We start from the raw sequence: 112465 nt of genomic DNA, 5'->3' as shown, positions 1-112465 counted from the left end.
GCGTCTCCACGCCGGCGCCGCGCACCGTCTTTACCAGCTTCAGCCCGTCCACGCCGGGCAGCATCCGGTCGACGATTAGAAGGTCGTATCCCTCGCCGGCGGCGAGGAACAAGCCGTCGCGCCCGTTCGCCGCCTTGTCCACGACATGTCCCTGTTCTTTCAGGCCGCGCGCGATGTAGTCGGCCGTCGAGGCGTCGTCTTCCACCACGAGAATCTTCATGAGAGGACCCCGCCACATTGGGAAGAATCAATCTTCGGTCGATCGGGTGACAAGGCTGGACCGTGTTTCATGGCGCCATCAGCCCTCCGGGGCTTTCGGACTGAAAAGCACGAAGGAAGCTAGCCATGCCGAATACGGTTTCCACCCGCCCCGTCAAGGGCCAGACCCCCAAGCTCCTGGTTCGCCTGGCGGCCGCGCTCGCGTTGTCCACCGCGGTGGCCCTGCCGATCGCCGCCCCTGTCCTGATGGCATCCACCCCGGCCACCGCCGGCCTGCCTGGCATGGATTTCTCCGAATTGGCCGCGCGGGTCTCTCCCGCGGTTGTCAATGTCGCCACCACCCAGGCCGTGGAGCAAGCCTCTGCCGACATGCCCGACCTGCCGTCCGGCACCCCCTTCGACGAGTTCTTCAAGGAATTCCGCAATCGCCCGGGCGCTCCGCAAGGCGGCAACCCCAGGAAGGAGAGTGCCCTCGGATCCGGCTTCATTGTCGATCCCTCCGGTGTGATCGTCACCAACAACCACGTCGTGGGCAAGGCGACGGACATCAAGATCACGCTGGCCGACGGCCGCACTCTGCCGGCGACGCTCGTCGGCACGGACGACAAGACCGACCTCGCCGTTCTCAAGGTCGACGCAGGAGGCCCGCTCCCGTTCGTGAACTTCGCCGCGGCCGACGAGATCAAGGTGGGCATGCCAGTGATGGCCGTCGGCAACCCATTCGGCCTTGGAGGTACTGTCACCGCCGGCATCGTCTCTGCACGCGGCCGCGACATCCAGTCGGGTCCGTTTGACGACTACATCCAGACCGACGCCGCCATCAACAAGGGCAATTCGGGCGGCCCGCTCTTCGACATGGCGGGCAACGTCATCGGCGTTAACACTGCGATCTTCTCGCCCAACGGTGGCAGCGTCGGTGTCGGCTTCGCCATTCCGGCGTCGCTGGCCGAACCCATCGTTGCAGCGATCCGCGACCACGGCAGCGTCGAGCGCGGCTTCCTCGGCGTCCAGATCCAGCCGGTGACGCCGGACATTGCCGAAAGCCTCGGCCTCACCGAGCCCTCGGGTGCTCTCGTCGCCGACGTCTCGAACGATACGCCGGCGCAGGCGGCGGGAATCCAGTCCGGCGACGTCGTCGTCAGGCTCGGCGACAAGCCCGTAAAGGACTTCAAGGACCTGACGCGCCTGGTGGCCGGCGTCCGCCCGGGCACCTCGGTCGATCTCAGGGTGATCCGTGACGGGACAGAGCAGACCATCTCGGTGAAGGTCGGAACCGCTCCCGGCCAGGAGCAGGCCGCCGCCGAACCGGACGACCACGAAGCCGCAGGCGGCTTCGGGCTCGCCCTGGGTCCGATCACGCCGGAGGCACGCGCCGGCCTGGAGCTTCCATCCGACCTCTCCGGAGCGCTCGTCATGACTGTGGAGCCGGGCAGCGCCGCTGACGAGAAGGGGCTGAGGGCCGGCGATGTCATCTTGAAGGTGGCCGGAAAGACCGTCGCCACCCCGGCCGACGCCAAGCGGCTGCTGACAGAAGCCAAGCAAGCGGGAAAACCGGTCCTCCTGCAGATCAGCCGCGAAGGCAACGTCCGCTTCGTCGCGGTCGCTCCCAAGCTGGCCTGACCGGGACAGGGCGTCGCTCTCTGATTGGCGCCCCCTTGTCCTGGATCAAGGGCGGATCCGTCTTCTCCCGTCATGACTGGGACGGATCCGCCCGCCCTCCACGCAGGCGGACGACCGGAGGTCCACATGCCTTCCGACCGTCAACAATCGGCAAAGGCCGAGCCCCGCCCTCGCTGCGGCGTGTGCGGATTGCCCTTCGCACCTGCGGGCGTGATCAGTTGCGACCTCATCCGTCCGGAAGTCGCCGCCATCATCGCCGTCGACGAACCGAACTGGACCCGCACGGGGTGGATCTGCCGCAATGATCTGGCCCGCTTTCGCCGCAAGACGGTCGAGGAACTGATCCGCAATGAGCGCGGTGAACTGGGAGCGCTCGAGCAAGCCGTCGTGGAAAGCCTGGCCCGCCACGAGACCCTCTCCAAGAACACCGCCTCGTCCTACCACGAGACCCGCAGCTTCGGGGACAGGCTGGCCGACCGCCTCGCGACCTTCGCCGGATCCTGGTTCTTCCTGACGATCTTCGGCCTGCTCCTGGCCAGCTGGGTTCTGGTCAACGGATGGCTGATTGCGCGAAACGCCTTCGATCCTTATCCGTTCGTTTTCCTGAACCTGATTCTTTCGCTGATCGCGGCAGTCCAGGCTCCGCTCATCATGATGAGCCAGCGGCGCCAGGAAGATCGGGATCGCCTGAGATCGGAGAACGACTACCGGGTCAACCTGAAGGCGGAACTGGAAATTCGCCACCTTCACGAAAAACTCGATCATTTGCTGATAAAGCAGTGGGAACGGCTCTCGGAGATCCAGGAAGTCCAGGTCGACCTCCTGGAGGAACTGACCCGCGACCGTCGAACGTGACGCCCTTTTAGCGGCCTGGAGCCGTCCGCATGGTCTGGAAGTATGCGCCTGCAGTGATCGGCGTCATCATCGCCGTCGTCGCCGTCTACCTGCTTCATGACGCGGTGGCTGCGATCCACCTGTCCGAGGTCGTCGACGCGCTGGCTGCAACGCCGGTCGAGACGGTCCTCCTGGCCATTCTGGCGACCGGCATCAGCTATGCCGCGTTGGCCTTCTACGACGTCATCGCGGTCTGGGCCGTCGCCCCGGGGAAGGTCTCCTTTCCTGTCGCCGCCGGTGCCGGAGCCGCCGGCTATGCCATCTCCAACGCCCTGGGCTTCCCACTTCTGACCGGAGGAAGCGTCCGCTACCGCATCTACGCCGCCGAGGGGCTGTCCAACGGCGACATCGGGCGCGTCTTCGCAACGTCGTGGATCGCGCTCTGGCTCGGTTTCGCCCTGGTGGTCGCGGTCGCCCTGATTGTGGACCCGCACACGCTGGCCGCGATCTCCGGTATTCCAGCATCGGTGGGTCGGTCGGTCGGCGTTGTCACCTTGCTGGCTTTCGCGGGGATCGTGGTCTGGCTCTCCACCGGCGATCGCATCTTCAATCTCTGGGGCATCACCTCGCCACTGCCGAGCGGCAAGCTCGCCATCTTTCAGGTGATCACCGGCGTGATCGATATCGCCGGCGCCGGCGCCACGCTCTGGATCCTGCTGCCGCCGGATGCCCTGCCGGGCATCGCTCCCTTCGCCATCTTGTTCGTGGCGGCCATCGTCCTCGGCATCGTCGGCCACACGCCCGGGGGCATCGGCGTCTTCGAAGCCACCATCATCACCGGCCTCTACCTCCAGGGTCGGGCGGATGTCGTAGCCTGCCTGCTGGTTTTCCGCGCCGTCTATACGGTGCTTCCCTTCGTGCTGGCGGTCGGCGGATTCGCCCTTTGGGAGATCTGGCGCAAGCGCCACCTCGTTGGTGCGCTCGGCCGTTGGACGCGCCAGCGCAACACCCGTTGAGTCATCCGGGTCGCCGGCATAGCGCCTCAAGCCAAGCCGCTGTCACAGATGTCATGCATTTCGCTCGTTGTATTAGTCCTGCGTTAACGCTGTATCTTGCAGATGGCGCGTATACTCCTAACGAACTCGTTATTATTGGCGACCAACAATGAGGACTATTAGTTAAGGACACAATTTGTTTACGATTTCAGGCCGGAGATGGGGCTGCTATTAGGGAAAGACCATCAATGGCAATGCTCAGTTCCACTTGGAAATGCACGATAGCCGCTGCGCTGTGGCTGTCGGCAATCGCTCCTGGCTCCGCTGAAACGTTGAAGGTCGTCGGTACCGGCGACGGGTTGGACATGCTCAGGGCCCTCGCAGCGCTCTACCGGGCCGAGGAAGGCGGGGACGTGACCTTGCCCGCCAGCATCGGCTCTGGCGGCGGCATAGCGGCTGTTGCGGCGGGAACCGAAAAGCTCGCCCGCGTTGCGCGCGCGTTGAAGGACACCGAACGCGCCGCCGGCCTCGAGGCGACCCCCATTGCGGAGGTCCCGTCTGCCTTCTTTGTCCACGCCGGGGTCGGCATTGATGGCTTGAGCGCCGCGCAGGTGGCGGACATCTTCTCCGGCCGCATCACCAACTGGTCGGAAGTCGGCGGGCCGGACCTGAAGATCAGGGTCGTGCGTCGCGAGGACGCCGACAGCACGCTCCAGGTGCTGCGCTCCAGCATGCCGGGGTGGGACACGCTCGAATTCACCCCGAAATCGAAGACCGCCGTCACCACCCAGGATGCCATCGAAACCGTCCGGACGGTGGAAGGCGCCATCGGCTTCGGGCCGTTTTCCGCCAGCCTCGCCCCCGACACCACCGTCCTGAAGATCGACGGGCGTTTCCCCACCGACCCCGGCTACCCGAGCGCGGTCCGGCTGACCCTCGTCTTCAAGAAGGACGCCGCGACGCCCGACGTCAAGGAGTTCGTCGATTTCGCACGTTCCGACCGTGGGATGCGCCTGATGGCGGCCTATGGCGCGGTCCCTGCGCGGGAGTGAGGCTTTTGGTGCGGCAGCGTTCGCTCTCCACCCGGTTCATCGTCACGGCGGTCCTTGCGGTCGCCGCCAGCTTCATGTTGTTCATCGGGCTGGTCTACACCCAGCACCAGAACAGCCTGAAGTCGCAGACGCAGGCCTTGGAGCGGATCACCGCCGCCGACATCTCGTCGCTGCTGGGCGCCGACCTCGGCCTCGCCGCCGCGCGCCTCCGGTTCCTCTTCTCCGACGTCGCTCGTCGCGTCCAGGCGATCGCCTCGCGCGCCGATACGATCGCGGCCGTGAACTCCCACAACGTCGTGGCCATTGCCGAACTTCTCGGACCGGCCGCACGCAACGCGGAGGTGGACGCCATCATCGTCGTGGACCGCGACCTCAACGTGATCGGCGGCTCGTCTGATTCGCTCGATATCGTGGCGGTCGACCGCGCGATCAAAGCGAGCTCGGAGCGCAGCCGCTTCGCGGACGCCCTGGCGGCCAGCGGTCCGCAGGACGAAGTCCGTGTTGTCGCCCTCGTCTCGGTCGATGAACTCCCGCCCTTCATCTCCGGCATCGCCAACCCGCGGATGCAGCAGATCGTCTTCGAACCTTTGACCGACGATTTCGGCGAGGTGACCGGCGCCTTGATCGCCCAGCGCTGGATCCGCCCGGTCGAGCCGACCCTCCAGGAATTCGCCCGCATCACGGACGTCGGGATCGCCGTCTATGCCAACAAGACCCTGATCTCCCAGGCCGGAACCGGATTTGCGTCGAACATCCAGACCCCGCCAAAGGACTTCCTGAACCCGGACCCGGGTCACCGCTTCGTTGCGCGGTGCGGTCCGACGATGACCCGCCTCGAGATCTGCGCCCTCAAGCCCATCGACGAGCTCTACCGCGCCCAGGACCGGCTGACCGAGATCGGGCAGGCTGAAGGTCTGAAGCTGGTTCGCTGGCTCGGGATCGTCGGCGTCGGCTCGTCGATCCTGCTGATGATCCTTCTGGCCCTCACCGCTCGTCCGATCACCCGGCCGCTGCGCCGCCTCGCCGAGACGGTGGGCCTGATCGCGCGTGGCATCTACGACGTACCCGTTCAAGGCACAGACCGCGAGGACGAGGTCGGCGCCATCGCCAGGGCGGTCGCCATCCTCAACGACAGCGTCCGTGAGCGCGACGAGTTGCGCGCCAACATCCTCGTCCAGAACGCGATCCTGGAGCGTCGCGAGGGCGAACTGCGCACCCAGAACCGCCTGTTCGACGCCGCGCTCAACAACATGTCGCATGGGCTCTGCATGTTCGATCGGGAGCGGCGGCTGATCGTCTCGAACCGCCGCTACGAGGAGATCTTCGGCTTCGAGCACGGCGACGTGCTGCCCGGCACCACGTGGGAAGAGCTCCACGCGCTGGAAAAGGTCGTCGCGGAAACGCCTGATGGCGATGATCACGGCGTGAACGACCCCGGCTTCGACGGCCCTGGCATCGGTCGCACGACCTCCAATGTCCGGCTGCATGACGGGCGAACCATCCTCTCCACCCGCCAGCCTCTGGTCGGCGGTGGCTGGGTGGTGATCTACGAAGACGTCACCGAGCGGCAGAGGGCTCGGGAAAAGCTGGTCCACATGGCTCGCCATGACGTCCTCACCGGCCTGCCGAACCGGATCACCCTGCGCGAGCATCTCAGCCGCCAGCTGGCCCGGCAGCGCCTGGAAGGCGGCACCTTTGCCGTCATCTGCCTCGACCTCGACGAGTTCAAGACCGTTAACGACACCTTCGGACACCCCGCTGGCGACCGGCTCCTCTGCGAGGTCACACGCCGGCTGCTGGCCTGCGTCGATGAGGTGGAGATGGTGGCGCGCCTCGGCGGCGACGAGTTCGCGATCGTGACCCGGCTCGCGCCGACCACCGAGATGATCGCCCTCCGCTGCGAGATGCTGATCAAGGCGATCGGCGAGCCGCACGCCATGGACGACCACGAGGCCGTGGTGGGGGTTTCCATCGGCATCGCCGTGGCCCCGACCGACGGGCGCGACCCCGACACGCTGCTGAAGCAGGCCGACCTGGCCCTCTACCGGGCGAAGTTCGAGGGGCGCAACACCTACCGCTTCTTCGAGACCGGGATGGAGGAGGCGGTCAAGGCCCGTCACGACCTCATCACCGACCTACGCTCGGCGCTGGAGAACGGCGAACTGGAAGCCTACTTCCAGCCGCAGGTGGATCTGGCAACCGGCGTGATCAGCGGCTTCGAGGCACTGATGCGCTGGCACCATCCCCGCCGCGGCATGGTTCCGCCCGTCGAGTTCATCCCGATCGCCGAGGAAACCGGCCTCATTGTTCAGATGGGTGAGTGGATCCTCCGCGAGGCGACCGCGGTCGCCGCCACCTGGCCGTCACCGGTCAAGGTCGCCGTCAACATTTCGGCCCGCCAGCTGCAGCGCCCGGGCTTCGTGATGACGGTGACGAGCGCGCTCGCCGCTAGTGGCCTGCCCGCGCACAGGCTGGAGCTGGAGGTTACCGAAAGCGTGGTGCTCCAGGACGACGACCACACCCGCAACAGCCTGACCAGCCTCAAGGACCTTGGCGTCAAGATCGCCATGGACGACTTCGGCACCGGCTACTCCTCGCTCAGCTGCCTGAGGAGCTTCCCCTTCGACAAGATCAAGATCGACCAGTCCTTCGTCCGGGCGATGCCGACCAGCGAAGAGGCCCGTTCGATCGTCACCGCCATCATCGGTCTGGCGCAGAGCCTGAAAGTCGCCACCACAGCGGAGGGCGTCGAGACAGAGGACCTGTTCGAGTTGCTCCGCGGCAGCGGCTGCACGGAAGGCCAGGGCTACCACATCGGCCGGCCGGAGCCGGCGTCCCACGCTGCCGCCCTGATCGCCCGCTTCTCCGCCCCGCCTCGTCTGCGCGCGCTCAACTGACCCGCGTCTCGCCGGCTTCGGTTGACTGCGGCATGATCCGCCGCAGTGGCTTCATCACCATCTCGGCAAAACTGCGCTTCTCCTCCGCCGCGTAGAACGGGTCTGCGTGGAACAGCGCACCGCGCGAGAGCGCCAGCCGCCGGATCACCTCCACCTGGGAGGGCGCGCCTGCGGCATAGACCACGTCCTGCGGCGAGACGAAGGACAGGAGCTCCGACGGGCGTTCGCGGCGAACGATCCGTCCGTCGCCGTCGCTTGCCGTCATCGCGACGGGAACACCGCGGGCAGTCAGCCAGTCGACGGCTTCCTTCATGTAGAGCTGCGATGCATCGCGCGCCCCGGCGATCACCGACAGGGCCCGCTTCGGCTGGCCGAGGACGGACGCGACCGCCATCGTCCAGATCGGCGCGAAGCCGGTTCCGGTCGAGACGAGCACGAGCCGCTCGCTCTGCCGGCGCAGGAAGGCGTTGCCGAACGGCCCGCGGATCGTCACCTTGTGACCGGGCCGGATACCGGACCCGAGCGCGCCGGAAACCGCTCCTCCCGGATAGCGGCGGACGTGGAAGGTCATCACTCCTTCCTCCCGCTTCAGGTCCATCGGGAAGGTCGGGCTGTAGTCGCGCGGCGGGTAGCCTTTGAAGGTCAGCCGCACATACTGGCCGGGCAGCCAGGTCACCGTCCGGGCGGGGCGAACCTTCATCTCCAAGAGGTCGGGGCCGATCTGCCGGATCGCTTCCAGCACAGCCTGGTTGTTGCGCACCACCGGCACTGGATCGAAGGTGATCTCGGCGTCGCCCTCCACGGTGGCGAGGCAGCCAAGCACCGTGTCCCGCTCGGCGGTGCCCTGGTCGTCCACGGCACCGGACACCAGCCGCACCCGGCAGGTCTCGCACTGGCCGGAGCAGCAATCGTGCGGCAGCACGATCCGCGCCGAGAGAGCCGCGTCGAGGAGGGTGTCCCCGGGGCGGGCCTTCACCTGTCTTCCATTGATGACGAGATTGAAGAACGACTTCGCCATGGCAGATACGCGCCTTTCAACACCTGATCCGGTCTGGATGGCCGGCGTTTATCGAAGCTGGATCTCGACGGGCCGCACATGTCGGGTGTGGCGGGTCTGGTTGTGATCGAAGACGGCGACCCAGAGGTAGATCCCGCTCTCGATCGGCAAGTCTTTCACGTCGTCGCCGGTGACCAGCGGACGCACGGTCTCCAGCGTCCAATAGCCGTCCGACCAGTGCGCGGCACCCTTCACGTCCGCCCGGCTGCCCTCGTAGGTGCCCTGGATCAGGACGCCGGGAATCACGGTCCCGACCGGAATGGCGGCGTCGACGGCAGGGTCGTAGGGGACGCTTTCGTCCTCGAACATCCACCACTGGCCGTTCGGGTCGTCGCTCACCTCCACGGAAAGATCGAGCGCTCCCAGCTTGGCGGTCGTCGCGCGCCAATCCTTCGGCAACCGCTCCACCTTCACCGGGCCGCGGTATCCGCCGGGCGGCTCGTTGCCGTAGTTATAGACGTAGAACTTCTTGCCCGCGTCCCCGTCGTAGCCCGCGCTGTAGCGGGCGGTACCATTCACCTGGGCTTCCTTCGGCTCGAGGGGCGGCCCGAACCACATGTCGTCCAGCATGCCGAGCATACCGCCGCGCGAGGCCTTCCACTGCCACATGTCCATATAGCTGCCGTCAGTCGTATAGTGCAGCCCACGCTTGTTCAGTGCGCCCGGCTTGTCGCCCAGCGGCTTCGGTCCCATGTGGGTCGATCCGCCTGATCCGTAGGTGTTCGACCGCGAGAACGTGACGGCGAACTTGTCCTCGTAATAGGCGGTCTCGTCCGCCGTGTCGGCGGCGTTGTTAAGCAGATGCCACCCGTCCTCGCGCTTGATCAGCGGCAGGCGCTTCAGCGAACGGGTCGGATCGTTCCAGCGGAACGCGAAGTAGACGTTCGCCGCGTCCCGCACGGCTCGGATCTCGACCGTGGATTCGCCGGTGCCGCCCAGATTCGATCCCTGCATGGTGTGCACGGTCGCGACGGACGCTTCGCTCCAGACCCCGTCCGACAGATCGCCGTCGATCTGCGGAGGCGTTGAAGTCGTGCCGATGGTCAGCACCGGATGGGTCAGACTGTCGCCCATGTAGAACCCGGCCATCACCGCGGCGCCGACCGCGGCTGCCGCCGCAAACGGCTTGGCCATCGCCCCGCGTCGGATCCGAAGCGGCTGCGGCCGGACCAGACGCAGCAACTGGCGGATGCCGCCCATCATGGTGTGGCTGAAGATGTGGACGCCGATGTAGCCCAGCACGACCAGCGCGGCCGAGTAGTGCACCGTGACCACGCCCCCGCCCCAGCCGAGGTAGAGCAGGATCCCGGTGACCGTCAGCACCAGGACGGCGGCGAACAATACCCAGTAGAGCAGGACATTGACGGCGCCCCAGCGCAGCTTCGGCGCCGTCGGAAGCGTGAACACCACCGTCTTGCGCAAGGAAACGCGCCGCTGCAGCTGACCGAGCCGCATGTAGACCGTGTAGGCCGCGATACAACCGACCACCAGGAAGGCGGCGATGAAATGCGGCGTCCAGATCTCGCCCTGAGGCAGGATCGGGTCGAGCGCCTTGGCGAACCACGACCCTTCCGCATCCGCGGACAGCCGTAGGCCAGTCGCCAGACTGACCAAAATGGATATCGTCAGCGTCCAGTGCAGCACGATCGTGCCGACGTCGCTGCGAGGCGGCGGACTGCTCGGCGCCACGTCTGGACGCACCTTTTCCGCCGTCTTTTCCCGCTGCCGTGTCAGGCCCCCTGACGCGGTACGCATCACTTCAACCCGTGTCTCAGGCATTACGGACCCTCCGCCGCTTTGGGTCTCTGGTTAATAAAGGGTAAACGAGGGTCGAGGACCAGAGCCAAGACGACATGCAGCCTGCAATCAGCTCACAAAAGTCGATTCATGGTTAACGGCCGCGGGCCCGCTTCAGCATGAAAGCGCGGCGCAATCCGTAATTGCATCACATCAGGCGATTTTTCGGGGAGAACGGGTGCCGGGCGTTGCCGCGCGCGACTAGGCGGGCGTTGCCGCGCGCGCCTAGGATTGGTCGGGAGCCAGCACCTTGAGGGCCGCCGGTCGCTTGGAGATCGCAAGCGGGAACTCCACCCGCACCAGTTCCCCGTCAACGGTCGCCTGGGCGGACGATTGTTGCGAGGGACCCGCGGAGATCGTCACCTGGTGAGCCGTTGTCATTTCCACGTTCGCGTCGCCTTGCCAGGTGCCGAGCACGATTTCGGCCGCCAGTTGCGCCAGATCGCCCCAACGGTCGCTGGTCACGTCATAGACGCCGAGCAGGCCGGTTGCCGGGCGATCCGCGTAGGGCAGGTGACCGCTGCCGTACGGATTGTTGGAGACCACGATCCCCGGCGTTTCCAGCCGACGTTCCTTCCCGTCGGCGACCAGCACAAGGTCCAGCGACGGCGGACGGCGCAGCACCAGGCCGAGCGCCCGTGCCGAAGCCAGGATCTTGCCGCCCTTCGAGGCATAGGCGCCCGCGCGCTCGCGCAGACGGACCATCCTTGGCTGGAGGCCGAGTGAAAGCTGGTGGATGAAGGGGCGGCCGTTCGCCATCGCCAGATCCGCATCCCGCCGCTGCCCGGAGGCGAGGGCGTCGGCGGCGGCATCGAGCTCGAGCGGCAGTCCCAGCGTGCGCGCGAAGAGGTTCATGGTACCGAGCGGCACGATCCCGAGTGCAATGCCCGTGTCCGCCAGGAGGGCGGCGGATGAACTGACGGTTCCGTCGCCGCCGCCGACGATGATCGCGTCAGGCTTCTCGGATACCGCGGCCCGGATAGCGTCTTCGAGGTCCGGGCCGGCGACAAAGGACACGGTGATCGCGTGCCCCTTGCTCTGGAACGCGCGAACGAGTGCGCGCTCAACGTCCTTTTCGCCGAGCGTGCGCATGGTGCCGCTGTCGCGATTGAAAAAGGCTCTGGCCAGCATGGGACGTTCCTCCGTCGGATGCGGGCCGCGCCCGATCATCCCTCAACCTGCGGGAGGCTGAAACGTTGCACGCTGGCAAGGGGGCGGCGCGCACGCCGCCCCCCCCCGAAAGGTCCGCCTCAGGCGGCGGCGGCGGAGGCCGCTTGTCGGCTGACGACATCCTCGGCAAGTCGGCCGGAGAGCTCCTGCAGATGGTCGAAGCGTCGGCGGAAGCTGGCCACGCCCTGCGAGGCTGACCGGAGCTCAACGATGAGGTCGCCGATCTCCGACGCCGGGATCAGCGTCTCCACGACGTCCCAGCCGGTCCAGCCGGGGCGAGCATCGAACCCGAGCAGTTGCCCCCGACGGCCCGAGACGATGGCGTTGACCCGGGCTGTCACGTCCGACGGGCAGGTGATCTCCACCCGCTCGATCGGCTCCAGCAGCACTGGTGTGCACGCGGCGAGTCCTTCGCGCATCGCCAGCCTTGCGGCCATCTGGAACGCCTGATCCGAGCTGTCGACCGAGTGGTACGATCCGTCCGTCAGCGTCACGGCCACGTCCACCACGGGGAAGCCCAAGGGACCGCGCTTCAGGCTGTCCCGCACCCCGGTCTCCACGCCGGGGATGTACTGACGCGGCACCACACCGCCGGTGATCTTCTCCGTGAAGGTGATCCCGCCCCCGCGCGGCTGGGCGCGGATCTCAAGGACGACATCGCCGAACTGGCCGTGGCCGCCCGACTGTTTCTTGTGCCGCCCCCGCTGCACGGTCGACCCCTTGATCGTCTCCCTGTAGGCGACGCTCGGCTTGGCGGTGGTGACCGAAACCCCGTACTTGCTGGTCAGCCGTTCCACCGTGACACGCAGGTGCATTTCCCCCTGACCGATCAGCAGGGTCTCGCTCGTTTCCGCCGTGACGACGACCCGCAGCGAAGGATCCTCCTCGCAGGCCTTGGCGAGGGCGGCGGAAAGCTTGACCTCGTCCTTGCGGTCGCGCGCATGGACCTGCAGTGTCATCACCGGATCCGGAGCGGCCATCTCCGCCAGTTGCCGGGCGGGCGTCCGGTTGCTGGTGAGGGTATCGCCGGTCCGCGCGCCATCCAGCTTCCCCAGTGCGACGGTGTCGCCCGGATGGGCCGTCTCGCGTTTGCCGGTCTGCGTGCCCAGCATGCGGTAGAGGCCGGAAACCCGCTCCTGCCGGCCGTCCGGCAGCGTCACCATCATGCCGTCTGCAACGTCTCCGGCCAGCACCCGCGCCACGGAAAGCTTGCCGCCGTGTCCGGCATGGATCGTCTTCATAACCTGGAGGACGCTGTCCGACCCTGGCGTGAAGCCGAGCCTCTTGTGGAGCGCCGACAGCCCGGGCGTTTCGTGGCGCAGCGCCTTGAGCAGCCGCAAAATGCCGTTTCCATGTTCCGCCGAGCCGAAGAACACCGGGCAGATCAGCCCGTCGCGCATCTCGGTCGCCAAGTCGTCGAACACCCGGTCGCGCGGCGGTTCGACCTCCTCCAGCAGTTGCTCCATTAGTTGGTCGTCGTAGTCGGCCAGGCGCTCCAGCATCTCGTAGCGGGCCGACACCTCCGCCGCCCGGACGTCGTCCGGGATCGGGACCATCTCGCTCGCCGCGTGCTCGCGGTAGACGAAGGCGCGCTCCAGGGCGAGATCGATGTAGCCGGTGACGGCCCCGTCCCTGGTCAGCGGAATCTCGCGCAGGACCAGCGGCACGGCGGATGATGGCTGCAACATCGCCAGGGTTTCACGGATCGGAAGATCGGAGCGGTCCACCTTGTTGAGGAACATGATCCGCGGCAGGCCGAGATCGTCCAGGCGCTTCAGGATCAGTTGCAGCGCCGGCACCTTGCGGGCATCGGCCTCGCACACCACCACCGCGCAATCCACCGCAGCCAGGATGCCGTCCGCCTCGCCCAGGAATTCGGTGGAGCCCGGGCATTCGATGAAGGTGTAGTCGTCTCCCATGAAGCGGGTCTGGGCGATCGTCGCCTCCACGCTCATCGCGTGGGCGCGCGCCTCGGGCGAAGCGTCGCCCACCGTGTTCCGGTCGGTGACCGTCCCCTGACGGGGAATGGCGCTTGTTCGCTCCAGGATCGCCTCCAGGAGCGTGGTCTTGCCGCTTGCGAACGGTCCGACCAGCGCGATCGTGCGGGCCCCTCCGCGGGGCCGGGGTTCTCTACCGCCGTCGTCTCCCATGATGTTTTCTCCCGTTCTTGACTTGTTCCAGCCATGTCACGGTGCTTGAAGACGGGTCTGCGTCAGGAGGCAGAAGCGCCCGAGCACCGCCATGGTCTCAGGGGAACGGGGTGGGCGCAAGGAGGCGATCGGCTTAAGCGGATCAACTTATTCTTCGGGCAGGGCGCACCGGGGGATCAGGCAACCGGCGCGGCGCCCTGTTTCATCAGGTCCTCGAAATAGGCGATCGTCCGGGCGAGCCCTTCTTTGAGCGGGGTTCTCGGCGCCCATTTCAGCACGGCGCTCGCTTGACCAATATCGGGCTTGCGCTGGCGCGGGTCGTCCTGCGGCAGTGGCTTGTGCTCGAATTCGGACCGCGACCCGGTGAGATCCTTCACCAGCAGCGCCAACTCCTTCACTGTGAATTCAGAGGGGTTGCCGAGGTTGATCGGGCCGGTCACCTCGTCCGGCGTCGCCATCATCCGGACCATCCCGTCGACCAGATCGTCCACATAGCAGAAGGAGCGGGTCTGCGCGCCGTCGCCGTAGAGGGTGATCGGCTCGTTTTTCAGCGCCTGCATGATGAAATTCGACACAACGCGCCCGTCCGCCGGATGCATCCGCGGCCCGTAGGTGTTGAAGATCCGGATCACCTTGACCTGCACCTTGTGCTGGCGGCGGTAGTCGAAGAACAGCGTCTCGGCGCAGCGCTTCCCCTCGTCGTAGCAGGAGCGCAGGCCGATCGGATTGACATTGCCCCAATAGCTCTCCGGCTGCGGATGAACGGCCGGGTCGCCGTAGACCTCAGACGTCGAGGCCTGCAGCACCGGCACCCGCAGCCGCTTCGCCAGGCCCAGCATGTTGATCGCGCCGATCACGCTGGTCTTCGTCGTCTGCACCGGATCGAACTGGTAGTGCACTGGTGACGCCGGGCAGGCCAGATTGTAGATCCCGTCCGCCTCCACGTAGAGCGGGAACGTCACGTCATGCCGCAGCAGTTCGAACCGCGTGTCCGCTAGGAGATGAGCGATGTTGCTCCGCGTGCCCGTGTAGAAGTTGTCGACGCAGAGCACCTCCTTGCCGTCCGCCAGCAACCGTTCGCAGAGATGCGAGCCGATGAATCCCGCTCCTCCGGTCACGATCATGCGGCCGGGCAGGTAGTCGGTTGTCATGAAGGGCATCTGTCGTCTCCGATCCGGCCGGTATCTTAGCAGGAACTCGTAGCCGAGTCGGAGACTGCGCGGCAACGCCGGGGCGCTGTCACTTGCGGACGATCACCCAGATCGCGTGGATGATCCCGGGGATGTAGCCGAGCAGCGTCAAGAGGATGTTCAGCCAGAAATGCAGGCCGATGCCGACCTGGAGGAAGACGCCGAGCGGGGGAATGAAGATGGCAAGCAGGATCCGAACGATGTCCATGAGGTTTCTCCACAGGAAGTATGCCGGCGGCCGGACCCGAGCGGATTCGACACAAGCCGACGGCTTTTCGGTGGAGACAACGCGCCGGGCGGATCTTCGTTGCAGCGCGAAGCTGCCGCCCGAGCTGGATCGGGACTACTTCGCCACGACCCGCTGGAGCTTGAGGATGCGGACCGACCGCTGGGCCAGCGCCATCGGAATGGCGACGTAGTCGGTCTTGGCCTTGTCCGGCGCCACCTGTTCGAAGCCGAACTTACGGCACCGCGCTTCCACGACGGCCAGATAGGTGGAAGGTTGCACGGAGAGCGACTTGCAGAGGAAACCCAGCGAGGTGGGATCGATCTTGTTGACCGCGGTGGCCCCGATGCTTTCCGGCAGTTGGACGAGTTCGGACAGCAGCCAGCCGAGGTCTTCCAGCCTCTGCTGCTGCGCCAGCATCAGGATCGACTGGTCGACGTTGCGGGTCTGAGCGTTGATCTCCTTCAGGATGACCTTCATCTCCAGGCGCTGACGCATGCGATCCTTGATCGCCTCTTCCGCCTGCAGCGCCGCGATGTCCATCGCGGCCGATAGCCTCTGATCACTGATCGCCGCCAGCGCAGGTCCGAGCTTGGCACGCAGTTCGTCGCCGAGCGCCTGGTGCAGCGAGCCGGCGAACGAAGCGTTGGCCGTGGCGCGACGGGCGAGCTGGCTTTGCACGACGGCATCATCGCCGCCCCGGCTCACCAACTGGCGAAAGCCGACCTCGGAGAAGGAAGCACCATCGTTGGCCGCTACGCGCTGCAGAACGATCTGCTCGCCGATCTCTGTCAGCGCGTCGGTGACCGCCTCGCTGAGGGTCGCACGGTCGGTGATCGCCAGGCGATGTTCCAGCGACTGCCCGCGTGTGACCGCGACGAGATCCTCGTCCGTCAGCATCGGCGAATTGCGCAGCACCGGGGCCGCCACCGCGATATCGCCCTTGGAAAGCTCCACGGCGAGGTCGCGGGTGATGCGGTCCGTGCCCGCCACCCGTTCGGCGATCTCCACCTGGAGCTCGGACGCGAGCTTGCCGATCACCAGCGAGACGATATCGCTGTACCGTGATCTCTCGACGGCGGTTGGCTGGTAGGACTCGTCCAGAAACAGATTCGTCACAGCCAGGATCACCTGGTCGCGCGAAAGTTCGTCGGGCGAACCGATCAGTTTCTGTAGGACGGCCTGGTCGACCATCGGAACCCCCTGAGAACACGGTATTTCTCATTGGACCGTAACAGCCGATCGGAAAAAAAGGCTGAACGCTGCACCAGTCAACGGATAAATTTGAAGAACAGCGGTTCAGGGACCAGCTTTTTACGGCATCCGGGATCCGGTGGCTGGGACCGGCTTTGCCGGATTGGTCTGGTGCGGCTGGAAAAGTTTGCCGCGTTCGGTCCAGGCGACGACCAGCAGAGTCCCGGCGCTGAGAACAAAGTAGGACACGGTGAGAGGGAGCACGGTTCCGTCGAACGCCTGTCCCACCGCAAGGCCGAGAAGCGCACCCATCAAGGTGGTGTAGAAACCGATCACGGAAGAGGCGGTGCCGGCGATGTCGCCCAGTGGCTCCATCGACATTGCATTGAAGTTGGGCAGGGTCATGGAGAACAGGAAGTTGCTGGCGGCCAGAAGCGCCCCGAACAGCCAGAGTGGCGGGTGCCCTTCGTAGGCGAGCGCCGCGAGCGTCTGCAGCAATGCGACGCCGACATAGCCGATCGTCGCGCCATGGGCGAGCTTGCGCATGCCCCAGCTGCCGACCAGCCGCGAGTTGACGAAGGATCCGAGGCCCATCAGGCAGGCGACGAGGCCGAAGGCCAGCGGGAACCACGGCCCGAGCGCATAGACCTCACTGCCGAAGATCTGCTCGGAGGAGCCGATGTAGCCCATCAGGCACCCGGACATCAGGCCCATCGCCGTCGCATAGCCGAAGGCGGTACGCGTCGTCACGCAGCGGGCGGCGGCGATTGCGATCCGACCCGCCGAAAGCGGCATCCGATAGTCCGGATGAAGCGTTTCCGGCATCCGCACGGCGAACCAGATCAGCACGGCCACGCTGGCGAATAGCATCACCAGGAAGATCAGGTGCCAGTTGCCCGCGAGCAGCACAACGCCGCCGACCGCAGGCGCGAACACCGGCACGATGATGAAGACCATCATGACGAAGGACATCACCCGCGCCATGTCGCGTCCGCCGAACCGGTCGCGCACGATCGAAATGGCAAGCACCCGGGATGAGGCCGCACCCATCCCCTGCAGCACCCGCGCGGCGATCAGGGTCTCGAAGCTGGGGGCGAACAGCGACGCAAGGCATCCGATCGCGAACACCACGAGCCCGATGATCACCAGGGGCCGACGTCCTGCCATGTCTGACAGCGGGCCGTAGACCAGCTGCATCAGGGCGAAGCCGATCATGTAGCAGTAGACCAGGAGCTGCAGGTCGTTGCTGTCGGAAACGGAGAATTCCGCGCCGATTGGGGGAAAAGCCGGCAGCAGGAAATCGATGCCGAGTGCGGTCAGCGCCATCAGGCAGGCGATGATCCCGACGAATTCGGCGAAGGCGGGGCCGGCCCGCTGTTCGGAGCGGATCGGGGCGGGGGCGTCCATGGAGAAGAACCTGGAAAGCGGCGTCGGTCTGACGTCTCGAATGGGCTTCTCTTATCGCAGCCTGAACCGGCTGTCGGCCACAAACTGCCCTCGCTCGCCGAAGCGTGATCGCCGATTACGCGGCTTTTTTATCGGTTGGTAGCGAAAACCAGCAGGCAAATGGTCCAAAGCCTGCAGGATGATGCTTCTCCACCCGACCGGCGCGGCACCCGTTCCAAGGAGCCGCGCCGTTGCCCAAGCCACCCTGATCGCACCAGTCAGGCCGTCCGGCAGGTCTTGATGCCGAACGGCACGTAGAGCGGGCACCATCCGATCAGCGCCGTTGCAAGCGGGACGATCCCCACCCAGCCGATCCAGTTGAACGTCGTCGCGGGCACGCCGGTGAAAGCGAACAGCAGCAGGGCGATGCCCAGGATGATCCGAAAGATCCGATCCACACTTCCCATGTTCTTCGTCATCACCGTGTCTCCGTCACAGGCCCGGTGCCACATGGTTCCGGCTGCCATGAGGAGAGACAATCACGGCCCGCTCCAGGCGTCTGTGATCTGGTCACACGTCTGCAAGTTTCTGCAGACCCGAACGGTCGGTAATGGCGATACGACCTCGGGCGAGGCTGACCAGGCCCCGTCGCTCGAAATCCTTGAGCGCGCGGCTGATCACCTCCCGCGCGCTTCCGAGTTCGATGGCGAGTTCCTGGTGGGTCGCGCCGAGCGGCTCGACGCCGCCTCGTTGCAGCAGCAACGCAGCGAGGCGGTTTGCGATGTGGCGAGACATGCTCAGGTCAAGCATCAGGAGAAGGTCGCCGACACGCCGGGCATAGTCGGAGAGCACGATCTCCCTGAAGGCTACCGAGATCCCCAGCAGATCCCGGAACGTCGCCACCGGAATGGCCACCGCCGTCACGTCGGTTTCACAGAGCCCTTCAGCCGCATAGGGCTCGTGACCGAACAGGCAGGATGTGGTCAGAACGCAGCTGTCACCCGGACCGACGCGGTAGAGAACCCGTTCCCGACCCGATTCCGTGACGATCTGGACGCGCACGATGCCGCTGGTGACCCAGAGATAGGCCGAACAGGCGTCGCCGCTCCGGAACGCCCGCTCGCCCGCCGGAAGCCTGACGCTCTGCCCGCGGCCCTGGAGCAGTCGCTCTGCCTCCGGTTCGAGCAGAGCAGGAAACGGAATCGTCGTGGACATGGGAACATGGAAGTCCTGAGGAAGCCGGTCCGGATCATGCGATCACCCGGACCGGCTTGTCCATGCGCCAGGATAAACCGTCAGGCTGCCCGGATCGCGGAGAAGAAGCGTTCCACCTGATCCTTGAGTGCCACCGACTGACGCGCGAGCTCGCCAGCCGAGGAAAGCACCTCGGCCGCTCCGACGCCGGTCTGGGTGGCCCCTTCGGTCACGCCGCCGATGCTCCCGGAGACTTGTTGGGTTCCTTCCGCAGCCTGGACGACATTCCGTGCGATCTCGCGCGTTGCGGCACCCTGTTCTTCGACCGCCGAGGCGATGGCCGTCGAGGTGCTGTCGATCTCGCGGATGGTGGCGCCGATACCCCGGATCGCTTCGGCAGCCTTGCCGGTGACGCCCTGGATCTCCTGCACCTGGCGCGCGATCTCGTCCGTCGCCTTGGAGGTCTGCCCGGCCAGGTTCTTCACTTCGGAGGCGACGACCGCGAAGCCCCGGCCGGCATCTCCCGCTCGCGCTGCCTCGATCGTCGCATTCAGCGCAAGCAGGTTGGTCTGCTCGGCGATCGCGCTGATCAGGCTCACCACGCTCCCGATCCGCTCCGCGGTCGAGACGAGCCCCTGCACCGTCTGGTCGGTGAGTTCGGCCGCTTCGATGGCCCGCTGCGTCACCGACAGTGACGTCTGCACCTGGGTGGAGATCTCGTCGATGGACGTCGCCAATTCCTCAGACGCCGAGGCGACCGTCTGCACGTTCGCGGTCGCCTGCTCGGAGGCAGCCGCCACCGTCGTGGCGTTCAGCGCGCTGCGCTCGGCGACCCCATTGAGATTGGCCGCGGTGCCCTCCAGTTTTGTCGAGGCCTGAGCCACGGTCTTCAGGATGGCCGACACGCCGGCATCGAAGTCGGCGATCAGCTGGTCCACGGCCTTGGCGCGTCGCTCCTTGGCATCCTGCTCCGCCCGCTGTGCGGCTTCCAGCGCGGCCCGCTCGATAGCATTGTCCTTGAACACCTGCACCGCTGCAGCCATGCCACCGATCTCATCGCGACGCTTGAGGTGCGGAACCGTGGTGGAGACATCGCCTTCTGCCAGCGCCCGCATCGCGCCCTGCATCTCCTCGATCGGCCCGACCACACCGCGGACGACCGTCCAGGATGCGAGGGCGACCACGCCCGCGGCGACCACACCGATGACCAGCATGAACATCGTCGAGCGGCTGTTTGTCTGCAGCGCCACGGCATACTCGTCCTGCGCCACACGGGTCTGGAGTTCGATCAGTTCGCCGATAGGCACCCCGATGGGATCGATGGTCGGATAAAGGTCGCGCGCAACGAACTGCTCCAGTTGGGCCTGATCCCTTCCGTTGAGCACGGCAGTCAATTCGGAGACCTTCTGGTTTGCGGCGGACATTGCGGCTTTGACATCGGCCGCCAGGGCCGCCTCCTCTTCCGTCATGGAGGTGGCCGCATAGGCGGTCCAATGCTCGTCCACCGCCTTCAGCGCCGCCGTGACCGATGCCAGCCCGGCATCCCAGCTGGCTGCCCCGCTGCGGACCTTGTGCGCGGTGTCGACGATGTCGACGGCGTAGGCGTTCGCCACGGCCTGCAACTGCTCCAGCGGCATCACCCTGTCTTCAACGATGGTCCGGGTTCGGTCGGAAGAAGCGTTGAGTGCGTAGAGTCCGATCAACCCGGTGGCGAGCAGCGAAGCTGCAAGCAAGCTCAATGACAACAGAAGCCGAAACTTGACGGTCATGGTGTGCCCCCAAAAAACATGCTCAAGTTATGGGCATACACGATTAAGACACTGTGGATTTTCGGGAGCCATTTCGCAATACAAATAGGGGGGTGGATAAGCGCTCCTAATAAGAGGTGAACAGCCCGCGCACCCGGCCGTGCCAACTAGGTCTCGAAGGACCGTACGATGTGCTCAGCGAGCAGATCCGCCGCTTTGGACGGGCGACCGGAAGCGCGGTGCAGCGCGATTTCCGCGTTGGCGAGCGGCGGCAGACCGAATGTGTCGTCGACGACTAGGAAATCGTCGAGCAGCATGTCTTCGGGAAGAATGGTGACTCCCAGCCCGGCCCGGACGGCAGCTTGGATGCCCGAGAGGCTCGGGCTCGTGTACACGATCCTCCAGCGCCGGCCTTGTTCTTCAAGCGCGTCCAAGGCTCTGCGACGGTAAAGGTCCGGGGTCGGCGCCAGCACCAGCGGAACCGTGCTGCCCTCATCGACGACGAGACGCCGGGATGCCACCCACACCAGATGCTCCCGCCAGACCCGCGTGCCGCCATCCGCGCCGCGCGGTTCCCGCTTGGTGAGAACCAGGTCGAACTCGCCCCGGTCGAAACCTCCCAACAGGTTCATGGTGAAGTCGCACCGGACATCCAGGGCGATCTTGGGGTGAGCCTGGGAGAAGCCCCAGAGGACATCCGAAAGGCGCGTGGTGGCGAAGTCCTCCGGTGTTCCCAGCCGGACCGTTCCTTCCACGTCGTGCTCGGTCAGTTGCACCTGCGCTTCGCTCGCCAGCGCCAGCATTCGCCGGGCATAGCTGAGCATCGTCTCGCCTTCCGGCGTCGGGGCGAAACCTCGATCCCGATCGAACAGCGTCCGTCCCAGCCCCGTCTCCAGACGCTTGATCTGCAGGCTGATGGTGGACTGCGTCCGACCCAGCCGTTCTGCCGCGCGCGTGACGCCGCCGCGATCGGCGACGGTGACGAAAGTGCGAAGCAGGTCGAGGTCGAACGGCGGCAGCGGCGGAGGCATGCTCTACCCTGCGACCATTGCCCTGGTCGCCGCAAGATAGAGCGGGATGCCGAACAGGATGTTGAACGGGAAGGTGATCCCGAGCGACAGCGGCAGCGACAATCCCGGGTCGGCATCGGGCAACGAATGCCGCAGCGCCGCAGGCACGGCGATGTAGGACGCACTTGCTGCCAGCGTCACGAGCAGCATGGCGTCGCCAAGCCCAAGGTCGAGAGCGAGGGCGGTGGCAAGGCCGATCACCGCACCCACAAGCGGCATCACGATTCCGAAGGCGATCAGGCGGGGGCTGAGGACCATCGCCTCCCGCAGGCGCGCTGCAGCCACATATCCCATCTCGAGCAGAAACAGGCTGAGGACGCCGTTCCAGGGCGCGACGAACAGACCGGACAGCGGCTTCATGCCCTCCTCACCGATCACCATTCCGACCACCAGCGAGCCCGCGAGAAGAAGGACCGACCCGTTCAGGGACGCCTCGCGAACGGCCTGTCCGATCGGACCGAGTGCCGCGCCGGGAAACGGAAGCGTTCCGGCCCCACCGGCAACCTGGCCGGAGAGCCGGGCAGTCCCGATGCCGGCGAGAACGAGGCCGGATACGATCGCAGGCGCTTCCATGATGGCCAGGGCCGCGACCATGTGGCCGCCGAAGCCGATACCCTCAACCCTGAGAACCTCGACTGCCGTAACGAAGGTGACCAGGCTGACCGATCCATAGTGTGCGGCGATCGCCGCTGCATTGGTTCTGTCGACCCCCACGGCCCGCCGGAGGAGGCCGAAGGCGAGCAGCGGCATTGTCAGGCTGAGCAGGCCTGCCGTCAGGAGAAGCGGGATGATCGGCTGCAGGTCCGTGCCGGACAGGGCCACCCCACCCTTCAGTCCGATCGCAACCAGCAGGTAGGCTGCGACCGCCTTCCCGAATCCATCCGGGATCGGCAGCTTGGCTCCCGCCGCTGCAATGGCCACGCCGACGGCGAAGAAGAGAATGGGGGCTGAAAGCAGAACGTCCATGCGAGGCGGGCTCCGGCGGCAACTTTGTGTGCGCCGCAATATGCCCAAACCCGGCTCATTGGGGAAATTGATAGTTCAAGGCGTTGTCATTGATGAAATCGAATAGGATACGCTGCTCTGAACCGGACATGCTGATGCAGTGGGCCGAACCGGTCCACCACCCTGCATCGGCCCTCAGACGTCGAGATTGGCGACGTTCAGCGCATTGGTCTGGATGAACTCGCGCCGAGGCTCGACCTCGTCGCCCATCAGCCGGTCGAAGATGTCGTCGGCTTCCACCGCTTCGGCGACCTTGACCTGCAGCAGCGAACGGACGTTCGGGTCGAGCGTCGTTTCCCACAGCTGTTCGGCGTTCATCTCGCCGAGACCTTTATAGCGCTGCATGGCGATGCCCTTGCGGCCGACGGCGGTGATGGCGTCGAGCAGGGCGCGCGGACCTCGGACGGCGAACTCTCCATCCTTTCGGCGCAGGAAAGCGGCCTTGCCGTAGACCTCTTTGAGGTGCTGGGAATGCCCATCCAGCTTGCGGGCGTCGGCCGAAGAGAGCAGCGCCGGGTCGATCGTGCTCACCTCCGTCACGCCGCGAACCGTTCTGGTGAACACCAGGGACCCGTCTTCGCGGGCCTCTCCGGTCCAACCCTTCTCGAACTCGTCCGCCAGGATGTCCAGCCGGCGCGCCACGAAGGTCGCCGCTTCCCGCGCCTTGTCCGGATTGGTGAGGATCTCGGCGTTCAGCGCGCCGTCGATCGCCGCCTGCTCCACCACGCTGCGATCGTAGCGGTGATGCAGACCGTCCAGAATGGCGCGCACCTGGCGGGCGCGGTCGATCAGGCCCCGCAGGTCCTGGCCGGCGCGTTCCTCACCGGAAGCGAGCTTCAGCACGGCCTCGTCGAGACCCTGGTCCACCAGGTAGTCCTCGAAGGCGCGCTCGTCCTTAAGGTACTGCTCGGACTTGCCCTTGGTCACTTTGTAGAGCGGCGGCTGGGCGATGTAGATGTGCCCGCGCTCGATCAGTTCCGGCATCTGCCGGAAGAAGAAGGTGAGCAGCAGGGTGCGGATATGGGCGCCGTCCACGTCGGCGTCCGTCATGATGATGATCTTGTGGTAGCGCAGCTTGCCCGCGTCGAACTCGTCGGGGCCGATCCCGGTGCCGAGCGCCGTGATCAGGGTGCCGATTTCCGCCGACGACAGCATCTTGTCGAAACGGGCCCGCTCCACGTTGAGGATCTTGCCGCGGAGCGGCAGCACGGCCTGGAATTCCCTGTTGCGGCCCTGCTTGGCGGAGCCGCCGGCCGAGTCACCCTCGACCAGGAAGAGCTCGGTGTTGGCCGGGTCGCGATCCTGGCACTCGGCGAGCTTGCCCGGCAGTGACGCCATGTCGAGCGCGCCCTTGCGCCGCGTGAGCTCGCGCGCCTTGCGCGCCGCCTCGCGCGCGGCGGCCGCCTCGACCACCTTGCCGACGACGATCTTGGCTTCCTGGGGATGCTCCTCGAACCACGTCGCGAAGGCCTCGTTCAGCGCACCTTCCACCACGGGGCGCACTTCGGAGGAGACCAGCTTGTCCTTGGTCTGTGACGAAAACTTGGGGTCCGGCACCTTGACGGAGAGAACGCAGGTGAGCCCTTCCCGGCAGTCGTCGCCGGTCAGCGTCACCTTCTCGCGTTTGGTGACACCGGAGCTTTCGGCATAGTTCGTCACCTGCCGCGTCAAGGCTCCGCGAAAACCGGCGAGATGGGTGCCGCCGTCCCGTTGCGGGATGTTGTTGGTGAAGCAGAGCACGTTCTCGTGGTAGCTGTCGTTCCACCACAGCGCCACTTCCACCGTGATCCCGTCGCGCTCCGCCATCAGTGTCAGCGGGCGCGAGATCAACGGCTTCTTGGAGCGGTCCAGATACCGCACGAAGGCTTCCAGCCCGCCCTCGTAGTGCAGCTCTTCCGACCGCGGCTCCACGCCGCGATTGTCGGTCAGAATGATGCGGACGCCGGAGTTGAGGAACGCCAGTTCACGCAAGCGCCGCTCCAGCGTCGCATAGTCGAAATCGGTCACGCCCTTGAACGTTTCCGAACTCGGCATGAAGCTGACTTCCGTGCCGGTGCGCGAGCCGGACTCGCCCACCATCGCCAGCGGCGCGTCCGCCACGCCATGCGTGAAGGCCATCTGGTGCTCGTGGCCCGACCGCCAGATCCTGAGCTTCAGCCAGACCGAAAGCGCGTTCACCACCGACACGCCGACGCCGTGCAGGCCGCCCGAAACCTTGTAGGAGTTCTGGTCGAACTTACCGCCGGCATGCAGCTGGGTCATGATGACTTCGGCCGCGGAAACGCCTTCCTCCTTGTGGATGTCGGTCGGAATGCCTCGCCCGTTGTCCGACACAGTGCAGGAGCCGTCCGCGTTCAGCGTCACACGGACTTCGTTCGCCCAGCCGGCCAGCGCCTCGTCGATGGCATTGTCGACCACCTCGTAGACCATGTGGTGCAGGCCGGATCCGTCGTCGGTGTCGCCGATGTACATGCCGGGGCGCTTGCGCACGGCGTCGAGGCCTTTCAGGACCTTGATCGACTCGGCGCCGTACTCTTCGGCGGTAACGCGGGCGGGTTCTGACATTGCGAATCGGTCGCTTTCTGATGAGGCTCGTCCGCGACCGTCTTAACGGCCCGGATCAGCCTGTTCAACATCGCCGGAATTCTAGCAGAATAGCTTGAAAATCCGGCCCTTTCGGGGCACGGCGGCGGCTCTGTCGAAGGTTATCCACCGCCTGTGTCGGCGGGAGTGAAGTCGAGGAAGAAGGCACGGTCCTCCAGGGCTGCGAAGGCGGCTCTGTCGGTACCTGTCATATAGGCCTGGACCCCCATGTTTTGAAGGATGTCGAACAGCGCCGCCCGCCGGCGCGCGTCCAGGTGGGCGGCCACTTCGTCAAGCAGCAGAACGGGCGTCTGCCGTGCAAGTTCTGTGACCAGCCGCGCCTGCGCGAGCACAAGGCCCACCAGCAGTGCCTTCTGCTCTCCGGTCGAGGAGAGCGCCGCCGGCATGTCCTTCGGGCCATGGTGCACAACGAGGTCGCTGCGGTGCGGCCCTGCGAGGGTTCGCCCCGCCGCGCGGTCGCGGGAGCGGCCGGCTGCGAGATCGGTCCGGTACCAGTCCTCCAGTTCCGCGGCGGATGCGCCGGCAAGCGCGTCTTCGAGCTCTCCGGACAGGGCGATCCGCGCGTCCGGGAAGGCGGCCTCCGGGTCGTGCGCATCCCCGATCAGGCGCGTCAGGCAGGCAACCGCCTCTCGCCGTGCTGCGGCCACGGCGACGCCCAGTTCGGCGATCTGCGCCTCGACGGCATCGAGCCAGCCGGGATCCGGCCGGATCTCCTCCAGGATGCGGTTGCGCTGGGTGAGCGCCTGCTCGAACGAAGCCACCCGCCGGCCGTGGACGGGATCGAGGCTGAGGACCATCCGATCGAGGAAACGCCGCCGATCCGAGGCCGGCCCCGTGAACAGCCCGTCCATGGCAGGCGTCAGCCACATCACCCGCAGGTGTTCCGTCAGCACGTCGGCTGACTTCTGGGGCTCGCCGTCGATCCGGACGTTCCGTGCGGCATCGCCCGGCTGCAGTCCAGTCCCGATCCGCACGCAGCCCCAGGGCCCCTCGACAACGCCGCTGACAGCCCAGCCGCCGCCGCCGCCGATCCGCGAAAGCTCCCGGTGCGCGGCGCGCCGGAGCCCGCGGCCGGGCGACATCATCGACACGGCTTCGAGGACGTTGGTCTTGCCCGCCCCGTTCTCCCCGGCGAGCACCACGATGCGCCGATCCGCAGCCACCGTCAGATGCGGGTGGTTGCGGAAGTCGGTCAGCATCAGCTGCGTGACGAAGACGCGGGTGGGTTCCGTCATGGAAATGCCGGCCAGGAGCGCGCGGCGTCCGCTCTCACACGCGCATCGGCATCAGCACGTAGAGCGTTTCGGCGTCGCCTTCGTCCTGGATCAGGGTTGGAGAGCCGGGGTCGGCCAGCCGGAACACAGCGGTTTCGGAGGTCAGCTGTCCAGTGATGTCGAGCAGGTAGCGCGCATTGAAGCCGATCTCCAGCGGATCGTCTTCGTACTCGACCACCAGTTCTTCGGTCGCCGTGCCGCTGTCCGGGTTGACGACGGTCAGCACCATCTTGCCTTCGGTCAGCGCCAGCTTCACCGCCCGTCCGCGTTCCGAGGATATGGTCGACACGCGGTCCACCGCCTCTGCGAATTCCGCCCGATCGACCTTCAGGTCCTTGTCGTTGCCCTGCGGGATCACCCGGCCGTAGTCCGGGAACGTCCCGTCGATCAGCTTGGAGGTCAGCACCACGTCGCCGACGGTGAGGCGGATCTTCGCTTCCGAGAGCTCCACCGTCACGTCGAGGTCGGGATCTTCCAGCAGCCGCTGGATCTCGCCGACCGTCTTGCGCGGCACGATCACGCCCGGCATCCCCTGACTGCCTTCCGGCGCCACCACATCTGCCCGGGCGAGCCGGTGGCCGTCCGTCGCCACGGCGCGGAAGCGCTTGCCGTTCGGCGTGTCCACGGCGTGCAGGAAGATGCCGTTGAGGTAATAGCGGATCTCCTCGTTGGAGATCGCAAACTGGGTCTTGTCGATCAGCGTCTTGAGATCGCGTGCCTTCAGCTCGAACCGGTGGCTGAGTTCCCCGACCGTGATGTCCGGGAAGTCGCTTTCGGGCAGCATCTGCAGCGAGAACTTCGACCGCCCCGACGCGATCGCCAGCGTCGCCCCGTCCGGCGATGTCGTCAGTTCGACCTGCGCACCGTCCGGCAGCTTGCGGACGATGTCGTAGAACATGTGCGCCGGCACGGTCGTCGCCCCCGGACGCTCCACCATTGCCGCGATGTTCTCGATCGCCTCCAGGTCGAGGTCCGTCGCCTTCAGCTGAAGGCCTCCGCCGGATGCCTTGAGAAGCACATTGGAAAGAATGGGGATCGTGTTGCGGCGCTCGACGACCCGGTGCACGTGGGTCAGCGACTTCAGGAGATGCGACCGCTCGAGCGTCACTCGCATGGATGGTCCCGTCTGGCGTGGAAGCACGGCCGTCCGGGGCGAAGGTCATCGACGCGGGGCAGGGGCCGGGCTTCTCTGCGTGAGAATGGAATTCGCCTGTCGAGAAAGGCGGCCGCGGCATCCGGCGAGGGCCACCGCGGTCTCGCACCATGGCCAACACCGGCAAGAAACGCAAGCGCGGAAAGCAGCTTTCCGGAGGTCTGCCCACGACCTTCGAAGCACGCTCCTCCGGGCTTGTGACGATTGATCTCAAGGCAGGCATCGCCTAATCAGGCGGCAGCTTCGAAGGCCCACGGCCATCGCGCCGCCGCCCCCGGCCTTCCCTCCTGCGTTCCCCGCATCCTGCCCATGAACGACGTGTCCCGTGAGCCCACCAAGCCAGTGGCCGATCCATCGGCCAGGTCTCGCGCCGGGCGATTCCTGCTCGGGCTCAGTCTGGTGCTGGTCAGCTTCAATCTGCGCCCGATCTTCTCCAGCCTCTCGGCCGTGTTGCCGGAAGCCGTTGCCGAGACCGGCGCAGGACCGCTCTTTTCCGGCCTTGCCACAACCTTGCCGGTGCTCTGCCTTGGCCTCTTCGCGCCGCTCGCGCCTATCCTCTCGCGCCGCATCGGTCCGGAATGGACGGTGTTCTGGGCGCTCGTCCTGATCGCCGCGGGCACCGGCCTGCGCGGCATACCGTCGGAGGTTGCGGTCCTTGCCGGACAGGTGATCGCCGGAGCCGCCATCGCGGTCGGCAACGTTCTCCTCCCCGGCCTCGTCAAGCGCGACTTCCCCGGCAGCGCCGCGCTCATGACCGGTCTCTACACCATGGCCCTCTGCGGCGGAGCGGCCACCGCGGCCGGCATCACGGTGCCCATCAACGAGGCATTCGGATCGTGGTCCCTTGCGCTTGCCGCCTGGGCGCTTCCGGCCGCCGCCGTCGGCCTGCTGTGGACCGTGCAACTGGCCCATGCGCGCACGGTTCCGGCGGTACGCCGCCCGCCGGTGAGGGGACTCTGGCGCGATCCGCTGGCCTGGCAGGTGACGCTGTTCATGGGCCTACAGTCGTCGCTCGCCTACTGCGTCTTCGGATGGCTTGCGCCGATCCTGCGCGATCGGGGTCTCGATGGCGTGACCGCCGGTTTCATCGTTTCGGTCTCGGTGCTGATCCAGACGGTGTCCTGTCTCGCCGCGCCCAACATCGCGGCCCGGCTGAAGAGCCAGAGTTGGATCAACGTGATCCTGCTGGCCTGTGCCGTCGTCGGCCTGCTCGGCTGCCTGTACGCGCCGCTTTGGTCCATTTGGTTCTGGGCCGTCATCCAGGGCCTCGGGCAAGGCAGCCTGATAGCCGTCGCCATGACCGTGATCGTCCTGCGCTCGCCCGATCCGTGGGTCGCTGCGCAGTTGTCCAGCATGGCCCAGACGGTCGGCTACATTCTCGCCGCCGGCGGCCCGCTGTTGGTCGGCCTGCTGCACGCGTGGTCGGGCGGCTTTGCCGTGACGGGGATCCTCTTCGCCGCGCTCGGCATCGCGGGCGCGATCGCCGGCTTCGGCGCCGGCCGCCCCATCCTCGTCCGTCCCGATCCTACGCCACAGGACAAAGGCTAATCGGCCAGCGCTGCGTCGCTCCTGATCGGTCGATCGCTACGGAGCTTATTCGTCGTCAGCATTATTTCATATTGCAATGTCTGCGCTGGAGGCTACGCTGCGTCCTGCAACACAAGAACTCACCCAACGGCTTGGAGGCGGGCCATGAAGGTGGAAACCATTGTTGCTGCGGGAAGCGTCTGCGCGACGGCCTGCGGAGCGGCCACTTTGTTCTTCACCGGCTTCGGCATGATCGGAGCGACCGCCCTGACCGTCGCTGTCATGGCAGCGACGGCGGTTGTCGTCATGCGGCACGATCCCGACTGAGGAAACCGAGGAAAAGGCCCCGCCGGAGGGTCGGCGGGGCATCAAGTCGGGCCCGCCGGGTGGTCGGCCGACGGACATGCCGTGAGATACGGATCCGGCGCGAAAGCGGTTTCGGGGCGGTCGCTCAGGTGCGACCAAGCTTCTCCCGAAGGGCATCGATGCGCTTGGACGCTTCCGCCTTGTCGAGATCGTCCGCGTAGAGCTCCGGCGCATCCGCCTCCTCCGACAAGGTCTTCAGGTACGATGCCTGCGCGCCTGTCATCGGGTCGTGCCCGGACACCCAGTCTTCGGGATCCTTGCGCTGGTTCGACTGCGGTTCGGCGTCGAGCTTGGGATTGTGATCGCTGTGCTGGTTCGACACGAGGGCGCTCCGTTGTTCATGGCTTGTTCACATGAACACGCGGCACCGCCAGTGGTTCCGCCCTCAGATCCGGACCGGCCCGAGCATCCAGGCTGGATCGAAGTATCGGTCCGCCGGACCGTCATAGGGCAGCCGTGTGACATCCCAGATCCGGATATAGGGAGCATAGGCCGCCCACACCGTCGGTCCGCCGCCCACGAAGATGCGCCGCCCCTCGAACCGGGCGATGACGTCCTCCGGGGCCATGTGCGAGCGGAGTTCGAAAACCTCCAGGTCGCGCTTGGCCCAGTCCGGCACCGAACGGGCGGTGACCGGCCCTGCGATCAACACATGACCGCGGGTCAGTTCGAAGAACCGCTCGACATCCTCCACGAAGGCGGGGTCCGTATTGCCCTCCCACGGCAGGACGCCGTGGTTGCCCAGTTGTCCCTGCATTCCGATCGCCAGCATTGCCCGCACATCCGCCATGTCCCGTATCCTCCTCGTGTGACGTCGAACAGCGGTCGAACCTCGACGGCTCGCCGCTGTTTCACCGCTATGTCCTTTTCGCGCCGCAAACATCCGATAGGCGTGCGCTGAAGTCACGTCGCTCATGGTCGCGCCTTGCTCCGTACCGTTCATCGTGCCGCAAGGCTGATCCTTCTCCTCGTCTCGTTTGCCGGCCTTGTCGCGGCCGGTTATCGCGTGCTGCCGCTTGCGGCCGATGCCTGGAGCTGGATCGAAGTCGCCGATGACCCCCTCGCCCTGGCTCGCAAGCAGCTCGACGTGGAAGCGACGCCCGCGCGGCTGGCCATCGAAATCGACTCGGCGCTCGCGGCCGACGACCCCGACCTCGCCGACAGCCTTGTCGCTTTGGCCGACACCGTGGGCGCTCCGATTTCGGCAAAGCAGCGGGCGGAGGTCGAGGCTGCCGGACAGCCGAACCTGCTTGCCCTGGGCGGTTCCTTCCTGAACGGTGCGGTGTTCGGGGAGACGGCCGATGTCCCGGGGTTGGCCGGCGCGGTCGCCGGGGATCTCGTGGGCATCGGCGACGTCAGGGACTTCTCCCGCGAAAGCTGGCGCTATGCCCGCGGCGAGGATGCCGACGAGATCGTCCTCGCCCTGTCCGCGGCCGGGCTCGCGGTGACGGGCGCGACCTGGGCGAGCCTTGGTTCGGCGGCGCCGGCCCGCGTCGGCCTCACCGCCCTGAAATCGGCCAAGCGTGCCGGCCGCTTGTCTCCCGTCCTCCTTGCCCGCCTGTCGAGGTTGGCGCAGCAGGCCATCGACCACAAGGCGCTCGCCCGGTCGGCCACCGCGATCGGATCCCTCGACCTGGCGGCGGCGCGTGTCGCGGCCCGTACGGCCGTCCGCTGGGATGATCTCGCCCCGTTGGCCGCTGTGGGCCGGAACACGGCACGCATGATGTCCCGGGCCGGCTACCGCGCCGCCGACGACCTCCTGGCGCTCGCCCGATCGCCGGCGGAGATCGCGCGCGGCGCCCGCCTCGCCGATCGCTATGGCGACGCGACCAGGGGCGTGGTCCGCGTTCTCGGACGCGGGGCGATCGTCCTCACCCGGGCGCTGTCCGAACTTGTCGGCTGGGTCATGGCCGCCGCCGGCTGGGGCCTTTCGCTCGCGTGCTGGAGCGCTGCCCTCGGCCGGTCTCTGGCCCGGATCATACCGAAGCGCCGGCCGAAGCGACCGGTGCCCAAGCCGCTCGACACAGCGCCGATGGCATTCTCCCCGCTCCTCCGCTAAGCGTTGATGCACGGGACGCCGAGCGGAGTGGCTGGGGCAGATGCGTGTCGAGATCATCGTCGATCCGGAAGCGACGCGAGAATGGCACCGCGCCTTGTATCTACGCCTGACCGAGCGCCGGAGATTGTCTGTCAGGTTCCGCTTCGAAAGCCGCGGCGGCGCGTCGGTCGGGCCTGCCATGCGCCTCCTGTTCCTGCTGGAGCGGCTGCTCTACCGGATCCCCGCCGGCCATCCGGCCGACCCGGCTGATCTCAGCGCCTATCCCACCGCCGCTCCGGATGACGACGCACCGGACCTGGTGATCGATCTTGTCAGGGCCGGTGGGCCGGAGAATGTACCGCGCCTGACGCTGGCCTGCTGCGGATCCCCGATCGATATCGGTGCGACTGAGGCGGTTCTTGCCCACGATGCGCCCGTCCTTTCGCTCGACCTCCACAAAAACGGCGAGGTCCGCCGGGTCGCGCGCTGGCGGCTGGCCCTGGAGCGATCCGACGTGGCGCTGACCTCCTTGGATGCCATCTTCGGCCGTTCCATCAACGTGATCGACGTCGCCCTGCTCAGGCTCGGCCGCGGCCTTCCCCTTGGCGGCGCGGAGCACCTATCCGGGCGCCGGGTCGGTGATCCGGCGGATGCCGACGGTCCGATACGCTTTCTTGCCGCGGAACTGGCCTTCCATGCGCGCCGATGGATCGATCGCCACCTCCGGCGGGCCACGGGGTGGTCGGTCGGCTGGCGGACCGCGATCGGCGAGAGCACCGACCTGCCGCGGTTCCCCGAGGGTCGCTTCCGCCGCATCCGCACCGACGGCCGCCGCCATCTTGCAACGCCGTTCCTGTGCACCCACGCCGGCCGGACGTTCGCCTTCGTGGAGGAGTTTCCCTTCGCCACCGGACGCGGTCTGATCGCCGCCTGCGAGTTCCGGGACGGTCGGTTTTCGGCGCCCGAGCCCGTCTTGGAAGCGGACTGCCACCTCTCCTATCCCTACGTGTTTGCCCACGCCGGCCACATCTGGATGGTGCCCGACACATCCGCACGGCGGTCCGTGGAGTTCTGGGCGGCGGTCGAGTTCCCTTTCCGCTGGGAACGACGCTATCGCATCCAGAACGTCGATCTCTCGCATGTGACGGTTCTCGAGGATGCCGGCCGGCTCTACCTCATCGGTTCCACGCGCTACGGCGACGGAGCGTCGGATCGCGACGCGATCGCCGTGCTGACGGCCGACCGCCTCGAAGGCCCCTGGCGCCCGGTCGGCGGGCCGGGGCCGGTGCTCGTCGATGCCTCCGCCGCCCGCCCGGCCGGACGGCCTTTCCGCTACTACGATGGTCTCGTCAGACCCGCCGAGGACAACCGCGGCGGACTGGCGGCGGGCCTGTCCTTCGTCGATATCGTAACCCTGTCCCCCGAGCACTACGGCCAGAGGACGATTGGCGCTTTCCGCCCGGCCCAGCCCCACAAGGGGCTGAGCCACTATGAGCGCGACGAGCGGTTCGAACTGGTCTGCGTGAACGCCCCGGTTCAGGGGCGATCGATCCAGCTGCGCCCGGATTTCGCCGATACCTAGTCGGCAACGGCGTCGCCCTGCGCCGGTCACCGGCGGATCAGGCGGCACTCCTCGCTGCGGACGCGAACCACCTTCCGCACGTTGCCCCAGTCGTCGTAGATCCGCTTGGTCCGCCAAACGGGCTCGCAGACCTCGACCACACGGCGCCGGTGCGGGCGATCCCAGCGTTCGCCGTTGTGCTCGCGCCACCAGCGGCGGGCGCGCCAGTCTTCCCGGTCGTTGTGCCGCTCCCAGCGCCGCTCGGGCACGTCGCGGCCGGAATGGGCCGGATCCCAATCGGCAAGCACGGTGCCGTTGCTGACGCCGACGGTCACGCCGCTCTGGCCGCCGCCGAAGCTGAAGCCGAAACTCAACTCGTCGGCCCGCGCGCCCGAGGTGGCGCTGGTGAGCACGGCGGCGGCAAGGCCGAAGCCGGTGATCGCTGAAAGAAGGCTCCTGGTCGCCATGATCGTGTTCCTTTCGGGTGGCGAGCGGTGCGTTCGACCGCTTCCATGGCGCCTGTTCTAACGTCCCTCCGCTGAACCGGATCTGAGACCCCCATTCATGTGTCGTTCAGCATTCCGGGCCAGGCTGGACCGGTCGGTTCTCCCCTGTGAATCCCGGTATCCGATGTCGAAGCCTGAGTTCCTGGTCATCATGGCGCCCGATCTGGCCGACGCTGTCGCCCGCTGGGCCGCGGCGTTGGCCGGCGTCCGGCGCGTGAGTCCGCGAACGGTGGAGGCCTACGGTCGCGACGTCGAGCAGTGGGTCCGTTTCCTCACCGGCCATCTCGGCGGCCCGCCGACTCTCGCCGACATTGGCGGACTGAAGCCGGCCGATTTCCGCGCCTTTCTGGCCGGGCGTCGGCGTGGCGGCGTCGGCACGGCGACTCTCGCCCGCGGCTTGGCGGGCGTCAGAAGCCTCGTTCGCTTCCTGGAGCGCGAGGGCCACGGCTCCAGCGCCGCCGTCTCGGCTGTCAAGACGCCCAAGACCGGCCGTCGCCTGCCCAAGCCGCTTGCCGTCGGCGATGCGCTGCAGGTGACCGACGAACGCCGCCAGCTGGCCGAGGATCCCTGGGTATCGGCCCGGGACGCGGCCGTCTTGGGGCTGCTCTACGGATCCGGATTGCGCATCTCCGAAGCGCTCGCCATCCGCCTGGCGGAAGTTCCGCCTCCGACCGGCGGGTTGCTGCGCGTGCTAGGCAAGGGCGGCAAGATCCGCATGGTTCCCGTGCTGCCGACCGTGGCCGAGGCGATCCACGTCTACCTCGGCCTCTGTCCATACCCCATGTCGGCGGACATGCCCGTCTTCCGCGGCGCGAAGGGCGGTCCGCTCAGTCCGCGGCTGATCCAACTTGCCATGCAGCGCCTGCGGGGCGCGCTGGGCTTGCCCGACACGGCGACCCCCCACGCGCTCCGCCACTCCTTCGCCACCCACCTGCTTGGAGCTGGCGGCGACCTGCGCGCCATCCAGGAATTGCTCGGCCATGCGAGCCTCGGCACCACCCAGATGTACACGGCCGTGGACACGGCCCGTCTGGTCCGCGCCTGGGAGGACGCCCACCCGCGCGCCCGCTGACGATTGCGGCAACTCCGGCGCCGTGCTACCTCGCGCTTCCGCCGCCTTCAGCGCCACGACCGCGGCTCATATCCAGTCCCGCCCTTCGACGTGATCGGTGAGAAGGCCTCCGCCGGAAGGCCTGACGAAGGCTTGAAATGACCGCAGAGACCAACCCGATCGCCGCCGCCAAGCTGCCGCCCGTTCCTTGGACCGGCTACAGCCTGGCCATGGCCGGGGCGGTGCTCTTCGCTTCGAAGGGCATCCTGATCAAGCTCGCCTACGCCGAAAACCTGGACGCCCTCACGCTGCTCGCCTGGCGCATGCTCCTTGCGACGCCGATCTACGTCGCCGTCGGGCTGTGGACGCTCGCGCGTGGAACGGCCGAGAGCCGCGGTGCCATCCGGACCGGCGACATCATCAAGTCCGCGATGGTCGGCGTCCTCGGCTACTGGTTCGCCAGCTACACGGATTTCAAGGGGCTGGAGACCCTGTCGCCCCAATTCGAGCGGCTGATCCTCTTCACCTACCCGTTCTTCGTCGTGCTGTTCGGCGCGCTGTTCTTCCGCCAGAGGGTGAAACCGGCGTCGCTCGGAGCCTTTGCGATCGCCTACCTCGGCCTTGCGGTGGTCTTCCTCGGCGACGTCTCCACCGATGGCGCCGCGGTCGCGGTTGGGGCGGCTTGGGTCTTGTCGTCGGCGATCGCCTTCGCCCTCTATCAGCTCTTCGCCAAGCCGCTGATCGCCCGCCTCGGCGCACCGCTGTTCACGTCGGTGGCGATGACGGCAGCCGGTCTGGGCGTCGTCGGCCAGTATGCCGCCACCCAGCCCCTCTCTGGACTGGCCATCGGCGGGCATGCCCTGTTCCTCGCCGTCTGGCTCGCGATCGGCGCGACGGTTCTGCCCACCTTCCTGATGAACGCGGCGCTCTCGCGCATCTCCGCACAGGCCAATGCCACCATCAGCACCTTGAGCCCCGTCGTCACGCTGATGCTGGCTGTCGTGATCCTCGATGAGGTCGCGACCGGGTCGGACCTCCTGGGCACGGCGCTCGTCATCGGCGGCATCGGCCTCTTCACGCTGATCGACCGCCGGCGATAAAACGACAACGGCCCGGCGTCGCCGCCGGGCCGTTCGGTCATGCCGTCAGGTCGCGTCAGATGTGGATCGGGCGCTTGTCCACCGCCAGCGCCGCTTCCTTCACCGCTTCCGACAGCGTCGGATGGGCATGGCAGGTGCGTGCGAGATCTTCCGACGATCCGCCGAACTCCATCAGCACGGCCACCTCGTGGATCAGGTCGCCGGCTCCCGCTCCCACGATGTGGGCCCCGAGCACCCGATCCGTCTTGGCATCGGCCAGCACCTTCACGAAGCCCTCTGTGGTCAGGTTCGCCTTCGCGCGGCCGTTCGCGGTGAAGGGGAACTTGCCGGCGCGGTACTCGATCCCCGCGGCCTTGAGTTCCTCCTCGGTCTGCCCGATGGCCGCCACTTCGGGCATGGTGTAGACCACGCCCGGGATGATGCCGTAGTTGATGTGCGGCTTCTGTCCGGCGAGGATTTCGGCCAGTGCCACGCCCTCGTCCTCGGCCTTGTGAGCCAGCATCGGCCCGACGATCACGTCGCCGATCGCGTAGATCCCCGGCACGTTCGACTGGTAGTGCGCGTCGACCGCCACACGCCCCTTGGTGTCGCGCTCGACACCCAGCGCCTCGAGACCCAGGCCGTCCGTATAGGGACGACGCCCGACCGCGACCAGCACCACATCGGCCTCCAGCGTCTCGGCTGCGCCCCCCGCTGCGGGTTCGAAGGACACCGCCACCGGACCCGCACCATTCGGCGTCACGCCCGTCACCTTCTGCCCGAGCTTGAAGGCGAAGCCCTGCTTCTCCAGCATGCGCTGGAACTGCTTGGCCACCTCACCGTCCATGCCCGGCAGGATGCGGTCCAGATACTCCACCACCGTGACCTTCGCGCCGAGCCGCGACCAGACGGACCCGAGTTCCAGGCCGATCACGCCCGCGCCGATCACCAGCAGCCGTTCCGGCACCTTGTCGAGGGCGATCGCGCCCGTTGACGACACCACGGTCTTCTCGTCGATCGTGATCCCCGGCAAGTTCGCCACGTCGGATCCGGTGGCGATCACGATCGCCTTGCCTTCCAGCGACTGCGTGCCGGATCCGTCGTTGAGCACCACGTCCACCTTGCCGGGCGCCGTGATCGTCGCCGATCCGAAGAACGGATCGATCTTGTTCTTCTTGAAGAGGAAGTCGATGCCCTGGACGTTCGACTTCACCGTCGCGTCCTTGTGCGCCATCATCGCCGGCAGATCGAGCTTCGGCGTCCCGACGTCGATGCCGAGTTTCTTGAAGCTATGGCCCGCTTCCTCGAACAATTCGGAGGCATGCAGCAGCGCCTTGGAGGGAATGCACCCCACGTTGAGACACGTCCCGCCGTGGGTGCCGCGCTTGTCGATGGCCGCCACCTTCAGGCCGAGCTGTGCGGCGCGGATCGCGCAGACATAGCCGCCCGGCCCGGTTCCGATCACGATCAGATCATAGGACATCGAAGTCTCCAGTCGGCAGCGGGGCCGGTCGGCGCCCGCGCCAAGGTCAGTTCAACGTGTGGGGATTGGCGCAGCCGCACTGGGCTGCGCCGAAACCATCCTCAGAGATCCAGCACGAGGCGCTGGGGATCCTCCAGGCTCTCCTTCACCCGCACCAGGAAGGTCACGGCTTCCTTGCCGTCGACGATGCGGTGGTCGTAAGAGAGCGCCAGGTACATCATCGGCCGGATCTCGATCTTGCCGCCGACCACCATCGGCCGCTCCTGGATCTTGTGCATGCCGAGAATGCCCGACTGCGGCGCGTTCAGGATCGGGGTCGACATCAGCGAGCCGTAGACGCCGCCGTTCGAGATCGTGAAGGTGCCACCCTGCATCTCCTCGATCTTGAGCTGGCCGTCACGGGCGCGCTTGCCGAACTCGCCGATCTTCTTCTCCACACCCGAGATCGAGAGCTGGTCGGCGTCACGCACCACCGGCACCACCAGGCCCTTCTCCGTTCCGACGGCGACGCCCACGTGGTAGTAGTTCTTGTAGATGATGTCGGTACCGTCGATCTCGGCGTTCACCGCCGGGATCTCCTTCAGCCCTTGGATACAGGCTTTCACGAAGAAGCCCATGAAGCCGAGCTTCACGCCGTGCTTCTTCTCGAACAGATCCTTGTAGCTGTTCCGGAGCGCCATCACGTTGGTCATGTCGACCTCGTTGAAGGTCGTCAGCATGGCCGCGGAGTTCTGCGCATCCTTCAGGCGCCGCGCGATCGTCTGGCGCAGCTTGGTCATGCGGACCCGCTCCTCGCGGGACGCATCGTCGGCCGGCGAGGGCGCGCGCGCCGCTACGGGGGCGGGAGCGGCCGCAGGAGCCGGACCGGCGGCGATCGCCTTCAGGACGTCCTCCTTCAGCACCTGGCCGCGCTTGCCCGAGCCGCTGTCGACCGAGATTCCGCTTTCTGCCATCATCTTGGCGGCCGAAGGGGCCGGCGGCATGGACGTCGCAGCCGGGGCGGGAACGGCGGCGGCCGGTGCCGCAACGGGTGCCGGCGCGGGAGCCGCCGCCTTCGGAGCCGGAGCGCTGGCGCCGGCAGCGCCTTCGGTCAGCGAACCGAGCAGGGCGCCGACGCCCACAGTCTCACCGTCGTTCACCAGGATCTCGCCGAGAACGCCGGAGGTCGGAGCCGGAACCTCGATCGTGACCTTGTCGGTCTCGAGCTCCACGACAGGCTCATCCGCCTTCACGGCGTCGCCCACCTTCTTGAACCACCGGCCGATGGTGGCCTCGGTCACGGATTCGCCGAGGGTCGGCACGCGGATTTCCGTCGCCATGGGGTCGCTCGTCTCTTCTGGTCTAAGGATGTGGGGGAAGGACGCCGGCTCGGAGGCCGGCGTCCGGATCGTGTCAGTCGCCGAGGGCTTCTTCCAGGAAGGCGTTGAGCTGCGCGAGGTGCTTCGACATCAGGCCGGTCGCGGTCGCGGCCGACGGTGCGCGCCCGGCGTAGCGCGGACGCGTGACCTTGGCCCCGATCTGCTTCAGCACCCACTCCAGGTAGGGCTCGATAAAGGTCCAGCTGCCCATGTTCTTGGGCTCTTCCTGGCACCACACGATGTCCGCCTGCTTGAAGCGGCCGAGCTCGTTCACCAGCGCCTTCGCCGGGAACGGATAGAGCTGCTCCACGCGCAACAGATAGACGTCGTCGACACCGCGCTTCTCGCGCTCCTCGAACAGGTCGAAGTAGACCTTGCCCGAGCAGAGCACCACCCGGCGGATCTTGTCGTCGGCCACCAGCTTGACCGTCGTCGATCCCGGAGCCGACTGCGCATCGTCCCACAGCAAGCGGTGGAACGAGGTGTCCGCGCCCATCTCGTCGAGCCGCGAGACCGCCCGCTTGTGGCGCAGCAACGACTTCGGCGTCATCAGGATCAGCGGCTTGCGGAAGTCGCGCGTCAGCTGCCGGCGCAGGATGTGGAAGTAGTTCGACGGCGTCGTGCAGTTGGCGACCTGCATGTTGTCCTCGGCGCACATCTGCAGGAAGCGCTCCAGACGCGCAGAGGAGTGCTCCGGCCCCTGGCCCTCGTAGCCGTGCGGCAGCAGGCAGACGAGGCCGGACATGCGCAGCCACTTCCGCTCGCCGGCCGAGACGAACTGGTCGAAGATCACCTGCGCGCCATTGGCGAAGTCGCCGAACTGCGCCTCCCACAGCGTCAGCGCGTTCGGCCGGGCCAGCGAATAGCCGTATTCGAAGCCGAGCACCGCCTCTTCCGAGAGCATCGAGTTGATGACCTCGTAGCGCGCCTGCGTCGGCGAAAGGTTGGCGAGCGGGATGTATCGCTCCTCGGTCTCTTGGTCGTAGAGCACCGAATGCCGCTGGCTGAACGTGCCGCGCTCGCAGTCCTGGCCGCTGAGGCGGATCTTGTGACCGCCCATCACCAGGGAGCCGAAGGCCAGCGACTCCGCGGTCGCCCAGTCGATGCCCTCGCCGGTCTCGATCGCCTTCGCCCGCGCGTCGAGGAAGCGCTGGATGGTCCGGTGGACCTTGAAGCCCTCTGGCACTTGCGTCAGCTTGCGGCCGATCTCGCGCAGCGTGTCGATGTTGACGCCCGAGTTGCCGCGGCGCTGCTCGTCGAAGCTATCGGCGACCTTGAGGCCGGCCCAGACGCCGTCCAGCCAGTCCGCCTTGTTCGGCTTGTAGGACTGGCCGATGTCGAACTCCGCGTCCAGCCTGGCGCGCCATTCGTTCTTCCAGCCCTCGACCTCCTCGGCGGTCATCACGCCTTCGCCGACGAGCTTATCGGCATAGATCTGCAGCGTCGTCGGATGGCTGCGGATTGTCTTGTACATCATCGGCTGGGTGAAGCCGGGCTCGTCGCCTTCGTTGTGGCCGAAGCGGCGGTAGCAGATCATGTCCACGACCACTGGCTTGTGGAACTTCTGCCGGAACTCGATAGCGATCTTCGCGGCGAACACCACGGCCTCCGGATCGTCGCCGTTCACATGGAGGATCGGCGCTTCGATCATCTTGGCGACGTCGGACGGGTAGGGCGACGAGCGCGAGAAGTGCGGGTTGGTGGTGAAACCGATCTGGTTGTTGATGATGAAGTGGATCGAGCCTGCGGTCCGATGGCCGCGCAGGCCGGACAGCCCGAAGCATTCGGCCACCACGCCCTGGCCGGCGAAGGCCGCGTCGCCGTGCAGGAGCAGCGGCAGCACCTTGGTGCGCTCGCGCAGCGGGATGACGTCACCTTCCCAGGTGGTCGCCAGCTGGTCCTGCTTGGCGCGCACCTTGCCGAGCACCACCGGGTTGACGATCTCCAGGTGTGACGGGTTGGGCGTCAGGCTGAGATGCACCTTGTTGCCGTCGAACTCCCGGTCCGACGAGGCGCCGAGGTGGTACTTCACGTCGCCCGAGCCTTCCACGTCGTCCGGGGCGAACGAGCCGCCCTTGAACTCGTGGAACAGCGCCCGGTGAGGCTTGCCCAGCACCTGGGTCAGCACGTTGAGACGGCCGCGGTGGGCCATGCCGACCACGATCTCCCGGACGCCGAGATTGCCGCCGCGCTTGATGATCTGTTCCAGCGCCGGGATCAGCGCCTCGCCGCCGTCAAGCCCGAACCGCTTGGTGCCGGTGAACTTGACGTCCAGGAACTTCTCGAACCCTTCCGCTTCGACCAGCTTGTTGAGGATCGCCCGCTTACCCTCTCGGGTGAAGGTGATCTGCTTGTCCGGCCCCTCGATGCGTTCCTGGATCCAGCCCTTCTCCTCGGCGTTGGAGATGTGCATGAACTCCACGCCGATGGTCGAGCAATAGGTGCGCTGCAGGATCTCCAGGATCTGTCGCGGCGTGGCGAATTCCAGGCCGAGCACGTTGTCGATGAAGATCCGGCGGTCCATGTCGGCTTCGGAAAAACCGAACGACGCCGGCTCCAGTTCGGTCGGATCCACTTTCTTGGCGAGGCCGAGCGGATCGAGGTTGGCGTGCAGGTGGCCGCGCATGCGGTAGGCGCGGATCATCATCAGGGCGCGCGTGGAGTCGCGCGTCGCCTGCTGCAGCTGCGCCTCGGTGATGCCGGTGCCCTTCTCGGCCACCTTGTCCTGGATCTTCTTCTCGACCTTCTTGGCGGTCTCGCCCCAGTTGCCGTCCAGCGCGGCGACCAGTTCGCCATTGGGCACGATCGGCCAGTCCGGCCGCTTCCAGGGCGCGCCCTGCGCGTTCGCGTTCACCGCCTCCTTCGCCTCGCCGAGGCCGGCGAAGAACTCCCGCCATTCCGCATCGACGGAAGCCGGATCCTTCTCGTAGGTGGCGTAGAGGTCTTCGATGTAGGCGGCATTGCCGCCGTAGAGGAACGAGGTCAGCGCGAAGGCGTCGTTCTGGTCTTGCCGTGCCATGACCGATCCGGGGTGGGGGACCCCGTCCTTTTCTGATGGGTGCCGCGGGGGTTCTTGGTGCGTGCGAGCCCGATGTGGGGTTTGGTCGGCGGGAATGGTACCCCACCGACCCTCTCGGAAACGTTGAAGCCGCTCAGCCCTTGAGGACGTCGACCAGCGTGGTGCCGAGGCGCGCCGGTGACGGCGAGACGCGGATGCCGGCAGCTTCCATGGCCGCGATCTTGTCCTCGGCGCCGCCCTTGCCGCCGGAGATGATCGCACCCGCGTGGCCCATGCGGCGGCCCGGAGGCGCCGTACGGCCTGCGATGAAGCCGACCATCGGCTTCTTGCGCCCGCGCTTGGCCTCGTCGGCCAGGAACTGGGCGGCGTCCTCTTCCGCCGAACCGCCGATCTCGCCGATCATGATGATCGAGTGCGTGTCGGGGTCCGCCAGGAACATCTCCAGCACGTCGATGAACTCGGTGCCCTTCACCGGGTCGCCGCCGATGCCGACCGCCGAGGTCTGGCCGAGCCCGACCTGGCTGGTCTGGAACACCGCCTCATAGGTCAGCGTTCCCGACCGCGACACGATCCCGACGTTGCCCTTGCGGAAGATGTTCGCCGGCATGATGCCGATCTTGGACTCGCCCGCCGTCACGATGCCCGGGCAGTTCGGTCCGATCAGCCGGGTCTTGGAGCCGCTGAGCGCGCGCTTCACCCGCACCATGTCGAGCACCGGAATGCCCTCGGTGATGCAGACGACGAGCGGGATCTCCGCCTCGATCGCCTCGCAGATCGAGTCCGCCGCGAACGGCGGCGGCACGTAGACCACCGAGGCATTGGCGCCGGTGGCTTCCTTGGCCTCCAGCACCGTGTCAAACACCGGCAGTTCCTCGCCGGTGGCCGCCGTCCACTTTGAGCCGCCCTTGCCCGGCGTTACGCCGCCGACCATCTTGGTGCCGTAGGCGAGGCCCTGTTCCGTATGGAACGTGCCCGTCTTGCCGGTGATGCCCTGGGTCAGGACCTTGGTGTCTTTGTTGATCAGGACGGACATCAGCGCACTCCCCGCACCGCGTTGACGATCTTCTGCGCTGCGTCGTCGAGATCGTCGGCGGCGAGCACGTTGAGGCCGGATTCGGCGATGATCTGCTTGCCGAGTTCCACGTTGGTGCCTTCCAGGCGCACCACCAGGGGCACCTGCAGGCCGACCGCCTTCACCGCCGCGAGCACGCCGCGCGCAATGACGTCGCACTTCATGATGCCGCCGAAGATGTTGACCAGGATGCCCTTCACCTGCGGATCCGCGGTGATGATCTTGAACGCCGCCGTGACCTTCTCCTCCGAGGCGCCGCCACCGACGTCCAGGAAGTTGGCCGGCTCCTCGCCGTAGAGCTTGATGATGTCGAGCGTTGCCATGGCTAGGCCCGCGCCGTTCACCATGCAGCCGATCGTTCCGTCGAGAGCGATATAGGCGAGGTCGTACTTCGACGCCTCGATCTCCTTCTCGTCCTCTTCGGTGATATCGCGCAGTTCCACGATCTCCGGGTGCCGGTAGAGCGAGTTGCTGTCGAAGCTCACCTTGCCGTCGAGGGCGACGATGTTGCCCTCGGGCGTGACGATCAGCGGGTTGACCTCCAGCATCGCCATGTCGGTGCCGACGAAGGCGTTGTAGAGCTTCTCCGCCACCGGGCCGATCTGCTTGGCGGCGTTGCCGGAAAGCTTCAGCGCCTTGGCGAGCGTGCGGCCGTGGTGCGGCATGAAGCCGGTTGCCGGGTCGATCGAGAAGGTGACGATCTTCTCCGGCGTGTCGTGGGCGACCTGCTCGATGTCCATGCCGCCCTCGGTCGAGGCCACGAAGGCCACGCGCGAGGTGACGCGGTCGACGAGGATGGAGAGGTAGAGCTCCTTCTCGATGTCCGACCCGCTCTCGATGTACATCCGGTTGACCTGCTTGCCCGCGGGCCCGGTCTGGATCGTCACCAGCGTCTTGCCGAACATCTGCCGGACGAAGGCCGCGGCCTCCTCGGCGGACTTGGCGAGGCGAACGCCGCCCTTCTCGCCTGCGTCGGCTTCCTTGAACTTGCCCTTGCCGCGTCCGCCGGCATGGATCTGGCTCTTCACCACCCAGAGCGGGCCGGGCAGCGCCTTGGCCGCGGTCTCCGCCTCGTCGACGGAGAGCACCGGAACGCCCGGATTCACCGGCACGCCATACTGCTTGAAGATGGCTTTCGCCTGATATTCGTGGATGTTCATCCGAACGTCCTCATGAGGGATTGGGGACGGGAGGGGAGGTCCCGTCCGGCCCCCCGGGACCGGTCGGGACGGATGGGGTCACTTGAGTGCCGGAGCGATGCCCTTGCAGGCTTCCACCAGGCCCTTGACGGCGCCGACTGACTTCTCGAACTGCGCCTTCTCGTCGCCCACGAGATCGATCTCGATGATGCGCTCCACGCCGCTCGCGCCGATCACCACCGGCACGCCGACATACATGTCGCTGACGCCGTACTGACCGGAGAGATGGGCGGCTACCGGCAGCACGCGCTTCTTGTCCTTGAGGTAGCTTTCCGCCATCGCGATCGCCGAGGCGGCGGGCGCGTAGAAGGCCGAACCGGTCTTCAGGAGGGCGACGATCTCCGCGCCGCCGTCACGGGTGCGCTGGACGATCTGGTCGAGCTTTTCCTGGCTGGTCCAGCCCATCTTGACGAGGTCCGGCAGCGGGATGCCGGCAACCGTGGAATAGCGGGTCAGCGGCACCATCGTGTCGCCGTGGCCACCGAGCACGAAGGCCGTCACGTCCTCGACGGAGACCTTGAATTCGTCGGCGAGGAAATAGCGAAAGCGCGCCGAATCGAGCACGCCGGCCATGCCGACGACCTTGTTCTTCGGCAGACCCGAAAACTTCTGCAGCGCCCAGACCATCGCGTCGAGCGGATTGGTGATGCAGATGACGAAGGCGTTCGGCGCGTATTTGGCGATGCCTGCGCCCACCTGTTCCATCACGCCGAGGTTGATGCCGAGGAGATCGTCGCGGCTCATGCCCGGCTTGCGCGGCACGCCGGCGGTGACGATGACCACGTCGGCGCCCTCGATGGCGTCGTAGGTCTGGGTCCCCGACAGCCTGGAGTCGAAGCCGTCGACCGGCGAGCTCTCGGCCAGATCCAGGGCCTTGCCCTGGGGTACGCCCTCGGCGATGTCGAAGAGGACCACGTCCCCGAGTTCCTTGAGGCCGACCAGATGGGCCAGCGTGCCCCCGATCTGTCCCGCTCCGACGAGAGCAATCTTGTTCCGCGCCATCGTTCCTGAGCCTTCCGTTTACGTAAGGGTCAACTCGACCTACTTCAGCCAGGAAGGCTGTAACCCGGTTGTTGCTGCGGTGCAAGCACGACGAAAGAAGGCAACACAAGAAAATCGACGCGCTCATCTTCAACTCTTGTCGAGTATCGCGCGCGCCGGTGACGTGTCGGCTCGGCCGCTTCGGTTCCGCTCGGGGAAGCGTCCGTCGGCGGTTGGGAACCCCTTGCGCCGGACCGCGGCGCCGGGGCTTGATGCAGACAAAGAGGAGACCGACCGATGACCGTCGAACACTGGCTCGCATTTACGCTGGCGTCGTCCGTGCTGCTCGCCATTCCCGGGCCGACCATCCTGCTCGTCATCTCCTACGCGCTCGGCCACGGACGGAAATCGGCCTCGGCCACCGTAGCAGGCGTAGCCCTCGGCGACTTCACCGCGATGACGGCCTCGATGCTGGGACTTGGAGCATTGTTGGCCGCGTCGGCGACCCTCTTCACGGTGCTGAAGTGGATCGGCGCGGCCTATCTCGTGTATCTCGGCCTCAAGCTCTGGCGGGCGCCTGTCGGCGACCTCGAAGGAGCAGCGGAAAGGGAGGCGCGGCCGCGCGCGATCTTTCTGCACGCCTATGCGGTCACCGCGCTCAACCCGAAGAGCATCGTCTTCTTCGTGGCGTTCCTGCCCCAGTTCCTTGATACGTCACGTCCGCTCGCACCGCAGATGATGATCTTCGAGGCCACATTCCTGGTGCTCGCGACGATCAACGCGTTTGCCTACGCCATGCTGGCGTCGGCGGCGCGCCGAACCATCCGCCGCCGGTCGGTCCAGCGCGCGGTGAACCGGATTGGCGGGTCGCTGTTGATCGGAGCCGGCGCGTTGACCGCGGCCTGGCGCTCGGCCTGATCAAGGATGGTCGGAGCGCGCCGACCGCCGCGGCTCCGCCAGATACTCCTCCGAGCGCATCTCCGTGAGCCGGGAAACGGTGCGATCGAACTCGAACGCCTCCGCCCCGTGGCTGGCGTGGTAGAGCGCGTCGGGTTCGGCCGCCGCCGAGATCACCAGCTTGATGCCCTCGTCGTAGAAGGTGTCCACCAGCGTGATGAAGCGCTTGGCCTCGTTGCGGCGCTCATGGCTCATCGTCGGAACGTCCTCGATGAACACCGTCGCGAAGGCCGCGGCGATCGCCTGGTAGTCGACAGCCCCGAGCGGCTTGTCGCAGAGGTCGGCAAAGGAGAAACGCGCGGCGCCGTCGAAGGCGAACGGCACCTCCAGCTTGCGGCCCTTCACCGACAAGACGCGCTTCTGGCCGGCATGGCCGCCCGTCACCCGCTCCCAGAGCCGGTCCATCTCGGCTTTCACCGCATCCGGCGCACCGGTGTGGTAGACGTCCGCCCGGTCCAGCTTCTCCATCCGGTAGTCGGTTTCAGCATCCAGCCGGATCACGTCGGTCCGCTGCTTCAGGAGCGTGATGAACGGCAGGAAGTGGCCCCGGTTGATCCCGTCGTAGTAGAGCCGGTCAGGTTCCACGTTCGAGGTCGCGACCAGCACGACGCCCCGCTCGAACAGCTTGGAGAACAGCCGCCCGAGGATCATCGCATCCGCGATGTCCGTCACGGAGAACTCGTCGAAGCAGAGCAGGCGCACTTCACTGGCGAGGCTCTCGGCCACGATCTCCACGGGGTCGCGGTCGGTTCCGCTCGCCAGTTGCTTGCGCGCCGCGAACACCCGCTCGTGCACGTCCGCCATGAACACGTGGAAATGCTGCCGTCGTTTCTTCTCCGCCGGAACCAGAGAGAAGAAGAGGTCCATCAGCATCGTCTTGCCGCGGCCGACGCTGCCCCAGATGTAGAGGCCCTTCGGCCCGTCCGCCGCGGGGGCCTTTTTGCCGAACAGCCAGCCGAGCGCGCTCTTCTTGGAGGCGAGCCGCTCCTCGCCGAGCCGCTGATAGAGGCGGTCGAGCGCCGCAGCGACGCTGCGCTGCGCCGCGTCGGGCGAGATCTCGCCCGACGCGGCCAGCCGATCGTAGGCTGCGACCACGCCTGCCGCCAGGTCGTCCGGGCCGTAGCTGTCGGGTCTGTCGTTGAGGTGGGACGTCAATCCGATCCGCCGTCGGGGAAGGTCGATCCGGGCTTAAGCCTCTTCGCGCTTTGGCGAGAAGGTGCCCGGATCGCCGCTCATCTGCAACCCGGCCGATGGTCGCTGGGCTTCGCGTGGATCAGCGGAAGAACTGCACGCCGCGCTTGCTGACTTCCGTCTGTCCGGAGAACCGGGTGGCCGCCGTTGCCGAAAGCCGGGCGACCGGCGAGCCGGACGCATCCTTCAGCACCACGTCGTTGCCGGCGAGGTCCCAAGCGCCGACCGACTTCAGTTCGTCGGAAGCGCAGCCGCGGGTGTTCGCGCGGAAGCCGCCGGACCACGTCGTCAGGCTCATGAACAGCTGGCAGCTCTCGCCGCTGGAGGCGAGCGTCCAGCCGCCGGAAAGATCGCCCTTGCGCACTTCCTTCGGCGCGGCGGCGACCGGCGCGGCAGCGCCCGGAACCGCCGGCGCGTTCGGGTCGGCGATGGCCACGTCCGTGGGTGCGCCCGGAAGGCTGCCCGGCAGGCCGGGAGGCGGCAAAGTCTGGGAGGCGACCGGAGCGACCGGCTGCGGGGCCAGCGGGGCGGGACCGCGCGGCGCCGGGCTCATGCTGTACCCGCCGCAGCCGGCAAGGGTCAGCGCGAGCGCGAGGCTGAGGATCGGGGTCGGTCGCAGGTGCGAGGTCGGGCGCATGGGGATCCTGGGCTCCTGGTCAGCGGGCGCGTGCAAATCAGTGTCGATCGCGTCCATACGCTTTAGAGATGGCCGAATTCGGGATCCGCAAGATCCTACTGCATCGGCCCGCTCCACCTGTGTCGGATTGCATGGACACCGTTGCTCTGGCGCAATACTTCTGGAAGCTCCAACAGCAGCCGAACTCATGACGGTGGCTTCATGCTGGCATTTCTTCTGCGCTCGCTCGGTCTCTTCGTGTTCGCCGCCGCCTTCGTCGCGCTGATCGCCGACGGTGTCCGGTCGCTGGCCGTTGACGGCGTCGTGGTCACCTCCCTTCAGACCACATGGGCTTTCCTGTCCCCCGCCACCCTGCAGCAGGTCGAGACGGTGGCGAAGGGCAGCCTGCCACCCTACATATGGACCGACATGATCGTGCCGGTGCTGGGCCTTCCCGCCTTCGCCGTCGGCGGCGTCCTCGGCATCGTTCTGCTGCTGCTCGGCCGCCGGCGCCCCCGCCACGCTCTCCTCGCCTGACGCTCTGAAAGGCCGCCATGTATCTGCTCAACATGCTCTCCAAGAAGCTCTCCATTCCGAGCCCCGCCGAGGCGCTCCCTGGGCGGGATTTCGAGCTCGAGACGGCCGATCGACACTTCGTCAACGGCAATCCGCTGAAGGGCCCCTATCCCGACGGCTTCGGGATTGCCTATGTCGGCCTCGGCTGTTTCTGGGGCGCCGAGCGCAAGTTCTGGCAGACGCCCGGCGTCTGGGTGACGGCCGTCGGCTACATGGGCGGCCATACGCCGAACGCCACGTACCAGGAAGTCTGCACCGGCCTCACCGGCCACAACGAGGTCGTCAAGGTGGTTTTCGATCCCTCCGTGATCACCTACGAAGGCATCCTGAAAGTCTTCTTCGAGAACCACGACCCCACCCAGGGCATGCGCCAGGGCAACGACACCGGCACCCAGTACCGCTCCGGCATCTACGTGGTGGATGCAGCCCAGAAGGCTGTGGCCGAGCAGGCGAAGGCCCGTTACGGCGAGGCGCTTGGCAAGGCCGGCTACAAGGCGATCACCACCGAGATCCTCGACGCGCCCCCGTTCTACTACGCCGAGACCTATCATCAGCAGTATCTCGCCAAGAACCCGAACGGCTACTGCGGCATCGGCGGCACCGGCGTGTCGTGCCCGCTCCCGACCGGCGTGACGGTCTGATCGGATGGCGCGTCCCCGGCCCCGCATCCTCGTCTTCGCCGGCTCCACCCGGGCCGGCAGCCTGAATGCCAAGCTTGCCGCCCTTGCGGTCAAGGCGATCGCGGCGCGCGATGCCGAGCCCACATGGATCTCGCTGGCCGACTACGCCATGCCGATCTACGACGGTGACTTTGAGGCGGCTTCCGGCGTCCCGGACGGCGCACGCCGCCTCCGCGACCAGATGATCGCCCACCACGGCATCTTCATCGCAACACCGGAATACAACCAGTCCGTCCCGCCGCTCCTGAAGAACGCGATCGACTGGGTGAGCCGTGTCCGGCCCGAGAACGCGAACGCGCCGTCTCCCTTCAAGGGACGCGTGTTTGCGATCGGCTCCGCCTCGCCGGGTCATTTCGCCGGCGTACGGTCTGCACTCCATCTCCGCCAGATCCTGGAACTGCCCCTCGGCGCGACCGTGATCCCGGACCAGATCTCCATCCCCAGCGCCAGCTCGGCCTTCGCCGGCGACGGTGGCTTTGCCGACGACAAGCAGGCCCGCCGCCTGGACGAAGTCGTCAAACGCTTGGTCGACGAAGCCTCGCGCTACGTGGTCTGACGCCCGACGGTACGAACGGCTTGGCGGGCTGGGGAACTCAGTCCCGCCAGTTCCCCTCCCGCCACATCGCGCCAAGCGCCTCGCGGTAAGTCGGGTAGCGATAGGTCATTCCCAACTCGCGCTTCGACTTGCCGTTCGCCACCCGCTTATTCTCGCCGTAGAAGCTGCGCGCCATCGGCGAAAGCGTCGCGGTGTCGAACGCCTGCTCCGGCGGAGGCTCCACGCCCATCAGATCGGCCGCGAAGCTCACCACGTCCTGCGGCGGGGCCGGCTCGTCGTCGGTGATGTTGAACACCCCGCTCGCCCGCCGCAGCAGCGCCTCTTCGATCGCCGCTGCGATGTCGTCCACATGGATCCGGTTGAACACCTGGCCTGGCTTGATCAGGCGCTTGGCGCTGCCCTCGGCGAGGTTCACGAACGCGTTGCGTCCGGGTCCGTAGATGCCGGATAGCCGCAGGATGCTGGTCGCCACGCCCGTGGTTTCACCATAGGCCGTCCACGCCTTTTCGGCTTCGGCCCGTGCCACCGAGCGGGCGCTGGACGGCTTCAGCCGGGTCCGCTCGTCCACCCACGCGCCGCCGTGGTCCCCGTAGACCCCGACCGTAGAGAGATAGCAGACCGCCATCGGCTTGCGTCCGATGGAAAGATCAGCGCCGTGCCGCCTCAGCACGCGGTCGCCGTCGCCGGCCTCCGACGGCGCGATCGAGACGAGCACATGCGTCGCCTGCCGGACGGCGTCGGCGACCCCTGCACCCGGCGCCGACCCGTCGAACAAGTAGGCCTCGATCCCATCGGCCCGCATCAAGTCGGCCTTCTCCGCGGACCGCGTCGTGCCGCCGATCCACGAGAAGCGCGACCTCAGCCGCCGAACGGCCGCTTCCGCCGAATAGCCGTAACCGAACACGAACAACCGCATATAGCCCTCCAGAGGTCGCCGTTTGCATAGCCGAGCCCGCGGCATACATAAAGGCTCGCAACCGGGCCGCATGAGGTCCGAGGGGCGGACCGGGTGCTTCGGGCCCGGGGCCGTCCGCTCAAGGAGCAACGGATGTCCGAACAGAACGCGATGCCGACCTGGCACGGGACGACGATCGTCACCGTGCGCAAGGGCGGCAAGGTCGTCGTCGCTGGCGACGGCCAGGTGAGCCTCGGGGCCACCGTCATCAAGCACACCGCGCGCAAGGTCCGCACGCTTGGCCGTGGCGACGTCATCGCTGGCTTTGCCGGGGCTACCGCCGACGCCTTCACCCTTTTCGAGCGCCTGGAAGCCAAGCTGGAACAGTACCCCGGCCAACTCACCCGCGCCTGCGTCGAACTCGCCAAGGACTGGCGCACCGACCGGTATCTCCGCCGCCTCGAGGCGATGATGATCGTGGCCGACAAGTCCGTCAGCCTCGTTCTCACCGGCACCGGCGATGTCCTTGAACCGGAGCACGGCGTCGCCGCCATCGGCTCCGGAGGCAACTACGCCCTGGCAGCCGCACGCGCCTTGGTCGACACCGACATGGACGCCGAGGCGATCGCCCGGCGCGCCATGAAGATCGCGGCCGAGATCTGCGTCTACACCAACGAGAGCGTCACGCTGGAAAAGCTTGACGGCGCGAACTGATCACCCGAGGCACTGGACCATGACTGACTTTTCCCCCCGGGAGATCGTCTCCGAGCTCGACCGCTACATCGTCGGCCAGAAGGACGCCAAGCGCGCCGTGGCGATCGCCCTGCGCAACCGCTGGCGCCGCCTGCAACTGGAAGGCCAGCTGCGCGAGGAGGTTCTGCCCAAGAACATCCTGATGATCGGCCCGACCGGCGTCGGCAAGACGGAGATCTCCCGCCGCCTCGCCCGCCTCGCGGGCGCGCCCTTCATCAAGGTGGAGGCCACCAAGTTCACCGAAGTCGGCTACGTCGGCCGCGACGTGGAGCAGATCGTCCGCGACCTCCTCGAGGTCGGCATCGGCCTCGTCAAGGAACGCCGCCGCAAGGACGTGCGGGCCAAAGCGCACCTGCAGGCCGAAGAGCGCGTCCTCGACGCCCTCGTTGGCGCATCCTCCAGCCCGGCCACCCGCGACAGCTTCCGCAAGAAGCTGCGCGACGGCCTCCTCGACGACAAGGAGATCGAGATCCAGGTCACGGCCGGCGGCGCAGCGCCGACTTTCGAGATCCCCGGCATGCCCGGCGGCTCCGTCGGCGTGATGAACCTCTCCGACATGATGTCCAAGATGATGGGCGGTCAGAAGAAGGCCCGCCGCGTTCTCGTCAAGGACAGCTACGAGACCCTGATCCAGGAGGAGAGCGACAAGCTCCTCGACCAGGACCAGATCGTCCAGGAGGCCATAACGGCGGTGGAGAACAACGGCATCGTCTTCCTCGACGAGATCGACAAGATCTGCGCCCGCGACGGCCGGGTCGGTGCCGACGTGTCCCGCGAAGGCGTGCAGCGCGACCTGCTGCCCCTGATCGAGGGCACCACTGTGTCCACCAAATACGGGTCGGTGAAGACGGACCACATTCTCTTCATCGCCTCTGGGGCCTTCCACGTGGCGAAGCCCTCCGATCTTCTGCCGGAATTGCAGGGCCGTCTGCCCATCCGCGTCGAGCTCCGCCCGCTGGAGCGCGACGATTTCCGCCGCATCCTCACCGAGCCGGAGGCGAGCCTCATCAAGCAGTACATCGCCCTGATGGCGACCGAGGGTCTTGCGCTCACCTTCACCGACGACGCCATCGAGGAGATCGCCTCCATCGCCGTCGACGTGAACGCGACGGTGGAGAATATCGGGGCCCGCCGCCTGCAGACCGTAATGGAGCGGATCCTCGACGAGATCTCCTTCGACGCGCCGGACCGGTCCGGCCAGTCGGTCACCATCGACGCCGCCTACGTCCGGCGCACCGTCGGCGACCTCGCCAAGAATGCGGATCTCAGCCGCTTCATCCTCTGAAGCGGCGGGCGGAGCGGGCTTGCCGTCCGCTCCGCCCTCTGCCAACCCTAGGACGCCCGGCCGAAGGCGACGAAACCTTCAGGAGCGCGCCGGGGGCGGAAACAGGAAGCAAGATCCGATGGTCACTCTCTCTCCTCAGGAGATCGAGCGCTACGCCCGGCATATCGTGTTGCGGGAAGTGGGCGGTCCCGGCCAGCAGAAGCTCAAGGCCGCGAGAGTCCTCGTGGTGGGCGCTGGAGGGCTGGGCGCACCGGTGATCCAGTATCTGGCCGCCGTCGGTGTTGGCGTCATCGGCATCGTCGACGACGATACCGTTTCGCTCTCAAACCTGCAGCGCCAGGTTATCCACGACACCTCGGCCGTTGGCCGCCTGAAGGTCGAGAGCGCCGCCGAGGCCGTTGCGGACCTCAATCCCCACGTCCAGGTGGACACCTACCCGGTTCGTCTCGGTCCGGAGAACGCGGCCGGCTTCGTCTCCCGCTACGACATCGTGGTCGACGGCTCCGACAACTTCGCCACGCGCTATCTGCTTGCCGATACCTGCGAGACCGAGCGGCGGCCGCTGGTGTCCGCTGCGATCGGCACCTTCGATGGGTCTTTGACGACCTTGCTCCCCTGTACACCGGGAGCCGACGGCAAGCTCAACCCCGGCTACCGCGACCTCTTCCCCGAGCCTCCGCCGGCCGGCATCGTGCCGACCTGCGCCGAGGCCGGCGTGATCGGCGCTCTCCCGGGGATCCTCGGCAGCCTCCAGGCGATGGAGGTCGTCAAGCTCGTCTGCGGTATCGGCGAACCGCTCGTCGGGCGGCTCCTGCTCGTCGACGCCCTCGCGATGCGCTTCGAGACGGTGAAGTACCGCCGCCGCTGACCTCCGCTACCGCTGCAGCAGCGCAAGCCGCAAGCCGAAGCCGATCAGCAGCGAGCCGAACAGCCAACGCTCCGCCTGCTCCACCAGCTTATGCCCGCTCACGAAAGCGCCGATCCGCGCGCCGGCGATGGCAAACGCCACATCGAACGCGGCGCCGGTAAGAACGACAACGGCCCCGAGCAGCCCGAACTGCAGCCCCATCGATCCCACCGAAGGATCGACGAACTGCGGCAGCAGAACCGAGCAGAACAGAAGTGCTTTCGGGTTGAGCAGATTGGTGAGCAGCCCCTTTCGGAAAGCGGCGAGATCGGATCCCGTGAACGCGGCAGGGTCACCGGTTTCCGGCGCAAGGCTCCTCGCCCGGAAGATCGACAGCCCCAGCCAGACCAGATAGGCCGCGCCGATCCAGCGGACGGCCTCGAAAGCCGCGTCGGAGGTGCTGACCAGCGCGGCCAGTCCCGCTCCCGACAGGACGACGTGAAGGCCTCGAGCGATCGCCAGACCTGCGGCCGCCGAAAGTGCGCTGCGACGCCCCTGCGCCGCGGCGGTCTGCAAGACCAGGATCATGTCCGGCCCGGGCACCAGGTAGGCGACCGCAAGCGCGCTGATGAAGAGAGGAAGGTCGGGCATGAAGCACCTCGGCGATCTGACGACAGGACCCAGTCGTACTGCCTGTCGCCCGGGCATGTCCTTGCGAAGTGGATCGCTCGATGGGAAAGTGGCGCAATAGTCTGCCAGTACAGCCCTATGAATGAGGCGGATCCTGCCAATGACCACTTTCGACGAGATCGACAGGAGGATTCTCCGCGCCCTTCAGGACGACGGGCGTCTCTCCAACGTGGAGCTCGCCGACAAGGTCGGCCTGTCCGCCTCACCCTGTCTGCGCCGCGTCCGTCGCCTGGAGGAGGCCGGGGTGATCACCGGCTACCGCGCTTCGCTGGACCGGGCCGCCCTCGGCCTCGGTCTCACCGTCTTCGTCAACGTCAAGGTCGAGCGGCACGACGAGGAGTATGCGACGGCGTTCCGCAACGCACTGCTGGCCCTGCCGGAAGTCATCTCCGCCCACCTCGTGTCCGGAGAGGCCGATTTCCTTCTCCAGGTCGTGCTGCCGGATCTGGCGGCCTACGAGATGTTCCTCGTCAAGACTTTGCTGCGGCTGCCCGGAGTGAAGGACATCCGCAGCAACTTCGCCATCCAGACGGTGAAGGGGGAGGCACTGCTCCCCCTTCACGCCCTCCGGGTATCCGAGCGGGGATCGTGACGCCGCACGCATCAGCGGCGGCGGCCGAGCAGGTCGACCGGCGTAGACGCTCCGCCGAGGATCGCGATCGTCGCGGCGACGCGGACCGCGTCGAGATCGTCGTGCGCCATCCGGCCATCCGACGGATTGCGGAGGGTCGACGCGCCGTTTGTGGAGCGGCGCATTGCCGAACGAATGAAACCACCGATAAACATCGAAATTCTCCATCGTTGAAACGATTCAAGATGGCTGCCTGCCGATAGCCTATCTCCGGCGCCGCATACCAAACTTGAATCGATTCAAAAATAGGTTCGCCCGGAGCCGTCGTCAAGCTGGTTGAACCGATTCAGCTTAGGATGTACAATTTGACTATGGCAAAAACAGTAAAGCTGGCCGACGTCGCCAAGGCTGCAAAGGTCAGCCAGGGAACGGTATCGAACGTCTTCAACCGCCCTGACATGGTCTCCCCGGAGATGCGCGAGCGAGTCATGGCGGCAGCGGATTCGCTCGGCTACCGTGGCCCGGATCCGCGCGGGCGTCTGCTCCGGGCCGGCCGCGTCAACGCCATCGGGGTCGTGACCTCCGACTACCTCCGGAACTTCTTCGAGAACGGCTACACCCGTCGTTTCCTGGCCGGGATCGCCGAGGAATGCGAACGCCACGGCGCCGGCCTCTCCCTCGTCTCGGCGCAGAACGACGAGATTGCGGACTGGAACATACGGACGGCGGTCGTCGACGGCTTCATCCTCAACTGCGTCGTCGAAGGCAGCCGGCTCGTCGATCTCGCCGCAAGGCGCGGTTTGCCCTTCGTGGCCGTGGAATTCCCGCCGGAAAGCGGTTTCAACGTCGTCGCCGCCGACGACGACCAGGGCGGGCGGCTTGCCGCGTCCCATCTCATCGGTCTGGGTCACCGCAGGATCGGTATCCTGTCGCTGGAATTCGACGACAGCGACAAGACGGGTATTGTCTCCGAGGAGCGGGCCGCACAGGCCCGTTATTCGCCGACCCGAAAGCGTCTGCATGGCTACCGCGAGACGTTCGCGGGGGCAGGCCTCGATCCGCGATCCATCCCCATCTACGAGACCTTCAACGACCGGGAAACCGTTGAGGCCGGTGTCGACGCCGTGCTGGAGGCTGTTCCCGGCCTTACCGCGTTCCTCTGCATGTCGGACGTGATCGCGATCGCGGCGGTTCATCACCTCCAGGCCCGTGGCCTGCGGGTCCCCGAGGATGTCTCCGTGATCGGCTTCGACGACATCGATGACGCAGCTTCGCTCGACCCGCCGTTGACAACCATTCGTCAGGATATCGAGGAGAAGGGCAGGGTGGCTATGCGCAAGATCCTGGGGGCGTCCGAAGGAGAGCCGGTTTCCTCGGTCATCCTCCCGGTCGATCTGGTCGTCCGCCGGTCCACCGGTCCGGCGCGTGAACCCTGAAGCCGTCCGCGACTGCCCGTCAGAGCATGCTCGGCAGAACGCGGTCGGGGGGCCTGTGCCCGTCCATGAAGGTCTTGATGTTGATGATGACTTTCTCGCCCATGTCGACGCGGCCCTCGATCGTCGCCGAGCCCATGTGCGGCAGCAGCAGCACGCGATCGGACTTCACCAGCTTCGGGTTCACCGCCGGCTCGTGCTCGAACACGTCGAGACCGGCGCCGGCCAGTTCGCCCGCTTCCAGCATCCGGGCGAGGGCGTTCTCGTCCACCACCTCGCCGCGCGCGGTGTTGACCAGGTAGGCCTCCTTCTTCATCAGCTTCAGTCGGCGGGCCGACAGCAGATGGTAGGTGCCTGGCGTATGCGGACAGTGGATCGACACCACGTCCATCCGGGCGAGCATCTGGTCCAGGCTCTCCCAGTAGGTCGCCTCCAGCTTGTCCTCGATGGACGAGGCCAGTCGGCGACGGTTGTGGTAGTGGATCGACATGCCGAAGGCGAGCGCCCGCTTGGCGACGGCCTGACCGATCCGGCCCATCCCGATGATGCCGAGGCGCTTGCCCCAGATCCGGTGGCCCAGCATCCAGGTCGGCGACCATCCGTGCCATTCACCCGTTTCGATCACCTTGATGCCCTGCGCCATGCGGCGGGGCACGGCGAGAATCAGGGCCATGGTCATGTCGGCGGTGTCTTCGGTGAGCACGCCCGGCGTGTTCGTCACCGTGATGCCGCGCTGCGTGGCACTTTCCACGTCGATGTTGTCGACGCCGTTGCCGAAGTTGGCGATCAGCTTGAGGTTCGGCCCGGCCTGGCTCAGCACGCCGGCGTCGATCCGGTCGGTCACCGTCGGCACCAGCACGTCGGCGGTCCGAACCGCCTCCACCAGTTCGGCCTGGGTGCAGGGTCGATCCTCATGGTTGAGGCGGGTTTCGAACAGCTCCCGCATGCGCGTCTCGACCACGTCGGGGAGCTTGCGCGTCACCACCACCAAGGGCTTTTTGCGGGCCATCGTCCCAACCACCTCTCGCCACTTATCCACCGCCGGGCCTCGCCATGGCACACAGCGTTGAGAACTCCTTAACCGCGGCTGCGGACAGTGCTATTGACGCCGCCGGCCGTCCGCGAACCCGAGTTTCTTCCTAGCAGATGGCTTGCCGTTTACAAACACGCCAAAAGGGGATGGTCTCCCGGCGGATCGCCGCAACCATGCCGCCGGCCGGTTCCACGCCAACCGTCAAGGGTCGATGAAAACGCCTTCCGCAGTCCTGTCGCGTCGCCTGTCGCTGGCCAGCCTGGGTTTCGCTCTTCTCCTGGCAGCCGTTCTGCTGGCCCTGCCCGTCCACGCCCAGGGCGTGAAGACAGGCCAGTCGGGCCTGCCGGTCCCCCGCTTCGTCAGCCTCAAGTCCGACGCGGTGAACGTCCGCCGTGGGCCGAGCCGCGAGCACGACATCGTCTGGCGCTATGTGCGGGCCGGGCTTCCCGTCGAGGTGACGCAGGAATTCGACAACTGGCGCCGGATCCGCGATTTTGAGGGCGCCGAGGGATGGGTCTTCCACAGCTTGCTGTCGGGCACCCGCACCGCGCTGGTGGCTCCGTGGGACAAGTCGGACGCCCCGATCGCCCTCTACGCCGATGCCGATCGGTCTGCGCGGATCACCGCCAAGGTCGAGCCTGGCGTTCAGGCTGTTGTCGAGGAATGCAACGGCCTGTGGTGCCAGCTGAAGGGTGTCGGTTTTTCCGGATGGATCGAGCAGCCGTCGCTATGGGGCGTCTACCCCGACGAGGTCTTCGACTGAGGGCACTGCTTCGGTATCAGCCCCGGGGACGGACCCGGACAACCACGTCGACCCGCACGATCTCCATGCCTTCGGGCGCATCCGGCAGACTGGCGATCGAGATCCCGCTGCCGGGGATGTCGTAGACGGCGTTCTCGCCCTCCACGAAGAAGTGGTGGTGGTCGTCGACGTTGGTGTCGAAGTAGGTCTTGGTCCCGTCGATCGCCACTTCGCGAAGCAGGCCCGCCTCGGTGAATTGGTGCAGCGTGTTGTAGATCGTGGCGAGCGACACCGGTACGCGTGCCGCCGCCGCCTCCTCGTGCAACTGCTCGGCGCTGACATGCCGGTGCCCGCGTGCGAACAGGATCTCGCCGAGCGCGACGCGCTGGCGGGTGGGGCGCAGCCCGGAATCGCGAAGCATGCCCCGCACGGATCCCCGGATCGGCCCGGCCTCCCGACCACGGTGGGCACGGGCGGCATGGGAGTCCGCCTCCGAAGGGCTGCGGGTGATGGCGACGGAGGTCTGGATCGGCGTCGGCTTCAAGTCGCGGAACCGTTTCTGATGCGGTCGGTTCGGACGCAGCGCGACCAACCGAACAAGACGGGGCGGCCCGTCTCTTGAAAGGCAGGCCGCCAGGGATCTTGGAGATAATAGGGTTCCGGTGCGGCCTAGGCAAGTTCGCCATCCGCAACGGCTGTCGAGAGCCTGCCGAATCCCCCCAAAAGGGGGCTGGAGGCAGGCTTTCGATGCGGGAACGACTGTGTTAGGACTGCACGCAAATTCCGTTGGGGCAGGCGCTGGCCTGTTTCAAACGGCCAAGGAAGAGGATCGCATAAGGGCATGGACGGTCGTCAGACGAGCTTCGAATATGAGGACCTACTCGCCTGTGGTCGGGGCGAGCTGTTCGGTCAGGGCAATGCTCAGCTCCCGCTGCCCCCGATGCTCATGTTCGACCGCATCTCCGAGATCTCGGAGGAAGGTGGCGAGTACGGTAAGGGCCTGATCCGCGCCACGCTCCGGATCAGCCCGGACCTCTGGTTCTTCCCCTGCCACTTCAAGGGCGATCCTGTCATGCCCGGCTGTCTCGGCCTGGACGCGCTGTGGCAGATGCTCGGCTTCTATCTCGGCTGGCTGGGATCGCCCGGCCGCGGTCGGGCGCTCTCTGTGGGCGAGGTGAAGTTCTCCGGCATGGTCACGCCGTCCGTCCGCACGGTCGAGTACGGTGTCGACCTCAAGCGCGTGCTCCGCACCAAGCTCGTCCTCGGCATTGCTGACGGCTGGCTGAAGGCGGATGGAGAGACCATCTACAAGGCAACCGACCTGCGCGTCGGCCTGTTCAAGACCGAGCCGTCGGCCGGCGGCTGACCGCCTCGGCGCTTGGGCATCCGCACCGCTTCCGCGGTAACGTCGAAAAAGAAGCCCGGCGCGGCGCCTTCGCCGGACCGCCGCCTGAGGCTCACCATCGAGGAAAGAGGGTTGTCATGAGACGCGTCGTCGTGACGGGCATGGGCATCGTCTCGTCCATCGGGAACAACACCCAGGAAGTTCTGGCCTCCCTGCGTGAAGCGCGGTCGGGCATCTCCCGCGCCGAACCCTACGCCGAGAAGGGTTTCCGCTGTCAGGTGGAGGGTCGTCCCTCGCTCAACCCCGAGGAGATCGTCGATCGCCGCGCCATGCGCTTCCACGGTGGCGGCACCGCCTGGAACCACGTGGCGATGGATCAGGCGATCCGCGATGCCGGGCTGGAGGAGACCGACATCTCCAACGAGCGCACCGGCATCATCATGGGCTCCGGCGGCCCCTCCACGCGCGTGATCGTGGAATCCGCCGACATCACCCGCGAGAAGGGCCCCAAGCGCGTCGGCCCCTTCGCCGTGCCCAAGGCGATGTCCTCGACCGCGTCCGCCACCCTCGCCACCTGGTTCAAGATCAAGGGCGTCAACTACTCCATCTCGTCCGCCTGCGCGACGTCCAACCATTGCATCGGCAATGCCTACGAGACGATCCAGTGGGGCAAGCAGGATGTCATGTTCGCCGGCGGCTGCGAGGACCTGGACTGGACGCTGTCCGTCCTGTTCGACGCCATGGGCGCCATGTCCTCCAAGTACAACGACCGCCCCGCCACCGCATCGCGCGCCTATGACAAGAACCGCGACGGCTTCGTCATCGCCGGCGGCGCGGGCGTGCTGGTTCTGGAAGAGTTGGAGCACGCCAAGGCGCGCGGCGCCCGCATCTATGGCGAGATCGTCGGCTACGGCGCCACCTCGGACGGCTACGACATGGTCGCCCCCTCCGGCGAAGGCGCGATCCGCTGCATGCGTCAAGCGCTCGCGACCGTTGACGGCAAGATCGACTACATCAACCCGCACGCCACCTCGACGCCCGTCGGCGACGAGAAGGAGATCGAGGCCATCCGCGCGGTGTTCGGCAATGACATCCCGCCGATCTCCGCCACCAAGTCGCTGACCGGCCATTCGCTGGGCGCCACCGGCGTGCAGGAGGCGATCTACTCGCTCCTCATGATGCAGAACGGCTTCATCTGCGAGAGCGCCAACATCGAGGAGATCGACCCGGCCTTCGCCGACATTCCCATCGTGCGCGAGCGGATCGACAACGCCAGGCTGAACACCGTCCTCTCCAACTCCTTCGGCTTCGGCGGAACCAACGCGACGCTGGTCTTCCAGCGCTACGCCGCCTGACGCACGCCACTCCTGTCTAGGGATAAACATTGATGACCGGGCTCCTGGCCGGAAAGCGCGGCCTCATCATGGGCGTCGCCAACGATCACTCCATCGCCTGGGGCATCGCCAAGGCGGCGGCCTCCCATGGTGCCGAACTCGCCTTCACCTACCAGGGAGAGGCTTTCGGCCGGCGCTTGAAGCCGCTCGCCGCCGAGATCGGCGCGACAAAGCTCTATCCCTGCGACGTCGAGGATATCGCGACGGTCGACCAGGTCTTCGACACGCTGAAGGCCGACTGGGGTTCGATCGACTTCCTCGTCCACTCGATCGGCTTTTCCAACAAGGCCGAGCTGAAGGGGCGCTACGCCGACACCACGCGGGAGAACTTCACCCGCACCATGGTGATCTCCTGCTTCTCCTTCACCGAGATCGCCAAGCGTGCGGCAGCCCTGATGCCGCGCGGCGGGTCCATCCTGACGCTCACCTACGGCGGCTCCACCCGCGTCATGCCCAACTACAACGTCATGGGCGTCGCCAAGGCAGCTCTTGAAAGCTCGGTGCGCTATCTCGCCGCCGACTACGGCGAGAGTGGCATTCGGGTCAACGCGATCTCCGCCGGACCGGTCCGCACGCTCGCCGGATCCGGCGTTTCCGATGCCCGCCTGATGTACAACTTCCAGCTCAAGAACGCCCCGCTGAAGCGGTCCGTCACCATCGAGGATGTTGGCGGCGCGGCGCTCTACCTTCTGTCGGACCTCTCCAACGCGGTCACCGGCGAGATCCATTTCGTCGACAGCGGCTACAACATCATGTCGATGCCGCGGATCGAGGAACTGAAGACGCAGGAGCGGCGCGAGGTCGCCGAATCCGGTTCGGGCGAAGACTGAACGCCTCACGGGGGCAGCGGCGTTCCATCCGGCGGCACCCGGCAGCCGCTTGCCGCGGTCGAGACCAGGCTTGCCAGGTCCGGGTCGCCGCCCCGCACCGTCCAGAACGATGTGCCGTCGAGTGACGCCGCAACGCAGCTGCAGAAGCCTTGGCAGGCCTCCGGATTGCCGGATTCGCGGGTACACTCCAGACGGCATGCCCCAACGAACTTTGCGCGCTCCACCTCCGGATCGGCGGGCATCAGCATGGCGAAGCCGGCGGTGATCCCGAACAGCAGAGGCTGGTGGACGAGATAGATCAGCAGGCTCCACCGCCCGAGCCAACGCAGGACCCGCCCCGCCGCCGTCTCCCCGCTCCAGAACGGGAGCGGCAGGCTTCCCCTGGCGATCAGCCGACCGGCAGCGACGCCCGCCAGCACGGCAGCCAGCCATGGAAACACCGGCACGAAGTCGTTGGCCGGCGGAACCGTCGCCTGCAGGCCGGTCCAGACCAGCAGAGGATGGTCGAACGCCTCCGACGTCAGATACCGCGGCGCGAGGAGAACCAGAACCGCGACAGCCAGGGTCGCCGCGGTCGGCAGCCGCGGAAAGGGGAGCGCCAGCACGCTGCCGGCGGCGATCATGTGGAGGATCCCGAAGCGCACCCAGGCGTCCGGGAAAAGGGCGTAGGTGGCAAGGCTCACCAGGACCGCACCGGCGGCGATCCTCGCCAGACGCGCCAGAATGCGCCGCCACGACAGCCCTTCCGCCGCCGCCAGCGACAGGCTCACGCCGACCAGCACCAGGAACGACGCCGCGATGCTCATCGCAAAGCCGCGCCAGACCGGGTCACCGACGACGTCCCAGGTCACGAAATGATGGTAGGAGAGGTCCCAGGAGAAATGATAGACGACCATCGCCACCACGGCGATGCCGCGCAGCGCGTCGATCAGCGGGATCCGCGGCACGCGTCGCGGAAGAGGGCGCGAATCGGACAAGGTCGTTCCTCCTGAACCGAGACGGTGTGCGGGACTTCGGGCGGCGAGGCAACCGCTCGCGCCCCGGCCGGCAGCAAGAGGGGACCATGAAGACTGCCGAACCGTTGTTCGAGTTCGAAACCGGCGGGCTCTCAGCCCGGGCCATACCGGCCCGCGGGTCTAGCGTGCTGGCCGTCGTCTTCTCCCAGGTTCGCGTACCTCGCGGCTCGTTCGGTCTCTCCCGCCTGTTCGCGCGCACGGCCCACGCCTGCCTCTTCCTGAACCAGCCGGACAACGCCTGGTATCGCGGCGCGGAAAAGGCGGTCGACGACGCGATCGCCCGCGCCGCCGACTTGTGCCGGCCGGATCGGATCGTTCTCTACGGCAGTTCGATGGGCGGTTGGGGCGCGCTGTCCGCCGCCGCCCGCCACCCCGGCGCCGACGCCGTCGTCTTCGCCCCGGACTTCCGGATCGGCGAGCCGGGCAGCCGTTCCGCCGAAGCCGGTCTGCGCCCCGAAGCAGCCGACCCGGATCTTGCCGCCCTTCTCGCCGTCCCGCGCACCGGGACGGTGGACATACTAATCGGCCTGTTCGATCCCTACGACGCCGGTGTTGCGGTGCGGGTCGCCGCCCTGCCGCTCCCCCGATCTGTCCGTCTCGTCACCGCTGCCAGCGCCCACGAAATCCACGACCACCTCTATTCCGTGAACGTCGTCCGCCGGATCATCTCCACCTTCACACGCGACCCGGCGGTCGAGGTCGCCGCGCGCGGCCTTGCGCTGCCGCTGGACAACTCGCCCGCCTACGCCGCCTTCGCCCGCCTGGCGGGCGAACTCGCCGCCGGCCGACCGCCCGACCCAGATGCCATCGACGCGCTCGGCCTGTCCGGCAACCCCGGCGTCGCCCTCCTCAAGGCCGAAGCGCTCGCCGCCGGAGGCCATGTTCGGGAAGCACTGGATCTGTTGGCGGCCCTGGATGTCGGCATCGAGGCAAGCACGGTTCTTTCGACCCTCCCGAAACGCTATCGCAAGCAGGTGCCCCGGCGCCGGATCGAATGGCTCGACGGCCTCGGCCGGCATGCCGAGGCGCAGAAGGTGGCCACCACCGCCGGTGCCGTCTTTCCGAACGATCAGGACTTTGCCGCCCGCGCACGGAACTGACTTGCATCGATGGAACGAATGCGGAACAATCCTCGCCCCGAGGAGCCGCATCATGACCGACGCCATCGCCATCGCCGTCCGCACCATCGAGGCCGTCATCGTCGACGGACGGCAGTCGGAGAATGCCCGGATGGTCCAGCGCGGCGTCGGCCGCATGCTCGTCGGCCTCGGTTTCTCCGTTCTCACCGAACTGCCGCTCGCCTCCGGCCGGCGGGCGGATGTGACGGCACTCTCACCAGCCGGCGAGGTGTGGATCGTCGAGATCAAGTCGTCGATCGAGGATTTCCGGGCGGACCGCAAGTGGCCGGACTACCGCCTTCACTGCGACCGGCTTTTCTTCGCCACCCATGCGGACGTGCCGCTGGAGATCTTCCCGGAGGAGGCAGGACTCATCCTCGCCGACGGCTTTGGGGCCGCCATCCTGCGCGACGCCACTGAGCACCGCCTCGCCCCCGCGACCCGCAAGGCGATGACGCTGCGCTTCGCCCACGTCGCCGCTCGGCGCTTCCACCAGCTCCTCGACCCCGGCGTCCAGGAGGTCGGTGGCTTCTAGGCAGCTGTGCAGGACGCAGGCGTCTCTCTGCTACTGCCTACTATTCTTCCTCGCCGAACCGGTTCCCCACCAGCGCCGTGATCGCGTCCATCGCCTCGCTCGCCTGCGGTCCGTCTGCCGTCACGTGGATCGACGACCCGATCCCCGCCGCCAGCATCATGAGGCCCATGATCGACGTGCCGGACACGGTGTGCCCGTCCTTTGTCACCGTCACGTCGGCGTCGAAACCCTCGACGCACTGGACGAACTTCGCGGAGGCCCGCGCGTGGAGCCCCTTCCGGTTGATGATGCTGATGTCCCGGGCCAGGAGGGCGGCGGGCGCTTCGTCGGTGTCGCTCATTGTCCGGACAGCACTTGGCTCGCGACGCTGATGTACTTGCGCCCGGCGTCGCGCGCGTCCGTCACGGCGTCGGTGAGAGGTTTGTCGCCACGCACGCTGGCAAGCTTGATCAGCATGGGAAGGTTCACGCCCGCGATGACCTCCACGTTGCCGTGGTCCATCACCGAGATCGCCAGGTTGGACGGCGTGCCGCCGAACATGTCGGTCAGCAGCACCACGCCTTCGCCGTCCTGGACGCGGTCGACCGCTTCCAGAATGTCGCGGCGGCGCTGCTCCATGTCGTCGTCCGGGCCGATGCAGATGGTCTCGAGCCGCGTCTGGGGGCCGACGACATGCTCGAGCGCGGATCGGAACTCGTCCGCGAGACGCCCGTGGGTCACGAGAACCAAGCCGATCATACGCGCTGCCGTCCCCCAAGCCGTCGGGCGGATGTGAACGAATCCGGGCCCGTCGAGGTCGCCCCGGCCAGGGGGCCGGAACGGGAGCACCATCTTCACCAGACGCGTTCGGAGTTCAAGAGGCAAATGTGCACCGCACTATCGCCATTGATACCGAAAGGCGCAGCCGAGTCGCCCCTCAGTTGCCGCTCAAGCCCGCCAGAGCGCCCAGCACCAACGGCACGGAAAGCTCCAGTTTCTGCCGTGGAACCCTGAGCAGCGGCACGTCGATGCCGTCCAGAACGACGCTCTCGCCCGCCGCCGGCATGCGGGTGAGGGACGCTTCGGTGGAAAGGCTCACCACCAGCCGGATCACGGCGGCCGCTTCGTGCGGCAGCTTGATCACACCCAGTCCCCACCGCTCCGCCAGTCCGGCGATCGAAGCCGGCGCGCGCGCCAGCAGCCGCCCACCTTCCGCGCCGAGAAACACCTGGTCGTCCGCCACCAGCGCCGCAAAGCGGCCGTCCTTCGCTGCCCGGTCCACCAGCGCCAGGGTGAGCAGCGACTTTCCAGACCCGGAGGGCCCGGTGATCAGCACGCCGGCCTCGCCGATCAAAAGGCACGATGCGTGATGGTTGGTCGCGCTCATCAGCCCTCCGCGGGCAGGCGGACCGTGAAGCGCGCGCCGGTGATGCGCTCGGCGTCGTCCGGATCGTCCATCCGGTTCTCCGCGGTGATCGTGCCCCGGTGGGCTTCCACGATCTGCTTGGAGATGGAAAGCCCGAGCCCGGAATTGTTGCCGAACCCTTCTCCCTCCGGCCGGTCCGTGTAGAACCGCTCGAAGATCCGCTCCAGCGCGTCCGGCCGGATGCCCGGTCCGTCGTCGTCCACCGTGATGACGATGGTGTCCTCGTCCCGTTCCGCGGTGACCCTGACCGTGCCGTCCACCGGCGAGAAGGAGCGCGCGTTGTCGATCAGGTTGTTGACCACCTGTCCGATCCGACTCTCGTGGCCGAGGGCGATCAGATGCGGACGCTCCGGATCGGGGATCAAGGTGAACTCCACCTTCACCTGCGTTCGCTTGCCCACCTCCCGGGCGATCGACACCACGCTGGCCAGCAGCTTGCCGACGTCCACCGGCGTCGCGTCCTCGCGCGCCAGTTCCGCGTCCAGCCGGGAGGCGTCCGAGATGTCGGTGATCAGCCGGTCGAGCCGCTTCACGTCGTGCTGGATCACCGCCATCAGCCGCGCCCGGCTCTCGTCGGTCTTGGCCAGCGGCAGCGTCTCCACGGCGCTGCGCAGCGACGTGAGCGGGTTCTTGAGTTCGTGGCTCACGTCCGCAGCGAAGCTCTCGATCGCGTCCATGCGGTTGAACAAAGCGTTGGTCATGTCTCGGAAGGAACGGGCGAGGTGCCCGATCTCATCCTCGCGGCCCGGGAAATCCGGAATGGCCTCCCGGTTCTTCACGCCGCGCCGGACCCGGTCCGCCGCCGCCGAGAGCCGGCGCAGCGGTGCCGCGATCGTCCCTGCGAGCAGGATGGACAGCAGCGCCGTCGTCACCGCCGCCACCAGGAACACGCGCATGATCGCCAGCCGCTCGGCTTCCACGATCGCGTCGATGTCGCCGCCTTGCGTGGAGAGCAGCAGGCTCCCCACCACCGCGCGGAACCGTTGGATCGGCACGGCCACCGAGACGATCATCTCGCCGCGCTCGTTGACGCGAACCACCGTCCCGGGTGATCCGTCGAGCGAAGTGGCGACCTCCGGATAGCCCTTGCCGTTCGAGCCGGCGAGCTCCTCGTAGACCGGCAGGTCCGCCCGCCGGATCAGGAACTTTACCTCGCTCCAGGCGCTCTCGATCCACGACGGCTGCTCCGGCTGCGGCGGCGGCAGGTCGAAGCGCAGCACCTGCCCGCGCGAATAGAGGAACCGGCTGTCCAGGATCAGCCCGCCGTCGCGGTCGTAGATCCGCGCCCGCGTCCGCGTCGGCGAGATCAGGCGTCGGAGGATCGGCGCCACCCGCTCGGGATTGATCGGAAAGTCCAGCCCTTGCGCCTCGTCCATCGGCGAGACGCTCTGTCCGGCCTGCAGCTGGAGCAGCTTCTCCGGGTCGATGGAAATCGCGTTGGTCTCAACGGTGGCCGACGCCGCGATCGCCCCGGCGATGATCTCGCCCTGGGTCAGCAGGCTCTCAACACGGGCATCGATCAGCCCGGCGCGGAACTGGTTCAGGTAGAGGATGCCGCTGACCATCGCGATCAGCGCCGCCAGGTTGAGGATCAGGATGCGGCGCGTCAGCGACGTGAAGATGAACGAGCCGAAGAAGCGCCCGATGCGCCCGAACACCACCCGACGGGTCCGCGCTCGCACGATCGGCCGCTTCCGTTCGCTCACCCGCCGGACGTCCGTTTCCGTTGCCATCGATCAGTGTCCGAGCCTGCGGCAAGCCCGCGGGCTCACATCTCCTTGAAGCGGTAGCCGACGCCGTAAAGGGTCTCGATCATGTCGAAGTCGTCGTCGATCGCCTTGAACTTCTTGCGCAGCCGCTTGATATGGCTGTCGATTGTCCGGTCGTCCACATAGACCTGGTCGTCGTAGGCAGCGTCCATGAGGGCGTTTCGGCTCTTCACCACGCCAGGCCGCTGCGCGAGCGCGAACAGGATCAGGAACTCGGTCACGGTCAGCGTCACGTTCTGGCCGTTCCAGGTGCAGGTGTGCCGCTCCTGGTCCATCATCAGCGGGCCGCGTTCGATCGTCTTGGCCGCGTCCACCACCTTCGGCGCCGAGGCATCGCGTGGCGCGGCGCGTCGCAGCACGGCCTTCACGCGCTCCACCAGCAGACGCTGCGAGAACGGCTTCCGGATGAAGTCGTCGGCGCCCATCTTCAGCCCGAACAGCTCGTCGATCTCGTCGTCCTTCGACGTCAGGAAGATCACCGGCATGTCGCTGCGCTGGCGCAGGCGGCGCAGCAGCTCCATTCCGTCCATCCGGGGCATCTTGATGTCCAGGATCGCAAGGTCGGGCGTCGATTGGGCCAGTCCGTCCAGCGCGGAAGCGCCGTCCGTATAGGTTTCGACGCGATAGCCTTCCGCCTCCAGAGCGATCGATACGGACGTCAGGATGTTCCGGTCGTCGTCGACGAGCGCGATAGTCGGCATGCCGTCTCCTCTTCTTGCCCCGGCTGCGGCCTCGACTGGCGAGCGACGCATCCGAACTTTGAACGATCATACACCGCGTGCGAGCTTTCTGCCGACAATGCGGCGGAAATTATGGCGAAGCGGCGTGACGCGTCATTCTCGCCTCCATCCGTTGGGAAACAACGCGGAAACGCAGCGACAGCAGCGCCAGCGAGGTGAAGATGCCCGCCCCGATCCCGTAGAACAGCCCGGGAGCGCCGAACCCCACCTCGATCGCCAGCACGTAGGCGAGGGGTATTGCGACGAACCAGAACGCCCCGCACTGGAGCCACAGCGACATCCACACGTCGCCCATCCCGCGCAGCGAGCCGAGCGTCACGCCCATCATGGAATCGAAGGCGGTCAGGAAACCGCCGATCCGCAGCGTCTGGGTGGCGACGGCCACCGCCGCCGGTTCGTCCACCACCCACCGCGCGATCACCTCCGGAAACAGCACCAGGAACACGCCGCAGCTGCCCGAAAGCAGGCCCCCCAGGCCGAAGGCGGTCCAGCCGGCCCGTGTCGCGTCGCGCGGCGAGCCGCGGCCGAGCGCGTTCCCGACCCGGATCGATGCCGCGCCGGCAAGTCCCACGGCGTTCATGTAGACCATCGACATTGCGGTCATCGTCGTCTGGTGCGCGGCGAGCGCCGAGGTGCCGATCAGCCCGGCGATGAAGATCAGCGACGAGAAGGCTGCCGCCTCCACGCCCTGCGCCAGCCCCATCGGCAGCCCCATGCGGCGGATCTCCCGCCCTTCCGCGCCGCCGAGCGTCAGCACCGAGCGGATCCAGGTGCTTGGTGTCGCGAGGATCCCGTGCTTGTCGCCGTCCCGCGCCGCAGTGTGGACGATCACCCCGAATGCGGCCGCGAACGTGCACCACCGGACGACCGTCGAGGTCGCCATCACCGTCACCGCGTCTCCATGGGCGTTGAAGCCGCCCCAGCCGAGCACCAGGATGCCGTCGAGTGCCAGGTTGGCGAGATTGGCGCCGAGCATCACCAGGGTCCCGACACGGGCCCGGTCGGTCGCCTCCAGGATCAGGTTGGCGGCGATGAAGAGCAGCAGGCCCGGCAGCCCGAGTGCGAAGACCTGCGCGACCCGCGCCGCCACGGCAGCCACTTCCGGCGATTGTCCCGTCGCAAGGAAGAACGGTCCGGCGCCCCAGGACAGCGGAATGGCCAGCAGTCCGAGCAGCAGCGCATTCGCAAAGCTCGCTCGGAGGATCGCGCCGATCGCTCGCGGCTCGCCACGCCCCATCGCATGCGCGGCGAGCACCACCGTCGCCTGCAGGGCGCCGAGGCTGATCATCATGGCGGTCAGCAGGGGCGCGACGCCGAGGCCGAAGGCGCCCAGGCTGAGTTCGCCGGCCCGCCCCGCCATGATCGTGTCCACCGTGAACATGATCACCAGCCCGGTCCGCGACAGGATGATCGGCGCGGCGAGTTCGATGGTCCGGCGCAGATGCCATCCGAGGGTTCCGGTCGGCTCTTCGCCGGGTCTGGCTGCCTCGGAGGCGGGCAAGTCTGGGGCTCCCTTCGGCCGGATCGGTTGTCAGCGGCCACCGTGACCGCTCAAGATCGCCGCCTTATATGTCACACGGCGGTGCCCGCCAATGCACCGCGCTCCAGAGAAGGAAAGCCGACATGCCCGCCGATGGCGACTTCGACCCGATCCGCGCCGCCGCCGTCACCTTGCGTGCGTCCGCGACGGGCGCTCTGGCGACCTTGGGCTCCGCCGGCACGCCCTTCGCCAGCTTCGTGACGGTGGCGACCGACCACGCCGGCGCTCCGCTTCTCCTGCTGTCCAGGCTGGCGGTGCACACCCGCAATCTCGACCGCGACGGCCGCGCCTCGCTCCTTCTCGTCGCGCCGGGCGGCGAGGGCGGCGATCCGCTCGCCGGCAGTCGCATCACGCTGGAAGGCGCCGCCAGGCGGATCGCTCCCGGCGAGGACCTGGACCGCGCCCGCGCCCGCTTCCTCGCCCGCCACCCGGAAGCGGAAGGCTACGCCGGCTTCACCGACTTCGGCTTCTTCCGGTTTCAGATCGACACCGCACACCTGGTCGCCGGATTCGGCCGCATCCACACCGTTCCGGCGGCCGATATCCTGGTCGAGGCAACGCTCGCGGGCGCCTTTTCCGATGCCGAACATGGCATCCTCGCGCACATGAACCAGGATCACGCGGACGCCGTCCGCCTCTACGCCACGCGCCTTCTCGGCCAGCCCGATGGCGATTGGCATGTCGTCGCCGCCGACGCGGACGGGCTCGATCTGTTCGACGGTCAAACCGTCGCACGCCTGCCCTTCCGTTCACGGCAGGCCAGCGTGCAGGCAGTACGTTTCGAACTGAAGGCCCTCTCGGAACGCGCACGGACCTGAGCACGGCGCCTGTCTGGCGGCGACTGTTCCGGTGACCGGGCCATCCCCCTTGGCGGCTTCAAAGTAAAACGTTTAAGCCGCCAATAGGACTTTGGTCTATTCCAGCGACTTTAAAAATTCGAAAGCCGAAGTAACTGGTTTTCGAAGCTGTTAACGCAGTTTTCGCCTCGATACGACCAAATGCTAATCGGTTTCAAACGATTGAAGCTGGTTCTAAGCGCTTTCAGTCCTTTTGCTCGTCTTGCCGGTTGCGCCTGCATTCCGTACCGTCTGAACGATCTCAGCGCGACAAGCGGACGGCGATCCCCACCAATCCCGTCTTCCGCTAACGTCAATCCGATCGCGCGGACGAGATGCCGGGCCGGACCGCCCATACTGCGGTTCGAAGCTCCGGCCGGCGAGGCGTGGCGTTTGAAATGGCTGACGTGAACGTCAGTCCGGCGCCCTGATGGGATTGTCCGACGTGAAACAGACAGGCATCTGGAATTCCGCCAAGGGAATCGAGACGACGGGTCTCTCCGGACTCGCCGCGGCGCACTGGAACCTGAGCGAGGCCGAACTGGTCGAGCTCGCCGTTCTGCGCGGCGAAGGCCAGATCGCCTCGGGCGGCGCCCTCAGCGTCGAAACCGGCGCTTTCACCGGCCGTTCGCCCCAGGACAAGTTCGTCGTGCGCGACGCAACCACCGACCGCAGCGTCTGGTGGGGCAACAACAAGTCGATGTCGCCCGCCCATTTCGAGACCCTCTACGCCGACTTCATCGAGCATGCCAAGGGCCGCGAACTCTTCATCCAGGATCTCGTCGGAGGCGCCGATGCCGCGCATTCGCTGCCGACCCGCGTCGTCACCGAATACGCCTGGCACTCCCTCTTCATCCGTAACCTGCTGATCCGCCCCCTGCGGGAAGACCTTCCCGACTTCGAGCCCTCGATGACCATCATCGACCTGCCGAGCTTCAAGGCCGATCCGGAACGCCACGGCTGCCGCACCTCCACCGTCGTCGCCTGCGACTTCACCCGCCGCATCGTGCTGATCGGCGGCACCGAGTACGCCGGCGAGATGAAGAAGTCCGTCTTCACGCTCCTCAACTTCCTGCTTCCCGCCGACGGCGTCATGCCGATGCACTGCTCGGCCAACGTCAGCGCCGCAGGCGAAAGCGCTCTGTTCTTCGGCCTTTCCGGCACCGGCAAGACCACGCTCTCCGCCGACCCGAACCGCATCCTGATCGGTGACGACGAGCACGGCTGGGGCCCGGCCGGCATCTTCAACTTCGAGGGCGGCTGCTACGCCAAGACCATCCGTCTCTCGCGCGAGGCCGAGCCCGAGATCTTCGCCACCACCGAGCGCTTCGGCACGGTGCTGGAGAACGTGGTGCTCGATCCGCAGACCCGCGTGCCCGACTTCAACGACGGGTCGAAGACCGAGAACACCCGCTGCGCCTATCCGCTGCACTACATCCCGAACGCCAGCCCGACGGGCCGCGCCGGCCACCCCAAGAACATCGTCATGCTGACTGCCGACGCCTTCGGCGTGATGCCGCCGATCGCCAAGCTGACGCCGGCCCAGGCGATGTACCACTTCCTCTCCGGCTACACCGCCAAGGTCGCCGGCACCGAACGTGGCGTCACCGAGCCGCAGGCGACCTTCTCGACCTGCTTCGGCGCACCCTTCATGCCGCGCCATCCCTCCGAATACGGCGAGCTCCTGAAGCAACTGATCCACGAGCACGACGTCGACTGCTGGCTGGTCAACACCGGCTGGACCGGCGGCGCCTACGGCGAGGGCCGCCGCATGCCGATCAAGGTCACCCGCGCCCTGCTCACCGCGGCGCTGGACGGCTCCTTGAAGAAGGGCAAGTTCTACACCGACCGGTCTTTCGGCTTCGCCGTTCCGACCGATGTCCCGGGTGTGGAGCCGCACATTCTGCATCCCCGCAAAACCTGGCGCGACAAGCTCGCCTACGACGCCCAGGCCTCCAAGCTGGTCGGCATGTTCGTCAAGAACTTCGAGCAGTATGAAGCCTACGTCGACGGCGATGTCCGCTCCGCCGCCCCGGACCTGCGCTCCGCCGCCGAGTGATCGCCAGACGCCTGTCCCGAAACGCACAACGCCCGCCGTCCCCGGCGGGCGTTTTCGTATGATCGTTCGGCTTGTTCGGCAGCCCCGGTCCGCCAAACGGTTCCCTACTGCCTGCTACCTACTTTGCCTCACCGCGGCGCGCGCTTGGCCAGGATCCGCTGCAGCGTGCGCCGGTGCATGTTGAGCCGCCGCGCGGTCTCCGACACGTTCCGCTCGCAGAGTTCGTAGACCCGCTGGATATGCTCCCAGCGCACCCGGTCCGCCGACATCGGGTTCTCCGGCGGCACGGCCCGCGTCTCGGGGTCCCGCGTCAGCGCCGCGTAGACCTCGTCGGCGTCGGCCGGCTTGGCGAGATAGTCCACCGCCCCCATCTTCACCGCTGTCACGGCGGTTGCGATGTTGCCGTAGCCGGTCAGGATGATCGCCCGGGAATCAGGCCGCTCGCGGCGCAGGCTTTCGATCACGTCGAGGCCGTTTCCATCCCCGAGGCGCATGTCGACCACCGCGTAGGAGGGAGCCGTGTCCTGCACCTTGAGCAGGCCTTCGGCAACCGAATCCGCCGTTTCCACGGTGAACCCGCGCGCTTCCATCGCGCGCGCCAGCCTTTGAAGAAACGGCTTGTCGTCGTCGACGATCAGGAGCGTCTTGTCGATATCGGCAGTTGTGATCTGCTGATCCATTTGTTCCGGCCCTTCCGAACCCAGCTCTCCCACGTCACCGTCAGACGAAGTCTCTGGACCGCGTCGTTGCGACGTTTAGTCTTCTTCTCGCAACGGACTTTATATGGCGAAAACCCCTGAGGGCAATCGTCCGTTGGGCTTGATTCGCGGCTTTTGGTTCGGAACTTCTGAAGACGGCTTTCAGCCTGACTCATGGTGGACTTCGTCCATCACCTCCCGCGGCCACCGCACCGTGATCACTGCGCCGGTCTCCGGCACCGCCCGGTTGGTGATCTCGACCCGCGCCCCGGTCCGCTCCAGCAAAGTCTTGGCGATGAAGAAGCCGAGGCCGAGCCCGCCCCCCTCCCGCGCGTCCGCCGGCAGCTTGCCCCGCGTCGTCACGTAGGGCTCGCCCAGCTTGTCGATCACGTCGGGCGCGAAGCCCGGCCCGTCGTCGCGGATCGTCACCACCACCTCGTCGTCCGTCCAGGCCGCGCCGATGTCGACGCGGCTGCGGGCGAAGTCGACCGCGTTCTCCACGATGTTGCCGAGGCCATAGAGGATAGCGGGGTTTCGGGTCCCAACCGGCTCCCGGTCTAGCGCCCCGTCCAGGTGCACGATCAGCGCGATGCCGAACTCGCGGTGCGGCGCGATCACGTCCTCCAGGAGGTGGGTGATCGGCTGCCGCGCGAGATGGTCGCCGAACTCGGTGGAGAGCGACGTCAGCTTCTTCAGGATCTCCCGGCAGCGCTCCGATTGCGACCGGAGCAGCGAGATGTCATCCCGCCAGGCAGCGTCGGGCGGGATCTCCCGCTCCAGTTCCTTGGCGACGAGAGCGATTGTGGCGAGCGGCGTCCCCAGTTCGTGCGCCGCCGCCGCGGCAAGGCCGTCGAGCTGGTGCAGATGCTGCTCGCGCGACAGCACCAGTTCGGTCGCCGTCAGCGCCGCGTGCAGCTGGCGCGCCTCCTCGGCCACCCGGAACGAATAGGCCGCCATGAATCCGAGCGCGCAGACGAGCGCGGTCCAGATCCCCGCGAGATAGGGGCTCGGCAGCCGGAAGTCGCCCTCCTCCGGGCTCCAGGGCAGCGGCTCGAACCAGAAGGCGAGCGCGGAGGCGATCGCAACCACCAGCACCCCGAGCGCAACGGTCCAGCGCACCTTCAGCGCTGTCGCCGACACCATCACCGGCGCGATCAGCAGGATCGCGAACGGGTTGGTGAGCCCGCCGGTCAGGTAGAGCAGGGCGGCGAGCTGCAGGATGTCGTAGGCCAGGAGCGCCGCCGCCGCCCAGTCGGCCAGCCGCTGGGTGGCCGGGTATCGAACCTTGAGGAACAGGTTCAGCCAAGCCGACAGCGCGATCAGCCCGAGGCAGAACCCGAGCGGCAGCGGGTACTCCATCCCGAGGGCCACCCCGACCACGGCGGCGGTCTGGCCGATCACCGCCAGCCAGCGGAGCCGAACCAGCGTGTCGAGTTTCAGGCGGGGCGCCGGGCTGGGCGCCAGGACGATGGAATGGGCCATGTCGCTGTTCTAGCCGCCCGCCAACCGCGCGCAAACCGCTTCGTGTGGTCGCAGGGCAGGTCTTGCAAGCACGCTGAGGCGATCCCCTCAGGTATTCACGGTTCCTGCGAGACTTTTGGCGGATAGGGCCGTCCCTTGCGTAAAAATCAATCCGCTGCCTATTCTCGGAATCCCATTGCGGTGGAACCCTCGGTCATAGAAGCCGCTTCCGTCTGTAGCGTACTCGTGAGTGCAGGGACCAGAGAGGATGAACGTGCCGTACTATCATCTGTACGAGTTCAACCACGCGGCGATGGGTCCGGCGAGAGCAGCGGCGGACATGACCCGCCTCTACTTCCAGAATCCGTTCAACCCGCTGTCGCAGACCCAGATGGGTCGCTCGATCGCCGCCGCCTGCGAACTTTTCGAGCGCACCACGCGCCGCTACGGCAAGCCCGAGTTCGGCCTCGACGCCACGGTCGTCGGCGGCGTCCGCGTTCCTGTCACCGAGAAGGTGGTGTGGGAGAAGCCCTTCGCCCGCATGGTCCATTTCGAGCGCGCGGTGCCTGGATCCCGCCGCCGCGACCCCAAGGTGCTGGTCGTCGCCCCCATGTCGGGCCACTACGCCACCCTGCTTCGCGGCACGGTGGAAGCGCTGCTGCCCAAGCACGACGTCTACATCACCGACTGGATCGACGCTCGGATGGTCCCGCTGACCGACGGCCGCTTCGACCTCGACGACTACATCGACTACGTCATCGAGATGCTCCACGCCCTCGGCGGCGACGCCCACGTCCTCGCGGTCTGTCAGCCCTCGGTCCCGGTGCTAGCCGCCGTCGCGGTGATGGAGGAGAACGAGGATCCTCTCGCGCCCCTCACCATGACCCTGATGGGCGGTCCGATCGACACCCGCCGCAATCCGACCGCCGTCAACAAGCTGGCTGAGCAGCGCGACATCGAATGGTTCCGCCGCAACGTCGTCATGAAGGTGCCCTTCCCGCACCCGGGCGTCTATCGCGACGTCTACCCCGGCTTCCTGCAGCTGACCGGCTTCATGAGCATGAACCTCGACCGCCACGTCGGCGCTCACAAGGACTTCTACAATCACCTCGTGAAGGGCGACGGCGACAGCGCGGAGAAGCACCGCGAGTTCTACGACGAATACCTGGCGGTGATGGATCTCACGGCGGAGTTCTACCTCCAGACCGTCGAGACCGTCTTCATGACCCACGCGCTGCCGAACGGTGAGATGCTCCATCGCGGACGGCTGGTGAACTGCTCGGCCATCCGCAACTGCGCGCTTCTCACCATCGAGGGCGAGAAGGACGACATCACCGGCATCGGCCAGACCTCCGCCGCCCAGGACCTCTGCGTGAACCTGCCGGAGGACAAGAAGGTCCACTACATGCAGCCGGGCGTCGGCCACTACGGCGTCTTCAACGGCTCGCGCTGGCGCGGCGAGATCTGCCCCCGCGTGGCGGATTTCATCCTCACCCACAACCAGCGCTCCGACACCGCCCGGGCGGACAGGATCCGCCGCGCGGCTGCGGCCGTTCCCAAGGCGGAGATCCACGACCTCAAGCGGATTGCCGGCATCGGGCCCAAGCTGGAGGAGATGCTCTATCGCGAGGGCATCTTCCTGATCGATCAGGTGGCCGAACTGACCGACGCCCAGGTCGACGACCTGGACAACCGGCTTTCCCTGCGGGGTCGCATCCGCCGCGAGGACTGGGTCGGTCAGGCCCGCAAGTTGATGATGGCCTGAGGCCGTCAGTCGCTGCCGGACGAGATCCGGCGGTGAACCGATTGGGACCGGCGCGGCTTGCAAACGAGCCGCGCCTTTTCTTTTGCGGCCGACGGACCGTCCGTCCCTCACGCCCACGTGATACCGGAGCCTGTTTTCAAGATCTCCCCGCCAGGATCTTTTTTGGACCGCCAACGTTGTTGATTCACATGCCATAATTCCGGCTCATGTCCGAAAAAGACTTGGGAGGCTCTTGAAGCTAGAACGGGTCGGGGCCACCTCGAATTCGTCAAAGTCGACACTTCGAGGACTAGAAATATGACACGTGGTTGCACACTTCGGCCTGGTTGGAACCCGCTTTCCACCGGTCTCATGGTGTTGGGCTTCATCATGTTCTGGCCACTCGGCCTGGCCATGCTTGCCTACATCCTCTGGGGCGATCGTATGAAGGCTGCGTGGGCGGAAGCGCGGCCCAACCTGGAGAACGCGATGCGCTCAACACCCTTCGGCGCCGCGGATTTCGGCCGCACCGGCAATGCGGCCTTCGACGAGTACCGGACGCGCGAACTGAAGCGTTTGGAAGAGGAGCGCGCCAAGATCGAGGCGATGCGCACCGAGTTCGACGAGTTCCTTCGCAACCTTCGTCGTGCGAAGGACCAGGAAGAGTTCGATCGGTTCATGGCGAGCCGGACAAACCCCGCCGGCTGATCCCCCGCCTGGACGTCAACGACGGTTCTTCCTGACCTCCGGCTGGGGCGGGCTCACCCGGTCCCGTCCCCAGCCAACCAGACGAGCCCCGGAGGCGAGGTCATCCTCTCTCCGGGGCTTCGTCATGCCGGCGGGTCCGGCTACACTTCTTCGATGCCGAATCGCTGGATTCCCCTGCTGTTCCCCTTCGCGCAGCCGTCTCCGCCGAAGCCGGAGGCCCGCAAGAAACCCGCTCCGCCAGGGTCGGCGCCGGCCGGGTTCACGGTCGAGGTCGGCGGGCGCCCTGTCGACGTCGCGCTCCGTCGCAACGCCCGCGCCCGTCGTTACACCCTCCGCGTCCACCCCAGAGGCGAGAGCGCCGTGGTCACGCTGCCCAAGCGCGGCACGGTGGCTGAAGCGAAAGCTTTCGTCGGCCGTCACCTGGATTGGCTGGAGGACAAACTTGCGCCGGCGCCGACGGTCCCAGGCCAGCCGCTGGAGATCGTCCATCTGAGGGGCGTAGCCCACCGAGTGCGGCTCACCGGAGTGGGGCGCGGCCTCGTCCGGCAGGCACGCGACGATAGCGGTCCGGTTCTCCTGGTCCCGGGCGCCGCCGAGCACGCCAACCGCCGCATCACCGATTTCCTGAAACGGCAGGCCCGCGCCGATTATGCCGAGGCTGTCGCCCGGCACGCCGCCGCACTCGGTGTGAAGCCCGTCGCGATCCGCCTCAAGGACACCACATCGCGCTGGGGCTCGGCCACATCGGCCGGAACCCTGTCCTTCTCGTGGCGCCTGATCATGGCGCCGCCCGTGGTGCTCGACTACCTGGCCGCCCACGAGGTCGCCCACCTCAAGGAGATGAACCACTCCGACCGCTTCTGGGCGATCTGCTACCGCCTCGCCCCGCGCACGGACGACGCCAAGGCCTGGCTGAAGGCGCACGGCCGCGACCTCCACAAGGTCGGATAAGCAGCCCGATCAGCCGAGCCCGGCCTGTATCGCGGTCCTTGCAAGGTCCAGGTCAGTCCGGGCACCCAGCTTGGCCTTGATCGCATAATGGCAGTTCCGCACCGTCTTGGGGCTGATGCAGAGCTTTTCGGCGACCTCGGCCACCTCCGACCCGGCGAGCAGCATCCGCAGCACCGTGAACTCACGCACGCTGAGCCGGTCCAGCGCGTCCGCCTCCGTCGCCACCGAACTGAGCGCGAGTTCGCGCGCGATGTCGTCGCCGATCCAGCGGCGCCCGCGCGCCACCTCTTTGGCCGCCTGGACGAGCTCGGCCGGCCCGCTGGACTTGCTGACGTAGCCCGCCGCGCCAGCCTGAAAGGCCTGCCGCACGAACACTGCTCGGGTGTGGATGCTGACCACCAGAACGCGCGCCGACCGGTCCCACTGTCGGATATGCCGGATCGCCTCGACGCCGCCCGCCCCCGGTATGGATAGGTCCATGATCGTAAGGTCCGGCTGGATCTCGCGGTAGCGTTTGTAGGCTTCCGCGGCGTCAGCCGCTTCGCCGGCCACCGCGAACTCCGGCAACCGGTCGAGCAGCCGCTGGTAGCCCTCGCGCACCACTGGATGGTCGTCCACAAGGAGGATCCGTACGGCGGTCATGCCGGCCCTCCCGCGCCGGAGGGGACAGACGCGCTGAGCCGCATTCCATGGGCGGAGCGTTCCACGCTGAACCGTCCGCCGAGCGCCATGATCCGCTCTCGCATGCCAGACAGCCCGAGCCCTGAGCCGGCCCTGTCGTCGGATCCGCCGCCGTCGTCCTCGATCAGGAGCGCGTAGCCCGCCTGCTGTTGCGCGGTTTCCCTCAAGAGTTGGATCCGAATGTGCTTGGACTGGCCGTGCCGAGCGGTGTTCGTCAGGCATTCCTGCACGACGCGGAAGAAGCTGAGGGCGATCTCCGGCGAGGCCTCCTCCACCGTTTCGTCGATCGAAAGGTCTACCTCGACCCGTTTGCCATCGCGGCGAGTCAGCACCCCGTCGCGGCCGAGCAGCAGTCCGCGAAGGCTCGCGGCAAGGCCGTAGGTGTCGAGCTCGGACGGTCTGAGCCGCTCCAGGGATCCGCGGACGATCTCCGAAAGTCTCGCCGCCACGCGTCCGATCAGGCGGGCATCCTCTATCGACGCCGTCTGGTGCGGCTCGGCGCCGAGTTCCACGGCCGCCGCCAGCGACTGGATGGCAGTCAGCGACTGGCCGAATTCGTCATGGAGTTCGCGCGCCAGGGTTCGGCGTTCCTCTTCCTGGACGGCGATCAGCCGGCGTGTGAGCGCCGCGCGTTCCGCCGTGATCTGCTCGAGCCGCTCGGCCAGACCGTTGAACGCATCGGCGATGGTGTCGAACTCCCGGACCCCGGACTGCGGCAGACGGGCGGCATAGTCGCCGGCCTCGAGCCGCCTCAGGCCGGCAAGGGTGCGCCGGGTCGGCAGGAGCGCATGGCCCACCAGGCCTATCAGGAGGACTGACGTCGCCAGCGCAGCTGTTCCGGCTACGCCCGCGATGATCCGGACCTCCGACCACGTCCGCACCGCCACGGCTGTCGGCTCGGTGCGGACCGACAACTGCCCGGCCCGGCCGCGTGGCCCGTTGACGGCGATCTCGACGGGAGTTCCGGACATGCCGACAATCTGCAGCAGACGGGGATACCACGTCGGTGCCACCGCCTCGGTCGCATCGCTGCCCCGGCAGAGTGTCCAGCCGTCTTCTGCCGACCGGTAGGTGAAGCAGCGACCGGTCCCGAGCGCGTCAGACGGAAGGGCCTCGACGGCTGCGAAGGTCGCCTCTGAGCCGTAGCCGCTCCCCGATCGCAGCAGCGCCGCCTCGATCTGCCGCCCTGCCAGGCTCGCTGCGGCCCGCGTCTCCAGCGAGACTGACCGGGCCGCTTCCGTCACGATGGCCGTCGCGGCAAGCAAGGCGCAAACCGCCGCCGCCACGGCAAATCGCAGGATCAGGCTGGAAACGAAGGGCATCAGGCTGTCTCGCGGAACCGGAAGGAACGGATCTGGCGAGAGTGAACCGGGTTCCCGGAGCGCTCAAGCGCTCCCGGTCACGTCGGGCAAAATGCCCGCGTCCGGTCGGGCCGCCTGGCCATAGCCGCCGGCCGACCGCTCCGGCAGGCTCGTCTTGCCTTGGAACGGGAGAGACCGATGACACTGATGTTCAAATCCGCGCGTCGCGCCGCCGTGGCGCTGACCCTTGCTGCCGCCATGCTCACGCCCGGGATCGTTACCGCCGCACCTCGGATCGCCGTCCTCGACTTCGCGATCGTTGATACGTCGGGCGAACCGCGCGACCAGACGGCCGATCACGCCCGAAGATTGGCGGAACTCCGCGACTTTGTCGCCGCGGAGCTGGCCCGCCGGACGCTCTACGACGTGGTCGACCTCGGCCCGATTCGGCCGGCCGTTGACGCTGCCCTGGGGCTGGAGAACCTGCACGCCTGCAACGGCTGCGACATCGTGCTGGGCCGCAAGGCCGGCGCGGACCGGGTCCTGGTCGGCTGGGTGAAGAAGGTCAGCACCCTGGTGATGAGCTTCGAGGCCGAAATCCGCGACACTGCGACCGGCCGTCCTCTGGTGCACAAGTCGCTCGATTTCCGCGGCGACAACGACGCCGCCTGGCAGCGCATGGCCAGCTATCTCGTCAACCGGCTGGCGGAGCTACCGCCCAGTGCGCGCTGACCGGACACGGCGCGTCACCCGTTAAGTGCGGAAGCACTGGGGTTACCCCCCGAACAGTCGCTCCAGCAGGCTGCGCTCCTTGTCGGTCGGACCGGAGGCCGTGACCCCCACGTCGACCGGCGGAACCGGCCGGCTCATCACCGGACCGTTCGGCCCCAGTGCCGGCAGACCGTCGGCATCGGCCATCGGGGTACCGATGGCGGGATCGAACACCGGCGGCGGCGCGAGCTCGGTTCCGGGCAGCGGCCGGACCGGAACGGCGACCGTCGCCTTCGTCATGAAGCGGTTCCAGACCACCGACGTCACACTTCCGCCCGTCGCTTTTTTCGTGGGGGTGTTGTCGTCGTTTCCGAGCCACACTCCGGCGGTGAGCCCGTTTACGTAGCCGAGGAACCACGCGTCGCGGAAGTCCTGCGAGGTGCCCGTCTTGCCGCCCGCCGGCCGATCGCGCAGCACCGCCTTCTGCCCGGTGCCGACCTCCAGGACCGTCTGCATCATCCGGTTCATGACGCCGACGTCGCGCTCGTCGATCACCCGGCCGGGTCCGTCGCCCTGCCGGGTGAACAGGATCTCCCCGTCCTTGCTGCGGATCCGGTCGATCACATAGGGGATCACGCCATAGCCGCCGTTGGCGAACGGAACGTAGGCGGCGGTGATCTCCAGCGGCGTCACCTCGGCGGTGCCGAGCGCGATGGACGGGTTCTCGTGCAGCCTGGAAACGATGCCGATGCGCCGCGCCGTCTGCGCCACGTTGGCCGGGCCCACCTCGGCGGCGAGCCGGGCCGCCACGGTGTTGATCGACTTCGCCAGCGCCGTGGTCAGCGTCACCGGACCGAGATACTCCCGCGAATAGTTCTTCGGCTGCCAGCCCTTGATCGAGATCGGCTCGTCGATCATCACATGCTCCGGCATGTAGCCGCGTTCCACCGCCGCCAGGAAGACGAACGGCTTGAACGCCGAGCCCGGCTGCCGCCGGGCTGCCACGGCACGGTTGAACTGGCTCGCGCCGTAGTCGCGCCCGCCGACCAGCGCCTTCACCGCCCCATCGTTGTCGATCGCGACCAGTGCCCCCTGGCTGACCTGGTGCTTCTTGCCCTCCGCCGCCAGTGTCTCGCGCAGGGCGCCTTCCGCCGCCTGCTGCATGCCGACGTCAATGGTCGTCTCCACCACGATGTCGCCCGTCACCGAGGCGACGTAGCCCGGCAGCAGCTCCATCACCCAGTCGGCGACATAGTTCTGCGCCGAGGTGTTCTGCGGCGCGATGACGAGCGGGCTCGCCCCGGCCTGGCGCGCCACCTTCGGGGTGACATAGCCTTCCTCGACCATGGCGGCGAGCACCGTCTTCGCCCGGTCCTGCGCCAGCTTGGCGTCCCGCGTCGGCGCATAGCGCGACGGCGCCTTCAGGAGCCCGGCCAGCGTCGCCGATTCCAGCAGCGTCAGCTCCCGGGCGGACTTGCCGAAATACCGTCGGGCCGCCCCGTCGACGCCATAGGCGCCCGCGCCGAGATAGACACGGTTGAGGTACATCTCCAGGATCTCGTCCTTGGAGAACTTCTGCTCCAGCCAGAACGCGAGCACCACCTCCTGCAGCTTGCGCTCCAGCGTCCGGTCCGGCTCCAGGAACAGGTTCTTGGCCAGCTGCTGGGTCAGCGTCGACCCGCCTTGCACCAGGTTGCCGCTGCTCAGGTTCACGAAGACGGCGCGGGCAAGCCCGATCGGATCGATCCCGAGATGCGATCGGAACCGACGGTCCTCGATCGCGATCACCGCCTGCGGCAGATATTTCGGCATCTGGTCGAGCGTCAGCGATTCCCCGCCGGTGTCGCCGCGGTTGGCGATCAGCGCTCCGGAGGCGTCGACGATCTCCACGTTGGGAGGCCGCTTGGGAACGGCCCAGGCCGACGTCGGCGGCAGCGTCGCTGCCGTGTAGCCGAGCACGCCGATCAGCGCGATGAACGCCCAGAGCGCCAGCGTCGCGCCCCAATAGACCAGACCTCGAAGGAGCCCGCGCTTGCGGCCCTTGCGCCGTCGGGCGCCGCGCGGGGCCGCCTCAGCGTCCGGGTCCGGCTGCCGCGATCGCCGCGGTCGGCTCGCCGCCCGTTCGTCGTCCTCCACCTCGACCGCCTTGCGTCCGCCGGCCGGGCCGCGCCTGCGGGGCGCCTCGTCCATTCGGGGCTCGCGGCGTTCGGCCGGCTTGGAACGGGCGGGCTCCTTGGCGCTTCGCGCAGGTCCGGTCAGCACCCGGTCTTCCAGCGTGACGCGCAAGCCCTCGTCGCCGGCTGTCCTGCCGAGCGACGGCTCGATGCGCGGTGGCCTGTCTTTCATCGCGGAAAACCTGGTTCAGGGTGGCGCTCCGGCCGTCGGCGGATGCCGTCCGGCCCGGGCGCTCATCCGAGGATGGATGGGCCGGTTTAAGGGGTGGTTAAGCTTGTGCCGCGCCCGCTCGGAGTCGTTATTGCTTGCGAAAAGGGCGGTTTGTGGATGATAACGGCCCCGCACAACGGAGGGCCTCACTCTTGCGCATAGCGATGATCGGTTCAGGCTACGTCGGCCTGGTTTCGGGCGCTTGCCTTGCGGACTTTGGCCACGAGGTGACCTGCATCGACAAGGACGTGAAGAAGATCGCCGCGCTGGAAAATGGCGAAATCCCGATCTTTGAACCTGGTCTGGATGCGCTTGTCGCAACCAACGTCGCCGCCAGGCGACTGTCCTTCACGACGGACCTGTCCGGCCCGGTCGCTGCGGCCGACGTGGTCTTCATCGCCGTCGGCACCCCGTCCCGCCGCGGCGACGGTCACGCCGATCTCTCCTACGTCTACGGAGCCGCCCGTGAGATCGCCGGCGCGGTCGACGGCTTCACGGTCGTCGTCACCAAGTCCACCGTGCCGGTCGGCACCGGCGACGAGGTGGAGCGCATCATCCGCGAGGCCAACCCGAAGGCCGACGTCGCCGTGGTCTCCAATCCGGAGTTCCTGCGCGAAGGCGCCGCCATCGCCGACTTCAAGCGGCCTGACCGCATCGTCGTCGGCCTGGAGGACGACCGCGCGCGCGAGGTGATGACCGAGGTCTACCGGCCGCTCTACCTCAACCAGAACCCGCTGCTCTTCACCGCCCGCCGCACCTCCGAGCTGATCAAGTACGCGGCCAACGCCTTCCTCGCCATGAAGATCACCTTCATCAACGAGATCGCGGACCTCTGCGAAAAGGTCGGCGCCAACGTCCAGGAGGTCGCGCGCGGCATCGGCCTCGACAACCGCATCGGCTCCAAGTTCCTGCACGCCGGCCCGGGCTACGGCGGGTCGTGCTTTCCCAAGGACACGCTGGCCCTGGTGAAGACCGCGCAGGACCACGACAGCCCGGTCCGCCTGATCGAGACCACGGTGGCCATCAACGACGCCCGCAAGCGCGCCATGGCCCGCAAGGTGGTGGCAGCCTGCGGCGGCGACGTGCGCGGACGCACGGTCGCGGTGCTCGGCCTCACCTTCAAGCCGAACACCGACGACATGCGCGAAGCCCCGTCCATCTCCATCATCCAGGCCCTGCAGGACGGCGGCGCGCTCATCCGCGCCTATGATCCGGAAGGCATGGAAGCAGCCGAAGGCATGCTGGACAACGTCACCTACGGCGAGTCCGCCTACGACGTCGCCACCGGCGCCGACGTGCTCGTCATCGTCACCGAGTGGGACGCCTTCCGGGCGCTCGACTTCAAGCGCCTGCGCGAGGTGATGAACACGCCGGTGCTCGTCGATCTGCGCAACGTCTACCGGCGCGAGCAGGTGGCCAAGTACGGCTTCCACTACGTCAGCGTCGGCCGGCCTGCGGAAGACATCCTGAAGCCGATCGGCCAGGCCGCCGAGTGATGCGTTTCCTGATCACCGGCACGGCGGGCTTCATCGGCTTCAACCTCGCCCGCCGGTTGTTGGACGAAGGGCACTTCGTCGTCGGCTTCGACGCGATGACGCCCTACTACGACGTCCGCCTCAAGGAGGCCAGGCACGCCGTCCTGGCCCGCTCCAACGGTTTCAAGGCCGTCGTGGCCCAGCTGGAGGATCCCGCGGCCCTCGCCGCCGCCGCGGAACTGGCCGAGCCGGATGTCATCATCCACCTCGCCGCCCAGGCCGGCGTTCGCTACAGCCTTGAGAATCCCAAGGCCTACGTCGATTCCAATCTGGTTGGATCCTGGAACGTGCTGGAGCTCGCCCGGCAGGCGAAGCCGGCGCATCTTCTGCTCGCTTCGACCAGCTCCATCTACGGCGCGGCGGAAACGGTGCCCTTCGCCGAGACCGACCGGGCGGACGAGCCGCTGACGCTCTATGCGGCGACCAAGAAGTCGATGGAGGTGATGGCGCATTCCTACGCCCACCTCTACGCGATCCCGACCACCGCCTTCCGCTTCTTCACGGTCTACGGGCCGTGGGGCCGTCCGGACATGGCGCTCTTCAAGTTCGTCGATGCCATCCTCGCCGACCGGCCGATCGACATCTACGGCGAAGGCCGGATGGAGCGCGACTTCACCTACATCGACGATCTCGTCGAAGCCATCATCCGACTGGTGCCGATCGCGCCGTCGGAAGCCAACCGCGCGGCGGGGGAGGGCGTCGCCGACACCCTGTCCCGGATCGCTCCGTTCCGTGTCGTCAACATCGGCGGCGGCCAGCCGATCGGCCTGCTCCCCTTCGTCGACACGGTCGAGGCCGCGGTCGGCAAGCCCGCCGTCCGCAACATGCTGCCGATGCAGCAGGGCGACGTGCCCCGCACCTACGCGTCGGCGGCCCTCCTGGAGGCGCTGACCGGCTACCGTCCGCACACCCCGGTAGAGACCGGCGTGAAGGCTTTCGTCGCTTGGTACCGGGCGTGGAAGGGGATCTGAGCGCCGCCTGAGCGGACCGGATGGCCTGCCTGCGTGGGTCAGTGCGCTTCTTCCCAGTTCGTCGCCGCCCGCGCGTCCACGCGAAGCGGCACGCTCAGCTTCAACGCTGGCTCAGCCGCCTGCTCCATCACCCGCGTCACGACGGGAAGCGTCGCCTCGATCTCGTCGTCCGGCACCTCGAACACCAGTTCGTCGTGGACCTGCAGGAGGAGCAGCGCCGAAAGGCCCGCTTCGTCCAGCGCCGGTTCCATCCGGATCATCGCCCGGCGAATGATGTCGGCGGCTGAACCCTGGATCGGCGCGTTGATCGCCGCCCGCTCCATGAAGGCTCGCATCGACGGGTTGGGCGCGTTGATCTCCGGATAGTGCGCCTTGCGCCCGAAGATCGTCCGCACGAAGCCGTTCTCCCGCGCGAACCGCTTGGTCGCGTCCATGTAGTCGCGGATCCCCGGAAACCGTTCGAAGTAGCGCTTGATGTAGTCGCCCGCCTCGTTGCGGTCGATGCCGAGCTGGTTGGCGAGCCCGAAGGCCGAGATGCCGTAGATGATGCCGAAGTTGATCGCCTTGGCGCGCCGCCGCACCTGCGGGTCCATGCCCTCGATCGGCACACCGAACATCTCCGACGCCGTCATCGCGTGGATGTCGAGCCCGTCCTCGAAGGCGCGCTTCAGCTGCGGGATGTCGGCCACATGGGCGAGCACGCGGAGCTCGATCTGGCTGTAGTCCGCCGACACCAGCTTGCGTCCGGGCGGCGCCACGAAGGCGGTGCGGATCTTCCGCCCCTCCTCGGTCCGCACCGGGATGTTCTGCAGGTTCGGCTCCGACGAGGAGAGTCGGCCGGTGGTTGTGGAGGCAAGCGAGAAGCAGGTGTGCACGCGGCCTGTCTCCGGGTGCATGTAGACGGGCAGGGCGTCCGTGTAGGTCGACTTCAGCTTGGAAAGCTGGCGCCAGTCGAGGATCCGCTTCGGCAGCGGATGGCCTTGCGCGGCAAGGTCCTCCAGCACGTCGGCCCCGGTCGCCCAGGCGCCAGTCTTGGTCTTCTTCGCCGCACCATCGCCGAGGCCCATGCGCCCGAACAGGATGTCGCCGATCTGTTTGGGGCTGCCAATGTTGAAGCTCTCCCCCGCCATCTCGTGGATGTCGGCCTCCATCCGCGCCATGCCTTGCGCGAAGTCGCCGGAAAGCCGCGACAGGATCTGCCGGTCCACCTGGATGCCGCGCTTCTCCATCCGCGACAGCACCGGCACCAGCGGACGCTCCAGCGTCTCGTAGACCGTGGTCATGCTCTCCGCCGGCAGGCGCGGCTTCAGCACCGTCCAGAGCCGGAGCGTCACGTCCGCGTCCTCGGCCGCATACTGCGTGGCCTTGTCGAGCGCCACCTGGTCGAAGGTGATCTGCCCCTTGCCCGAGCCGCAGACGTCCTTGAAGGCGATCGGCTTGTGGCCGAGCCACTTCTCGCTGAGCTCGTCCATCCCATGGCCGCCGGTGCCAGCGTCGAGGGCGTAGGAGAGCAGCATCGTGTCGTCGAACGGCGCGACGTCGATCCCGTAGCGCGAGAGCAGCGTGATGTCGTACTTGGCGTTTTGCGCCACCTTCAGGATCGCCGGGCTCTCCAGGATCGGCTTCAGCGCCGCGAGCGCGTCCTTCAGTTTGATCTGCCCGTCCACCAGACCGCCGCCGAGCAGGTCGCCGGCGCCGGAGCGATGCGACAGCGGGATGTAGCAGGCCCGGCCCGGCCGGGTCGCCAGCGACACCCCGCAGAGCTCCGCCCGCATCACGTCCAGCGACGTGCTCTCCGTATCGAACGCCACCAACCCCGCCGCGGCCGCCTCGTTGATCCAGACGGCGAGCGCGTCCAGCGTGGTCACCGTCTCGTAGCCGGCGTGATCCACCGGTAGCGCGCGCATGGCTTCAAGCGCCGACGCCGCGAGAGCCGCGGGCGTTCCTGCGCCGGGCGCAGCCGGTGTGCTGGGCGCAGGCGTCTTGGAGGCCGGCGCCGCTGTCCGGTTCGCCTTCGGCGCAACCGGGGCGCCCTCGCCGCCGTCTTCCGGCGCTGCGGCCGCGTCGCCTGTCGAGCCGGCGTCGGGTGGCCAGTGCTTCACCGGCACGCTGGAAGGCTGCACCTTGGCCGGATCCGCCCCGGTGGCGTCGGCGATCCGCCGGGTCAGCGAATTGAACTCCATCGCCTTCAGGAAGGCGATCGCCTGCTCGCCCTCGATCGCCCGGACGCCGAGCGTGTCGATCCCGTGCTCCAGCGGCACCGCGCAGTCGAGCGACACCAGCCGGCGGGAGATCCGCGCCTGCTCGGCGAACTGGATCAGGCTCTCCCGCCGCTTCGGCTGCTTGATCTCCGACGCGTGGGCGAGCAGCGTCTCCAGGTCGCCATACTCCAGGATCAGCTGCGCTGCGGTCTTCACGCCGATGCCCGGCACGCCCGGCACGTTGTCGACGCTGTCGCCAGCGAGCGACTGCACGTCGATGACCTTGTTCGGCGGCACGCCGAACTTCTCCATCACCTCGGCAGGCCCGATCCGCTTGTCCTTCATCGTGTCGAGCAGCACCACGCAGTCGTTCTCGACGAGCTGCATCAGGTCCTTGTCGGAGGAGACGATCGTCACGTCCGCTCCGGCCTTGCGCGCCAGCGTGGTGTAGGTCGCGATCAGGTCGTCGGCCTCGAACCCGTCCTGCTCCACGCAGGCGACGTTGAACGCCTTCACCGCCTCCCGGATCAGCCCGAACTGCGGCCTGAGGTCGGCCGGCGGCTCCGGCCGCTGCGCCTTGTACTGGTCGTAGATCGCATTGCGGAAGGTCACCGCCGAGGCGTCGAACACCACGGCGATGTGCGTCGGCTTGACCCGCGCCGCCGTCGCGTCGGCCTCCTTCAGGAGCCGCCACAGCATGTTGCAGAAGCCCGCCACGGCGCCGATCGGCAGCCCGTCGGACTTGCGCGTCAACGGCGGCAGGGCGTGGTAGGCCCGGAAGATGTAGCCGGAGCCGTCGACCAGGAACACGTGGTCCCCGGCGGCGACGGGACGGGAGGATGCGGCATCGTTCGACATGGCCGGGACTATGCCCGCACGGGCGAGGGGAGGGAAGAGGCAGGCAAAGCCTCTCCCGCCCGCAGTTCAGCCCGTCCCCCGCAAGCCCTGTCAGGCCACCGCGGTGGAGGCCGGTCGGGTCGCCGTCTCCGGCCGCTCGATCCGCGCCCAGCGGGGCCGTTCGAACAGGAAGGTCATCCCGGTCCGCATCGCCACGAAGTGGATGATGAACGGCACCACCACGGAGGTCACGGTCACGATCGCCGAGATCGTGCCGATGTCGTCGATCACGCCGGCCTTCAAGAGAACGGTGCGGGTCACCACCATCGGCAGGAAGAAGGCGAGGTAGACCACGATCGACTGCGATCCGACATGACGGGCGACATCGCCGAGCTTCGGCGTCATGCCGATCAGCACCGATGCCATCACGATTGCGACCGCCCCGGCATAACCGAGCGCCAGCGACAGCCCCGGCAGCGTCGAATAGCCCGCGAACACCGCCCAGCCGTTGACGAAGCCCCAGACCAGCAGCGCGGCGGCCGCCGCGAGAGGCCGGCCGGCCGCGGCGTCGGCAAGGCGGAAGATGACCGGCGCCAGCGCATAGCCGGAATAGAAGTAGACGAACCGCGACGCGAACTCGTCGATCGCCATCCAGCCGGTGTGGATCGGCAACATCTCCAGGACCGCCGCGATCGCCAGCATCACCGGCACCGGAACCTGTCTGGTCAGCCGCACGGTCAGCGCGAAGAACGGCAGGATCCAGATGAACCAGAGCGTCCCGAACGGCTGCAGGAACAGGCTCTCCAGGTAGAGGCTGATCAGACTCCGATCCGGGTAGTGGGCCTGGATGGAATCGAACTTGAATGCGAACTGGATCGTCATCCAGAGCACGTAGAAATAGAAGAAGTGGATGATCCGGCGGTCCGTGAACGTCCGCCAGTCGCGACCGACGACCCGCGACAGGAACAGGCCGGAGATCAGGAAGAAGTCCGGCATGCGGAACGGCGCGGCGAAGGCCACCACGGTGCCGAGCCAGCCCGTCTCGCCCGCGGCTTCCTGCACACCCAGCGTGGAGTGCATCATCACCACGAAAACGATGCAAAGCCCTTTGGCTGCATCGACCCAATCCACTCGAGAAGCTTGTGCCATGGTAACGCCCGCCGCAATTGCATGCCGATCGAAAGGCATTTGAGACGAATACGCGTTTTCCCCCGGTCCTGTCGGTTAATGCTCGCCAGGAACGCTATATATCGTTAACTCGCTATAGCATCCGAGTCACGTCCTCGCGGCCTGAAAACCGCCTGCGGCATGCCGCCCCCGCGACCAACGGCGGGGATGACAGCGCCGGACAGGCTTCTTACCACTCGGCGACATCGCGAAGATTGGCGATCACCACGGGAGGACGGGCGTGTCGAAGACGAACAGCGGTAACTTCTTCGAGGACTTCGCCGTCGGCCGGATCCTGCGCCACGCGACACCCCGGACGGTCACCGCCGGCGATGCGGCTCTCTACCAGGCCCTCTACGGTTCGCGCTTCGCCGTGCAGTCGTCGGACGCCTTCGCCCGTGCGATCGGCTACGACCGCGCCCCGCTCGACGATCTCGTGGTCTTCCACGTGGTCTTCGGCAAGACCGTCCCGGACATCTCGCTAAACGCCATCGCCAACCTCGGCTATGCCGGCGGACGCTTCCTCGCCCCGGTCTTCCCCGGCGACACGCTCTCCACGGTGTCGGAGGTGATCGGCGTCAAGGAGAACTCAAACGGCAAGACCGGCACCGTCTACGTCCGCTCCACCGGCAGCCGCGAGGACGGCACGGTCGTGCTGGAATACGTGCGCTGGGTGATGGTGCGAAAGCGTGATGAAAGTGCGCCGGCTCCGGAGGCGGTCGTCCCCGTGCTGCCCTCCGCGCTCGGCCCCGCCGACCTCGGCGGCGCGGTCCCGCGGATCGACCCGTCCCGCTGGGACGAGCTCCTGTCCGGCAGCCCCGATCGGTGGGGCGACTACGCGGTTGGCGAACGCATTGACCACGTCGACGGCATGACCATCGAGGAGGCCGAGCACCAGATGGCGACGCGCCTCTGGCAGAACACCGCCAAGGTGCACTTCAACCAGTACACCGAGGGCAAGGGCCGGTTCGGCCGCCGCCTCGTCTACGGCGGCCATGTCATCTCCATGGCCCGCTCATTGATGTTCAACGGCCTCGGCAACGCCTTCCACATCGCCGCGATCAACGGTGGTCGCCACGCCAATCCGTCGTTCGCCGGCGACACCATTCACGCCTGGTCCGAGATCCTCGACAAGCAGCCGCTGCCCGGCCGGGACGACGTCGGCGCGCTTCGCGTCCGCCTCGTGGCCACCAAGGACCGGCCCTGCCACGACTTCCCCGACAAGACCGGCACCGGCGAGATCGACCCATCCGTCGTGCTCGATCTCGACATCTGGGTTCTTCTGCCCCGCTGAACGGCCGGATAAGGCAACGGTAAGCGTAAGCTGCGACGATCGGCGCTGGGGGTTGTGACGGCATCGCATGCTTGCCGACAACGGGTGCCGGGCTAAGTGGTTCGGAGAGCCGTTTGCGGCGCGGATTAGACTATTGCACTGCGAGATGGGCTTTGACGCCACCCCTGGGAGAAGCTAGAAGAATTCCAGATGGCTCAAGTGCTTACCGCTGACGTAAACGGAATGCTGCATCGGCTCCGTGGCCGATCGGATCAGGGCTGAGGGACGCGAACACATGGCTGATGTCCGGACCAAGGCGAGGCCGCTCTCGCCGCATCTGCAGGTCTTCAGGCCGCTGCTGACCATGGTGATGTCGATCCTGCATCGCATCACCGGCGCGGCGCTCTACTTCGGCACGCTGCTGCTGGCCTGGTGGCTCGTCGCCGCAGCGTCCGGGCCGGAAGCCTACGCCACCGTTGCGGGCTTCTTCGACAGCATCTTCGGCCGGCTGATCCTGTTCGGCTACACCTGGGCCCTGGTCCATCACACCCTTGGCGGCATCCGGCACTTCATCTGGGACACCGGCCACGGCTACGGCGTGGAGGCACGCAACATGCTTGCCTCGGCCACCATCATCGGTTCGGTCGCCATCACGATCCTGCTCTGGATCGTCGGCCTGCTCGTGGGTTGAGGAAAAACGGACATGGCGCACGAAAAGTCGATCCGCACCCCGCTCGCCCGCGTCAAGGGGCTGGGCTCCGCCAAGGAAGGCACCGAGCACTTCTGGCGCCAGCGCGTCACCGCGCTCGCCAACCTGCCGCTGGTGATCTTCTTCGTCTTCCTGATCATCTCGGTCCAGGGCGAAAGCCACGCCGACGTGGTCCGCATCCTCGCCCATCCTTTCACCGCCATCGTCACCCTCGCCATGATCATCTCCGGCGTGTGGCACATGAAGATCGGCATGCAGGTGATCATCGAGGACTACGTCCACGAAGGTCCCAAGCTCCTCGTCCTGATGGCCAACAGCTTCTTCTGCTTCCTCGTGGGGCTCGCTGCCGTCTTCGGCATTCTCAAGATCGCATTCGGAGGCTGAACCGAGATGGCTGACGCATCGCAGACGGCGGGCAACCCGACCTCGTTCAACGTCAACGGCCGAGCCTACACCTTCATCGACCACACCTTCGACGTGGTCGTCGTCGGCGCCGGCGGTGCCGGCCTGCGCGCCGTCGTTGGCGCTTCCGAAGCCGGCCTGAAGACCGCCTGCATCACCAAGGTGTTCCCGACCCGCTCGCACACGGTCGCCGCCCAGGGCGGCATCTCCGCAGCCCTCGGCAACATGGGCCCGGACGATTGGCGCTGGCACATGTACGACACCGTCAAGGGCTCCGACTGGCTCGGCGACCAGGACGCGATCGAATACCTCTGCAAGAATGCGCCGGCCGCCGTCTACGAGCTGGAGCATTGGGGCGTGCCCTTCTCCCGCACCGAGGAAGGCAAGATCTACCAGCGGCCCTTCGGCGGCATGACCACCAACTATGGCGAAGGCCGCGCCCAGCGCACCTGCGCCGCCGCCGACCGCACCGGCCACGCCATCCTGCACACGCTCTACGGTCAGAGCCTGCGCTATTCGGCCGAGTTTTTCATCGAGTACTTCGCCATCGACCTGATCATGGAGGAGGGCGCCTGCCGTGGTGTGATCGCCATCTCCATGGAGGACGGCACGCTTCACCGCTTCCGGGCGCACAAGACTATCCTGGCGACCGGCGGCTACGGCCGCGCCTATTTCTCCTGCACCTCGGCCCACACCTGCACCGGCGACGGCAACGCGATGGTGCTGCGCGCCGGCTTGCCGCTGCAGGACATGGAGTTCGTGCAGTTCCATCCCACCGGCATCTACGGCGCGGGCTGCCTGATCACCGAGGGCTCGCGCGGCGAGGGCGGTTACCTCACCAACTCCGAGGGCGAGCGCTTCATGGAGCGCTATGCCCCGTCGGCCAAGGACCTCGCGTCGCGGGACGTGGTCTCGCGCGCGATGACCATGGAGATCCGTGAGGGCCGTGGCGTCGGCAAGGCCAAGGACCACATCTACCTGCACCTCGACCATCTCGACCCGAAGATCCTGCACGAGCGCCTGCCGGGCATCTCCGAGAGCGCCAAGATCTTCGCCGGCGTCGACGTCACGCGCGAGCCGATCCCGGTGCTGCCGACCGTGCACTACAACATGGGCGGCATCCCCACCAACTTCTACGGCGAGGTGCTGACCAAGGTGAACGGCGATCCCGACCAGGTCGTCCCCGGCCTGATGGCGGTCGGCGAGGCAGCCTGCGTCTCGGTCCACGGCGCCAATCGCCTCGGCTCCAACTCGCTGATCGACCTCGTGGTGTTCGGCCGCGCGGCTGGCGCTCGCTGCGCCGAGACGGTCGACCGCACCGCCCGCCACGCCGAGCTCCCGCGCGACGCCGGCGAGAACTCGCTCGCCCGCCTTGACCGCTTCCGCTACGCGAGCGGCGGCACCCCCACCGCCCAGCTTCGCCTCGACATGCAGCGCACCATGCAGAACAACTGCGCGGTGTTCCGCACCGGCGAAGTTCTGGAGGAGGGCCACGAGCTGATCCACAAGGTCTGGGGCGGCACCGACGACATCCGCGTCACCGACCGCTCGCTGATCTGGAACACCGACCTGATCGAGGCGCTGGAATACGACAACCTGATCATCCAGGCCGTCGTTACCATGGACAGTGCCGTGAACCGCCAGGAAAGCCGCGGCGCCCACGCCCGCGAGGATTTCCCCGACCGCGACGACAAGGAGTGGATGAAGCACACTCTCGCCTTCGTGGACGACGCCAAGCGGACCGTCTCGATCGACTACCGCCCGGTGCACACCTACACCATGTCCAACGAGATCGAGTACATCGCGCCCAAGGCGCGCGTGTACTGAGGAAGCGGCCTTGACCGGCGACGGCTATTCCGGGACGCCCCTCCCGAAAAAGCTTGGTCTGAAGGATGGCCAAGTGGCCGCCTTCGTCGGATTGCCCGAAACGCTGGCGGGGCTGGTTTCCGCGGCCGCCTTCGCGGACGTCGGACGGCGGGACGACTGGACGGGCTTCGCCGCCCCGGCCCGCTTCGATGTAATACACGCCTTCACCACGAGGCGGGCGGACATGGACGCCGGGCTGCCGGGGATGATGGCGGCGTTGAAGCCCGGCGGGATGGTCTGGGTGTCGTGGCCGAAGAAGGCCGCGAAGGTCGAGACGGACGTGACCGAGGACGTGGTGCGCGCCGTGGCGCTGCCGCTTGGTCTCGTCGATGTGAAGGTCTGCGCGGTCGACGCGACCTGGTCGGGATTGAAGCTGGTGATCCGAAAGGACCGCCGCTGACGGAACGAAGCGATAGGATACGCAATCATGGTCCAGCTGACGCTGCCGAAGAATTCGAAGATGGTCGAGGGCAAGGTCTGGCCGAAGCCGGCCGGCGCCACGCGCCTCAAGGAGTTCCGGATCTACCGCTGGGATCCCGATGACGACCGCAATCCGCGCATCGACACCTACTACGTCGACATGGACGACTGCGGGCCGATGGTCCTCGACGGGCTCATCTGGATCAAGTCGAAGATCGACCCGACGCTGACCTTCCGCCGCTCCTGCCGCGAGGGCATTTGCGGGTCCTGCGCGATGAACATCGACGGCATGAACACGCTCGCCTGCACCAAGGGCATGGACGAGGTGAAGGGCGCGGTGAAGATCTACCCGCTGCCGCACCTGGAAGTGGTCAAGGACCTCGTCCCGGATCTCACCAACTTCTACGCCCAGCACCGCTCGGTGGAGCCCTGGCTGCACACCACCACGCCCGCGCCCGAGACCGAGTGGAAGCAGAGCCGCGACGACCGCGAGAAGCTCGACGGCCTCTACGAATGCATCCTCTGCGCCTGCTGCTCCACCTCCTGCCCGAGCTACTGGTGGAACGGCGACCGCTACCTCGGCCCGGCCGTGCTGCTCCAGGCCTACCGCTGGCTGATCGACAGCCGCGACGAGGCGACCGGCGAGCGCCTGGACAACCTTGAGGATCCCTTCCGCCTCTACCGCTGCCACACCATCATGAACTGCGCACAGACCTGCCCGAAGGGCCTCAATCCCGCCAAGGCGATCGCCGAGATCAAGAAGATGATGGTGGAACGCCGCATTTGATCCGTAACGACGGCATGTCCTTCGCCGGCCGGTGCCTCCCGCCCGATTTCGACCCGGGCGTGGTAGAGCACATCGACCGTCGCCGGGGCGGTAACGCGGTGGCCGTCGAATGGGCGGCATCGCCGATCCGGAGGGTGTCCAGGCCCGTCGCAGCGGTGCTCGACGGAATCGTCGAGCCTTCCCGGATGGCGCGCGACTATGCCGGCCTGATGCACCGATATCGGCCCCTGGAAGGTACGTGGACCCTCCCAGTCAGGAAGCTGTTCGAGAGCGGGGGCGATGCTCGATAGGCGAGGCGGGGCCAATCCTGGGCCGAGGCATTCCTCGCCGGGATCCTGACTGAAGCGCCGGCCTGAAGCGCCATTGCGGATCTCTCTGGCCGCTTTCGACGCCACAACACCCAGCATATGCCGGAAGCCGGCCGCAATTCCTCCGCGCGAACGGCGCGATCGCATTCGACGATCCCAGGGTCGATTTCGACACGGGGATCTTTTCATATGTCCGAAACTGCTTTGCCGCCGGCGCGTCCGGCGCCCGTCCCGCCTGCCCGGTCCGTTTTCCGGAGCCCGGGTTTCAAATTTCTAGTTACCGGCATCCTGACGGTCGTTCTCGCCGTCCCCCTCTTCATGGTCTGGATGCTGAAGGATGAGCGCGAGATGCGCGCGCTGGAGGTCCGTGGCGACATCGCCCGCGACTGGGGCGGCAGCCAGACCATCATCGGCCCGATGCTGGCCGTGCCCTTCACGATCCGCGAAACCAGCGGCGCCGGCAGCAGCGAGCAGGTCCGCACCGTCTCCCGCACGGCGCTCTTCCTGCCCGACGGCTATTCCGCCAAGGCCGTCGCCGATACCGATATCCGCCGCGTCGCGATCTTCGACGTCCCGGCCTACGTCACCGACATCACCCTTCAGGCCAGCTTCGGAACGCTCGACCAGACGGTCTTCGGTCCGAACCTCCAGTCGATCGACTGGTCTGGCGCCAGGCTCGTGGTTTCCGTCGGCGATCTCACCGGGCTGGAGACGGCGTCGATCAGCTTCGACGGTGCCACCCTTCCGATCGGCCCGAACGATCGGCTCTCCACGTCGGTGGCCGCCACCCTGGAGGGCGTTTTGCCGGCGTCGGCCCGCAGCGCCGGGGCGTCGTCCGCCATCGCCTCCGGCTTCAAAGCCACGGCCTCCTTCCGCCTGAAGGGCACCGACCGCCTCGCTGTCGCCCCGATCGGACGCGACTCCGAGATCGCGCTGTCGGGCGACTGGCCGCACCCCGGCTTTCAGGTGGGGGCGCTTCCGTCCGAACGGGAGGTCCGCGCCGACGGCTTCGCCGCCGTCTGGCGCATCCCCTACCTCGCTCGCGGCTTCCCCCAGGCCTGGATCTTCGAGGACGACCCGTCCCGCCTCTCCAACCTGGCCGTCGGGGTCGACTTCAAGGACCCCGTCGATTTCTACGCACTCGTGGAGCGAGCGCTCAAATACGGCCTGATGTTCATCTCGGCCGTGTTCGGCGTGGTCTTCGTGCTGGAGGTGCTTTCGCCGCGCGGCATCCACCCGGTGCAATACCTCCTGGTCGGGCTGATCCAGATTTTCTTCTACGTCCTCCTGCTCGCCCTCGCCGAGCACATCGGCTTCGGCATCGCCTATGCCATCGCCTCCATCGCCACCATCGGCGTGATCTCCGTGTTCATCGGCCTGGCGCTGGAAAGCCGGAGGAGGGCGCTGGCCGCGGCCCTGTCGCTCGGGACGGTCTTCGCGGTCCTCTATGCGATCCTGCGCCTGGAGGACGCCGCGCTCCTTGCGGGAGCCGCGGTCGGCTTCGTCGCCTTGTCGGCAGCCCTCTTCGCCACCCGCCGTGTAGACTGGTCGGGCCGCGGCGCACCGTCCGTCTGATCCGTCACGGCAACCGGCGCGCGGCAGTCTCTGCCTCGCGCCGGTCCACCCGCCACCCCGGATGCCCAGTTCCGCGGCAGCCGCCGCCAACGCCGGCGCGCATCACGGGCTCTCGGCCCATCCGTTGAACTGGCCTGATCGATGCATGGCCTGGTTGCCCCGCCCGCGGTCGCCGCCCTGCTGGTGTCGCGCCGTCATCACGGCGACATCGGAGCGCGGCATCTGTCGGTGCGCCGTCGGGAGGCGGCGGGGGTAGTCAGGAGTTCGGGATGAAGCCGATCGACGTTCTCTTCCTGTGCGAGACGAATGCCGCCACCAGTCTGATGGCCGAGGCGATCGTCAATCACCGCAACGACACCCGCATCCGTGCTTTCAGTGCCGGTCGCGCGCCAACCGGCGTCATCCTGCCGGAAGCGCGCGCCGTTCTCGCCGCCAGCGCCATTCCCGCCGAGGGCCTGGAGCCCAAGCCCTGGACCATCTTCGCGCTTCAGGGCGCCCCTCGCGCCGATATCGTCGTCGACCTCGCCACGGTCACCTGGACCGCTCCGGAGGTGAAGCAACTGGCGGACAGTCCGGTGATTCGCTGGCCCCTGCGTGACGCTTCGCTGATCGAGTCCGCGCGCGAGCGGCGCCTGGTGGCCGAGGCGGTGTTCGACGCCCTGGAATCGCGCATCGGGCGCGATCTCCTGCCGCTCGTCCTGCGCTCCGCGGCCACTCTCGCCCCGCGCCGTGCCGCGGTCGGGCTTTCCGCCTGATCCGTCTCCCCGCCGCGTCGGCGTGCGTCGATCTCGCCGGCCCGTCAACCCCTTGCCATGCCAGCGGTTCGCCCCGCGGAAATATCCTGCCCCGCCACCTTGAACCGCGCCGCCCGATGAGTATAGTGCGCGCCGCGGGCCCTTGGCCTGCCTGGAGAGGTGGCCGAGTGGTTTAAGGCGCACGCCTGGAACGCGTGTATACGGGAAACCGTATCGAGGGTTCGAATCCCTCCTTCTCCGCCACTTGATTCCCCTAAGCCATTGTTACGACTCGCAAATATAAGTCGCCCTCTCCTGCGGCCCCATCCGTGGCCCCACTTTCGTTATTTGCTTGGGAGCACGGCCACTCGCCTAGGAGCAAGGTGCATGTGCAATCTCTACTCCATCACCAAGGGCCAGCAGGCCATACGCGAGTTCACCCGGGCAGTGTCCGACTCGACCGGAAACCTCCCGTCGCTTCCGGGCGTCTTCCCTGACTACATGGCGCCTGTTGTGCGCAACGGTGACGGTGGGCGCGAACTCACAATGATGCGGTGGGGGATGCCCTCGCCCCCGACCTACAACGGACCGCCGATCACCAACATCCGCAACACAAACAGCCCGCACTGGCGGCGCTGGCTCGGGCCGACGTCGAGGTGCATCGTCCCGTTCTCCTCGTTCTGCGAATACGAGGATACCAAGCCAAAAAAGACGCCCGTTTGGTTTGCAGGTGACGAGAGCCGTCCTTTGATGGCGTTTGCGGGGATCTGGACGAACTGGACAGGCTCACGCGGTCCCAAGTCAAATCCTGTCGAGGGCGAGCACCGGCTGTTCGGGTTCCTCACCTCAGAACCCAACGCAATTGTAGGTGCTGTGCACCCAAAGGCTATGCCGGTCATTCTGACCACGCCCGATGAGATGGACGTATGGATGCAGGCACCCTGGTCGGAGGCGCGAGCACTCCAACGGCCCCTTCCGGATGGTGCGCTGATCATCGTAGCTAGGGGTGAACGGCAGGATCCGTTGTGAGTGCCGCCGTCGCCTTCGGTGGTAATCGGAAGAAAGCCGCCCCATTCGCAACGAGACCTAACACCCATCAGATCGAAACAGTATCGCGGGACGGGGCGATGACTTTTTGCAAGGGATGATCGTGGATTGTCGCAACTTCAGACCGGCTGCGGGTCCTTAGTTTCGGCTTTGGTGGCAGAAGCAGTTGCTGACTTTCCAGCTTGCGTCGAACCTCATCAGCGATGAACGGCTTGAGAAGGATGACGTCACAAAGGCCTTCCCGGATCGCAAATAGACTGCCTCGATCAGTGGACGTCGCCATGAGCACGACAACGGCGCCATTGGCTCTCGCCTCTCCCGTGAGTTGGCTAAAGGAATCCAGATCCTGCCTTCCGTCACGAGCGTCGATCAGCAACGCGTCCGGTGGCAAGAAATCTTGCAGTGCCTTCGCAGAGGTGTCTCGGAAATTGACCCTGTTCAGTCCAGCGCGGGCGAGCACCTGGGCAATGACGGGATGGAGTGACCGCTGCCCCTCAACGACCAGAACCGATGGACCACTCGGCTGACCAGCCATCATGCCACCCGAGCGTTCTTCGAGGCGAGCACCCACAATTCGCCCGCGACCTCGTCCGCGAAGTCAGTCAGCATGTCTTCGTCGTCAAGCGTAAACTGGCGTGGCTCGGTGTCGATGATGCATATTGAGCCCAGCCGTATGTTCTCTCCGTACACAAGAGGGGCACCGGCGTAGAACACTATGTTTGGGTGGCCCGTTACGAGCGGGTTTTCGGCAAACCGGCTATCCACCCGAGCATCCGGAACGACCATGACCTGGTCGGAGAGAATGGCGTAGGCACAAAACGCTACGTCGCGCGGAGTACCATCGATCCCGAGGCCGCACTCTGCCTTGAACCACTGCCCTTCTCTGTCGACGAGTGTGATGGCAGCCATAGGCGCTCCGAAGTGCTCGGCAGCACGTCGACATATCGCGTCGAAGACCGGCTCGTGCTCCGTGTAGAGGACACCGATGCTGTAAAGGACAGTCAGACGTTGATCTTCATTGGCCGGAACCGGAGGCGACATAATATGCTCCTGTCATATGTTCGACAATTGAGCATCCAAGTACCTAACGCGTCGTTATCGGTTAGCCGCGTTTGAGGCAGACGCAAAAAGCCGCCCCACGAGGAGGCGGCTTCTTGCATTGATTAGGACGGAATGTTTTCAGCCGCAAAGGCCGGTTTTTCAATATCACGCAGTGCTCAACAGCCACTTGCGATGGTGGCGGTGCTGCATAGAGCAGCACGCCCTAACGGCACGAGGAAAACATCGGCTGATGAGCCCCGTTCCGCCCGGTCGGCAACTGTTCCCAGGTGTTGCCAATTAGCTTCACCGGGTCTGCTGAATTTAGTATTCGCACTGATCCGAAGTGGGTCTAACTATTAACGACTCATTAACCAATCCGGCGCAGCCTTGACTGAGCTTTAGGAGGCTAGGCTATGAACGAAGCGCCGAAATCCGACAGCATTTATGCGCCCCGTGGTTGGCACATGACCATTGTGGTCACTACGTCCGTGTTGATGTGGTTGTGCCTGCTAGCGCCCATGCTCATGTAAGGGGTCGCACCATCCCCGTTTAGACCCGCCACTGCGCCAGCAAAACAGGACGGCCACCCCCATCGGTGCCGGTTCGACGAGGGTGGGCTCCGCAGTCGCCAGGGGGGGCCGGGATGGCAGTTGCGCTCACAACGCCAGCCTTGGCAGCGAGCTTGAAGAACGAGCGGCGGTCCATATCAAGCTCCTACTGCAGGCATGAGGGCGAGGTCCTTGGCGATGCCGAGAGCGAGGTGGACGTCGGACGTGTAGTGGTCGTCGTCCGTCTCAATCTCCTCCGGCTTGCCGCTGTAGCACCACGCCACGGCGCGGACCTTCACCATCACCCCCGCCAGCGTTGTCGCCTGCAAGGGAATTATGCGATGGACAATTTCGCCGGCCTGGTCGACCAGTTTGTCCCAAACATCGTCCAGGTGGTCGGCGTCAGGTGAACCCGCCTTGTCGGCGTAGTCGGAAACCTCGTAGGCCAGCCTTTCGCGCTCCCATGCGGCGTCCAGTTCGGCACCAAGGGCGAGCAGTTCCGCGTCCGGGTTCGCCGCGAGGAAGTCACCGATGGCGTCGCCTGCGGCTGGCTGCACGGTCGTGCTCACGACGGCTGCCGTGGTGGCGGTGAGGGTTAGGGCAGATCCGATGCCGGCGAGGACGGAACGGCGGTTCAGGCTTTGCGTAAACATGGCTCCTCCGTGGCGGCTCCAGGCCGCGTTGCTGGTCAGTGGTGAAGGATCGTTCGGGTTAGGCTCCGAGTGCCGCAAGCCCCATGCGAGTGGAGTGGATGGCGGACACGGCGGACAGCTCACGATGTCCGCACTCGCTGGTCTCCAGGTCGAGCAAACGAGCTTGTAGAGCTGCACGAGCCTCGGCCGCGCGTGCCGCTGCATCGAGCGCGGCGACACGGGCACGCTCACGGCAGATCGACCATGCGGCCTTGAGCGCGTTGGACCACCGCTTGCGGCAGACAGGATGGCGGAAGCCCTTAGCGAGGGCCTTGCGCTCGCACTCGGAATAGCAGTGGCGGTAAACCTGCCACGCGGTGCGCATCACCTCGGATCTGTTGATTGCGGTCGGCATCAGCTTGTCCTCAACATCCAATGTTGATAGACATATGCTCGAGCAGGCCGCGTGTCAACATTCAATGTTGATTTGAGGTAACCGTGACACCAACTCTATGTCGAGCCGCCCGGGTGCTTCTGGAATGGCATCAGCCCGACCTCGCCGAAAACGCCGGCGTGGGTTTGTCGACAGTCGTCGACTTCGAGAAGGACCGACGTGCCGTCTCACAAGAAAAGATTGATGCAATGCGCGCTGCTCTCGAAGCGGCCGGAATTGAGTTCCTCAACCACGGCCGGCCGGGCGTACGGCTCATCAAGCCTACTGGCGACGGTACTTAAGTGTTTCCGTGTGAGCAAGTGGCGCTTTGAAAAGCGCCGCCGGTAAAACAGCCTTTAACTTTGGTCATCGTATACTTCAGGACCTGCAGGAAAGGGCGGGCCCACATGGACGCACTGCTGCACGCGCTACTCGCCAACCTCGCCGTAGTTGGCCTTATCGTCTTTGCGTGGACAAATACCCTCGATTGGGTGAAACAGGCAAATGGCATGAGCACTCGCCTAGCTTTTGGCGTCTTGACAGGCTTAGGCTGTGTGACGCTGATTAGCATGCCTTTCCGAATGGGGGACGGGATCCTATTAGACCTACGGTCCACGTTGCTGGCGCTCTCCGGTTTTTTCGGAGGCCCAACATCTGCAGCAGTGTCGGCAGCAATTGCTGGAACGTATCGCATGCACCTCGGCGGCGAGGGACTTCTCGCCGGGATAGTATGTATCGTTGCTGCCGCATCAATCGGCGTGGTTTCAAGGTTCCTGGAGCGGTCCCGCGTACGCGGGCTTCCGGCCATGACCTACCTGGGGCTTTGGGCTGCAGCTGGGAATGTCCTCTGTTTCCTTTTCCTACCAGCAAATGCAATAGGCCCGGCCTTCAACACGGCCGCGCTGCCGCTCGGCGCGATTGTATTCGCGTCCACCTTAATCTCGGGCATGGCGCTCGTTCAGGACGGCAGACGGCGCGAGGTAATCCAAGCTAACCATATGTACCGTGCGGTTATTGAAGCTCTCCCCGACTGCCTGAACGTAAAGGACGCCGAGGGCTGCTTCCTGATCGCCAATCCAGCCACAGCGCATCTTATGGGTGCCCGCAACACGTCCCAGCTCATCGGGCGGACCGATTACGACTTCTACCCTACTGACATCGCTGCGGAGTTCCGGGCGGATGAACAGGCCGTGTGTGCAGACGGTCGGCCGCGAACGATCGAGCAGCAGGTACGGCACCGCGACGGCAGGTCAGGATGGCTCAGCACTCTGAAAGCTCCACTGACGGATGAGCGCGGAAACTTCGTTGGGCTTATCACTCATAACCGCGATATCACCGAACTACGTGAACTCCAGGCCGAGTATGAGCGCCAGCGCACGCTCCTATCCGACGCCATGACGCACATGGCCGACGCGGTCGCAATGTTTGGAGATGACGGCCGGATTGTCTTTTGCAATGAGCGGTACCGGGAGTTCTTCCCACTCACCGCCGACATTCGGGTCCCGGGAGCCTCGATTCAAGAGGTTCTCCTCGCTGCGGCAGAGCGCGGCGAGGAAAAGTTACCCGAAGGGATGTCAGCTCAAGAGTGGGCGAACAAGCTGTCAGGCAACCTGACGCAAGCCGGCGATTTACGGTTTCAACTCGCCGACGGGCGCTGGCTGGAGGCGCGCAGCCGTCCAACCACGGACGGCTGCCTCGTGGTGCTTTCCGACGTAACGCAGAGCCAGCTCGCCGAGGAGGCTCTCCGAAGCCTCAACAACCATCTCAAGATCCTTGCCGATACCGATGGCCTGACTGGTCTTGTGAACCGCCGAGGCTTCGACCAGGCGCTCGAGCGCGAGGTACGGAATGCCCAACGGACTGGCAGGCCTGTCTCGCTGCTTCTCATCGACCTCGACCGCTTCAAGGCATACAACGACCTCTACGGACATCCCGCTGGCGATGAATGCCTTCGCGCGGTGGCTGAATGCCTCCGCTTAGTCCTCCGCCGACCGTTGGACGTGGCAGCGCGCTATGGAGGCGAAGAACTCGCGGCTGTGCTACCTGATACCGACCTCACGGGCGCCGTTGAGGTTGCAGAAGCCTTCTCGCGCGCTCTTCGTTCCCGAAGGCTCCCGCATGATGCAAGTGAGAAGGGCCGGGTCACCGCCAGCGTCGGGGTAGCGATGGGCGGTTCGAGCGTACGGGAGCTTCTCCTGCGTGCTGATGAGGCCCTCTATACCGCCAAAGGCGCCGGCCGCGACGCTGTGCGGGCTTGGCGGCCGGCACAGCGGGCGTCCGCCTGACCGGAACGAGTGGACGATTGAATGCCTCGCTAGCAAATCTCCAGCACACGCTGTGACTAGAAGGGGAGTGCATGATCATCGGGATGACTGTCGCGTCGTAAAGTGCGCCATCTGGCGCATTTTCTTTTCTTGATCACGGTTAGCTCGGCTCAATTTGCACGTGAGATCGGGCCGTTTCATGCGTCGAGCGCGTGGTTGAGATTGGCTCTGGTGCCCGTCCGAGATTGCGGCGTTGTAGGCTCATCGGCAGGAGTTCGGCCGGTGTCCGGCAACTCTCCGACGGGACATCGGCCCTAAACCCTCATCACCGTCAGGAGGATACTTCGGCGTCCTTGATCATCATGAAGAGCAATGCTTTTGCCGCCAATTCTGGGCCGATTTCGCCGGCGTCGCATACGCGAGTTTGGCAGTTATACTCGACTCTGATGGAGGCGCTGTCTTGCCAGTATCGCGCCACATAGACCCGCCCGTTGTAGGCCAACGCGAAATGAGTCGGTTTCATGTGCCATCTCCAGTTTGGAGAAATGCTTAAAGTCTGGCAGGTAAATGCAGCGTGAATCTTGGCCAAAAGTACAAGGGCCGAACTGGCACCCGTCGGCATACATTGACCGAGGGGGTTCTATGACAAGCAACAATGATGATAAGCGACGGAGCCCGCGCAAGTCTGTCCGATACAGGGCGGTGGCATATTCCGGTGACACTGGCGTTTTCTGTGACATCATCGATATCAGCGCGACCGGCTGTCAGATCATGGGGCCGAAGGTGCCGAAGCTTCCGGATGAGATTCGCCTTCATAAGATAGGGACGCCCGACTTTCGGCCGGCTTGGATACGCTGGCGAGACGGCTTCCGTGCCGGCGTGTCGTTCTCGGAACCAAATTGAACGGGCAAGCGGCTCGCTTCATGTAGGTGCGTCTGCGTAAAACGACCTTGCGCTCGGCGATCTGCCTGATGACAGCCGCCTGCTTCCCGGGTTCTGCGCGGGCTGCGCTGAGTAGAGCTGAGCGGTTGTCGTCTAGCCCGACCTCACGGGCGACGGCCTTGGCTTCAGGCGTCAGGCTGGCGACCTTCGTGGCGCGGGAGGCATCAGTACGTTCGATCCCCAGTTCGCGTTGAGCTGCACGAAGACCTTTCGCGGCGGGTTGCGCTCCCCCAGGTGGCGCAGATTGCGCCACCTTCTCATTCGTCAGCCTTACCCACTCTGCTACCTGCTCATCCCGCTCAAGCGCGGTGAGTTCGGCCCGATGCAGGTTCTCACTGATTTCCCACAGGCGGGCGTCGATCTCGTCGCCATCCATGTAGATGCAGGCGATGTCGATGTGGCCGGGGTTTGCATTCCTCGCGTGCAAACCTCCAGCCAAGGCTCAAGTAGCACCCTCCACGACGAGTACATGGGCGATATCCAGGGAGACTGTTGCTCGTGCGGCAACGGATCCGGGTCGTCAGCCGATCAGGGCGCGCGTAAACCTGTCCAAATGGGCAGGTTTGCATGACCATATGGACCGGCTTCTAGTTCAACCTTCCACTCGCTGGCGACGGTCCGGTGACGCTACCCGGGCTGCTCTCGAAATACCGCTGAAGCTTGCCGGCAAGCCGGTCCAGTCCGGTTTTCATCCTGGTCGCGGCGACGACATCGATTCTGTCTTGAACAACGCCGATTAGGAACGCTTCCGAGCACCGGGACACGAACCAGAGAAGCGCCATGACATCGTCGGGGCTCTCGCCTTCGGCGGTCATCATGGCATCGCACACCGTCTCAAACTCGCTCGCCAGCGCATCGCCATAGAGGGACAGCGATCCGTCCTGGTTCCGTCCGACCACCGAGTTCATGCGGTCGGTAATCTCCAACATCCGGCTCAACAGTTCGGCCGGGCGCTCGCCTTCCGTCATCGTCTATCCCCCTTGCTACGTCCCGCCTGATACGTGCCCACCGCCGCACCACTCGCCATCACGTTAGCCAGGACGCGGGCTATCGCCTCGTTACCGGGAATGACGCGACTTGCATCCGTGAGAAGGTCCATCGTTGCAGAGGCGTTCGGGCCGCGTCGCTGCGTCAGCACCTCCACGATATCGCGGTAGACCTCGTCCTTGCGCCGCAGCTTGTCCTGTGGCGTGCGGCCGGACAGGATTTGCGCAATCCGCTGCACGGCGTTGACCGGCTTTCCTTCAGCAAGCGTGCCGATGACACCCGGCGCCTGCATATCCTCCACCATCCTGTCGGCAGCCTGACGGGCGAAGGTGGCAGAGTTCCGAGACGTGCCGGCGCGGAGTTCGATGGCGCGCGACGCCTGGTCCAGCTGTTCGAACAGGCGGGGCGCCTGGTCACCAAGGATCAGGGACAGCTTGTCCCGAGCGGCGCGGCTGGACAGATCACGAAGGCCGCGCGTCGCTTCGCGGGCCTCAATGTTCGGATCGGACGCGGCGCGGGTCACGTTGGACAGCACCTCGTCAATCTGCGAGCGGACACCCTGTCGGACGGCTGCAAGTTCGGCCTGCGACATGCCCCTGATTTCCTCTGCAGCGGCGTCGCGCGTCACGGACGGGGATAGGAGCCCGGAACCGAATTCGGTCGCCTGTGAGGCTCTAATCGGAATTGCGGCGGTATCCAGGGCCTGCCCGTACTCAGGGACAGCCGAGCGCAGCGCGGTTCGAATGTCGCGGGCAAGGTTGCCATAGGCGCGGCCAACGTCCGTCTGTCCACCGAGGGCGCCCATCCCATCGCCAGACTTAGCCACGTCCCGTAGGGCGCGGGTCACATAGTCGAGTTGCCGAACGTCCGGCATCCGCATGTAGGACACCGTACCGTCGTCCGCGACGCTGGCGAGTATCTGTGCCGACTCCTGCCCTTCCAGCGCCATCAACTCGTTTGCCTTATTGAGCACGGCACGGGGAACGCGGCGCATCAGGCTTTCAACCTGCCGGCCGGCATCGCTGGCGTAGTCGATTGGCGCCGAATAGGCAGCGTCATAGGCTGCAGAGCGGGCGGGCTGCGAACCCTGCCTGATAGCGGCCTTCGTGGTCTCTACGCCTTGCGGGCGCCCCAACGTGTCGTCGAGGGCGGAAGTCATCCGCTGGTTTGCGCGGGCGGCTCTCGCCTCCACCGCTTCGTTGCCTACCCGTGCGGCCGTGCCGCCTCGCTGCATAGCCGTGTCGAGGAGCTGCCGAGCTGCCGGGCCTGCGTCGGCAAGCATGGCGTCGTCACCGGCCGATGCGATGTTGCGAGCACCGGAGCCGTTGAATGCGCCATCGGCGTTGAATGTCTCAATCAGCGTATCAGCGGCGGGCCTAGTGATGCCGGCGGCTGCCAGGTCGCGGTTGATGGTGGCGTTGTCGAGGATGTAGCGACCACCACGGCGGAGCCCTTCACCGACGACAGGGAGAGCGGCACCAGCCGCACCACCGATCATCGCGCCCATGCCAGCCTGCGAAAGCCGGTCATCGAGGCCGCTGCCGGCGCCGAAACCCTCAAGGGCTCCGTACCCTACACCAGCGCCCGCACCGGCTGCGATCCGACCAGCCAGGGGCAAGCCCTGCGATGCGGCAACGCCGCCGGCCAGCAAGGGCGCTTGTGTCACGGCGCCGGCAACCTGCCCCACCGTCGAGGCGAGCGGATGTTCGGTCCGCTGCCTGTCCAGTTCCTGCCGCTGGACTTCCTGCGACAGCGCATAGCTGTCACCGAAGGACGAATTACCGAGCGCGGCGTCCGTAGCACCCTTGAGCGCAGACACCGCCTCGTCACCGTAAGCGGAGCTGACACCCTGAAACACCGGCATAGCGGCGCGGCCGGCGGCACCCATCCCGCCCGTCTCGCCACGTTGCCGCAAGGCGGTCATCGCCACTGCGTTGTCGCGCTCCGATGCATTCGGGTCGCGGGCAACTCTCACGTCCGGCTTGTCGGACACGTAGGACTGTCCGTCCGATCCGTGGATGATGACACCGGGCGGGGGCGCGGGTTGGACATAGCCGGTTTGCCCCCCGATCAGCCCACGCTTTACCGCCTCGTCATAGAGCGGCTGCAGGTCACTCGGCAGCTTGCCGCGACGGTTCAGTTCCCGAAGGGCCTCGATACGGTCGACCATGTTACTGCCCTCCCTGAAGCACCTTGAGGAGTTCATCGTCACTCATTGTCGAGGGATCGGCCGGCGCGGTCGTCCTCGCACCTGTCGAGGGCAAGGCACCACCCAGGACGCTGCGAAGCTGCGGCGTCATGATCGACCGGCTATCGACTTGGCTAAGTCTCTTGCGGGCGTCGGCGGCGCTGATTTCCTCGCTCTCAAAGGCGGTCACAATCTGCGCACGTTCCACGTTGAGCGCGGCCTTTGACTTCATCATCTCGGCAATCAGACGGTTCGCAGCCGGGTCGTTAGAGAGGCGCGGCAGGCTGTCCAACATGCCCTGATACTCAATATCCGACGTTGCGCCGGAGCCGGGCGTGCGAAGGCTTGGCGCGACACGCTTCACAATGGATTGGAACGCATCGCCTGCGGTCGAAAAGCCCTTGAACATCTCAGCCAGGCGACCTTGGATCGGGCCTTGCGGCGCGACCGTCAGAAGCTCATCGAGGAGCTGGAAATCCTGCACAAGCGCACCGGAGGTCATCCCGGCGTCCTTCAGCACGGACCACCGCTCGCCCTCCTTCTCGCCAAGCTTGTTTCGCAGCTTGCCGTCCGCGCCATTCTCGCCAGCGACGTTGACGTTCGTAGTGGCACGAGCCGGGCCGAACGTCGGCTTGCCATCCGGCCCGATAAAAGCCGGAATGTCGCCGCTTACGCCGTAGCCTTGCCGCTCCTCCGGCGTCATCGGGCGATAACCACTCGGAAGATCCTTCGGCGTGATATCGCGGGCCTGTCCGTTCTCAATGGAGACCAGCCGGCCATTCAGTTCGCGGACTTCCGGTTTCTGGTTCGGCTTGTCGCTGAAGTCGGCAATCACTTGGTACGTGGTCGGGTCGATCAGCCGGCCATTCACCTCGATAGGCTGTTTCGGCTGCGAGGCTGCGAGCTGCTGCTCGTACATCATCATCGCCATTTGCCGGGTCTCAGGCGCGGCGGACGGGTCCGACAGGGCAGCAATGACAGCCGGGTCAATCCCGCCATTACCACGGGGCGCGGGCTCCCGTGTCTGCATCGGGGCGGGCTGCCCCATAGGCGGCTGCTGAGGCTGCATCTGCGGCGCGGCCTGCATCTGCCCCGACATTGCGGCGGGCGGCTGCATAGAGGGCTGCGAGGGCATCGGGGCGGGCGCCTGCGGGGTCTGTGCAAGGCTACTGGGCGCAGGGGCAGACGATGCGGGCGGCTGCTGCTGCGAGGCGTTGCCTGCGAGAAGCTTTGCAATCGTCTCACGGGGCGAACCACCCAAGAACGCGGCGGCTGCGGCCGGGGCAAGTGTGGCACCCTCGCCGAGCCCTGCAGCGGCTCCTACACGGCCGTTCGACGGGTCGTAGTTCATCCCGGCCACCGAAGCGGACGCGGGCGTCTGTATGGCCGCCTGCGGCGAAGGCGTAGCACCCTGCGGCGCCGGCTCGCGGATACCCACGGCATCGAACGCGCGCTCGACAGCAGCGCGGGGCGTAGCGGAATAGCCCATCGCAGTTTCAGGGGAAGCCGGGGCACTGCCACCCGAGCCACCCTTGCGCGCTGCCCAAGTCTTGAAGTCGCCGACCGTCATGCCATCCAGGAATCGGTTCGCCCGAATTACGTCGTCGGAGACGATCGAGGTGAGGCGCGTTGTATCAGGCTCACGCAGCACCATCGGGCCGTCGCCAGCGCCGAGGAAGTGCATCGCGTAGAGCGTGTCATTGTCGACCGGGAGACGGTTGCCCGTCAGGATCTTCGCATTCTGGTCCGTGAATGCGCGGATGGCGCGCTCTTGCTGGTTCGGATCGAGCCGGCCATCCGGAGTCAAGCCAAGGTCGGGGTTGGCGCGGGCAAGGTCGTTCCACGTCCCTTCCGTAAACTGATAGCGCCCCGTCGCCGTCGAGTTCGGGTTCTTCGCAGCATCGTTGCCGCTGCTCTCTGCCGAGCGGATCGAGGCGTAATAGCTGTCTGGAATGCCGCTGCCGTAACCGCTTTCAGCAGAGGTTCGGCCTGGCATCGCGTCGCGTCCAACGTGCGAACCGTTGTTCAGCGCGTCCGACCATCCGGACGTGTCTGTGGAAGCGCTTTTCGTATGTGGCGTGTCACCGAGGCGGGGCTTGCTCGACGCGGCGCCAAACAGACCCTCGCGAAGCTTCTGGTCCGCAGCCATGTTCGCGGCTTCGGCCTTGTCGGCTTTCGAGTTCTTGTAGGCACCGGCGAGTGCAGATGCCACGCGAGCTGCGCCCTGCGTCCAGTGTGCGACCGGCGAGAAGTCGACACCCTTCGCCATCATCGCCTCTGCGATCTGTCGTTCCCGCGCGATCTGTTCCGGCGTCTTTTTGGAGCCGCCAGCGCCCCAAACGAACGGCGTCGTCGTATCCGTAGCCATCAGCGCCCACCTCCGAAGATGCGAGAAAATGCCCCGGCAAGCGCTTCGCGGATTGTTGGGGCGCTCGGCTTGGTGAACAGCGTCAGATCGGTCGGGCGACCGGCTGCATGGTTCACGGCGTTGGCTGCCACCGCTGCCTGTCCGTGTCGTGCCGTTTCGGCCTGGTCGAACTTGTGCTGGCGATAGGCAGCGGCCGCATTGTTCGCGACGCGAGCAAGACCCTGAAGCGGATCGGCAACGGGCGAGAAGTCGAGCGAGTTCTCGGGGCGGTGCGACTGGTGCGGCGGCACCAGCAACGGCACGGCCGGGGCACCACCCGGGACCGGGTCACCGAGCTTGCCCAGGCCCGGAAGCGGGGCGGCGGTAAGTCCATTGATCGGCTGCAGGCGGCGCATCAGCGGGCCTCCTCAGAGAACACCCGTTCCTCACGCCTGGCGTCACGGACCTCACGCAACACCGCCTGCCGGACTAGCTCCGATACGGTCGTGCATCGATGCGTCGCCACCTCGGACAGAACCTCGCTGAAGCCGTGCGGCACTCGGACGTGAAGCAGCTCGTTAAACCGTTGTCGCACGGGAGAGTTCCTAATTTAATCCTCTCCATTCTGCCACATCGGCCCGTGCACACAACGTTATTACGTTGTTATTACATGGCAGTTGCTCGCGCTTCACACACCTACACACGGCAGCGAACACTGGCATACACAGTTAGACATGATCACTTTTCCGTGAACTGCTCGTTCATCTGCTTAGGGCTGACAAACACTATTGTAATCAGCTCATGAATGCTCGGGTCGTAGGGTCGACCCAGTCGCGTCTCTAGGGCTGCGATTTCGCGGGCCGTGTCGGCCTCTATCGTGTCCCGGTCCGCGAAGATCATGACGTAGTGTTTGGCGGCTCGGTCGCGCCGCTCTAACTCGTCCAGGCGCTGCGATAGGGCTTTGGAAAGCGTACGGTTCATCGTGCCTCCTCCAACTTGCGTATGCGGGCCTCAAACTCGGTCACTTCGATAATGCGTGCATGCGTATCCAGCAGCTTGGATATCTCGCCAGCTTCACCGGGCGTGAGTTCACCGGCGGCAACGGCAGCCAGAAGCGCGGCGGACGCCTTGCTTGCGTCCTCAACCGTGGTGATCGTCGGAAGCTCGAACGAGACGGGCCGATCCTTGCGGGGAGGGATGAGCCGTTCCAGGCAAAGCCGCATCGCCACCATGTCGCCGCCGAATGCCTTCTCAATGGCAAGCCCGGTTAGGGACTGCGCCGCTTCATCGATCAGTGCTTCCGCTATGCGGGTCGCACGGTGCCGCGTCCCCTTTGCCATGCCGGCCGGGTTGCCGGAGTAGCCAGGCTTGAAACGTCCGCGTTCGTCGCGGCCTTCCTGTTTTTGCCCTACGTTGACAGGATCGTCATTGAGGTCATCGGTCGTCATTCGTGGTCCTCATTTCGGGGAGCAATAGGCGCGTAGAAGTCCATCCAGAACGCCACATCGGACGGCTTAGGTGCTGTTTTCGATTTGCAGACTCGCTGACGGGCTTCTGCCTTCCAGGCCCGCTGCGTACCGGCCAAGCTCTCGCTTGCCGCCAGTGAGTCAGATTTTGGAAAAGACGGCCTATCTGTCATTGCGGATACCCCACAGAGCCATCAGGGCGGCTTCAGCTCGTCCGTGATCTTTCTTCCGGGCAAAGGTCGTGGCGTGTGCCGGCCATGTCTCGATTGCCCGTTGCCGGCCGACTTCCTTGTCGGCGCCGATGCCAGCCTCACGCTTCCACTTGGCCGGCGTTACCCACTGGACGGGCACCGAACAGGCACCGAGGACGCCTGCGACGGTTCCGAGCGATTGCCCGAACCGGAACATCGAGGAGACACCTTGGCCGGGCATGGCGTTGACGGCTTCCAGGATGGACCGCTCCGGAGAGAGGCGACGGACGATGGCAGCGAGGTTGGCAGCGTCGATCCGGCGTTGCGTGCCAGTTCCGATTAACGGGAGGTCGCCAACCTCCACAATGGCGCCGGAAGCGTCGAGGACGGCATAGGCGCCGGACAAGCCGGGGTCGATGGCAAGAACAGTTCGGGGCGTAACAGGCGTAACAATCGTAACACCCCCT

Annotated in this window: 105 protein-coding genes and 1 tRNA gene (1 of these 106 only partly in view); 48 read left to right on the top strand and 58 right to left on the bottom strand. The window is 66.4% G+C overall.

Annotated features, from left to right (window positions below):
• A protein-coding gene (locus HZ321_RS04805) for a winged helix-turn-helix domain-containing protein (protein ID WP_181700731.1) crosses the window boundary here: on the bottom strand, positions 1-220 show its start. 458 nt of this gene lie to the left of the window's left edge; 220 of the gene's 678 nt are visible here — the first part of the coding sequence; its start codon is at positions 218-220; the stop codon falls past the left edge of the window.
• Between the two features lie 125 nt (positions 221-345).
• On the opposite strand from HZ321_RS04805, the gene HZ321_RS04800 reads away from it, so the two are divergent.
• The 5 genes from HZ321_RS04800 to HZ321_RS04780 all read left to right on the top strand — a co-directional run bounded on the left by HZ321_RS04800 (position 346) and on the right by HZ321_RS04780 (position 7617).
• Positions 346-1839: a Do family serine endopeptidase gene (locus HZ321_RS04800; protein ID WP_181700729.1), complete on the top strand. Its 1494-nt coding sequence runs from the start codon at positions 346-348 to the stop codon at positions 1837-1839.
• A gap of 180 nt (positions 1840-2019) precedes the next feature.
• Positions 2020-2694 carry a DUF1003 domain-containing protein gene (locus tag HZ321_RS04795; protein ID WP_425305382.1) on the top strand — a complete coding sequence of 225 codons (675 nt, stop codon included), beginning with the start codon at positions 2020-2022 and terminating at the stop codon, positions 2692-2694.
• Between the two features lie 29 nt (positions 2695-2723).
• Positions 2724-3689 (top strand): UPF0104 family protein, encoded by a 966-nt coding sequence (locus HZ321_RS04790; RefSeq protein WP_181700726.1) that lies wholly within the window; start codon positions 2724-2726, stop codon positions 3687-3689.
• A 227-nt stretch (positions 3690-3916) separates the two neighbouring features.
• Positions 3917-4720 (top strand): substrate-binding domain-containing protein, encoded by an 804-nt coding sequence (locus HZ321_RS04785; protein ID WP_181700724.1) that lies wholly within the window; start codon positions 3917-3919, stop codon positions 4718-4720.
• Between the two features lie 8 nt (positions 4721-4728).
• Positions 4729-7617 carry an EAL domain-containing protein gene (locus HZ321_RS04780; RefSeq protein ID WP_181700722.1) on the top strand — a complete coding sequence of 963 codons (2889 nt, stop codon included), beginning with the start codon at positions 4729-4731 and terminating at the stop codon, positions 7615-7617.
• Here HZ321_RS04780 and HZ321_RS04775 read toward each other — a convergent pair.
• From HZ321_RS04775 to dnaN, 16 genes are all read right to left on the bottom strand, one after another.
• Positions 7610-8635, bottom strand: coding sequence for a 2Fe-2S iron-sulfur cluster-binding protein (locus tag HZ321_RS04775; protein ID WP_181700720.1), 1026 nt, complete (start codon positions 8633-8635; stop codon positions 7610-7612). The genes HZ321_RS04780 and HZ321_RS04775 overlap by 8 nt on opposite strands.
• Positions 8636-8683: 48 nt before the next feature.
• Positions 8684-10453, bottom strand: a complete 1770-nt coding sequence (locus HZ321_RS04770; RefSeq protein ID WP_244635569.1) for an ethylbenzene dehydrogenase-related protein — start codon at positions 10451-10453, stop codon at positions 8684-8686.
• Positions 10454-10696: 243 nt separating this feature from the next.
• Complete coding sequence (locus HZ321_RS04765) at positions 10697-11641, bottom strand: diacylglycerol/lipid kinase family protein (RefSeq protein WP_181700718.1); 945 nt, start codon at positions 11639-11641, stop codon at positions 10697-10699.
• Positions 11642-11721: 80 nt separating this feature from the next.
• On the bottom strand, positions 11722-13791 hold the full coding sequence (locus HZ321_RS04760; RefSeq protein ID WP_181700716.1) for an elongation factor G: 2070 nt from the start codon (positions 13789-13791) through the stop codon (positions 11722-11724).
• A gap of 176 nt (positions 13792-13967) precedes the next feature.
• The gene (locus HZ321_RS04755; RefSeq protein ID WP_244635568.1) at positions 13968-14951 is read right to left on the bottom strand and encodes a UDP-glucuronic acid decarboxylase family protein; all 984 of its coding nucleotides are present in this window, start codon (positions 14949-14951) and stop codon (positions 13968-13970) included.
• Positions 14952-15030: 79 nt separating this feature from the next.
• Positions 15031-15189 (bottom strand): YqaE/Pmp3 family membrane protein, encoded by a 159-nt coding sequence (locus HZ321_RS04750; protein WP_181700714.1) that lies wholly within the window; start codon positions 15187-15189, stop codon positions 15031-15033.
• Between the two features lie 135 nt (positions 15190-15324).
• Positions 15325-16401 (bottom strand): DUF2336 domain-containing protein, encoded by a 1077-nt coding sequence (locus tag HZ321_RS04745; RefSeq protein WP_181700712.1) that lies wholly within the window; start codon positions 16399-16401, stop codon positions 15325-15327.
• Positions 16402-16521: 120 nt separating this feature from the next.
• Complete coding sequence (locus HZ321_RS04740; RefSeq protein WP_181700710.1) at positions 16522-17808, bottom strand: multidrug effflux MFS transporter; 1287 nt, start codon at positions 17806-17808, stop codon at positions 16522-16524.
• Between the two features lie 257 nt (positions 17809-18065).
• Positions 18066-18266, bottom strand: a complete 201-nt coding sequence (locus HZ321_RS04735; protein WP_181700708.1) for a YgaP family membrane protein — start codon at positions 18264-18266, stop codon at positions 18066-18068.
• Between the two features lie 91 nt (positions 18267-18357).
• Complete coding sequence (locus tag HZ321_RS04730; RefSeq protein WP_181700706.1) at positions 18358-19002, bottom strand: Crp/Fnr family transcriptional regulator; 645 nt, start codon at positions 19000-19002, stop codon at positions 18358-18360.
• 80 nt (positions 19003-19082) lie between these two features.
• Positions 19083-20750, bottom strand: coding sequence for a methyl-accepting chemotaxis protein (locus tag HZ321_RS04725; protein ID WP_181700704.1), 1668 nt, complete (start codon positions 20748-20750; stop codon positions 19083-19085).
• A 146-nt stretch (positions 20751-20896) separates the two neighbouring features.
• The gene (locus HZ321_RS04720; protein WP_181700702.1) at positions 20897-21760 is read right to left on the bottom strand and encodes a LysR substrate-binding domain-containing protein; all 864 of its coding nucleotides are present in this window, start codon (positions 21758-21760) and stop codon (positions 20897-20899) included.
• Positions 21761-21763: 3 nt separating this feature from the next.
• The gene (locus HZ321_RS04715; protein ID WP_181700700.1) at positions 21764-22765 is read right to left on the bottom strand and encodes a sodium-dependent bicarbonate transport family permease; all 1002 of its coding nucleotides are present in this window, start codon (positions 22763-22765) and stop codon (positions 21764-21766) included.
• Between the two features lie 174 nt (positions 22766-22939).
• On the bottom strand, positions 22940-25369 hold the full coding sequence (gyrB, locus tag HZ321_RS04710; RefSeq protein WP_181700698.1) for a DNA topoisomerase (ATP-hydrolyzing) subunit B: 2430 nt from the start codon (positions 25367-25369) through the stop codon (positions 22940-22942).
• 140 nt (positions 25370-25509) lie between these two features.
• Positions 25510-26643: a DNA replication/repair protein RecF gene (recF, locus tag HZ321_RS04705; protein ID WP_181700697.1), complete on the bottom strand. Its 1134-nt coding sequence runs from the start codon at positions 26641-26643 to the stop codon at positions 25510-25512.
• Positions 26644-26677: 34 nt separating this feature from the next.
• Positions 26678-27796: a DNA polymerase III subunit beta gene (gene dnaN, locus HZ321_RS04700; RefSeq protein ID WP_181700695.1), complete on the bottom strand. Its 1119-nt coding sequence runs from the start codon at positions 27794-27796 to the stop codon at positions 26678-26680.
• A gap of 348 nt (positions 27797-28144) precedes the next feature.
• On the opposite strand from dnaN, the gene HZ321_RS04695 reads away from it, so the two are divergent.
• Positions 28145-29383, top strand: coding sequence for a CynX/NimT family MFS transporter (locus HZ321_RS04695; RefSeq protein ID WP_181700693.1), 1239 nt, complete (start codon positions 28145-28147; stop codon positions 29381-29383).
• A 144-nt stretch (positions 29384-29527) separates the two neighbouring features.
• A complete protein-coding gene (locus HZ321_RS04690; protein WP_181700691.1) occupies positions 29528-29689 on the top strand; it encodes a hypothetical protein in 162 nt (53 codons plus the stop codon).
• A 124-nt stretch (positions 29690-29813) separates the two neighbouring features.
• Here HZ321_RS04690 and HZ321_RS04685 read toward each other — a convergent pair whose 3' ends face one another.
• Entirely contained in the window at positions 29814-30050 is a 237-nt protein-coding gene (locus HZ321_RS04685) for a DUF3072 domain-containing protein (protein ID WP_181700689.1), read from the bottom strand.
• Positions 30051-30113: 63 nt separating this feature from the next.
• The gene (locus HZ321_RS04680) at positions 30114-30518 is read right to left on the bottom strand and encodes a dihydrofolate reductase family protein (RefSeq protein ID WP_181700687.1); all 405 of its coding nucleotides are present in this window, start codon (positions 30516-30518) and stop codon (positions 30114-30116) included.
• A gap of 135 nt (positions 30519-30653) precedes the next feature.
• Here HZ321_RS04680 and HZ321_RS04675 point away from each other — a divergent pair, with 135 nt between their 5' ends.
• Complete coding sequence (locus HZ321_RS04675; protein ID WP_181700686.1) at positions 30654-31787, top strand: hypothetical protein; 1134 nt, start codon at positions 30654-30656, stop codon at positions 31785-31787.
• 40 nt (positions 31788-31827) lie between these two features.
• Complete coding sequence (locus tag HZ321_RS04670) at positions 31828-33348, top strand: glucosamine inositolphosphorylceramide transferase family protein (RefSeq protein ID WP_181700684.1); 1521 nt, start codon at positions 31828-31830, stop codon at positions 33346-33348.
• 26 nt (positions 33349-33374) lie between these two features.
• On the opposite strand, the gene HZ321_RS04665 is transcribed toward HZ321_RS04670, so the two are convergent.
• Positions 33375-33794: a hypothetical protein gene (locus tag HZ321_RS04665; RefSeq protein ID WP_181700683.1), complete on the bottom strand. Its 420-nt coding sequence runs from the start codon at positions 33792-33794 to the stop codon at positions 33375-33377.
• 163 nt (positions 33795-33957) lie between these two features.
• Between HZ321_RS04665 and HZ321_RS04660 the strand changes: the two genes are divergently transcribed.
• Both HZ321_RS04660 and HZ321_RS04655 read left to right on the top strand, forming a co-directional pair.
• Complete coding sequence (locus HZ321_RS04660) at positions 33958-34905, top strand: tyrosine recombinase XerC (protein ID WP_181700681.1); 948 nt, start codon at positions 33958-33960, stop codon at positions 34903-34905.
• Positions 34906-35042: 137 nt separating this feature from the next.
• Positions 35043-35984: a DMT family transporter gene (locus HZ321_RS04655; RefSeq protein WP_181700679.1), complete on the top strand. Its 942-nt coding sequence runs from the start codon at positions 35043-35045 to the stop codon at positions 35982-35984.
• 55 nt (positions 35985-36039) lie between these two features.
• On the opposite strand, the gene lpdA is transcribed toward HZ321_RS04655, so the two are convergent.
• The 6 genes from lpdA to mdh form a co-directional block, all read right to left on the bottom strand.
• A complete protein-coding gene (gene lpdA, locus HZ321_RS04650) occupies positions 36040-37446 on the bottom strand; it encodes a dihydrolipoyl dehydrogenase (protein WP_181700677.1) in 1407 nt (468 codons plus the stop codon).
• Positions 37447-37547: 101 nt separating this feature from the next.
• Positions 37548-38765, bottom strand: coding sequence for a 2-oxoglutarate dehydrogenase complex dihydrolipoyllysine-residue succinyltransferase (gene odhB, locus HZ321_RS04645; RefSeq protein ID WP_181700675.1), 1218 nt, complete (start codon positions 38763-38765; stop codon positions 37548-37550).
• A gap of 73 nt (positions 38766-38838) precedes the next feature.
• On the bottom strand, positions 38839-41823 hold the full coding sequence (locus tag HZ321_RS04640; RefSeq protein ID WP_181700672.1) for a 2-oxoglutarate dehydrogenase E1 component: 2985 nt from the start codon (positions 41821-41823) through the stop codon (positions 38839-38841).
• Positions 41824-41956: 133 nt separating this feature from the next.
• Positions 41957-42856, bottom strand: a complete 900-nt coding sequence (gene sucD / locus HZ321_RS04635) for a succinate--CoA ligase subunit alpha (protein WP_181700670.1) — start codon at positions 42854-42856, stop codon at positions 41957-41959.
• Entirely contained in the window at positions 42856-44055 is a 1200-nt protein-coding gene (sucC, locus tag HZ321_RS04630; protein ID WP_181700668.1) for an ADP-forming succinate--CoA ligase subunit beta, read from the bottom strand. Before sucC ends, sucD begins: the two co-directional genes overlap by 1 nt.
• 78 nt (positions 44056-44133) lie before the next feature.
• On the bottom strand, positions 44134-45096 hold the full coding sequence (gene mdh, locus HZ321_RS04625) for a malate dehydrogenase (RefSeq protein WP_181700665.1): 963 nt from the start codon (positions 45094-45096) through the stop codon (positions 44134-44136).
• A gap of 276 nt (positions 45097-45372) precedes the next feature.
• Between mdh and HZ321_RS04620 the strand changes: the two genes are divergently transcribed.
• The gene (locus HZ321_RS04620; RefSeq protein WP_181700663.1) at positions 45373-45993 is read left to right on the top strand and encodes a LysE family translocator; all 621 of its coding nucleotides are present in this window, start codon (positions 45373-45375) and stop codon (positions 45991-45993) included.
• Here the strand turns inward: HZ321_RS04620 and zapE are convergent, their stop codons facing one another.
• Positions 45994-47187, bottom strand: coding sequence for a cell division protein ZapE (gene zapE, locus HZ321_RS04615; protein WP_244635567.1), 1194 nt, complete (start codon positions 47185-47187; stop codon positions 45994-45996).
• Between the two features lie 118 nt (positions 47188-47305).
• A complete protein-coding gene (locus HZ321_RS04610) occupies positions 47306-47860 on the bottom strand; it encodes a protease inhibitor Inh/omp19 family protein (RefSeq protein ID WP_181700660.1) in 555 nt (184 codons plus the stop codon).
• 201 nt (positions 47861-48061) lie between these two features.
• Between HZ321_RS04610 and HZ321_RS04605 the strand changes: the two genes are divergently transcribed.
• Genes HZ321_RS04605 through HZ321_RS04595 form a run of 3 tightly spaced genes read left to right on the top strand, consistent with a single transcriptional unit; the run spans position 48062 to position 49651 of the window.
• The gene (locus tag HZ321_RS04605) at positions 48062-48376 is read left to right on the top strand and encodes a hypothetical protein (protein ID WP_181700657.1); all 315 of its coding nucleotides are present in this window, start codon (positions 48062-48064) and stop codon (positions 48374-48376) included.
• A gap of 17 nt (positions 48377-48393) precedes the next feature.
• Positions 48394-49056: a peptide-methionine (S)-S-oxide reductase MsrA gene (gene msrA, locus HZ321_RS04600; RefSeq protein ID WP_181700655.1), complete on the top strand. Its 663-nt coding sequence runs from the start codon at positions 48394-48396 to the stop codon at positions 49054-49056.
• Between the two features lie 4 nt (positions 49057-49060).
• Complete coding sequence (locus HZ321_RS04595; RefSeq protein ID WP_181700652.1) at positions 49061-49651, top strand: NADPH-dependent FMN reductase; 591 nt, start codon at positions 49061-49063, stop codon at positions 49649-49651.
• 37 nt (positions 49652-49688) lie between these two features.
• Here HZ321_RS04595 and HZ321_RS04590 read toward each other — a convergent pair whose 3' ends face one another.
• Positions 49689-50567, bottom strand: coding sequence for an SDR family oxidoreductase (locus HZ321_RS04590; protein ID WP_181700650.1), 879 nt, complete (start codon positions 50565-50567; stop codon positions 49689-49691).
• 132 nt (positions 50568-50699) lie between these two features.
• On the opposite strand from HZ321_RS04590, the gene hslV reads away from it, so the two are divergent.
• From hslV to HZ321_RS04575, 3 genes are all read left to right on the top strand, one after another.
• Positions 50700-51260: an ATP-dependent protease subunit HslV gene (gene hslV / locus HZ321_RS04585; RefSeq protein ID WP_280514449.1), complete on the top strand. Its 561-nt coding sequence runs from the start codon at positions 50700-50702 to the stop codon at positions 51258-51260.
• Positions 51261-51279: 19 nt separating this feature from the next.
• Positions 51280-52584, top strand: coding sequence for an ATP-dependent protease ATPase subunit HslU (gene hslU / locus HZ321_RS04580; RefSeq protein WP_181700648.1), 1305 nt, complete (start codon positions 51280-51282; stop codon positions 52582-52584).
• A 118-nt stretch (positions 52585-52702) separates the two neighbouring features.
• Positions 52703-53452 (top strand): molybdopterin-synthase adenylyltransferase MoeB, encoded by a 750-nt coding sequence (locus tag HZ321_RS04575; protein ID WP_181700646.1) that lies wholly within the window; start codon positions 52703-52705, stop codon positions 53450-53452.
• Positions 53453-53458: 6 nt separating this feature from the next.
• Here HZ321_RS04575 and HZ321_RS04570 read toward each other — a convergent pair whose 3' ends face one another.
• A complete protein-coding gene (locus tag HZ321_RS04570; RefSeq protein WP_181700645.1) occupies positions 53459-54082 on the bottom strand; it encodes a LysE family translocator in 624 nt (207 codons plus the stop codon).
• A gap of 139 nt (positions 54083-54221) precedes the next feature.
• Here HZ321_RS04570 and HZ321_RS04565 point away from each other — a divergent pair, with 139 nt between their 5' ends.
• Together HZ321_RS04565 and HZ321_RS04560 are read left to right on the top strand one after the other, a co-directional pair.
• On the top strand, positions 54222-54713 hold the full coding sequence (locus HZ321_RS04565) for an Lrp/AsnC family transcriptional regulator (RefSeq protein WP_181700643.1): 492 nt from the start codon (positions 54222-54224) through the stop codon (positions 54711-54713).
• 350 nt (positions 54714-55063) lie between these two features.
• A complete protein-coding gene (locus HZ321_RS04560) occupies positions 55064-56128 on the top strand; it encodes a LacI family DNA-binding transcriptional regulator (RefSeq protein ID WP_244635566.1) in 1065 nt (354 codons plus the stop codon).
• Between the two features lie 19 nt (positions 56129-56147).
• Here HZ321_RS04560 and HZ321_RS04555 read toward each other — a convergent pair whose 3' ends face one another.
• Positions 56148-57134 (bottom strand): 2-hydroxyacid dehydrogenase, encoded by a 987-nt coding sequence (locus HZ321_RS04555; RefSeq protein WP_181700640.1) that lies wholly within the window; start codon positions 57132-57134, stop codon positions 56148-56150.
• Between the two features lie 235 nt (positions 57135-57369).
• On the opposite strand from HZ321_RS04555, the gene HZ321_RS04550 reads away from it, so the two are divergent.
• A complete protein-coding gene (locus HZ321_RS04550; protein ID WP_181700638.1) occupies positions 57370-57921 on the top strand; it encodes an SH3 domain-containing protein in 552 nt (183 codons plus the stop codon).
• 16 nt (positions 57922-57937) lie between these two features.
• Here HZ321_RS04550 and irrA read toward each other — a convergent pair whose 3' ends face one another.
• A complete protein-coding gene (irrA, locus tag HZ321_RS04545) occupies positions 57938-58321 on the bottom strand; it encodes an iron response transcriptional regulator IrrA (RefSeq protein ID WP_181700636.1) in 384 nt (127 codons plus the stop codon).
• A gap of 420 nt (positions 58322-58741) precedes the next feature.
• Between irrA and fabA the strand changes: the two genes are divergently transcribed.
• The 3 genes from fabA to fabI all read left to right on the top strand — a co-directional run bounded on the left by fabA (position 58742) and on the right by fabI (position 61469).
• Positions 58742-59266 (top strand): 3-hydroxyacyl-[acyl-carrier-protein] dehydratase FabA, encoded by a 525-nt coding sequence (gene fabA / locus HZ321_RS04540; RefSeq protein ID WP_181700634.1) that lies wholly within the window; start codon positions 58742-58744, stop codon positions 59264-59266.
• Positions 59267-59382: 116 nt separating this feature from the next.
• Positions 59383-60600: a beta-ketoacyl-ACP synthase I gene (fabB, locus tag HZ321_RS04535; protein WP_181700632.1), complete on the top strand. Its 1218-nt coding sequence runs from the start codon at positions 59383-59385 to the stop codon at positions 60598-60600.
• Positions 60601-60632: 32 nt separating this feature from the next.
• On the top strand, positions 60633-61469 hold the full coding sequence (gene fabI, locus HZ321_RS04530; protein WP_181700630.1) for an enoyl-ACP reductase FabI: 837 nt from the start codon (positions 60633-60635) through the stop codon (positions 61467-61469).
• Positions 61470-61474: 5 nt separating this feature from the next.
• On the opposite strand, the gene HZ321_RS04525 is transcribed toward fabI, so the two are convergent.
• Complete coding sequence (locus tag HZ321_RS04525) at positions 61475-62446, bottom strand: heparan-alpha-glucosaminide N-acetyltransferase (RefSeq protein WP_181700629.1); 972 nt, start codon at positions 62444-62446, stop codon at positions 61475-61477.
• An 86-nt stretch (positions 62447-62532) separates the two neighbouring features.
• Here HZ321_RS04525 and HZ321_RS04520 point away from each other — a divergent pair, with 86 nt between their 5' ends.
• On the top strand, positions 62533-63585 hold the full coding sequence (locus HZ321_RS04520; RefSeq protein WP_181700627.1) for a hypothetical protein: 1053 nt from the start codon (positions 62533-62535) through the stop codon (positions 63583-63585).
• Between the two features lie 52 nt (positions 63586-63637).
• Positions 63638-64138, top strand: a complete 501-nt coding sequence (locus HZ321_RS04515; protein WP_181700625.1) for an MmcB family DNA repair protein — start codon at positions 63638-63640, stop codon at positions 64136-64138.
• A 40-nt stretch (positions 64139-64178) separates the two neighbouring features.
• Here HZ321_RS04515 and HZ321_RS04510 read toward each other — a convergent pair whose 3' ends face one another.
• The 6 genes from HZ321_RS04510 to HZ321_RS04485 all read right to left on the bottom strand — a co-directional run bounded on the left by HZ321_RS04510 (position 64179) and on the right by HZ321_RS04485 (position 69553).
• Entirely contained in the window at positions 64179-64478 is a 300-nt protein-coding gene (locus HZ321_RS04510) for an HPr family phosphocarrier protein (RefSeq protein WP_181700623.1), read from the bottom strand.
• Complete coding sequence (locus HZ321_RS04505; protein WP_181700621.1) at positions 64475-64876, bottom strand: PTS sugar transporter subunit IIA; 402 nt, start codon at positions 64874-64876, stop codon at positions 64475-64477. The genes HZ321_RS04510 and HZ321_RS04505 overlap by 4 nt, the downstream gene beginning before the upstream one ends.
• Before the next feature lie 178 nt (positions 64877-65054).
• Positions 65055-65504, bottom strand: a complete 450-nt coding sequence (locus tag HZ321_RS04500; protein ID WP_181700620.1) for an HPr kinase/phosphorylase — start codon at positions 65502-65504, stop codon at positions 65055-65057.
• Positions 65504-67276, bottom strand: a complete 1773-nt coding sequence (locus HZ321_RS04495) for a sensor histidine kinase (protein WP_181700618.1) — start codon at positions 67274-67276, stop codon at positions 65504-65506. The genes HZ321_RS04500 and HZ321_RS04495 overlap by 1 nt, the downstream gene beginning before the upstream one ends.
• A 35-nt stretch (positions 67277-67311) precedes the next feature.
• Positions 67312-68013 (bottom strand): response regulator transcription factor, encoded by a 702-nt coding sequence (locus HZ321_RS04490; protein WP_181700616.1) that lies wholly within the window; start codon positions 68011-68013, stop codon positions 67312-67314.
• A 109-nt stretch (positions 68014-68122) separates the two neighbouring features.
• Entirely contained in the window at positions 68123-69553 is a 1431-nt protein-coding gene (locus HZ321_RS04485; protein WP_181700614.1) for an MATE family efflux transporter, read from the bottom strand.
• 122 nt (positions 69554-69675) lie between these two features.
• On the opposite strand from HZ321_RS04485, the gene HZ321_RS04480 reads away from it, so the two are divergent.
• Both HZ321_RS04480 and HZ321_RS04475 read left to right on the top strand, forming a co-directional pair.
• Positions 69676-70410, top strand: a complete 735-nt coding sequence (locus HZ321_RS04480; protein WP_181700613.1) for a HugZ family pyridoxamine 5'-phosphate oxidase — start codon at positions 69676-69678, stop codon at positions 70408-70410.
• A gap of 463 nt (positions 70411-70873) precedes the next feature.
• Positions 70874-72487, top strand: coding sequence for a phosphoenolpyruvate carboxykinase (locus tag HZ321_RS04475; protein ID WP_181700611.1), 1614 nt, complete (start codon positions 70874-70876; stop codon positions 72485-72487).
• A 128-nt stretch (positions 72488-72615) separates the two neighbouring features.
• Here HZ321_RS04475 and HZ321_RS04470 read toward each other — a convergent pair whose 3' ends face one another.
• Positions 72616-73167: an ActR/PrrA/RegA family redox response regulator transcription factor gene (locus tag HZ321_RS04470; RefSeq protein ID WP_181700609.1), complete on the bottom strand. Its 552-nt coding sequence runs from the start codon at positions 73165-73167 to the stop codon at positions 72616-72618.
• Positions 73168-73347: 180 nt separating this feature from the next.
• A complete protein-coding gene (locus tag HZ321_RS04465; protein WP_181700608.1) occupies positions 73348-74667 on the bottom strand; it encodes an ActS/PrrB/RegB family redox-sensitive histidine kinase in 1320 nt (439 codons plus the stop codon).
• Between the two features lie 247 nt (positions 74668-74914).
• On the opposite strand from HZ321_RS04465, the gene phaZ reads away from it, so the two are divergent.
• The 3 genes from phaZ (at position 74915) to HZ321_RS04450 (ending at position 78049) form a co-directional block, all read left to right on the top strand.
• On the top strand, positions 74915-76411 hold the full coding sequence (phaZ, locus tag HZ321_RS04460) for a polyhydroxyalkanoate depolymerase (RefSeq protein WP_181700606.1): 1497 nt from the start codon (positions 74915-74917) through the stop codon (positions 76409-76411).
• Positions 76412-76708: 297 nt separating this feature from the next.
• Positions 76709-77098 carry a DUF2852 domain-containing protein gene (locus tag HZ321_RS04455; RefSeq protein WP_181700604.1) on the top strand — a complete coding sequence of 130 codons (390 nt, stop codon included), beginning with the start codon at positions 76709-76711 and terminating at the stop codon, positions 77096-77098.
• Positions 77099-77251: 153 nt separating this feature from the next.
• Positions 77252-78049, top strand: coding sequence for a M48 family metallopeptidase (locus tag HZ321_RS04450; protein ID WP_181700602.1), 798 nt, complete (start codon positions 77252-77254; stop codon positions 78047-78049).
• Positions 78050-78058: 9 nt separating this feature from the next.
• On the opposite strand, the gene HZ321_RS04445 is transcribed toward HZ321_RS04450, so the two are convergent.
• The gene (locus tag HZ321_RS04445; RefSeq protein ID WP_181700600.1) at positions 78059-78691 is read right to left on the bottom strand and encodes a response regulator; all 633 of its coding nucleotides are present in this window, start codon (positions 78689-78691) and stop codon (positions 78059-78061) included.
• Positions 78688-80052 carry a histidine kinase gene (locus HZ321_RS04440; protein ID WP_181700598.1) on the bottom strand — a complete coding sequence of 455 codons (1365 nt, stop codon included), beginning with the start codon at positions 80050-80052 and terminating at the stop codon, positions 78688-78690. The genes HZ321_RS04445 and HZ321_RS04440 overlap by 4 nt, the downstream gene beginning before the upstream one ends.
• A 177-nt stretch (positions 80053-80229) precedes the next feature.
• Here HZ321_RS04440 and HZ321_RS04435 point away from each other — a divergent pair, with 177 nt between their 5' ends.
• Complete coding sequence (locus HZ321_RS04435) at positions 80230-80763, top strand: DUF3280 domain-containing protein (RefSeq protein ID WP_181700596.1); 534 nt, start codon at positions 80230-80232, stop codon at positions 80761-80763.
• Positions 80764-80805: 42 nt separating this feature from the next.
• On the opposite strand, the gene HZ321_RS04430 is transcribed toward HZ321_RS04435, so the two are convergent.
• Positions 80806-83088, bottom strand: a complete 2283-nt coding sequence (locus HZ321_RS04430) for a transglycosylase domain-containing protein (RefSeq protein ID WP_181700594.1) — start codon at positions 83086-83088, stop codon at positions 80806-80808.
• A 191-nt stretch (positions 83089-83279) separates the two neighbouring features.
• On the opposite strand from HZ321_RS04430, the gene HZ321_RS04425 reads away from it, so the two are divergent.
• Together HZ321_RS04425 and HZ321_RS04420 are read left to right on the top strand one after the other, a co-directional pair.
• The gene (locus tag HZ321_RS04425) at positions 83280-84623 is read left to right on the top strand and encodes a UDP-glucose dehydrogenase family protein (protein WP_181700592.1); all 1344 of its coding nucleotides are present in this window, start codon (positions 83280-83282) and stop codon (positions 84621-84623) included.
• Positions 84623-85633 (top strand): NAD-dependent epimerase/dehydratase family protein, encoded by a 1011-nt coding sequence (locus HZ321_RS04420; RefSeq protein WP_181700590.1) that lies wholly within the window; start codon positions 84623-84625, stop codon positions 85631-85633. Before HZ321_RS04425 ends, HZ321_RS04420 begins: the two co-directional genes overlap by 1 nt.
• Before the next feature lie 38 nt (positions 85634-85671).
• On the opposite strand, the gene polA is transcribed toward HZ321_RS04420, so the two are convergent.
• Both polA and HZ321_RS04410 read right to left on the bottom strand, forming a co-directional pair.
• A complete protein-coding gene (gene polA, locus HZ321_RS04415; protein WP_181700588.1) occupies positions 85672-88692 on the bottom strand; it encodes a DNA polymerase I in 3021 nt (1006 codons plus the stop codon).
• Positions 88693-88782: 90 nt separating this feature from the next.
• A complete protein-coding gene (locus tag HZ321_RS04410) occupies positions 88783-89820 on the bottom strand; it encodes an acyltransferase family protein (protein ID WP_181700586.1) in 1038 nt (345 codons plus the stop codon).
• A 259-nt stretch (positions 89821-90079) separates the two neighbouring features.
• On the opposite strand from HZ321_RS04410, the gene HZ321_RS04405 reads away from it, so the two are divergent.
• From HZ321_RS04405 to HZ321_RS04360, 10 genes are all read left to right on the top strand, one after another.
• Positions 90080-91132: a MaoC/PaaZ C-terminal domain-containing protein gene (locus HZ321_RS04405; RefSeq protein ID WP_181700584.1), complete on the top strand. Its 1053-nt coding sequence runs from the start codon at positions 90080-90082 to the stop codon at positions 91130-91132.
• 274 nt (positions 91133-91406) lie between these two features.
• A complete protein-coding gene (gene sdhC / locus HZ321_RS04400; protein WP_181700582.1) occupies positions 91407-91802 on the top strand; it encodes a succinate dehydrogenase, cytochrome b556 subunit in 396 nt (131 codons plus the stop codon).
• A gap of 12 nt (positions 91803-91814) precedes the next feature.
• The gene (gene sdhD, locus HZ321_RS04395; protein WP_181700580.1) at positions 91815-92204 is read left to right on the top strand and encodes a succinate dehydrogenase, hydrophobic membrane anchor protein; all 390 of its coding nucleotides are present in this window, start codon (positions 91815-91817) and stop codon (positions 92202-92204) included.
• Between the two features lie 6 nt (positions 92205-92210).
• Positions 92211-94049, top strand: a complete 1839-nt coding sequence (gene sdhA / locus HZ321_RS04390; protein WP_181700578.1) for a succinate dehydrogenase flavoprotein subunit — start codon at positions 92211-92213, stop codon at positions 94047-94049.
• 73 nt (positions 94050-94122) lie between these two features.
• Complete coding sequence (locus HZ321_RS04385; protein ID WP_342343804.1) at positions 94123-94488, top strand: DUF3052 domain-containing protein; 366 nt, start codon at positions 94123-94125, stop codon at positions 94486-94488.
• Positions 94489-94515: 27 nt separating this feature from the next.
• A complete protein-coding gene (locus HZ321_RS04380; protein WP_181700574.1) occupies positions 94516-95295 on the top strand; it encodes a succinate dehydrogenase iron-sulfur subunit in 780 nt (259 codons plus the stop codon).
• 497 nt (positions 95296-95792) lie between these two features.
• Positions 95793-97178 (top strand): cell envelope integrity protein CreD, encoded by a 1386-nt coding sequence (creD, locus tag HZ321_RS04375; RefSeq protein ID WP_181700572.1) that lies wholly within the window; start codon positions 95793-95795, stop codon positions 97176-97178.
• 269 nt (positions 97179-97447) lie between these two features.
• Positions 97448-97933, top strand: coding sequence for an arsenate reductase/protein-tyrosine-phosphatase family protein (locus HZ321_RS04370; protein WP_181700570.1), 486 nt, complete (start codon positions 97448-97450; stop codon positions 97931-97933).
• Between the two features lie 153 nt (positions 97934-98086).
• Positions 98087-98176 (top strand) — tRNA-Ser (locus tag HZ321_RS04365).
• Between the two features lie 123 nt (positions 98177-98299).
• Entirely contained in the window at positions 98300-98941 is a 642-nt protein-coding gene (locus HZ321_RS04360; protein ID WP_181700568.1) for an SOS response-associated peptidase, read from the top strand.
• A gap of 67 nt (positions 98942-99008) precedes the next feature.
• Here HZ321_RS04360 and HZ321_RS04355 read toward each other — a convergent pair whose 3' ends face one another.
• The 4 genes from HZ321_RS04355 to HZ321_RS04340 form a co-directional block, all read right to left on the bottom strand.
• Positions 99009-99497, bottom strand: coding sequence for a DNA-binding transcriptional response regulator (locus HZ321_RS04355; RefSeq protein WP_181700566.1), 489 nt, complete (start codon positions 99495-99497; stop codon positions 99009-99011).
• Entirely contained in the window at positions 99494-100000 is a 507-nt protein-coding gene (locus HZ321_RS04350; RefSeq protein ID WP_181700564.1) for a GAF domain-containing protein, read from the bottom strand. Before HZ321_RS04350 ends, HZ321_RS04355 begins: the two co-directional genes overlap by 4 nt.
• 706 nt (positions 100001-100706) lie before the next feature.
• Positions 100707-101201 (bottom strand): hypothetical protein, encoded by a 495-nt coding sequence (locus HZ321_RS04345; protein ID WP_181700562.1) that lies wholly within the window; start codon positions 101199-101201, stop codon positions 100707-100709.
• 58 nt (positions 101202-101259) lie between these two features.
• Complete coding sequence (locus tag HZ321_RS04340; RefSeq protein WP_181700560.1) at positions 101260-101595, bottom strand: hypothetical protein; 336 nt, start codon at positions 101593-101595, stop codon at positions 101260-101262.
• 83 nt (positions 101596-101678) lie between these two features.
• Here HZ321_RS04340 and HZ321_RS21905 point away from each other — a divergent pair, with 83 nt between their 5' ends.
• Positions 101679-101915, top strand: coding sequence for a helix-turn-helix domain-containing protein (locus tag HZ321_RS21905; RefSeq protein WP_342343803.1), 237 nt, complete (start codon positions 101679-101681; stop codon positions 101913-101915).
• A 105-nt stretch (positions 101916-102020) separates the two neighbouring features.
• Entirely contained in the window at positions 102021-103898 is a 1878-nt protein-coding gene (locus HZ321_RS04335) for a diguanylate cyclase (protein ID WP_181700558.1), read from the top strand.
• 310 nt (positions 103899-104208) lie between these two features.
• Here HZ321_RS04335 and HZ321_RS04330 read toward each other — a convergent pair whose 3' ends face one another.
• The gene (locus HZ321_RS04330) at positions 104209-104400 is read right to left on the bottom strand and encodes a hypothetical protein (RefSeq protein ID WP_181700556.1); all 192 of its coding nucleotides are present in this window, start codon (positions 104398-104400) and stop codon (positions 104209-104211) included.
• Positions 104401-104444: 44 nt separating this feature from the next.
• On the opposite strand from HZ321_RS04330, the gene HZ321_RS21990 reads away from it, so the two are divergent.
• Positions 104445-104780: a PilZ domain-containing protein gene (locus HZ321_RS21990; RefSeq protein WP_425305368.1), complete on the top strand. Its 336-nt coding sequence runs from the start codon at positions 104445-104447 to the stop codon at positions 104778-104780.
• Between the two features lie 283 nt (positions 104781-105063).
• Positions 105064-105390, top strand: coding sequence for a hypothetical protein (locus HZ321_RS21985; RefSeq protein ID WP_181700553.1), 327 nt, complete (start codon positions 105064-105066; stop codon positions 105388-105390).
• A 16-nt stretch (positions 105391-105406) separates the two neighbouring features.
• On the opposite strand, the gene HZ321_RS04315 is transcribed toward HZ321_RS21985, so the two are convergent.
• The 7 genes from HZ321_RS04315 to HZ321_RS04285 all read right to left on the bottom strand — a co-directional run bounded on the left by HZ321_RS04315 (position 105407) and on the right by HZ321_RS04285 (position 112404).
• Positions 105407-105787 carry a hypothetical protein gene (locus HZ321_RS04315; protein ID WP_181700551.1) on the bottom strand — a complete coding sequence of 127 codons (381 nt, stop codon included), beginning with the start codon at positions 105785-105787 and terminating at the stop codon, positions 105407-105409.
• Positions 105784-107976, bottom strand: coding sequence for a hypothetical protein (locus HZ321_RS04310; protein ID WP_181700549.1), 2193 nt, complete (start codon positions 107974-107976; stop codon positions 105784-105786). The genes HZ321_RS04315 and HZ321_RS04310 overlap by 4 nt, the downstream gene beginning before the upstream one ends.
• Position 107977: 1 nt before the next feature.
• Positions 107978-110362, bottom strand: coding sequence for a hypothetical protein (locus tag HZ321_RS04305; RefSeq protein WP_181700547.1), 2385 nt, complete (start codon positions 110360-110362; stop codon positions 107978-107980).
• Positions 110362-110757: a hypothetical protein gene (locus HZ321_RS04300; protein WP_181700545.1), complete on the bottom strand. Its 396-nt coding sequence runs from the start codon at positions 110755-110757 to the stop codon at positions 110362-110364. The genes HZ321_RS04305 and HZ321_RS04300 overlap by 1 nt, the downstream gene beginning before the upstream one ends.
• Positions 110758-111079: 322 nt before the next feature.
• Positions 111080-111322, bottom strand: coding sequence for a hypothetical protein (locus HZ321_RS04295; protein ID WP_181700543.1), 243 nt, complete (start codon positions 111320-111322; stop codon positions 111080-111082).
• Complete coding sequence (locus HZ321_RS04290) at positions 111319-111789, bottom strand: DUF5681 domain-containing protein (protein WP_244635564.1); 471 nt, start codon at positions 111787-111789, stop codon at positions 111319-111321. The genes HZ321_RS04295 and HZ321_RS04290 overlap by 4 nt, the downstream gene beginning before the upstream one ends.
• Positions 111790-111969: 180 nt before the next feature.
• Positions 111970-112404 (bottom strand): RuvC family protein, encoded by a 435-nt coding sequence (locus HZ321_RS04285; RefSeq protein WP_194303952.1) that lies wholly within the window; start codon positions 112402-112404, stop codon positions 111970-111972.
• Positions 112405-112465 lie beyond the last annotated feature (61 nt).

Source organism: Chthonobacter albigriseus, from assembly GCF_013839445.1.
GTDB lineage: Bacteria > Pseudomonadota > Alphaproteobacteria > Rhizobiales > Pleomorphomonadaceae > Chthonobacter > Chthonobacter albigriseus.
Note: the sequence above shows the minus strand (reverse complement) of the source record. Positions and strands in the feature narration are given on the sequence as shown.

Coding starts and splice junctions, on each gene's coding strand:
- HZ321_RS04670 (WP_181700684.1), top strand. CDS start 31,828: ATGCGTGTCGAGATCATCGTCGATCCGGAAGCGACGCGAGAATGGCAC.
- HZ321_RS04745 (WP_181700712.1), bottom strand. CDS start 16,401: ATGGTCGACCAGGCCGTCCTACAGAAACTGATCGGTTCGCCCGACGAA.
- HZ321_RS04610 (WP_181700660.1), bottom strand. CDS start 47,860: ATGCGCCCGACCTCGCACCTGCGACCGACCCCGATCCTCAGCCTCGCG.
- HZ321_RS04595 (WP_181700652.1), top strand. CDS start 49,061: ATGGCGCGTCCCCGGCCCCGCATCCTCGTCTTCGCCGGCTCCACCCGG.
- HZ321_RS04295 (WP_181700543.1), bottom strand. CDS start 111,322: ATGAACCGTACGCTTTCCAAAGCCCTATCGCAGCGCCTGGACGAGTTA.
- HZ321_RS04770 (WP_244635569.1), bottom strand. CDS start 10,453: ATGCCTGAGACACGGGTTGAAGTGATGCGTACCGCGTCAGGGGGCCTG.
- HZ321_RS04785 (WP_181700724.1), top strand. CDS start 3,917: ATGGCAATGCTCAGTTCCACTTGGAAATGCACGATAGCCGCTGCGCTG.
- HZ321_RS04720 (WP_181700702.1), bottom strand. CDS start 21,760: ATGCCTCCGCCGCTGCCGCCGTTCGACCTCGACCTGCTTCGCACTTTC.
- sdhA (WP_181700578.1), top strand. CDS start 92,211: ATGGCTGACGCATCGCAGACGGCGGGCAACCCGACCTCGTTCAACGTC.
- HZ321_RS04560 (WP_244635566.1), top strand. CDS start 55,064: ATGGCAAAAACAGTAAAGCTGGCCGACGTCGCCAAGGCTGCAAAGGTC.
- HZ321_RS04690 (WP_181700691.1), top strand. CDS start 29,528: ATGAAGGTGGAAACCATTGTTGCTGCGGGAAGCGTCTGCGCGACGGCC.
- HZ321_RS04800 (WP_181700729.1), top strand. CDS start 346: ATGCCGAATACGGTTTCCACCCGCCCCGTCAAGGGCCAGACCCCCAAG.
- HZ321_RS04490 (WP_181700616.1), bottom strand. CDS start 68,013: ATGCCGACTATCGCGCTCGTCGACGACGACCGGAACATCCTGACGTCC.
- HZ321_RS04465 (WP_181700608.1), bottom strand. CDS start 74,667: ATGGCCCATTCCATCGTCCTGGCGCCCAGCCCGGCGCCCCGCCTGAAA.
- HZ321_RS04605 (WP_181700657.1), top strand. CDS start 48,062: ATGCTGGCATTTCTTCTGCGCTCGCTCGGTCTCTTCGTGTTCGCCGCC.
- sdhC (WP_181700582.1), top strand. CDS start 91,407: ATGGCTGATGTCCGGACCAAGGCGAGGCCGCTCTCGCCGCATCTGCAG.
- HZ321_RS04755 (WP_244635568.1), bottom strand. CDS start 14,951: ATGCCCTTCATGACAACCGACTACCTGCCCGGCCGCATGATCGTGACC.
- HZ321_RS04640 (WP_181700672.1), bottom strand. CDS start 41,823: ATGGCACGGCAAGACCAGAACGACGCCTTCGCGCTGACCTCGTTCCTC.
- HZ321_RS04680 (WP_181700687.1), bottom strand. CDS start 30,518: ATGGCGGATGTGCGGGCAATGCTGGCGATCGGAATGCAGGGACAACTG.
- HZ321_RS04555 (WP_181700640.1), bottom strand. CDS start 57,134: ATGGCCCGCAAAAAGCCCTTGGTGGTGGTGACGCGCAAGCTCCCCGAC.
- HZ321_RS04760 (WP_181700716.1), bottom strand. CDS start 13,791: ATGGGAGACGACGGCGGTAGAGAACCCCGGCCCCGCGGAGGGGCCCGC.
- HZ321_RS04520 (WP_181700627.1), top strand. CDS start 62,533: ATGAAGACTGCCGAACCGTTGTTCGAGTTCGAAACCGGCGGGCTCTCA.
- fabA (WP_181700634.1), top strand. CDS start 58,742: ATGGACGGTCGTCAGACGAGCTTCGAATATGAGGACCTACTCGCCTGT.
- HZ321_RS04730 (WP_181700706.1), bottom strand. CDS start 19,002: ATGTCCACGACGATTCCGTTTCCTGCTCTGCTCGAACCGGAGGCAGAG.
- HZ321_RS04435 (WP_181700596.1), top strand. CDS start 80,230: ATGACACTGATGTTCAAATCCGCGCGTCGCGCCGCCGTGGCGCTGACC.
- HZ321_RS04575 (WP_181700646.1), top strand. CDS start 52,703: ATGGTCACTCTCTCTCCTCAGGAGATCGAGCGCTACGCCCGGCATATC.
- HZ321_RS04335 (WP_181700558.1), top strand. CDS start 102,021: ATGGACGCACTGCTGCACGCGCTACTCGCCAACCTCGCCGTAGTTGGC.
- hslU (WP_181700648.1), top strand. CDS start 51,280: ATGACTGACTTTTCCCCCCGGGAGATCGTCTCCGAGCTCGACCGCTAC.
- HZ321_RS04505 (WP_181700621.1), bottom strand. CDS start 64,876: ATGATCGGCTTGGTTCTCGTGACCCACGGGCGTCTCGCGGACGAGTTC.
- HZ321_RS04775 (WP_181700720.1), bottom strand. CDS start 8,635: ATGGCGAAGTCGTTCTTCAATCTCGTCATCAATGGAAGACAGGTGAAG.
- HZ321_RS04590 (WP_181700650.1), bottom strand. CDS start 50,567: ATGCGGTTGTTCGTGTTCGGTTACGGCTATTCGGCGGAAGCGGCCGTT.
- HZ321_RS04350 (WP_181700564.1), bottom strand. CDS start 100,000: ATGTCGCCTCCGGTTCCGGCCAATGAAGATCAACGTCTGACTGTCCTT.
- HZ321_RS04790 (WP_181700726.1), top strand. CDS start 2,724: ATGGTCTGGAAGTATGCGCCTGCAGTGATCGGCGTCATCATCGCCGTC.
- HZ321_RS04345 (WP_181700562.1), bottom strand. CDS start 101,201: ATGTTTACGCAAAGCCTGAACCGCCGTTCCGTCCTCGCCGGCATCGGA.
- HZ321_RS04765 (WP_181700718.1), bottom strand. CDS start 11,641: ATGATCGGGCGCGGCCCGCATCCGACGGAGGAACGTCCCATGCTGGCC.
- HZ321_RS04750 (WP_181700714.1), bottom strand. CDS start 15,189: ATGGACATCGTTCGGATCCTGCTTGCCATCTTCATTCCCCCGCTCGGC.
- fabI (WP_181700630.1), top strand. CDS start 60,633: ATGACCGGGCTCCTGGCCGGAAAGCGCGGCCTCATCATGGGCGTCGCC.
- lpdA (WP_181700677.1), bottom strand. CDS start 37,446: ATGTCCTATGATCTGATCGTGATCGGAACCGGGCCGGGCGGCTATGTC.
- HZ321_RS04300 (WP_181700545.1), bottom strand. CDS start 110,757: ATGCGCCGCCTGCAGCCGATCAATGGACTTACCGCCGCCCCGCTTCCG.
- mdh (WP_181700665.1), bottom strand. CDS start 45,096: ATGGCGCGGAACAAGATTGCTCTCGTCGGAGCGGGACAGATCGGGGGC.
- HZ321_RS04620 (WP_181700663.1), top strand. CDS start 45,373: ATGACCGTCGAACACTGGCTCGCATTTACGCTGGCGTCGTCCGTGCTG.
- HZ321_RS04740 (WP_181700710.1), bottom strand. CDS start 17,808: ATGGACGCCCCCGCCCCGATCCGCTCCGAACAGCGGGCCGGCCCCGCC.
- HZ321_RS04500 (WP_181700620.1), bottom strand. CDS start 65,504: ATGAGCGCGACCAACCATCACGCATCGTGCCTTTTGATCGGCGAGGCC.
- HZ321_RS04440 (WP_181700598.1), bottom strand. CDS start 80,052: ATGCCCTTCGTTTCCAGCCTGATCCTGCGATTTGCCGTGGCGGCGGCG.
- fabB (WP_181700632.1), top strand. CDS start 59,383: ATGAGACGCGTCGTCGTGACGGGCATGGGCATCGTCTCGTCCATCGGG.
- sucD (WP_181700670.1), bottom strand. CDS start 42,856: ATGTCCGTCCTGATCAACAAAGACACCAAGGTCCTGACCCAGGGCATC.
- HZ321_RS04330 (WP_181700556.1), bottom strand. CDS start 104,400: ATGAAACCGACTCATTTCGCGTTGGCCTACAACGGGCGGGTCTATGTG.
- HZ321_RS04735 (WP_181700708.1), bottom strand. CDS start 18,266: ATGACGAAGAACATGGGAAGTGTGGATCGGATCTTTCGGATCATCCTG.
- HZ321_RS04660 (WP_181700681.1), top strand. CDS start 33,958: ATGTCGAAGCCTGAGTTCCTGGTCATCATGGCGCCCGATCTGGCCGAC.
- gyrB (WP_181700698.1), bottom strand. CDS start 25,369: ATGTCAGAACCCGCCCGCGTTACCGCCGAAGAGTACGGCGCCGAGTCG.
- HZ321_RS04495 (WP_181700618.1), bottom strand. CDS start 67,276: ATGGCAACGGAAACGGACGTCCGGCGGGTGAGCGAACGGAAGCGGCCG.
- HZ321_RS04450 (WP_181700602.1), top strand. CDS start 77,252: ATGCCGAATCGCTGGATTCCCCTGCTGTTCCCCTTCGCGCAGCCGTCT.
- odhB (WP_181700675.1), bottom strand. CDS start 38,765: ATGGCGACGGAAATCCGCGTGCCGACCCTCGGCGAATCCGTGACCGAG.
- HZ321_RS04695 (WP_181700693.1), top strand. CDS start 28,145: ATGAACGACGTGTCCCGTGAGCCCACCAAGCCAGTGGCCGATCCATCG.
- dnaN (WP_181700695.1), bottom strand. CDS start 27,796: ATGCGAGTGACGCTCGAGCGGTCGCATCTCCTGAAGTCGCTGACCCAC.
- HZ321_RS04510 (WP_181700623.1), bottom strand. CDS start 64,478: ATGAGCGACACCGACGAAGCGCCCGCCGCCCTCCTGGCCCGGGACATC.
- creD (WP_181700572.1), top strand. CDS start 95,793: ATGTCCGAAACTGCTTTGCCGCCGGCGCGTCCGGCGCCCGTCCCGCCT.
- hslV (WP_280514449.1), top strand. CDS start 50,700: ATGTCCGAACAGAACGCGATGCCGACCTGGCACGGGACGACGATCGTC.
- HZ321_RS04380 (WP_181700574.1), top strand. CDS start 94,516: ATGGTCCAGCTGACGCTGCCGAAGAATTCGAAGATGGTCGAGGGCAAG.
- HZ321_RS04305 (WP_181700547.1), bottom strand. CDS start 110,362: ATGGCTACGGATACGACGACGCCGTTCGTTTGGGGCGCTGGCGGCTCC.
- HZ321_RS04310 (WP_181700549.1), bottom strand. CDS start 107,976: ATGGTCGACCGTATCGAGGCCCTTCGGGAACTGAACCGTCGCGGCAAG.
- HZ321_RS04370 (WP_181700570.1), top strand. CDS start 97,448: ATGAAGCCGATCGACGTTCTCTTCCTGTGCGAGACGAATGCCGCCACC.
- HZ321_RS04725 (WP_181700704.1), bottom strand. CDS start 20,750: ATGACCGTCAAGTTTCGGCTTCTGTTGTCATTGAGCTTGCTTGCAGCT.
- HZ321_RS04360 (WP_181700568.1), top strand. CDS start 98,300: ATGTGCAATCTCTACTCCATCACCAAGGGCCAGCAGGCCATACGCGAG.
- HZ321_RS04515 (WP_181700625.1), top strand. CDS start 63,638: ATGACCGACGCCATCGCCATCGCCGTCCGCACCATCGAGGCCGTCATC.
- HZ321_RS04550 (WP_181700638.1), top strand. CDS start 57,370: ATGAAAACGCCTTCCGCAGTCCTGTCGCGTCGCCTGTCGCTGGCCAGC.
- sucC (WP_181700668.1), bottom strand. CDS start 44,055: ATGAACATCCACGAATATCAGGCGAAAGCCATCTTCAAGCAGTATGGC.
- msrA (WP_181700655.1), top strand. CDS start 48,394: ATGTATCTGCTCAACATGCTCTCCAAGAAGCTCTCCATTCCGAGCCCC.
- HZ321_RS04290 (WP_244635564.1), bottom strand. CDS start 111,789: ATGACGACCGATGACCTCAATGACGATCCTGTCAACGTAGGGCAAAAA.
- HZ321_RS04340 (WP_181700560.1), bottom strand. CDS start 101,595: ATGCCGACCGCAATCAACAGATCCGAGGTGATGCGCACCGCGTGGCAG.
- sdhD (WP_181700580.1), top strand. CDS start 91,815: ATGGCGCACGAAAAGTCGATCCGCACCCCGCTCGCCCGCGTCAAGGGG.
- HZ321_RS04445 (WP_181700600.1), bottom strand. CDS start 78,691: ATGACCGCCGTACGGATCCTCCTTGTGGACGACCATCCAGTGGTGCGC.
- HZ321_RS04565 (WP_181700643.1), top strand. CDS start 54,222: ATGACCACTTTCGACGAGATCGACAGGAGGATTCTCCGCGCCCTTCAG.
- HZ321_RS04470 (WP_181700609.1), bottom strand. CDS start 73,167: ATGGATCAGCAGATCACAACTGCCGATATCGACAAGACGCTCCTGATC.
- HZ321_RS04655 (WP_181700679.1), top strand. CDS start 35,043: ATGACCGCAGAGACCAACCCGATCGCCGCCGCCAAGCTGCCGCCCGTT.
- recF (WP_181700697.1), bottom strand. CDS start 26,643: ATGACGGAACCCACCCGCGTCTTCGTCACGCAGCTGATGCTGACCGAC.
- polA (WP_181700588.1), bottom strand. CDS start 88,692: ATGTCGAACGATGCCGCATCCTCCCGTCCCGTCGCCGCCGGGGACCAC.
- HZ321_RS04420 (WP_181700590.1), top strand. CDS start 84,623: ATGCGTTTCCTGATCACCGGCACGGCGGGCTTCATCGGCTTCAACCTC.
- HZ321_RS04570 (WP_181700645.1), bottom strand. CDS start 54,082: ATGCCCGACCTTCCTCTCTTCATCAGCGCGCTTGCGGTCGCCTACCTG.
- HZ321_RS21990 (WP_425305368.1), top strand. CDS start 104,445: ATGCAGCGTGAATCTTGGCCAAAAGTACAAGGGCCGAACTGGCACCCG.
- phaZ (WP_181700606.1), top strand. CDS start 74,915: ATGAACGTGCCGTACTATCATCTGTACGAGTTCAACCACGCGGCGATG.
- HZ321_RS04430 (WP_181700594.1), bottom strand. CDS start 83,088: ATGAAAGACAGGCCACCGCGCATCGAGCCGTCGCTCGGCAGGACAGCC.
- irrA (WP_181700636.1), bottom strand. CDS start 58,321: ATGCTTCGCGATTCCGGGCTGCGCCCCACCCGCCAGCGCGTCGCGCTC.
- HZ321_RS04355 (WP_181700566.1), bottom strand. CDS start 99,497: ATGATGGCTGGTCAGCCGAGTGGTCCATCGGTTCTGGTCGTTGAGGGG.
- HZ321_RS04315 (WP_181700551.1), bottom strand. CDS start 105,787: ATGACGGAAGGCGAGCGCCCGGCCGAACTGTTGAGCCGGATGTTGGAG.
- HZ321_RS04410 (WP_181700586.1), bottom strand. CDS start 89,820: ATGGCACAAGCTTCTCGAGTGGATTGGGTCGATGCAGCCAAAGGGCTT.
- HZ321_RS04665 (WP_181700683.1), bottom strand. CDS start 33,794: ATGGCGACCAGGAGCCTTCTTTCAGCGATCACCGGCTTCGGCCTTGCC.
- HZ321_RS04715 (WP_181700700.1), bottom strand. CDS start 22,765: ATGGACGTTCTGCTTTCAGCCCCCATTCTCTTCTTCGCCGTCGGCGTG.
- HZ321_RS04455 (WP_181700604.1), top strand. CDS start 76,709: ATGACACGTGGTTGCACACTTCGGCCTGGTTGGAACCCGCTTTCCACC.
- HZ321_RS04480 (WP_181700613.1), top strand. CDS start 69,676: ATGCCCGCCGATGGCGACTTCGACCCGATCCGCGCCGCCGCCGTCACC.